Source organism: Sphingobium agrisoli (assembly GCF_041877245.1).
GTDB lineage: Bacteria > Pseudomonadota > Alphaproteobacteria > Sphingomonadales > Sphingomonadaceae > Sphingobium.
The window spans coordinates 731,448-843,832 of sequence record NZ_JBHDJI010000001.1 but is presented as its reverse complement, the minus strand read 5'-3'; the positions used below and the strand labels follow the sequence as shown (position 1 = coordinate 843,832).

The 112,385-nt window shown below is 63.2% G+C and carries 109 protein-coding genes and 3 pseudogenes (2 of these 112 cut by a window edge); 62 read left to right on the top strand and 50 right to left on the bottom strand.

What is annotated here, in order from left to right:
• From ACETPF_RS04010 to ACETPF_RS04000, 3 genes are all read right to left on the bottom strand, one after another.
• A protein-coding gene (locus tag ACETPF_RS04010) for a DUF808 domain-containing protein (protein WP_373932964.1) crosses the window boundary here: on the bottom strand, positions 1-336 show its 5' end (the start). Its footprint begins 594 nt before the window's first position; the window shows 336 of its 930 coding nt (coding positions 1-336); it begins with the start codon at positions 334-336; its stop codon lies off the left edge, out of view.
• 79 nt (positions 337-415) lie between these two features.
• Positions 416-643 (bottom strand): hypothetical protein, encoded by a 228-nt coding sequence (locus tag ACETPF_RS04005; protein ID WP_373932963.1) that lies wholly within the window; start codon positions 641-643, stop codon positions 416-418.
• Entirely contained in the window at positions 640-972 is a 333-nt protein-coding gene (locus ACETPF_RS04000; RefSeq protein WP_373932962.1) for a hypothetical protein, read from the bottom strand. Before ACETPF_RS04000 ends, ACETPF_RS04005 begins: the two co-directional genes overlap by 4 nt.
• Before the next feature lie 119 nt (positions 973-1,091).
• Between ACETPF_RS04000 and ACETPF_RS03995 the strand changes: the two genes are divergently transcribed.
• Positions 1,092-1,403, top strand: coding sequence for a plasmid stabilization protein (locus ACETPF_RS03995; protein ID WP_373932961.1), 312 nt, complete (start codon positions 1,092-1,094; stop codon positions 1,401-1,403).
• Positions 1,404-1,511: 108 nt separating this feature from the next.
• The gene (locus ACETPF_RS03990) at positions 1,512-2,042 is read left to right on the top strand and encodes a GNAT family N-acetyltransferase (RefSeq protein ID WP_373932960.1); all 531 of its coding nucleotides are present in this window, start codon (positions 1,512-1,514) and stop codon (positions 2,040-2,042) included.
• 6 nt (positions 2,043-2,048) lie between these two features.
• Here ACETPF_RS03990 and purL read toward each other — a convergent pair whose 3' ends face one another.
• Both purL and ACETPF_RS03980 read right to left on the bottom strand, forming a co-directional pair.
• The gene (gene purL, locus ACETPF_RS03985; protein ID WP_373932959.1) at positions 2,049-4,238 is read right to left on the bottom strand and encodes a phosphoribosylformylglycinamidine synthase subunit PurL; all 2,190 of its coding nucleotides are present in this window, start codon (positions 4,236-4,238) and stop codon (positions 2,049-2,051) included.
• Positions 4,239-4,379: 141 nt separating this feature from the next.
• The gene (locus tag ACETPF_RS03980) at positions 4,380-4,763 is read right to left on the bottom strand and encodes a hypothetical protein (protein WP_373932958.1); all 384 of its coding nucleotides are present in this window, start codon (positions 4,761-4,763) and stop codon (positions 4,380-4,382) included.
• Positions 4,764-4,933: 170 nt separating this feature from the next.
• On the opposite strand from ACETPF_RS03980, the gene ACETPF_RS03975 reads away from it, so the two are divergent.
• The 6 genes from ACETPF_RS03975 (at position 4,934) to ACETPF_RS03950 (ending at position 9,714) form a co-directional block, all read left to right on the top strand.
• A complete protein-coding gene (locus tag ACETPF_RS03975; RefSeq protein WP_373932957.1) occupies positions 4,934-5,188 on the top strand; it encodes an exodeoxyribonuclease VII small subunit in 255 nt (84 codons plus the stop codon).
• 7 nt (positions 5,189-5,195) lie between these two features.
• Complete coding sequence (locus tag ACETPF_RS03970) at positions 5,196-6,110, top strand: polyprenyl synthetase family protein (RefSeq protein ID WP_373932956.1); 915 nt, start codon at positions 5,196-5,198, stop codon at positions 6,108-6,110.
• A gap of 5 nt (positions 6,111-6,115) precedes the next feature.
• Positions 6,116-6,628 (top strand): pantetheine-phosphate adenylyltransferase, encoded by a 513-nt coding sequence (gene coaD, locus ACETPF_RS03965; RefSeq protein ID WP_373932955.1) that lies wholly within the window; start codon positions 6,116-6,118, stop codon positions 6,626-6,628.
• A 101-nt stretch (positions 6,629-6,729) separates the two neighbouring features.
• Positions 6,730-7,461: a peptidylprolyl isomerase gene (locus ACETPF_RS03960; protein ID WP_373932954.1), complete on the top strand. Its 732-nt coding sequence runs from the start codon at positions 6,730-6,732 to the stop codon at positions 7,459-7,461.
• A gap of 98 nt (positions 7,462-7,559) precedes the next feature.
• Positions 7,560-8,594 carry a tRNA preQ1(34) S-adenosylmethionine ribosyltransferase-isomerase QueA gene (gene queA, locus ACETPF_RS03955; RefSeq protein WP_373932953.1) on the top strand — a complete coding sequence of 345 codons (1,035 nt, stop codon included), beginning with the start codon at positions 7,560-7,562 and terminating at the stop codon, positions 8,592-8,594.
• 769 nt (positions 8,595-9,363) lie between these two features.
• Positions 9,364-9,714 (top strand): UrcA family protein, encoded by a 351-nt coding sequence (locus ACETPF_RS03950; protein WP_373932952.1) that lies wholly within the window; start codon positions 9,364-9,366, stop codon positions 9,712-9,714.
• Positions 9,715-9,875: 161 nt separating this feature from the next.
• On the opposite strand, the gene rpmB is transcribed toward ACETPF_RS03950, so the two are convergent.
• Positions 9,876-10,169 (bottom strand): 50S ribosomal protein L28, encoded by a 294-nt coding sequence (rpmB, locus tag ACETPF_RS03945; RefSeq protein ID WP_009822595.1) that lies wholly within the window; start codon positions 10,167-10,169, stop codon positions 9,876-9,878.
• A gap of 148 nt (positions 10,170-10,317) precedes the next feature.
• On the opposite strand from rpmB, the gene ACETPF_RS03940 reads away from it, so the two are divergent.
• Positions 10,318-10,539: a hypothetical protein gene (locus ACETPF_RS03940; protein WP_373932951.1), complete on the top strand. Its 222-nt coding sequence runs from the start codon at positions 10,318-10,320 to the stop codon at positions 10,537-10,539.
• A gap of 40 nt (positions 10,540-10,579) precedes the next feature.
• The gene (locus ACETPF_RS03935; protein WP_373932950.1) at positions 10,580-11,038 is read left to right on the top strand and encodes a nucleoside deaminase; all 459 of its coding nucleotides are present in this window, start codon (positions 10,580-10,582) and stop codon (positions 11,036-11,038) included.
• Here ACETPF_RS03935 and ACETPF_RS03930 read toward each other — a convergent pair.
• Positions 11,000-12,898, bottom strand: coding sequence for a hypothetical protein (locus ACETPF_RS03930; RefSeq protein WP_373932949.1), 1,899 nt, complete (start codon positions 12,896-12,898; stop codon positions 11,000-11,002). The genes ACETPF_RS03935 and ACETPF_RS03930 overlap by 39 nt on opposite strands.
• A 45-nt stretch (positions 12,899-12,943) precedes the next feature.
• Here ACETPF_RS03930 and ACETPF_RS03925 point away from each other — a divergent pair, with 45 nt between their 5' ends.
• On the top strand, positions 12,944-13,360 hold the full coding sequence (locus ACETPF_RS03925) for a GtrA family protein (RefSeq protein WP_373932948.1): 417 nt from the start codon (positions 12,944-12,946) through the stop codon (positions 13,358-13,360).
• A gap of 77 nt (positions 13,361-13,437) precedes the next feature.
• A complete protein-coding gene (rnr, locus tag ACETPF_RS03920; RefSeq protein ID WP_373932947.1) occupies positions 13,438-15,750 on the top strand; it encodes a ribonuclease R in 2,313 nt (770 codons plus the stop codon).
• Between the two features lie 40 nt (positions 15,751-15,790).
• On the opposite strand, the gene ACETPF_RS03915 is transcribed toward rnr, so the two are convergent.
• Positions 15,791-16,246 (bottom strand): universal stress protein, encoded by a 456-nt coding sequence (locus tag ACETPF_RS03915; protein ID WP_373932946.1) that lies wholly within the window; start codon positions 16,244-16,246, stop codon positions 15,791-15,793.
• Between the two features lie 179 nt (positions 16,247-16,425).
• Between ACETPF_RS03915 and ACETPF_RS03910 the strand changes: the two genes are divergently transcribed.
• The 4 genes and pseudogenes from ACETPF_RS03910 to ACETPF_RS03895 all read left to right on the top strand — a co-directional run.
• Complete coding sequence (locus ACETPF_RS03910; protein WP_373932945.1) at positions 16,426-17,694, top strand: pyruvate dehydrogenase complex dihydrolipoamide acetyltransferase; 1,269 nt, start codon at positions 16,426-16,428, stop codon at positions 17,692-17,694.
• On the top strand, positions 17,694-18,092 hold the full coding sequence (locus ACETPF_RS03905) for an acyl-CoA thioesterase (RefSeq protein ID WP_373932944.1): 399 nt from the start codon (positions 17,694-17,696) through the stop codon (positions 18,090-18,092). Before ACETPF_RS03910 ends, ACETPF_RS03905 begins: the two co-directional genes overlap by 1 nt.
• 18 nt (positions 18,093-18,110) lie before the next feature.
• Positions 18,111-19,508, top strand: coding sequence for a dihydrolipoyl dehydrogenase (gene lpdA, locus ACETPF_RS03900; protein ID WP_373932943.1), 1,398 nt, complete (start codon positions 18,111-18,113; stop codon positions 19,506-19,508).
• Positions 19,465-20,049 (top strand): annotated as a pseudogene (locus tag ACETPF_RS03895) (phosphatase PAP2 family protein); the annotation flags it as partial. The gene lpdA and the pseudogene ACETPF_RS03895, both read left to right, overlap by 44 nt.
• 51 nt (positions 20,050-20,100) lie before the next feature.
• Here ACETPF_RS03895 and ACETPF_RS03890 read toward each other — a convergent pair.
• The 11 genes from ACETPF_RS03890 to ACETPF_RS03840 all read right to left on the bottom strand — a co-directional run bounded on the left by ACETPF_RS03890 (position 20,101) and on the right by ACETPF_RS03840 (position 29,385).
• A complete protein-coding gene (locus tag ACETPF_RS03890) occupies positions 20,101-21,588 on the bottom strand; it encodes a DUF2142 domain-containing protein (protein WP_373932942.1) in 1,488 nt (495 codons plus the stop codon).
• A 134-nt stretch (positions 21,589-21,722) separates the two neighbouring features.
• Positions 21,723-22,646: a hemolysin family protein gene (locus tag ACETPF_RS03885; protein WP_373932940.1), complete on the bottom strand. Its 924-nt coding sequence runs from the start codon at positions 22,644-22,646 to the stop codon at positions 21,723-21,725.
• Positions 22,647-22,654: 8 nt separating this feature from the next.
• Positions 22,655-23,167: an rRNA maturation RNase YbeY gene (gene ybeY / locus ACETPF_RS03880; RefSeq protein WP_373932939.1), complete on the bottom strand. Its 513-nt coding sequence runs from the start codon at positions 23,165-23,167 to the stop codon at positions 22,655-22,657.
• Positions 23,168-23,290: 123 nt separating this feature from the next.
• A complete protein-coding gene (locus ACETPF_RS03875; protein ID WP_373932938.1) occupies positions 23,291-24,295 on the bottom strand; it encodes a PhoH family protein in 1,005 nt (334 codons plus the stop codon).
• Between the two features lie 122 nt (positions 24,296-24,417).
• The gene (gene miaB / locus ACETPF_RS03870) at positions 24,418-25,782 is read right to left on the bottom strand and encodes a tRNA (N6-isopentenyl adenosine(37)-C2)-methylthiotransferase MiaB (protein WP_373932937.1); all 1,365 of its coding nucleotides are present in this window, start codon (positions 25,780-25,782) and stop codon (positions 24,418-24,420) included.
• A gap of 9 nt (positions 25,783-25,791) precedes the next feature.
• Entirely contained in the window at positions 25,792-26,550 is a 759-nt protein-coding gene (locus tag ACETPF_RS03865) for a lysophospholipid acyltransferase family protein (RefSeq protein ID WP_373932936.1), read from the bottom strand.
• A gap of 7 nt (positions 26,551-26,557) precedes the next feature.
• Positions 26,558-26,980: a Fur family transcriptional regulator gene (locus tag ACETPF_RS03860; protein WP_373932935.1), complete on the bottom strand. Its 423-nt coding sequence runs from the start codon at positions 26,978-26,980 to the stop codon at positions 26,558-26,560.
• Between the two features lie 114 nt (positions 26,981-27,094).
• Entirely contained in the window at positions 27,095-27,520 is a 426-nt protein-coding gene (locus ACETPF_RS03855; RefSeq protein ID WP_373932934.1) for a Ros/MucR family transcriptional regulator, read from the bottom strand.
• Between the two features lie 112 nt (positions 27,521-27,632).
• Entirely contained in the window at positions 27,633-28,112 is a 480-nt protein-coding gene (locus ACETPF_RS03850; protein ID WP_373932933.1) for a GNAT family N-acetyltransferase, read from the bottom strand.
• Entirely contained in the window at positions 28,109-28,735 is a 627-nt protein-coding gene (tsaB, locus tag ACETPF_RS03845; RefSeq protein ID WP_373932932.1) for a tRNA (adenosine(37)-N6)-threonylcarbamoyltransferase complex dimerization subunit type 1 TsaB, read from the bottom strand. Before tsaB ends, ACETPF_RS03850 begins: the two co-directional genes overlap by 4 nt.
• A 74-nt stretch (positions 28,736-28,809) precedes the next feature.
• Positions 28,810-29,385 carry a NifU family protein gene (locus tag ACETPF_RS03840; protein ID WP_373932931.1) on the bottom strand — a complete coding sequence of 192 codons (576 nt, stop codon included), beginning with the start codon at positions 29,383-29,385 and terminating at the stop codon, positions 28,810-28,812.
• A 95-nt stretch (positions 29,386-29,480) separates the two neighbouring features.
• Here ACETPF_RS03840 and ACETPF_RS03835 point away from each other — a divergent pair, with 95 nt between their 5' ends.
• Together ACETPF_RS03835 and ACETPF_RS03830 are read left to right on the top strand one after the other, a co-directional pair.
• Positions 29,481-29,951, top strand: coding sequence for a pyridoxamine 5'-phosphate oxidase family protein (locus tag ACETPF_RS03835; RefSeq protein ID WP_373932930.1), 471 nt, complete (start codon positions 29,481-29,483; stop codon positions 29,949-29,951).
• A gap of 278 nt (positions 29,952-30,229) precedes the next feature.
• Positions 30,230-31,612 (top strand): DEAD/DEAH box helicase, encoded by a 1,383-nt coding sequence (locus ACETPF_RS03830; protein ID WP_373932929.1) that lies wholly within the window; start codon positions 30,230-30,232, stop codon positions 31,610-31,612.
• 146 nt (positions 31,613-31,758) lie between these two features.
• Here ACETPF_RS03830 and ACETPF_RS03825 read toward each other — a convergent pair whose 3' ends face one another.
• On the bottom strand, positions 31,759-32,334 hold the full coding sequence (locus ACETPF_RS03825) for a hypothetical protein (protein WP_373932928.1): 576 nt from the start codon (positions 32,332-32,334) through the stop codon (positions 31,759-31,761).
• 189 nt (positions 32,335-32,523) lie between these two features.
• On the opposite strand from ACETPF_RS03825, the gene ACETPF_RS03820 reads away from it, so the two are divergent.
• Complete coding sequence (locus ACETPF_RS03820; RefSeq protein WP_373932927.1) at positions 32,524-35,406, top strand: M16 family metallopeptidase; 2,883 nt, start codon at positions 32,524-32,526, stop codon at positions 35,404-35,406.
• Positions 35,407-35,419: 13 nt separating this feature from the next.
• On the opposite strand, the gene ACETPF_RS03815 is transcribed toward ACETPF_RS03820, so the two are convergent.
• Both ACETPF_RS03815 and ACETPF_RS03810 read right to left on the bottom strand, forming a co-directional pair.
• Complete coding sequence (locus tag ACETPF_RS03815) at positions 35,420-35,578, bottom strand: hypothetical protein (RefSeq protein WP_373932925.1); 159 nt, start codon at positions 35,576-35,578, stop codon at positions 35,420-35,422.
• Between the two features lie 117 nt (positions 35,579-35,695).
• A complete protein-coding gene (locus tag ACETPF_RS03810) occupies positions 35,696-36,280 on the bottom strand; it encodes a TetR/AcrR family transcriptional regulator (protein WP_373933069.1) in 585 nt (194 codons plus the stop codon).
• Positions 36,281-36,399: 119 nt separating this feature from the next.
• Between ACETPF_RS03810 and ACETPF_RS03805 the strand changes: the two genes are divergently transcribed.
• The 5 genes from ACETPF_RS03805 to ACETPF_RS03785 all read left to right on the top strand — a co-directional run bounded on the left by ACETPF_RS03805 (position 36,400) and on the right by ACETPF_RS03785 (position 44,251).
• Positions 36,400-37,560, top strand: coding sequence for an efflux RND transporter periplasmic adaptor subunit (locus tag ACETPF_RS03805; RefSeq protein ID WP_373932924.1), 1,161 nt, complete (start codon positions 36,400-36,402; stop codon positions 37,558-37,560).
• A 3-nt stretch (positions 37,561-37,563) separates the two neighbouring features.
• A complete protein-coding gene (locus tag ACETPF_RS03800; RefSeq protein WP_373932923.1) occupies positions 37,564-40,737 on the top strand; it encodes an efflux RND transporter permease subunit in 3,174 nt (1,057 codons plus the stop codon).
• Positions 40,738-40,742: 5 nt separating this feature from the next.
• Positions 40,743-42,155 carry an efflux transporter outer membrane subunit gene (locus ACETPF_RS03795; RefSeq protein ID WP_373932922.1) on the top strand — a complete coding sequence of 471 codons (1,413 nt, stop codon included), beginning with the start codon at positions 40,743-40,745 and terminating at the stop codon, positions 42,153-42,155.
• Between the two features lie 81 nt (positions 42,156-42,236).
• Positions 42,237-42,557 (top strand): DUF485 domain-containing protein, encoded by a 321-nt coding sequence (locus ACETPF_RS03790; RefSeq protein ID WP_373933068.1) that lies wholly within the window; start codon positions 42,237-42,239, stop codon positions 42,555-42,557.
• Positions 42,554-44,251, top strand: a complete 1,698-nt coding sequence (locus ACETPF_RS03785; RefSeq protein ID WP_373932921.1) for a cation acetate symporter — start codon at positions 42,554-42,556, stop codon at positions 44,249-44,251. The genes ACETPF_RS03790 and ACETPF_RS03785 overlap by 4 nt, the downstream gene beginning before the upstream one ends.
• 6 nt (positions 44,252-44,257) lie before the next feature.
• Here the strand turns inward: ACETPF_RS03785 and ACETPF_RS03780 are convergent, their stop codons facing one another.
• Positions 44,258-46,573 (bottom strand): putative bifunctional diguanylate cyclase/phosphodiesterase, encoded by a 2,316-nt coding sequence (locus tag ACETPF_RS03780; RefSeq protein ID WP_373932920.1) that lies wholly within the window; start codon positions 46,571-46,573, stop codon positions 44,258-44,260.
• Complete coding sequence (locus ACETPF_RS03775) at positions 46,573-47,196, bottom strand: cupredoxin domain-containing protein (RefSeq protein ID WP_373932919.1); 624 nt, start codon at positions 47,194-47,196, stop codon at positions 46,573-46,575. The genes ACETPF_RS03780 and ACETPF_RS03775 overlap by 1 nt, the downstream gene beginning before the upstream one ends.
• Before the next feature lie 148 nt (positions 47,197-47,344).
• On the opposite strand from ACETPF_RS03775, the gene ACETPF_RS03770 reads away from it, so the two are divergent.
• Positions 47,345-48,190, top strand: a complete 846-nt coding sequence (locus tag ACETPF_RS03770) for a DUF3034 family protein (RefSeq protein ID WP_373932918.1) — start codon at positions 47,345-47,347, stop codon at positions 48,188-48,190.
• A gap of 20 nt (positions 48,191-48,210) precedes the next feature.
• Entirely contained in the window at positions 48,211-48,684 is a 474-nt protein-coding gene (locus ACETPF_RS03765; RefSeq protein WP_373932917.1) for a group I truncated hemoglobin, read from the top strand.
• A 359-nt stretch (positions 48,685-49,043) separates the two neighbouring features.
• Here ACETPF_RS03765 and ACETPF_RS03760 read toward each other — a convergent pair whose 3' ends face one another.
• Positions 49,044-49,493 (bottom strand): RidA family protein, encoded by a 450-nt coding sequence (locus ACETPF_RS03760; protein WP_373932916.1) that lies wholly within the window; start codon positions 49,491-49,493, stop codon positions 49,044-49,046.
• A 266-nt stretch (positions 49,494-49,759) separates the two neighbouring features.
• Between ACETPF_RS03760 and ACETPF_RS03755 the strand changes: the two genes are divergently transcribed.
• A complete protein-coding gene (locus ACETPF_RS03755; RefSeq protein ID WP_373932915.1) occupies positions 49,760-50,998 on the top strand; it encodes an NAD(P)/FAD-dependent oxidoreductase in 1,239 nt (412 codons plus the stop codon).
• 188 nt (positions 50,999-51,186) lie between these two features.
• Here the strand turns inward: ACETPF_RS03755 and ACETPF_RS03750 are convergent, their stop codons facing one another.
• Positions 51,187-54,033: a TonB-dependent receptor plug domain-containing protein gene (locus ACETPF_RS03750; protein ID WP_373932914.1), complete on the bottom strand. Its 2,847-nt coding sequence runs from the start codon at positions 54,031-54,033 to the stop codon at positions 51,187-51,189.
• 224 nt (positions 54,034-54,257) lie between these two features.
• Between ACETPF_RS03750 and hutC the strand changes: the two genes are divergently transcribed.
• Complete coding sequence (gene hutC / locus ACETPF_RS03745; RefSeq protein ID WP_373932913.1) at positions 54,258-55,130, top strand: histidine utilization transcriptional repressor HutC; 873 nt, start codon at positions 54,258-54,260, stop codon at positions 55,128-55,130.
• Between the two features lie 196 nt (positions 55,131-55,326).
• Here hutC and ACETPF_RS03740 read toward each other — a convergent pair whose 3' ends face one another.
• The gene (locus ACETPF_RS03740; protein WP_373932912.1) at positions 55,327-56,364 is read right to left on the bottom strand and encodes an aminotransferase class V-fold PLP-dependent enzyme; all 1,038 of its coding nucleotides are present in this window, start codon (positions 56,362-56,364) and stop codon (positions 55,327-55,329) included.
• A 43-nt stretch (positions 56,365-56,407) separates the two neighbouring features.
• The gene (locus ACETPF_RS03735) at positions 56,408-57,415 is read right to left on the bottom strand and encodes an ornithine cyclodeaminase family protein (RefSeq protein WP_373932911.1); all 1,008 of its coding nucleotides are present in this window, start codon (positions 57,413-57,415) and stop codon (positions 56,408-56,410) included.
• 264 nt (positions 57,416-57,679) lie between these two features.
• Here ACETPF_RS03735 and ACETPF_RS03730 point away from each other — a divergent pair, with 264 nt between their 5' ends.
• Positions 57,680-59,347 carry a carboxylesterase/lipase family protein gene (locus ACETPF_RS03730; protein ID WP_373932910.1) on the top strand — a complete coding sequence of 556 codons (1,668 nt, stop codon included), beginning with the start codon at positions 57,680-57,682 and terminating at the stop codon, positions 59,345-59,347.
• Positions 59,348-59,387: 40 nt separating this feature from the next.
• Here ACETPF_RS03730 and ACETPF_RS03725 read toward each other — a convergent pair whose 3' ends face one another.
• Positions 59,388-60,764 carry a formimidoylglutamate deiminase gene (locus ACETPF_RS03725; RefSeq protein WP_373932909.1) on the bottom strand — a complete coding sequence of 459 codons (1,377 nt, stop codon included), beginning with the start codon at positions 60,762-60,764 and terminating at the stop codon, positions 59,388-59,390.
• A gap of 89 nt (positions 60,765-60,853) precedes the next feature.
• Here ACETPF_RS03725 and hutI point away from each other — a divergent pair, with 89 nt between their 5' ends.
• From hutI to ACETPF_RS03680, 9 genes are all read left to right on the top strand, one after another.
• Entirely contained in the window at positions 60,854-62,053 is a 1,200-nt protein-coding gene (gene hutI, locus ACETPF_RS03720; RefSeq protein ID WP_373933067.1) for an imidazolonepropionase, read from the top strand.
• Entirely contained in the window at positions 62,050-63,582 is a 1,533-nt protein-coding gene (gene hutH, locus ACETPF_RS03715) for a histidine ammonia-lyase (protein WP_373932908.1), read from the top strand. The genes hutI and hutH overlap by 4 nt, the downstream gene beginning before the upstream one ends.
• Positions 63,579-64,388 carry an N-formylglutamate deformylase gene (gene hutG / locus ACETPF_RS03710; protein ID WP_373932907.1) on the top strand — a complete coding sequence of 270 codons (810 nt, stop codon included), beginning with the start codon at positions 63,579-63,581 and terminating at the stop codon, positions 64,386-64,388. Before hutH ends, hutG begins: the two co-directional genes overlap by 4 nt.
• Positions 64,389-64,401: 13 nt before the next feature.
• Positions 64,402-66,069 carry a urocanate hydratase gene (gene hutU, locus ACETPF_RS03705; RefSeq protein ID WP_373932906.1) on the top strand — a complete coding sequence of 556 codons (1,668 nt, stop codon included), beginning with the start codon at positions 64,402-64,404 and terminating at the stop codon, positions 66,067-66,069.
• A complete protein-coding gene (locus ACETPF_RS03700) occupies positions 66,066-66,596 on the top strand; it encodes a HutD/Ves family protein (RefSeq protein ID WP_373932905.1) in 531 nt (176 codons plus the stop codon). The genes hutU and ACETPF_RS03700 overlap by 4 nt, the downstream gene beginning before the upstream one ends.
• 393 nt (positions 66,597-66,989) lie before the next feature.
• Positions 66,990-67,835 carry a hypothetical protein gene (locus ACETPF_RS03695; protein WP_373932904.1) on the top strand — a complete coding sequence of 282 codons (846 nt, stop codon included), beginning with the start codon at positions 66,990-66,992 and terminating at the stop codon, positions 67,833-67,835.
• Between the two features lie 48 nt (positions 67,836-67,883).
• Positions 67,884-68,492 carry a HEPN domain-containing protein gene (locus tag ACETPF_RS03690; RefSeq protein WP_373932903.1) on the top strand — a complete coding sequence of 203 codons (609 nt, stop codon included), beginning with the start codon at positions 67,884-67,886 and terminating at the stop codon, positions 68,490-68,492.
• A gap of 79 nt (positions 68,493-68,571) precedes the next feature.
• Positions 68,572-69,330 carry a hypothetical protein gene (locus tag ACETPF_RS03685; RefSeq protein WP_373932902.1) on the top strand — a complete coding sequence of 253 codons (759 nt, stop codon included), beginning with the start codon at positions 68,572-68,574 and terminating at the stop codon, positions 69,328-69,330.
• A 110-nt stretch (positions 69,331-69,440) separates the two neighbouring features.
• Complete coding sequence (locus ACETPF_RS03680; RefSeq protein ID WP_373932901.1) at positions 69,441-71,447, top strand: hypothetical protein; 2,007 nt, start codon at positions 69,441-69,443, stop codon at positions 71,445-71,447.
• 86 nt (positions 71,448-71,533) lie between these two features.
• Here the strand turns inward: ACETPF_RS03680 and ACETPF_RS03675 are convergent, their stop codons facing one another.
• The 5 genes and pseudogenes from ACETPF_RS03675 to ACETPF_RS03655 form a co-directional block, all read right to left on the bottom strand.
• The gene (locus tag ACETPF_RS03675; RefSeq protein ID WP_373932900.1) at positions 71,534-72,979 is read right to left on the bottom strand and encodes a UvrD-helicase domain-containing protein; all 1,446 of its coding nucleotides are present in this window, start codon (positions 72,977-72,979) and stop codon (positions 71,534-71,536) included.
• Positions 72,972-74,504, bottom strand: a complete 1,533-nt coding sequence (locus ACETPF_RS03670; RefSeq protein WP_373933066.1) for an ATP-dependent nuclease — start codon at positions 74,502-74,504, stop codon at positions 72,972-72,974. Before ACETPF_RS03670 ends, ACETPF_RS03675 begins: the two co-directional genes overlap by 8 nt.
• Before the next feature lie 36 nt (positions 74,505-74,540).
• A pseudogene (locus ACETPF_RS03665) lies at positions 74,541-74,720 on the bottom strand (AAA family ATPase); the annotation flags it as partial.
• 224 nt (positions 74,721-74,944) lie between these two features.
• Positions 74,945-76,792: a hypothetical protein gene (locus tag ACETPF_RS03660; protein WP_373932899.1), complete on the bottom strand. Its 1,848-nt coding sequence runs from the start codon at positions 76,790-76,792 to the stop codon at positions 74,945-74,947.
• A 14-nt stretch (positions 76,793-76,806) separates the two neighbouring features.
• A complete protein-coding gene (locus ACETPF_RS03655) occupies positions 76,807-77,031 on the bottom strand; it encodes a hypothetical protein (protein ID WP_039289897.1) in 225 nt (74 codons plus the stop codon).
• Positions 77,032-77,448: 417 nt separating this feature from the next.
• On the opposite strand from ACETPF_RS03655, the gene ACETPF_RS03650 reads away from it, so the two are divergent.
• Entirely contained in the window at positions 77,449-78,042 is a 594-nt protein-coding gene (locus tag ACETPF_RS03650) for a hypothetical protein (RefSeq protein WP_373932898.1), read from the top strand.
• A 97-nt stretch (positions 78,043-78,139) separates the two neighbouring features.
• Here ACETPF_RS03650 and ACETPF_RS03645 read toward each other — a convergent pair whose 3' ends face one another.
• Genes ACETPF_RS03645 through ACETPF_RS03635 form a run of 3 tightly spaced genes read right to left on the bottom strand, consistent with a single transcriptional unit; the run spans position 78,140 to position 80,402 of the window.
• On the bottom strand, positions 78,140-78,889 hold the full coding sequence (locus tag ACETPF_RS03645) for a GNAT family N-acetyltransferase (protein WP_373932897.1): 750 nt from the start codon (positions 78,887-78,889) through the stop codon (positions 78,140-78,142).
• Positions 78,886-79,797 (bottom strand): nucleotidyl transferase AbiEii/AbiGii toxin family protein, encoded by a 912-nt coding sequence (locus tag ACETPF_RS03640; protein ID WP_373932896.1) that lies wholly within the window; start codon positions 79,795-79,797, stop codon positions 78,886-78,888. Before ACETPF_RS03640 ends, ACETPF_RS03645 begins: the two co-directional genes overlap by 4 nt.
• Positions 79,794-80,402, bottom strand: a complete 609-nt coding sequence (locus tag ACETPF_RS03635; protein ID WP_373932895.1) for a type IV toxin-antitoxin system AbiEi family antitoxin domain-containing protein — start codon at positions 80,400-80,402, stop codon at positions 79,794-79,796. The genes ACETPF_RS03640 and ACETPF_RS03635 overlap by 4 nt, the downstream gene beginning before the upstream one ends.
• Before the next feature lie 84 nt (positions 80,403-80,486).
• Here ACETPF_RS03635 and ACETPF_RS03630 point away from each other — a divergent pair, with 84 nt between their 5' ends.
• From ACETPF_RS03630 to ACETPF_RS03585, 10 genes are all read left to right on the top strand, one after another.
• Positions 80,487-81,296, top strand: coding sequence for an AbiJ-NTD4 domain-containing protein (locus ACETPF_RS03630; protein ID WP_373932894.1), 810 nt, complete (start codon positions 80,487-80,489; stop codon positions 81,294-81,296).
• Positions 81,297-81,503: 207 nt separating this feature from the next.
• Complete coding sequence (locus ACETPF_RS03625; RefSeq protein ID WP_373932893.1) at positions 81,504-81,791, top strand: hypothetical protein; 288 nt, start codon at positions 81,504-81,506, stop codon at positions 81,789-81,791.
• A 3-nt stretch (positions 81,792-81,794) separates the two neighbouring features.
• Positions 81,795-82,850, top strand: coding sequence for a hypothetical protein (locus tag ACETPF_RS03620; RefSeq protein WP_373932892.1), 1,056 nt, complete (start codon positions 81,795-81,797; stop codon positions 82,848-82,850).
• A 122-nt stretch (positions 82,851-82,972) separates the two neighbouring features.
• A complete protein-coding gene (locus ACETPF_RS03615; protein ID WP_373932891.1) occupies positions 82,973-83,785 on the top strand; it encodes a hypothetical protein in 813 nt (270 codons plus the stop codon).
• Between the two features lie 4 nt (positions 83,786-83,789).
• Entirely contained in the window at positions 83,790-84,860 is a 1,071-nt protein-coding gene (locus ACETPF_RS03610) for a hypothetical protein (protein WP_373932890.1), read from the top strand.
• 171 nt (positions 84,861-85,031) lie between these two features.
• On the top strand, positions 85,032-86,228 hold the full coding sequence (locus ACETPF_RS03605) for a DUF932 domain-containing protein (protein WP_373932889.1): 1,197 nt from the start codon (positions 85,032-85,034) through the stop codon (positions 86,226-86,228).
• A gap of 37 nt (positions 86,229-86,265) precedes the next feature.
• A complete protein-coding gene (locus ACETPF_RS03600) occupies positions 86,266-86,673 on the top strand; it encodes a DUF2958 domain-containing protein (protein ID WP_373932888.1) in 408 nt (135 codons plus the stop codon).
• Between the two features lie 118 nt (positions 86,674-86,791).
• Positions 86,792-88,924 carry a ParB/RepB/Spo0J family partition protein gene (locus ACETPF_RS03595; RefSeq protein ID WP_373932887.1) on the top strand — a complete coding sequence of 711 codons (2,133 nt, stop codon included), beginning with the start codon at positions 86,792-86,794 and terminating at the stop codon, positions 88,922-88,924.
• 57 nt (positions 88,925-88,981) lie between these two features.
• A complete protein-coding gene (locus tag ACETPF_RS03590; protein ID WP_373932886.1) occupies positions 88,982-90,022 on the top strand; it encodes a DUF7146 domain-containing protein in 1,041 nt (346 codons plus the stop codon).
• A gap of 308 nt (positions 90,023-90,330) precedes the next feature.
• Entirely contained in the window at positions 90,331-91,257 is a 927-nt protein-coding gene (locus ACETPF_RS03585; protein ID WP_373932885.1) for a DUF2493 domain-containing protein, read from the top strand.
• A 36-nt stretch (positions 91,258-91,293) separates the two neighbouring features.
• On the opposite strand, the gene ACETPF_RS03580 is transcribed toward ACETPF_RS03585, so the two are convergent.
• A complete protein-coding gene (locus tag ACETPF_RS03580; RefSeq protein WP_373932884.1) occupies positions 91,294-91,542 on the bottom strand; it encodes a hypothetical protein in 249 nt (82 codons plus the stop codon).
• 365 nt (positions 91,543-91,907) lie between these two features.
• On the opposite strand from ACETPF_RS03580, the gene ACETPF_RS03575 reads away from it, so the two are divergent.
• The 9 genes from ACETPF_RS03575 to ACETPF_RS03535 all read left to right on the top strand — a co-directional run bounded on the left by ACETPF_RS03575 (position 91,908) and on the right by ACETPF_RS03535 (position 97,128).
• A complete protein-coding gene (locus ACETPF_RS03575) occupies positions 91,908-92,072 on the top strand; it encodes a hypothetical protein (protein ID WP_373932883.1) in 165 nt (54 codons plus the stop codon).
• A gap of 126 nt (positions 92,073-92,198) precedes the next feature.
• Entirely contained in the window at positions 92,199-92,594 is a 396-nt protein-coding gene (locus ACETPF_RS03570; protein ID WP_373932882.1) for a hypothetical protein, read from the top strand.
• A gap of 638 nt (positions 92,595-93,232) precedes the next feature.
• Positions 93,233-93,559, top strand: a complete 327-nt coding sequence (locus ACETPF_RS03565) for a DUF736 domain-containing protein (protein ID WP_373932881.1) — start codon at positions 93,233-93,235, stop codon at positions 93,557-93,559.
• Positions 93,560-93,739: 180 nt separating this feature from the next.
• A complete protein-coding gene (locus ACETPF_RS03560) occupies positions 93,740-94,051 on the top strand; it encodes a transcriptional regulator domain-containing protein (RefSeq protein ID WP_373932880.1) in 312 nt (103 codons plus the stop codon).
• Positions 94,052-94,061: 10 nt separating this feature from the next.
• Positions 94,062-94,574, top strand: a complete 513-nt coding sequence (locus ACETPF_RS03555; protein WP_373932879.1) for a DNA -binding domain-containing protein — start codon at positions 94,062-94,064, stop codon at positions 94,572-94,574.
• 139 nt (positions 94,575-94,713) lie between these two features.
• Positions 94,714-94,977: a helix-turn-helix transcriptional regulator gene (locus tag ACETPF_RS03550; RefSeq protein WP_373932878.1), complete on the top strand. Its 264-nt coding sequence runs from the start codon at positions 94,714-94,716 to the stop codon at positions 94,975-94,977.
• Positions 94,896-95,546 carry a S26 family signal peptidase gene (locus ACETPF_RS03545; RefSeq protein ID WP_373932877.1) on the top strand — a complete coding sequence of 217 codons (651 nt, stop codon included), beginning with the start codon at positions 94,896-94,898 and terminating at the stop codon, positions 95,544-95,546. Before ACETPF_RS03550 ends, ACETPF_RS03545 begins: the two co-directional genes overlap by 82 nt.
• Positions 95,543-96,208, top strand: coding sequence for a lytic transglycosylase domain-containing protein (locus tag ACETPF_RS03540; RefSeq protein WP_373932876.1), 666 nt, complete (start codon positions 95,543-95,545; stop codon positions 96,206-96,208). The genes ACETPF_RS03545 and ACETPF_RS03540 overlap by 4 nt, the downstream gene beginning before the upstream one ends.
• A gap of 26 nt (positions 96,209-96,234) precedes the next feature.
• Positions 96,235-97,128 (top strand): HEPN domain-containing protein, encoded by an 894-nt coding sequence (locus ACETPF_RS03535; protein ID WP_373932875.1) that lies wholly within the window; start codon positions 96,235-96,237, stop codon positions 97,126-97,128.
• A 61-nt stretch (positions 97,129-97,189) separates the two neighbouring features.
• On the opposite strand, the gene ACETPF_RS03530 is transcribed toward ACETPF_RS03535, so the two are convergent.
• Both ACETPF_RS03530 and ACETPF_RS03525 read right to left on the bottom strand, forming a co-directional pair.
• A complete protein-coding gene (locus tag ACETPF_RS03530) occupies positions 97,190-97,453 on the bottom strand; it encodes a conjugal transfer protein TraD (protein WP_373932874.1) in 264 nt (87 codons plus the stop codon).
• Positions 97,454-97,490: 37 nt separating this feature from the next.
• Positions 97,491-97,796 carry a conjugal transfer protein TraD gene (locus tag ACETPF_RS03525; RefSeq protein ID WP_373932873.1) on the bottom strand — a complete coding sequence of 102 codons (306 nt, stop codon included), beginning with the start codon at positions 97,794-97,796 and terminating at the stop codon, positions 97,491-97,493.
• 153 nt (positions 97,797-97,949) lie between these two features.
• Here ACETPF_RS03525 and traA point away from each other — a divergent pair, with 153 nt between their 5' ends.
• Both traA and ACETPF_RS03515 read left to right on the top strand, forming a co-directional pair.
• On the top strand, positions 97,950-100,589 hold the full coding sequence (gene traA / locus ACETPF_RS03520; RefSeq protein WP_373932872.1) for a Ti-type conjugative transfer relaxase TraA: 2,640 nt from the start codon (positions 97,950-97,952) through the stop codon (positions 100,587-100,589).
• Entirely contained in the window at positions 100,586-102,361 is a 1,776-nt protein-coding gene (locus tag ACETPF_RS03515) for a type IV secretion system DNA-binding domain-containing protein (RefSeq protein WP_373932871.1), read from the top strand. The genes traA and ACETPF_RS03515 overlap by 4 nt, the downstream gene beginning before the upstream one ends.
• A gap of 18 nt (positions 102,362-102,379) precedes the next feature.
• Here the strand turns inward: ACETPF_RS03515 and ACETPF_RS03510 are convergent.
• The 10 genes and pseudogenes from ACETPF_RS03510 to ACETPF_RS03465 form a co-directional block, all read right to left on the bottom strand.
• A pseudogene (locus ACETPF_RS03510) lies at positions 102,380-102,853 on the bottom strand (shikimate kinase); the annotation flags it as partial.
• A 125-nt stretch (positions 102,854-102,978) separates the two neighbouring features.
• Complete coding sequence (locus ACETPF_RS03505; RefSeq protein WP_373932870.1) at positions 102,979-103,746, bottom strand: enoyl-CoA hydratase-related protein; 768 nt, start codon at positions 103,744-103,746, stop codon at positions 102,979-102,981.
• Positions 103,736-104,809: a 2Fe-2S iron-sulfur cluster-binding protein gene (locus ACETPF_RS03500; RefSeq protein WP_373932869.1), complete on the bottom strand. Its 1,074-nt coding sequence runs from the start codon at positions 104,807-104,809 to the stop codon at positions 103,736-103,738. Before ACETPF_RS03500 ends, ACETPF_RS03505 begins: the two co-directional genes overlap by 11 nt.
• Before the next feature lie 10 nt (positions 104,810-104,819).
• Positions 104,820-105,308, bottom strand: coding sequence for a 1,2-phenylacetyl-CoA epoxidase subunit PaaD (gene paaD / locus ACETPF_RS03495; protein ID WP_373932868.1), 489 nt, complete (start codon positions 105,306-105,308; stop codon positions 104,820-104,822).
• 5 nt (positions 105,309-105,313) lie between these two features.
• Complete coding sequence (gene paaC, locus ACETPF_RS03490) at positions 105,314-106,162, bottom strand: 1,2-phenylacetyl-CoA epoxidase subunit PaaC (protein ID WP_373932867.1); 849 nt, start codon at positions 106,160-106,162, stop codon at positions 105,314-105,316.
• Positions 106,162-106,446, bottom strand: coding sequence for a 1,2-phenylacetyl-CoA epoxidase subunit PaaB (gene paaB / locus ACETPF_RS03485; protein ID WP_373932866.1), 285 nt, complete (start codon positions 106,444-106,446; stop codon positions 106,162-106,164). The genes paaC and paaB overlap by 1 nt, the downstream gene beginning before the upstream one ends.
• 25 nt (positions 106,447-106,471) lie before the next feature.
• The gene (paaA, locus tag ACETPF_RS03480) at positions 106,472-107,464 is read right to left on the bottom strand and encodes a 1,2-phenylacetyl-CoA epoxidase subunit PaaA (protein ID WP_373932865.1); all 993 of its coding nucleotides are present in this window, start codon (positions 107,462-107,464) and stop codon (positions 106,472-106,474) included.
• 62 nt (positions 107,465-107,526) lie between these two features.
• Positions 107,527-108,729 (bottom strand): 3-oxoadipyl-CoA thiolase, encoded by a 1,203-nt coding sequence (gene pcaF / locus ACETPF_RS03475; protein ID WP_373932864.1) that lies wholly within the window; start codon positions 108,727-108,729, stop codon positions 107,527-107,529.
• Positions 108,729-109,166 carry a hydroxyphenylacetyl-CoA thioesterase PaaI gene (gene paaI, locus ACETPF_RS03470; protein ID WP_373932863.1) on the bottom strand — a complete coding sequence of 146 codons (438 nt, stop codon included), beginning with the start codon at positions 109,164-109,166 and terminating at the stop codon, positions 108,729-108,731. The genes pcaF and paaI overlap by 1 nt, the downstream gene beginning before the upstream one ends.
• Positions 109,163-110,623, bottom strand: coding sequence for a 3-hydroxyacyl-CoA dehydrogenase NAD-binding domain-containing protein (locus tag ACETPF_RS03465; RefSeq protein ID WP_373932862.1), 1,461 nt, complete (start codon positions 110,621-110,623; stop codon positions 109,163-109,165). Before ACETPF_RS03465 ends, paaI begins: the two co-directional genes overlap by 4 nt.
• Before the next feature lie 91 nt (positions 110,624-110,714).
• Between ACETPF_RS03465 and paaG the strand changes: the two genes are divergently transcribed.
• Both paaG and paaZ read left to right on the top strand, forming a co-directional pair.
• Positions 110,715-111,506, top strand: a complete 792-nt coding sequence (paaG, locus tag ACETPF_RS03460) for a 2-(1,2-epoxy-1,2-dihydrophenyl)acetyl-CoA isomerase PaaG (RefSeq protein ID WP_373932861.1) — start codon at positions 110,715-110,717, stop codon at positions 111,504-111,506.
• Between the two features lie 26 nt (positions 111,507-111,532).
• Positions 111,533-112,385: the 5' portion of a phenylacetic acid degradation bifunctional protein PaaZ gene (gene paaZ / locus ACETPF_RS03455; protein WP_373932860.1), read on the top strand. It continues 1,175 nt past the right edge of the window; 853 of the gene's 2,028 nt are visible here — the first part of the coding sequence; the start codon lies at positions 111,533-111,535; the stop codon falls past the right edge of the window.

The window sequence follows — 112,385 nt, the reverse complement described above, 5'->3', positions numbered from 1 at the left end:
CTTCTCGACTGCCTCGAAGCACAGGAACGCCCCGCCCAGCATCAGCAGCGGCGGCAGCAGCCAAGGGGCGAGCGCGCTCAACAGCAGGGCGGCCGGCAGCAGGAACAGCAACTTGTTGCGGAGCGATCCCTTGCCGATCTTCCAGATGATCGGCAGTTCGCGCTCCGGGCTCAACCCCATGACATAATTGGGGGTGACGGCGGTGTCGTCGATCACCACGCCTGCGGCTTTCGACCCGGCCTTGCCCGCCGCGCCCGCGACATCGTCCAGCGAAGACGCCGCCAATTTGGCGATGCCCGCCACATCGTCGAGCAGCGCGATCAGACCTGAAGGCATAGAATTTCCCCTGTTGCGGGCAGACCGGCCCTCGGGCCCGCCTCATAGAGGGGGCGCGGCGAGCGAGCAATGGACCCGCTCAGTAATTGCCGGGTGGGTCGCTCGCCGGAAAGCTCTCGTCGCTCTGCTCGTCGACGACGTCCCAGTCGGTGTCGCCCGTTTGCGGCCCGGCGTCGCGGACGATGCCTGAAGAACCGGCCGGCCCGCGATCGTCCTGCGGCTCGGGCGATCCCATCCAGTCGCGCCAGCCCTTGACCGCGAAATAGCCAAGTCCGCTCACCACCGCCAATTTCAACAGCCCCTTCATCGACGTTCCTCCTGCCCTTTGCGAATATGCACCCAATCGGCGCGGTCATGACCGATCGCGTCGGGGGAAAGGCGCATGTCGCCCTCTTCGTCCGCGCCACCCGGCGTGCCCGGCTCGGCGGCAGCCTGCGGTACGGACCAGCGCTCGCGCAGCGCGGCGTCGATCATTCGCTCCCAAACGCCCTGATCGCCGACCGCACGCATGGCGGCATCACTATCCTTGACGATCGCGAGGATGCTCGCGGCTGCATCGACCCGCTCGGGCCATTGGTCCGGCATGTTGCCCGCCAGGTGACGGGCAAGCCGCTCGATCAGACTGCGTTCTTCCATGCCCCCCGAACGCGAGGGACAGGCCGCTGTTCCCCAGGGTCGTAACGATGACGCACCGATATGAACATAAGGTAGCATCAGGGGTTGGTCAGAGCGGGCGGGCGAGAAGGAGAGACGCCATGCCGCAGGGCGACAAGAGCAGCTACACCGACAAGCAGAAGCGCAAGGCCGCGCATATCGAGGAGGGCTATGAAGCGCGCGGCGTGTCTGAAAGTGAAGCCGAGCGACGTGCCTGGGCAACGGTGAACAAGGAATCGGGCGGCGGGAACAAGTCCGGCTCGGGTCGCGGCAAGCCCGATACCCATGTCTCTTCACGCAAGGGCGGCCGCAAAGGCGGCGCGGCCTCCGCGAACCGCCCCGCAGCGGATCGCTCGGCCGCCGCGAAGAAAGGCTGGGAAACCCGCCGCAAACGCGCGCACGGTTCGGCGTGATACAAGTCCGTGCTCCGGCGAAAGCCGGAGCCCAGTGCCGCACTGCGAACGGCTCAATGCGGTCGCACCTCATTGTGCGAGCATGGAAGGCGTGGCATCTCCCGTTCCATGACCGCCGCACCCCTTATCCGTCCCGCGACACTACAAGACGTGGCACCCCTCGCAGCGCTCAAGCTCGCCGCCTTTCGCGAAACCTTCCTCGACGGCTTCGGCGTGCCCTATCCGCCCGCCGACCTGGCGCGCTTCGAAGCGGAAAGCTACGGCGAAAAGCGCGTAGCGGCTGAACTCGCCGACCCATCCCATATGACCTGGGTGGCGGAAGCCGATGACCGCCTGCTCGCCTACGCGCATGTCGGTCCCTGCAAGCTGCCCCATGCCGAAGCGAGCGCCGCGCAGGGCGAACTTTACCAGCTTTACGCGCTTAACGCCGCGCAGGGCCAGGGCGTAGGCCGCGCGCTCATGGACGCGGCGCTAGCGTGGCTGGCCGATGCCTATCCCGGCCCGGTCTGGCTTGGTGTCTGGTCCGGCAATGCGCGCGCACAGGCGGTCTATGCCAAGCGCGGCTTTGAGAAGGTCGGCGAATATGGTTTCCCGGTCGGCGACTGGACCGATCATGAGTATATCTACCGCCGGCCCTGAGGGACGTTAGAGCGCGCTACCCATCAATGCGGGGAAAAAGCCCTCATGCGCGGCGCGCAGGTCGACTAGCGGCACGCCGGCGACGGCATCGCCGCCCACCGTACCGATCCGCGCCGCGCCCGGCACGTCGATACCCTGCGCCGTCGTGACGATGTAGCGACCCTGATCCTCGCCGAACGCGCTCGCGATCGTGAAGGAGGTCGTCACCTCGGCGCCGATGTCGCCCGCCAGCGCCATCTCCGCCAGAGTGACCAGCAGACCACCGTCCGAAATGTCATGAACCGCCGTCGCCTTGCCTTCGGCGACCAGCGACCGGACGAGATCGGCATTGGCGCGCTCGGCCGCCAGATCCACCTTGGGTGCATCGCCCGCCTCACGCCCGGCAATCTCGCGCAGCCAGATCGACTGGCCGAGATGTGTGCCTTTGCCGCCGATCAGCCAGATCGCATCGCCTTCATTCTTGAACGCGACCGTCGCCATCACATCCACATCCGCCAGCAACCCGATGCCGCCGATCGCCGGGGTCGGCAGGATCGCCGAGCCGCCGCCCGTCGCCTTGCTCTCATTATAGAGGCTGACGTTGCCCGACACGATCGGGAAGTCGAGCGCACGGCATGCGTCGCCCATGCCATCGAGGCAGCCGGTCAGCTGCGCCATAATCTCGGGCCGTTGCGGATTGGCGAAGTTCAGGCAGTTGGTAACGGCGAGAGGCGTTGCGCCGACCGCGCTCAGGTTGCGATAGCATTCGGCAATCGCCTGCTTGCCGCCCTCATAGGGGTCGGCATAGCAATAGCGCGGCGTGCAGTCGGTGCTGATCGCGATGCCCTTGCGCGTGTCATGGACGCGCACCACCGCCGCGTCGCCGCCGGGGCGCTGCACCGTGTCCGCGCCGACCATATGGTCGTACTGCTCCCAGATCCACCGCCGGCTGGCGATGTCGGGCGAGGCCATCAGCTTAAGCAAATCCGCGCCCACATCCGCGCTTTGGGGAATATCGCCCAGCGGCTCGACCTTGGCCCAAACCTTGTAATCCTCGCGCGACAGCGACGGCCGGTCATAGAGCGGCGCGTCGTCCGCCAATGGAGCGAGCGGAATGTCGCAGACGATCTCGCCCTTATGCTCCAGCACCATCCGGCCGGTATCGGTGACATGCCCGATGACCGCGAAGTCCAGCTCCCATTTGCGGAAGATCGCCTCGGCGAAGCCTTCCTTGCCGGGCTGGAGCACCATCAGCATCCGCTCCTGGCTTTCCGACAGCATCATCTCATAGGCGGTCATGCCGGTCTCGCGCTGCGGCACGTCGTCCATCTTGAGGTGAATGCCGACGCCGCCCTTGGACGCCATCTCGACGCTGGAGGAGGTGAGGCCCGCCGCGCCCATATCCTGAATGGCGACGATCGCGTCGGACGCCATCAGTTCCAGGCACGCCTCGATCAGCAGCTTCTCGGTGAAGGGGTCGCCCACCTGCACGGTCGGGCGCTTGGCGTCGGCGTCGTCGCCGAAATCGGCCGAGGCCATGGTCGCGCCATGGATGCCGTCGCGGCCGGTCTTGGACCCCACATAGACGATCGGGTTGCCGACGCCGGATGCGGCCGAATAAAAGATCTTGTCGGTGTCCGCGACGCCCACCGTCATGGCGTTGACCAGGATGTTGCCGTCATAAGCGGGGTGAAAGTTGACCTCGCCCCCCACAGTAGGCACGCCCACGCAATTGCCGTAGCCGCCGATGCCATGGACCACGCCGCTGATGAGATGCTTCATCTTCGGATGATCGGGCCGGCCGAAGCGCAGCGCGTTCATGTTCGCGATCGGCCGCGCGCCCATGGTGAACACGTCGCGCAAAATGCCGCCCACGCCCGTCGCCGCGCCCTGATAGGGTTCGATATAGGACGGGTGGTTGTGGCTCTCCATCTTGAAGATGGCCGCCTGCCCGTCGCCGATGTCGACAACCCCTGCGTTTTCGCCGGGGCCACAGATGACTTGCGGGCCAGTGGTCGGCAGTTTCTTGAGGTGGATCCGGCTCGACTTGTAGCTGCAATGCTCCGACCACATGACGGAGAAGATGCCGAGTTCCGTGAGGTTCGGCTCTCGCCCCAGCGCGTTCAATACGCGGTCATATTCTTCCGGGGAAAGGCCGTGTTCGGCGACGATTTCCGGGGTGATGGCCTGGGTCTTTTGGGGCGCGGAGCTGGACATGCCCGCGCCTTTAGCGGCGGCGGGCGGTAAGGGCAATGGCGCGATGCGGTACGGCGTCCGCCGAAGCAACCTCTGCGCCCAAGAAAAAGGCCGGACCTTTAGGGGAGGTCCGGCCGGTTATGCTTCAGCAGGCTGGATCGATCAGACGTGGCAGCCCTGCGCGCCCTTGCCCGGCACGGTGATGGTCACGTCGTCGCCCTGGCCCGACACTTCATAGCCGCCTTCGGCGACATAGGGCTTGCCCGCTTCGGGGGCAGCCAGCTTGGTCGCTGCGCCGGTCTTTTCGGTACGCAGCAGCGCCGTCTTGTCGTCGCTCATGAAGTCGACGAAGATCAGGCTGTTGTCTTTGCAACGATATTGCTTGTTGGCCTTCACCGAGGGCGGCAGTTCGACCGGCGCGGCGTTGGCGAGCTGTTCCGCCATCGGATCGGCAGGGCCACCGACGACTTCAGGCTGGTCATTATTGTTGCAGGCCGACAGCAGGGTCAGGCCGGCAACGGCGATCAGGGGGAGATAAGATTTCATAGCGATCCTTCTATGTGCATGTGCAACATCGTGCGTCAACGCAAAATCGGCCATTTCCCGCCATGGCTGTGAAATGACGTCATGACAGCACGATGACAAAGTTGTAGCCGAATGCGCGTCCGGGCGGCGGGACTTGACCGCAAGCGTGTGCGCGGCCAATGCAGGACGCCATGGCTGAGGATCAATCCAACCCCGATGTCGAGGCGCTGTCCTTCGAGGAAGCGCTGCGCGCGCTCGAACAGATTGTCCGCCGCCTCGAAAGCGGGGATGTGCCGCTCGACGAGTCGATCTCGCTCTATGCCAAGGGGGAGGCGCTGCGAAAGCGTTGCGCTGACCGGTTGCAGGCGGCCGAGGCGCGCATCCAGAAGCTGACCGTCGATGCCGGGGGCGCGGTTACGGGTGCCCAGTCCTTCGGCGCGGACTGAGGCGGCTATGGCGGGGGAGGGGGACGCTTCGGCAACCGCGCTGGTCACGCTGCGCGCCAGCGACGTTGCGCGCGAGATTGACGCCGCCTTCGACCGCCTGCTCGCCTTGCCGGGCGATCCGCGCGACCGCCTCTACGCGGCGATGCGCCATGCCGCCATCGGCGGCGGCAAGCGGCTCCGTCCGTTGCTGGTGCAGGCGGCGAGCGACCTGTTCAACATTTCGCGCGATTCGGCGCTGCGTGTCGGCCTCGCGATCGAGTGCATTCATGTCTATTCGCTGATCCACGACGACCTCCCGGCGATGGACGATGACGACATGCGCCGGGGCAAGCCCACCGTCCACAAGGCGTTTGACGAAGCGACGGCGATCCTTGCGGGCGATTGCCTCCACGACCTCGCCTTTCAGATCCTGGCGGATGAGGAGACGCACCCCGATCCGTTCGTCCGTATCGAACTGGTGAAGGCGCTGGCGCTCGCCAGCGGCCCGGTCGGCATGGCGGGCGGGCAGATGATGGACCTGGAGGCGGAAAAGACCCGCTTCGACCTCGCCACCGTCACCCGACTCCAGAATCTCAAGACCGGCGCGCTCATCGCCGTCTGTGTCGAGGCCGCCGCGATCATGGCGCGCCTGCCCGCAGAAGCGCGGCTGCGCCTCCACGGCTATGCCCGCGATATCGGCCTCGCCTTCCAGATCGCCGACGATCTGCTCGACGTGGAAGGGGATGCGGCGCTCGCCGGCAAGGCATTGGGTAAGGATGCGGCGGCGGGCAAAGAGACGTTTGTCTCTCTGCTGGGTGTCGATCGGGCGCGGGAGCAGGCTCATATGCTGGTCGATCAGGCCAAGGCGCATCTGCATGGGCATGGCGCGGAAGCGGACCTGTTGCGCGCCATCGCCGATTATATCGTGGAAAGGGACCGCTAAAGCCCATGACCAAACCGCGCATCGGTGTCTATCCCGGCACGTTCGATCCCATTACCCTCGGGCATATGGACATCATTCGGCGTGGCGCGAAGCTGGTCGACAAGCTGGTGATCGGCGTCACGACCAACATCTCCAAGTCGCCCATGTTCAGCGACGATGAGCGGTTGGACATGGTGGGCCGCGAATGCGCCGGCATCGACACGGAGATCGTCGTCACCGGCTTCAACTCGCTGCTGATGGACTTTGCCGAATCGCAGGGGGCGAGCGTCATCATCCGTGGCCTGCGTGCAGTCGCCGACTTCGAATATGAATATCAGATGGCGGGGATGAACCAGCAGATCAATGGGCGGGTCGAGACCGTTTTCCTCATGGCCGACGTGTCGTTGCAGCCGATCGCCTCGCGCCTGGTCAAGGAAATCGCGCTCTATGGCGGGCCGATCCACAAGTTCGTCAGCCCGGCAGTGCGCGAAGAGGTGGAGGCCAGGGTCGAGAAGATCGGACGCAAGGGCGCCGGCTGAGCTGCTTTTAAGCCTTCGTTCAGTTGCCAATCGCGATCAGCGCGCTATCAGAGCCGCTTCGATCGATAAGCCGGCAAGAGATTTTGAGGAACATCACCCCCATGCGTTTCACTCGCGCGCTCAGGACCGTGGCGATCGGTGTCGCCCTTACCACGTCGGGGCTGGCCTATGCCCAGGGCGGTGGCGGCAACAATGCCGAGGAGATGAAGAAGGCCGAAGCCGCCGTGCGAGCGGCCGAAAACGCCAAGTCGCTCGGCGAAGAGACCGCGCCCAAGCTGCCGCCCGCGACCGTGCCGGCCGATCCGCAGAATATCTGGGACTTGGACCTGTCGAGTGGCGGCCGCGTCCGTATCCAGCTCCGCCCCGACATCGCGCCAGCCCATGTTGAACGGATCAAGGAACTGACGCGCCAGGGCTTCTACAACGGCCTCAAATTCCACCGCGTCATCCCTGGCTTCATGGCGCAGGGCGGCGATCCGAAGGGCGACGGCACCGGGGGATCGCAGCTTCCCGATCTCAAGGCCGAATTCAATCCGATGCCCCATCTGCGCGGCACCGTCTCCATGGCGCGCGCCCAGAGCGAGGACAGCGCCAACAGCCAGTTCTTCATCGTGTTCCTGCCCCGCATGCAGCTCGACAAGAAATATACCGTCTTTGGCCGTGTGATCGAGGGCATGAATTATGTCGACGCTATCGCTCAGGGCGAGCCGCCGGAAAATCCCACTGTGATCCTCCAGGCGTCGATCGAAAGCGACGGCAAGCCGCCGGTCACCGCGCCTGTCGCTCCCGCGCCCGCCGCGCCGTCGATCAGCGCGCCTGCCCCAGCACAGTAAGCCGCTTCTCCCCTTTCCCGTTCGCTTTGAGCGACGTCGAGAAGCCTGTAGCGCCCTCGCTCGATCCGAACGGCGGTTTGACGAAGGCCCGTTTATCCATGCGCGTCGACCTGTTCGACTTCGACCTGCCGCCTGAGAATATCGCGCTCCGACCTGCGTCGCCGCGCGATAGCGCGCGGCTGCTGCACGTGCCGGGTGAGGGCGCGATGACCGATCATGCCGTGCGCGACCTGCCCTCGCTGCTGCGCGCGGGCGATGTGCTGGTCTTCAACGACACGAGGGTGATTCCGGCCCAGCTCGAAGGGCGGCGGGGCGACGCGCGGATCGGCGCGACGCTGCACAAGCGGCTTGGCCTGCGCCAATGGCAGGCGTTTCTGCGGAACGCCAAGCGGGTGCGCGAAGGCGACCGGATCGACTTTGGCGCGGGGGTCATCGCCCTAGCCGGCCCGCGCGACACCGACGGCGGCGTCACGCTCGATTTCGAAGGCGAGGAGCCGGTCGAACTGCTGCTCGAACGGGCGGGCACGATGCCGCTGCCTCCCTATATCGCCAGCAAACGCCCCACCGACGAGCGCGACCGCAGCGATTATCAGACGATGTTCGCGCGGGAGGATGGCGCGGTAGCGGCCCCCACCGCCGCGCTGCATTTCACCCCAGAACTTGTGTCAGCCATCGCCGACGCCGGCATCCGAACCGAGACGTTGACGCTCCATGTCGGTGCGGGCACCTTCCTGCCGGTCAAGGCAGAGGATACTGACGACCACCATATGCACGCCGAATGGGGCCGCATCGACGCCGCCACCGCCGACCGCCTCAACGCCGCGCGCGCGGCCGGCGGCCGGCTGATTGCGGTCGGCACCACCTCGCTGCGCCTGCTCGAAAGCGCGTGCGGCGGAGACGGCGTGATCCGCCCCTTTGCCGCCGAAACCCGCATCTTCATTACACCCGGCTATCGCTTCCGGGCGATCGACGGGCTGATGACCAATTTCCATCTGCCCAGATCGACGCTGTTCATGCTGGTCAGCGCGTTGATGGGGCGGGAGCGGATGCAGGAAGCGTACAGGCACGCCATCGAAGACGGTTATCGTTTCTATAGCTACGGCGATTCGAGCCTGCTGCTGCCGGCGGGGTAGGGCGGAAGGTGCGCCTGACGGCACCCGTTCAATTCCTCCACGGACGACACCGGCAAGCGAACGCCTCTTCCACGGTTTCGACGAAACGCGTCCTGTCGATAGCATTCAAAATATTGGCGACCTTCTTCTAAACCTAGAGAGATGACCTGCTTCCGGGTTGAAAATCCCGGTTACGCTACGGAAAGCGGCGCATGTCGTTGGTCGGCGGCCGAATGTCGTTCGTCTACCTTTGCCGCCGCCGGGCGTGTCGGATGGCCAGATCATCGAAGGTCGCGCGGCAGGGTGCATGAATCGGTTATGCTGGCGACATCCGACAGACGCGCCGGGCCGTTCACCCACGGTTCACCGTAAGGAGCGTCGTTTGACATGCAGCAGTTTCGACCCGATCCGGTGTGCCCGACAGCGCCTGGATACGCCCCCGGCAATCCCTTGCGCCGGGGGCGTTTTCTATTGTCGCGCGGGCGCGCCTCCCCCTCATCCCGATTCGCGCTTTCCCTTACGGCAGCATGTCGTTTGCGGCGGGTGGGATGTCGTTGGTCACGCTGTTGGTCCTGTTCTCACGGCCCTTTGTCGGTTGGCCGATGTGCGTCGCTTCCGGTCGAAGCGTGCGCGCGGCAGACGCCAAGCGCCACTACACCGGACAAGCGAACGGGCGACGGGCCGGCTCCGAAGACCCTTGACGGCTCAGTCCGTTCGCACCCGGCAAAGCGCCGCTATGCCCCCCTGTCGGGCGGCGCGCCGGGCATCACAGAATCGAGGAGAAAGCCCCATGTTCGTTTCGCCCAAGTTCGTCACCGCCCTTGCAGGCGTCGCTCTGGCCCTCAGCAGCGGCGCGGCTTCCGCCGAGGATTTTCAGTCCAATGGCCGCACGAAGGAAGTCTATCATGGCGACTTGGACCTGACCAAGGCCGACCAGCAGAAGGAACTCCGCAGCCGGCTGGCCCGCGCAGCCATTAGCGTGTGCGCCTCATCTGACCTCTACGCGCAGCAGATGTGCAAGGCGAAGGCGATGGCAAATGTCGCGCCGCGCATCAGCGCCGCGATCGCCCGTGCTGAGACCAAGGAGCGCTATGCCGACGCGCGTGGCTCCGAGCCGGTGCGGCCGGTTGTCGGCAACTGACCGCCGCGCAAGGCTCATGACAGCGAAAGGCCCGGCCGGGACGCCGGGCCTTTTTGTGTGCGTGCAATATCCGTGACCCAGATCGCGTTACGGATGTTGCAGTCACACAAAAAAGCGGCCCGATAAGAGGCCGCTCCTTAAAGCCGAAACGAATCGGAAGATCAGGCCGCGGCGGCGGCCTTCTTCTTCACAATGTCGCGCTTCAGGCGGCGGGCCTTAAGCGAGAGCTTGTCGTCGCTGGTCTTGACCAGCCAGTTGTCGAGACCGCCATTATGTTCGACCGAACGCAGGCCGTGGGTCGACACGCGCAGCTTGACCGTGGTTTCCAGCGCCTCGGAAATCAGCGAGACGTTCTGCAGGTTGGGCAGGAACACCCGCTTGGTCTTGTTGTTGGCGTGGGACACATTGTGACCCACCTGGCGACCCTTGCCGGTCAGCTCGCAAATGCGCGACATAGTCAATCAACCTTTGAAAAATACGGGTTCGTTCGGAAAGCCGCGCCGATAACGGGATTCGGGAGGATCGTCAAGCAGGCCGGAGGGTGAATCGCAACCGTTATGCGTCGCGCGCGTTTAACCTGCCTTACCATGAAGGAGGCGGAATATGCGAGTCATCGGTGGTGTGCTGGTCATCATCCTGCTGATCCTGGCCGGCGGCATCGCCACCGGCTTCATCGACCTGCAAAAGACCCAGGACGGGCGCTTGCCCGAAGTTGCGATCAAAGAGGGGAAGCTCCCCAAATATGACGCCGATGTCGCGAAGGTGGAAGTGGGCACCCGCAAGGAAACGATCGAGGTGCCGACGGTGGACGTGAAGAAGCCCTGATCTTTTCTTGACGGCGCTCGATGGGCTAAGGGCGGGGTCGATGGCCTCGCCTTTTCCTTTACCCCCGCCGATGCGCCGCGCGCTCGATCTTGCCCGCGCGGCGCAGGCTGAGGGCGAGGTGCCAGTTGGCGCCGTCGTGACTAAGGACGGCGCGATCATCGGCGAGGGGCAGAACCGGAATCGCCGCGACAATGATCCCACCGCGCATGCCGAGATGGTCGCGATGCGGGCGGCGGCGGCGAGACTTGGCGACTTTCGCCTGACCGGATGCGACCTGTGGGTCACGTTGGAGCCTTGCGCCATGTGCGCGGGAGCTATTTCCCATGCGCGGATAGCGCGGCTCTATTATGCGGCGGGCGATCCCAAAGGCGGTGCCATCGAGCAGGGGCCGCGCCTCTTCACCCAGCCGCAATGCCTGCATCGGCCGGAGGTCTATGGCGGATTGGCCGAGGTGGATGCCTCAGCGCTGCTGCGGGACTTTTTCGCGGCGCGGCGCTGAATAGTCGATGCGGTAGAGCTGATAGGGGAGGGTCATGCCGGTCCGGAGCGTCACCGGCGTCAGCCATGCGGGGCGGTGGCCGCGCATCAGGTCGGCATAGAAACCGCGCGGGCTGCGCGCCTGGTAGATGGTGCCTTCGGGGAAATCGGGGCAAACCAGCAGATAGGTCGCGCCATGCCTGCCCGCGATGGCGCGAAAGCCGTCAGCTGGCCCGTCGAAGGCGTGATGGATGTTCAGGATCGCCGCTCCGTTGCGATGATAGGGGCCGGCGACGGCGCTGTGATGCGTCGTGGCGATGAGGCGCGGGCCAAGATCGACCATGGTGAAGATCGTGGCGGGCGGCAGCTGGTCCAGCACCTCCAGCGCGGGCAAGGTGCGGCAGCGGCCATTCGCCTTGTTGATGGCGTCGGTGCGGGCCTTCGCGGAGGGCCGCCAGGGTTTGGGCGTGGTGCCGGTCGCCTGCTGCCAGAGTTTGAGCGCCGGCGTGTAGAGCGGTGAGGCGGCGGCGGCGGTGGCGATCAGGGCCGTGCCGATGGCGGCGGCGATGCGGGTCCGTCGCGTCCCGGTGAGGAGCGCGCTCAGCAAGCGGTGCGCCGCCCAGGCGGCGGGCGGGATCGCGAGCAGCTGCGCCGCCGGCCCTGTACGCAGCTGCCAGAAAAGCAGCGCGGTCGAAAAGAGCATCATCAGGCCGACGGTCGCCCAGGCCCAGAGCCGCTCGCCGTCCCGCCGCGCGTCGCACAGCGCCCAGAGGAGGCCGATGAGCCCCGCGACCGGCATCGCCAACAGCGGCACGACGAGGCTTTGCGCCTGCGCGGTAATAGGCTTCGCCTCGCGGATGTTGACGAGCCAGAGCCGCTGCAATTCGGGCGAAATCTGGTAGGGGCTGAGGCATTGCGGCCAGTTCACATAGAAGAAGGCGGCGACCGCGCCACCCACCAAAGCACCCGCGCCCAACCGAACAGGCCAGCGGCGCGAGGGGATCAGCGACAGGAGGACCATGCCCGCCCCCGCCGCACTGAATATTGCGACCCAGATGGGCGAGAGGGCGTCGCACACAGGTTTGCGGTTGGCGTAACTGGCTAAGAGGAGATAGAGAAGGGATGTCGCCCCCGCTAGGCTAAGCCCATAGGGCAGCATCCGCCACTCCGCGCCGGGGCGATACACCCAGCGCAGCGCGATCAGCGCCCCGCCCGCCGCGAGGTAAACGATCATCTCCATGCCGATCGCGACGGACAGCGCGCTGCTGACCCCGGCCATCAGCCCGCCACGCACCCGCCGCTCGTCGATAACGCCGGAGAGCATCGTCAGCGCCAGCGCCAGCTGCCAGCCATGATGATCGATGCGCATCGGCGCATACATGCCGAGCGCCATCTGCGTGGCGAAGGGGGCGAGCGCCGCCAGCAGCCAGCCATTCGGCCCTGCGAGCCGCCGGCCGATGAAGCCCAGCGACAGCATGAGCAACAGCAGCGGCAAGAGCGGAGCGAGGCCGAGCGCCAGCCGATCCGCCAGCCCCTGGTCCACAAAGGCGCGGAAGAAGAGCATCAGCGATGCGATCGGCAAATCGACCAGCCGCGACCAGTGGATATTCGCGCCGCCCGGCGGATCAAGGCGATATTGGCGCAGGTCGAACCAGCCTTGCCCCGCCAGCCAGTCCTTCACCTGCACATAACGGATATTGTCGTCGGTATCGCCCAGCACCAGCCAGTGGATCGCCGACCAGCGCGTCAAGACGAAGCCCACTAAAGTCGCAACCCAGATGAGGAAGGTCAGCCACTTCCAGTGCCGCTGAGCGAGGTCGGCGAGCAGCACGCCCCGGCTGAGCGCATTTTTCCAGACGCTGTCCGCGCTATGCAAGGTCATGCCGCTCGATTAGAGGCTCCGCGTCAAAGCGCAACGGGGACGCTCATGAAATTCATCGAACGGGTGAGCGCGGAACATCGGGCGCTGTTCTGGCAACTGGTGCGCTATGGCGTGACGGGTCTGTTCGTAACCGCCTGCCAGGCGGCGATCTACTGGTGCCTTGCTGCGGTCGCGGGGCTGCATGTGCAGCTCGCCAATTTCATCGGCTATCTGGCGGCGGTGGCGATCGGCTATGTCAGCCACAGCGCCTTCACCTTTCGCGGCCACGGCGGCGAGGCGAGCCATGCCGCGCGCGGCGCAAAGTTCATAGCCGTGTCGCTGGTCAGCTATGCTCTGAATGCAACCTGGGTCTGGCTCTGCGTCAGCCATATGGGCTGGCCCGAATGGTCGCCCATACCGGCAATGCTGTTCGTTACGCCGGGGCTGGTGTTCCTGCTCAACCGGCAATGGGTGTTTCGCTGACTTTTGCCGCAACCTGCGTTTAGCGGCGGCCGCCATCGCACTGGCGCGGGGGGCGGGGGGTGCCTATAGCTTAGGCCATGGCATCGACCCAGAGACACAGGAAGCCCGCAAAAGTGCGGCCCGCCGGATTTCCCACACGCGAGGCGGTGATGGACTTCATCGCCACGTCCGACACGCCCGCCGGCAAACGCGAGATCGCCAAGGCGTTCGGCCTCAAAGGCCAGGAGAAGATCGCGCTCAAGGCGCTGCTAAAAGACATGGCTGACGAGGGCCTGATTGATGTCGGCCCGGCGCGCGCCTTCCACAAGATGGGCGGGGTGCCAAAGGTCACGGTGCTGCGGATCATCGATGTCGATGACACGACGCTGATCGCGACGCCCGAGCGATGGGAGGCGGAGGGTCAGCCCGCGCCCCGGCTGCGCGTGGTGGAGCGGGGGAAGAGGGGGGCGCTGACGATCGGCGACCGCATCCTGGCGCGCACCGAGGAAGCGGGGCGCGGCTGGATCGCGCATCCGATGAAGAAGCTCGCCAAGGCGAGCGAGGAATTGCTGGGCGTGGTCGAGCGGCTGGCCGACGGCAAGCTGTGGCTGCGCCCCGTGGACAAGCGCGTCCGCAAAGACACGCCGATCAGCGACGCGGGCGAGGCGAAGCCGGGCGATCTGGTGCTGGCCGAGCCGCATAGCCGCCCGCCGCGCATATCGGCGCGCGTGACGGAGATATTGGGCGATCCCTTCGCGCCGCGCAGCTTCAGCCTGATTGCGATCCACAAGCATGGCATTCCGCATGTCTTTCCTGAAAGGGTGGAGGAGGAGGCAGTCGCGGTGGCGGAGCTGCCGCTGCACGAGCAGAAGCGTGAGGATCTGCGGCATCTGCCGATCGTGGCGATCGATCCCGTCGATGCGCGTGACCATGACGACGCGGTGTGGGCTGCCTCGGACGATGACCCGGCCAATCCGGGCGGGTACAAGGCCATCGTCGCCATCGCGGACGTCAGCTACTATGTGCGGCCGGGAAACGCACTGGATAAAGAAGCAAGGAAGCGCGGCAACAGCGTCTATTTTCCCGATCTTGTGGTGCCGATGCTGCCGCACCAGCTGTCGTCGGACATATGCTCGCTGCGCGCGGGGCAGGACCGGGCCGCGATGGCGTGCCACCTGACGGTCAACGCGCAGGGCAAGGTGACGGCGTGGCGTTTCACGCGCGCAGTGATCAGGGTGGCGGCGGTGCTCGCTTATGAGGACGCGCAGGCGGCGGTCGATGGCGAGAAGGACAATGCACTGTTGGAGCCGGCCCTCAAGCCCCTCTGGACGTGCTGGGCGCTGCTGCGAAAGGCGCGCGAGGCGCGGGAGCCGTTGGCGCTGGAGCTGCCCGAGCGGCGGGTGGTACTGGACGAGAAGGGGCGGATCGTCAGCGTCGCGGTGCGCGAGCGGCTCGACGCGCATATGCTGATCGAGGATTATATGATCGCGGCGAATGTCGCGGCGGCCAAGGCGCTGGAGGCCAAGAAAGCGCCGGTGATGTATCGCGTTCATGAGCCGCCGAGCCGCGACAAGCTTGTGGCGCTCAAGGATTATCTGGCGACGTTCGACATCAGCTTCGCGCTGGGGCAGGTGGTGCGGCCGGCGACCTTCAACCAGCTGATCGCCAAGATTGGCGAGGCGGAGGAGAAGCCGCAGATCATGGAGATGATCCTGCGCAGCCAGACGCAAGCCTATTATGCGCCGGCGAACATGGGGCATTTCGGGCTGGCACTGGGCAGCTACGCGCATTTCACCTCGCCGATCCGGCGTTATGCCGACCTGCTGGTGCATCGCGCGTTGGTGGGCGCCTACGGGCTGGAACTGCCCGCGCCGAAGGGCGATATTCCGGCCAAGTCCTCGCTCAGCCAAGAGGATTATGAGAATATGGGGCGAGTGGGCGAGACGATCTCGACCCATGAGCGGCGGGCGATGGAAGCCGAGCGTGAGACGATCGACCGCTACGTCGCGGCTTATCTGTCAGTGCATGTCGGAGAGGTAATGCCGGCGCGGATCACCGGGGTGCAGAATTTCGGCTTCTTTGCGACGGTCGAAGGGCTGGGCGGCGATGGGCTGGTGCCTGTGTCGACGCTGGGGACCGAGCGGTTCTTCTACGACGAGGCGGGGCGGGCGCTGGAGGGCGTGGAGAGCGGGGATCGCTATGCGGTGGGGCAGCGGCTGGAGTTGCGGCTGGCGGAGGCGGACCCAATCAACGGATCGCTGCGCTTCGAGCTGCCCGATGCGCCGGCGGGTAGCGGCGGTGGGCCGGCGAAGCGTGATCGCACGCGGCCGGGCGCGCGGCCCGATGGACGGCGCGGGCGGCCGGCGAACATCCGGCATTTGGGGGCGAAGCGGGGGAAGCATCGGAAATGAGCCTTCTGCCCAGGACGACGATCCTTGAACGATTGCCGCTTCAGCTCAGGCGGTCGATGGCGTCGGCGTCGAGGCCGCCGGGGATGACCATGATGGGGCAGGGCAGCTTGCCCGCATCCGCGCCGGCGAAATGGCTGACGAGCTTTCCGGGATTGCCGCTGGCGGCCGCGCCGAGCACGAGGGCCGCGACATCGTCCATTTCTTCCAGCGTCTTGCGGACCACGACGACGGCTTCGCCCTGGCGCACGGTGATGCTGGGACGGATGCCGGATTCGTCGGACAGGGTGCCGGCCGCGCTGGTGACGAGCGCTTCGGCGCGTTGCAGCGCCTCATCCTCCATTGTCGCCTGCACGCCGCCCCACTGAACGAATTCGGCCGGCGGGATGAGCGCTAGGATGCGGACCGCGCCGCCGGTCTTGGCGGCGCGACGGGCGGCAAAGCGCAGCGCGGTTTCCGCTTCGGGCGACTCGTCCACGACGACCAGATATGTCCGCATAGGTGCCGCCCCCCTTGCATGCATTGCGTCCAATTGTCCGTCTGGAAGGACGCGTTGAACCTCTATGGTGAAATGTGAGGCATAAGTCGCGGGTCCGCAAGCCGTTGCTTGACCGATCCGGCAAATGGGTGGAAATGGGAGGCAAACAGCCGGATGATCCAGAAAAGGCCCTTAACCCTATGAGCACTAACATCCAGATGCCCGCGCTTTCCCCGACGATGGAGGAAGGCACGCTCGCCAAATGGCTGGTGAAGGAGGGCGACAGGGTGTCGTCGGGTGATCTGCTGGCCGAGATCGAGACTGACAAGGCGACGATGGAGTTCGAGGCGGTCGATGAAGGCGTGGTGGCCAAGATTTTGGTCGCCGAAGGGGCCGAAGGGGTGAAGGTCGGCACTGTGATCGCGATCATCGCCGAAGAGGGCGAGGACGTGACGGCAGCAGCGTCGGGTGGCGGCGCGAAGGCGGAGACGCCTGCGCCCAAGGCTGATCCGGTGCCCGAAAAGCCGGCCGCGCCCGCGCCGAAGGCCGATGCTGCGCCGGCCCCCAAGGCCGCGTCGGCGAGCGATGGCCGGGTCAAGGCGAGCCCCCTCGCGCGCCGGCTGGCAGAGGCGCAGGGCATCGACCTGTCGAGCATCACGGGGACCGGCCCGAACGGCCGGGTGGTAAAGGCGGACCTGGAGGGTGCGAAGCCCGCCGCTGCCGCACCGGCCGCTGCGCCCGCCCCTGCCCTCGTTGTCCATGCAGCTCAGGATTTCGGCATTCCGCACGAGGTCATCAAGCTGAGCGGCATGCGCAAGACCATCGCGCGCCGCCTCACCGAGTCCAAGCAGCAGGTGCCGCATATCTACCTGACCGTGGACATCCAGCTGGATAAGCTGCTCAAGCTGCGGGGCGAACTGAACGCTGGGCTGGAAAGCCGCAAGGTCAAGCTGTCGGTCAACGATCTGCTGATCAAGGCGCTCGGCGTCGCGCTGGTGCAGGTGCCCGAATGCAATGTGCAGTTCGCTGGCGACCAGATGCTGCAATTCAAGCGCGCCGATATCTCGGTGGCGGTTTCGATCCCCGGCGGGCTCATCACGCCGATCATCACCGAGGCAGACAGCAAGGGCGTCGCCGCCATTTCCACCGCGATGAAGGATCTGGCGAGCCGCGCCAAGGACGGAAAGCTGAAGCCGGAGGAATATCAGGGCGGTACGGCGTCGCTGTCCAACATGGGGATGTTCGGCATCAAGCAGTTCGAGGCGGTCATCAACCCGCCTCAGGCCATGATCATGGCGATCGGCGCGGGCGAGAAGCGGCCCTATATCGTTGAGGACGCGGTGCAGATCGCGACCGTCATGTCCGCGACCGGCAGCTTCGACCATCGCGCGATCGACGGTGCGGACGGCGCGCGGCTGATGCAGGTCTTCAAAGAGCTAGTCGAGAACCCGATCGGACTGCTCGCCTGATGGGGCATGTCGACGAACAGCCGCCGGAAGCCAGTCCGGCCGTTCGCGTCATCGCGATGCCCGCCGACACCAATCCCTATGGGGACATATTCGGCGGCTGGCTGATGAGTCTGATGGACTCGGCGGCGGGATCGGTCGCAGCGCGGCATAGTCACGGCCGCGCGGTCACCATCGCGGTCGAGGGGATGAGCTTCCTGCGCCCGGTGGTCGTGGGCGACGAGGTGTCGGTCTTTGCAACCCTTAAATCCGTTGGGCGCACGTCGATGAAGATCGCCGTAGAAGCATGGCGCCGGACCCGGCATGACGACCGCAGCTATCGTGTGACCCAGGCGACCTTTACCTTTGTGGCGATCGGGGAAGATCGCCAGCCCCGTTCCGTGCCGCCGATGGCGGAATGAGATAAGAGAGAAGAGAATATGGCTGAGAATTACGATCTCATCGTTCTGGGCTCCGGCCCCGGCGGCTATGTCGCTGCGATCCGCGCGGCGCAACTGGGCCTCAAGACCGCTATCGTCGAGCGTGAAAATCTGGGCGGCATCTGCCTCAATTGGGGCTGCATCCCGACCAAGGCGCTGCTGCGGTCGGCGGAGATTTTCCACTATATGCAGCATGCCGGCGATTATGGCTTGGCGGCCGAGAAGATCAGCGCCGACATCGCGGCGGTGGTCAAGCGTTCGCGCGGGGTTGCCAAGCAACTCAACCAGGGCGTCACGCACCTGATGAAGAAGAACAAGATCGCCGTGCACATGGGCGAGGGCAAGCTGACCGGGAAGGGCAAGCTGTCCGTCACCAAGGACGGCAAGACCGAGGAACTGACCGCCAAGAACATCATCCTGGCGACCGGCGCGCGGGCGCGCGACCTGCCGGGGACGCCGGCGGACGGCAAGCGGGTGTGGACCTATCGCCACGCGATGACCCCGCCCGAAATGCCGAGCAAGCTGCTGGTCATCGGATCGGGCGCGATCGGAATCGAGTTTGCGAGCTTCTATAACGACATGGGCGCCGATGTGACCGTTGTCGAAATGATGGACCGGATCGTGCCGGTCGAGGATGCGGATGTGTCCGCCTTCCTCGAAAAGGCATTGAACAAGCAGGGCATGACCATCCTGACCGGTGCCAACGTCAGCGATATCAAGGTGAGCGACAAGGGCGTGTCGGCCAAGCTGAAGGATAAGGCCGGCAAGGAAAGCGCCGCCGAGTTCAGCCATATGATCGTGGCCATCGGCATCGTGCCCAACACGGCAGACATCGGCCTCAAGGAACTGGGCGTCGCGGTGGACGATCGCGGCTTCCTCAAGACCGACGAAATGTGCCGCACCAATGTGGACGGTATCTGGGCAATCGGCGACATTACCGCCCCGCCATGGCTGGCGCACAAGGCGAGCCATGAGGGCGTGATCGCCGCCGAAGCCATCGCGGGCAAGCATCCGCACGCGATGGACCCGCGCAACATTCCGGGCTGCACCTACTGCCATCCTCAGATCGCGTCGGTTGGCCTGACCGAGGCGAAGGCGAAGGAAGCGGGCTATGAGGTGAAGGTCGGCATGTTCCCCTTCATCGGCAATGGCAAGGCGATCGCGCTGGGCGAGGCGGAAGGCTTCACCAAGACGGTGTTCGACGCCAAGACCGGCGAGCTGTTGGGCGCGCACATGATCGGCGCGGAAGTGACCGAGATGATCCAGGGCTACACCATCGGCAAGACGCTGGAGACGACTGAGGCAGAGCTGATGCACACGGTCTTTCCCCATCCGACCATTTCGGAATCGATGCATGAGAGCGTCCTCGCCGCTTATGGGCGCGCGCTCCATATCTGAGCCACGCAGATCGCTGCACAAAGGCGCGGGGGCTTTGGCCGTCGCGCTTTTCTGCGTGCTGCTGATCGCGTTGATGCAGCGGGCCGGGTGGCTGGACGCGATCAATGTCGGGCTGATGGAAGCGGGTGGCCGGGCGCGGGAGACGGCGCTGGGCGGGCATGTGACGACGGTGATGCGGCTGGCGTCGGCGGTCGGTGGGACCGCCGGGCGGCTGGCGCTGGTCGCGGTGGTGCTGCTGCCGTTGCTCTGGTTTGGGTGGCGGCGGTCGGCGCTGTGGTTCGGCGCGACGATCGCCGGGGGCACGTTGCTCAATCTGGGGTTGAAGCAGCTTTTCGCCGCGCCCCGGCCGGACCTGCTGCCGCATCTGGATATCGTCCACACCTATAGTTTCCCGAGCGGCCATGCGGCGGGGAACATGATCTTCTTTGGCGCGGTGGCGATGCTGGCAGGGCGGCGGGGCGGTTATGTCGCAGCGGCGGCGATGATCGCGCTGATCGGGGTCAGCCGGGTGTGGCTGGGCGTCCATTGGCCGAGCGACGTCGTCGCCGGGTGGATCGAGGGGGTGGGCTGGCTGGCTTTTTGCGGAGCCTGGCTACCAGCGCGGGGAGGGCAGCAGAAGCTCCCGACGGAGGTCGTTGTGCGGCGGCATCCCGTCGCTTGTGATGAAGCCGTGGACCCAGAAACTGTCATAGGCGGTGGCGGCGGCAATCAGCATTAGCGGGATTGCGGTGGCCGCAAGCAGCCGCTGGGCCCCGCGCATCGGCTGGGCGGGCGACAAGGCGAGTAGGACGAGCGGCAGGACCGGGAGGAAATAGCGCCCCTGTGTCCCCTGAATATAATCCGCGCCGAGTGGCGTTCCGGTCAGATACATGGCGGTTTCGATGAGCAGCGCCACGCCGCCGGCCACGGCCAGCCACCAGAGGCGCTGGACGAGACCGAAGCGCGCGCCGGAGCCGCTCGCGACGCCTACGCCGAGCATCAGCAGCGCAAGCGGATAGGCGAGGAGTGGCAGGAGGATCGCGTTCCAGCCGAAGCGGCCGACGATCTGGAGCGCATAGACGGGCGCGCGTTCGGCGACGCTGGAGACGAGGATGCGAACGAAGCCGGCGGGATCGGCGAAGATGAGCGCGAGCTGGTCGCGCAGCGGCGCGGTCATCATCGTCTCGCCGGTCTTGCGCGACTGGATATGGTAGAGCGCCTGGCTGCCGCCTGAAAGGTGCATCCAGCCGAGGAAGGCGACGGCGCCGAGCGCCATGGCGGCGAGGATCAGCCATGGGCGGCCATCGCGGCGGCCGGTGGGCCAGCGCAGGCCGGCGGCCATGAGGGGGAGATAGACGCCCTTGCACAAGGCGAGCAGCGGGGCGGTGACGAAGAGGGCGGCGGTACGGGCCGGGGCTTGGCTCATGAAGCCGCAGCGCAGCGCCAATGCGAGGCCGAGGAAGCCGAGGCCGTCGATGACGGCGTCGGGCGAGAGCGAGCCGGTCTGATAGGCGAATGTTGGCAGCAGCGCGGTAGCGAGTAGCGCGTTACGGCCGAAGGGAAGCAGCATGAGCGCGGCGGCGAGCAGGGCGAGGCCTGCGAGCGCGTTGACGATACGTCCGGCGTAGAGGGCCTCGATCCAGGGCAGGCCGGTGGCGCGGCCGAGCGCGAGGCCCGCCGCGCCGGGGGCGTAGAGGCTGGGCGCGTAGCTTGCAACATTGGGGAAATCGGCGAAGGCGGCGCCGGGGCGGGCTGCGTCGGCGGCCGCGCTGGTTTTGAGCTGCTCGGTGTCGAAGCGGCGCAGGATGGGCGGCACGTCGGTCGGGAAATCGGCGGCGTGGATGTCGAGCGCGGCGCGGGGCAGGTCCGCGCCAATCGCGGGGCCGCGCTGCTCGGTCAGCAGCTTGCCCTGCGTGAGGGCGAGCGCCTTCATATAATGCTGGTTCTCGTCGGGCGCCTGAAAGGGCGGGGTGACGATGGCGAAGAACAGGGTCGCGACGCAGACGAGAGCCAGCAGCAGCTTTTCGGACGCGCTCCAAGGCGCGGCGAACAGCATGTCCGCCGTGCCGCCTGGGCGCATCTGGTGCCGTTCGCTTCGCATGATCCTGTGTCGTTCCGCCCGAGGTAATGGCGAGCATCGCAGCGGGGGCTTAATATTTCGCGACTGTCAGGGAATGTTGCTGCGCGCTGCCCTTGATAGCAGGGCTGCGCTCCGGCATTCGCCGGAGTGCCGAATTATTCCTCCGCTTCCGCCTTCACCTCCGGCGGATGCAGGCGAAGGCGGGTGACGCGGCGGCCGTCGCTGGCGACGATTTCGAGTTTCCAGCCGCTTTCCTCGTGCAGCAATATCTCGCCGGGGTCGGGAACGCGGCCGGCGAGGATGAAGGCGAGGCCGCCGAGCGTGTCGACATCCTCCTCAATGTCGCCCAGCCGTTCGTCGATTTCCTCGGCCACATCGTCCAGTTCGGCGCGGGCGTCGGCTTCCCACAGGCCACCGTCGAGCGGGACGAGCATCGCTTCGGGCGCGTCGTCATGCTCGTCCTCGACCTCGCCGACGATTTCCTCGACCAGATCCTCGAAGGTCAAAAGCCCTTCGGTGCCCGAATATTCGTCCAAGACGATGGCGAGATGGGTGCGCTTGGCGCGCATTTCGGCGAGCAGATCGAGCGCGCCCATGCTTTCGGGAACGTAGAGCGGCTGGCGGATCAGCGGTTCGAGCGTGTCGGGCACCGGCGCCTTGCCTGCCAGGATGGCGAAGGCGTCGCGGATGTGGATCATGCCGACGATCGTGTCGAGATTTTCGCGATAGACCGGGATGCGACTATGCCCTGCCTCGGCGAAGAGCGCGGCAAGGTCGGCGAAGCTCGCTTTTTCCTCGATCGCGATGATGTCGGCGCGGGGCACTGCGACATCATCCACCGTATGTTCGGAAAAATGGAGGAGATTGCGCACCATCTGCCGCTCGATCGCGGACAGGTCGCCCTTGGCTGGCGGGTTTTGCGCCTGATCTTCCTCGTCATAGTCGTCGAGCGCTTCTTCCAGTTCCTTGCGGAGGCTGGTTTCGCCATTCTCGCCGAACAGGAGCGACTTGATGCCGCTCCATAGGCCGCCTTCGCCGCTACTGTCCGTTTCTTTCGAACCGGCGCCCTCGTCAGCCATGATGTCGTTCAATCCCCTGTTGGTCGATCCGCATAGGGATCGGCAAGCCCCAGGCTGGCGAGCGCGGCGATCTCCAGCGCTTCCATGGCCTCGGCCTCATTGTCGTCCATATGGTCGTAGCCGAGCAAATGAAAAGTGCCATGGGCGATCAAATGGGTGGCATGATCGGCGACGCTGATGCCCTTTTCGGCGGCTTCGGCGGCGCATACCCCTTCGGCCAGCACGATGTCGCCCAGCAGCACCTCGCCATCGTCGGTGTTGGCGGTGGCCTGGAGCAGGTCGTCCTGGACCATCGGGAAGGAGAGGACGTTGGTCGGCTTGTCCTTGTCGCGATAGGCGCGGTTGAGGCTGTGGACTTCCTCATCCGAGGTGAGCTTCACCGCGATTTCATAGAGGGTGGGTGCGGCGGCGAAGGAGGCATAGGGGCTGTGCGCGATGGCGGCGGCGACGGCGCGGTCGGCGATGAACTGCCAGTCGGCGTCCGGCCAGCCGGCATCGTGGAGGAGGGCGACGTCGATCATATTTTCAACCTTCCGTTCTGGCTGAGCGAAGTCGAAGCCTCCTGACTGAGTGGAGGCGAAGTGGCCTCGCTCCGCCCGGCAGAGCCCTTCGACAGGCTCAGGGCGAAAGGGTTATGAATCAGGTCAAGCATCCGGCCCCTCATAGGCCTGGACGATGCGGCCGACGACCGGGTGGCGGACCACGTCGGCGATGCCGAAGGGGATCATGGCGATGCCCTCCACGCCGTCGAGCCGCGCGACCGCGTCGGCAAGGCCGGAGATGCCGGGCTGAGGCAGGTCGACCTGCTTGGGGTCGCCGCAGATGACCATGCGGCTGCCTTCGCCGAAGCGGGTGAGGAACATCTTCATCTGGGCGATGGTGGTGTTCTGTGCTTCGTCGAGCACGATGAAGGCGTTGGCGAGGGTGCGGCCGCGCATGAAGGCGAGCGGGGCGATCTCGATTTCGCCGCTGGCGATGCGGCGTTCCACCTGTTCGGCGGGCAGGGTATCGTGCAGCGCGTCGTAGATCGGGCGAAGATAAGGATCGACCTTTTCCTTCATGTCGCCGGGCAGGAAACCGAGCTTCTCGCCCGCCTCCACCGCCGGGCGGGAGAGGATGAGGCGATCGACGGTGCCAGTGATGAGCTGGCTGACCGCCTGGGCGACGGCGAGATAGGTCTTCCCGGTGCCCGCCGGGCCGAGCGCGAAGATGATGTCGTTGCGCGTCAGCGCCTCCATATAGGCGACCTGCGTGGCGCTGCGCGGAACGATGGTCTTCTTACGGGTGCGGATCATCACCCTGGGCGGTTCGGCGACGTCGTGGCGGATGATGCCGTCGAGCGTGGGTTCGGACGACATGGCGATGACGGCCTCCACCGCGCCGCTGTCGATCTCCTGGCCCGCCACAATGCGATTATAGAGGCCGGTCATGACATCGCGGGCACGGGCGGCGGCCTGCGCTTCGCCCTCGATCTGGAGCTTGTTGCCGCGCGCGGCAATGTAGACGCCGAGGCGGTTTTCGATCGCGACGAGATTTTGGTCATATTGGCCGAAGAGCGCACCCAAAAGGTGCGGCTTTTCAAATGTGACTTCGAGGCGCGCGCGCTCTGCGGTGTCGGCGCGGGGGCTGTGATGGGGCTTTTTCGACATAGGTCAGCCTCTCCCTTGCTCGGTCATGCCCACGGCGGCGGGCATCCATCTCCCAAACCAAGCCTCTAGCGGTACGGTCCGGAGATGGGTTCCCGCCTGCGCGGGAACGACGGTGCGATGGTTCAAGCGGCCTTCCTCCTCACGGTTTCGCCGGCCAGGCTGTTGGGGCCGGCGCTGATGATATCGACGTCAACCAAATCGCCGATCGAAAGCTCCGGCGCGGTCACGACGACGGACTGGAGCCACGGCGACTTGCCGATGAGTTGACCGGGGTAGCGGCCCTTGCGCTCCAGCAAAATGTCGGTGGTGCGGCCGACGGTCGCCGCGTTGAACTCGGCCTGCTGGCGGTTCAACAGCGCCTGAAGCCGGGCGAGGCGGTCGTCCATGACCTCCGCCGCGACCTGGCCTTCCATGTCGGCGGCGGGGGTGCCGGGACGCGGGCTATATTTGAAGCTGTAGCATTGGGCGTATCGGACCTGTTCGACGATCGCGAGCGTGTCTTGGAACTCCGCCTCGGTCTCGCTGGGGAAGCCGACGATGAAGTCCCCGGAAATGGCGATGTCAGGGCGCGCGGCGCGGACGCGCTCGATGATCCGCAGGTATGATTCCGCGCTGTGACTGCGGTTCATGGCCTTGAGGATACGGTCGTTGCCTGCCTGTACCGGCAGGTGGAGGAAGGGCATGAGCTTGTCCACCTCGCCATGGGCGGCAATCAGGCCGTCGCTCATGTCGTTGGGATGGCTGGTGGTGTAGCGGATGCGCGCGAGGCCGTCGATCTTGGCCAGTTCGCGGACGAGACCGTCCATGCCCTGCGCGCGGCCCCTGTCGTCTTCGCCCGTCCAGGCGTTGACGTTCTGGCCGAGCAGGGTGATTTCGCGCGCGCCGCCATCGACCAGCGCCTTGGCTTCATCGATAATGGCGGACCAGGACCGGCTGATCTCCGCGCCGCGCGTGTAGGGAACGACGCAATAGGTGCAGAATTTATCGCAGCCTTCCATGATGGTGAGGAAGGCCGTGGGCCGGGCCTGCTTGGTACGGGCGGGGAGCGCGCCGAATTTGGAGGCGAGCGGCATATCGGTATCGACGGCGGCCTCTCCGCGTCCGGCCTTGCCGATGAGATCGGGCAGGCGGTGATAGGCCTGCGGCCCGACGACGATATCGACATTGCGTGCGCGGCGCTGGATTTCGCTCCCCTCGGCCTGGGCGACGCAGCCCGCGACGGCGATCATCGGGCGGGTTCCATCTTCGCGCGTCAGGCGGCCGATGTCGGAATAGACCTTGTCCACCGCCTTTTCGCGGATGTGGCAGGTGTTGAGAATGACGAGGTCGGCCTGCTCCCCGTCCGCCGCCGCCGTCATGCCCTGCATGCCCAGCATTTCGGCCATGCGCTCGCCGTCATAGACGTTCATCTGGCAGCCGAAGCTCTTGACGTGGAAGGTCGCGGGGCTGGTCTTGGCGGGCGTGCGGGAGGCGTCGTTACGATTCATATGACCCCGCTATATAGAGGGCGAACGATCAGCGGAAGGGCGCTGATGGCGCGCCATGCTCGCGGCGATGCGCTCTCGGGCGAGGGCGGCGATGGCCTTGCGGTCGGGGCAGGTTGCCGGATCGAAAGGTTCGAGGAAGCGCAGGGTGACGGGCAGCGACCCCTGTCGCGCCAGCACTCGCGCTGCGTTTGCCCCGGCCGGCTCCTCGCCAAGCCAGGCGATGTCCACAGCGGCGTCGCCATAATCGATATGAACCGGCTGGATCAGCACCGGGCGGGGCGGGGGCAGGAGGACGGCGAGCAGAGCGGGCTTGAACGGCAGAAGGGTGCGGCCGTCGCCGGTCGTGCCTTCCGGGAAAAGCGCGACGGGCTGATGGCCGAGCATGGCGGCGCGCAGCGCCTCGATCTGCCCCGACAGCGCGCCGCGCCGATCGCGCGAGACGAAAAGTGTATTGTTCTGCGCCGCGAGCCAGCCGATCGCAGGCCAGGCGGCGACATCGTCCTTCGATACGAAGGCAGCGCCGGTCGCCCCGCCCAAAGCCAATATGTCGATCCAACTCACATGATTGGAGAGGATGAACATGTCGCCGCCTTGGGGTTGCCCTTCGACCCGCACCCGCGCCCCGACCGCGCGGGCCGCCATGCCGAGAAAGAGGCGGGGCCAGGGGGAGCGGCGGCGGATGAGCCGCCAGAGGAGATGGAGCGGCAGGCAGAGAGCCAGGCTGGCGACCAGCGCGCCGATACGGCTGAGGCGACGCAGTGTCTCCAAGGCGAGTTCAGTTTTTTCGGTCGAGCGCGACGCCGTACAATTCCATGCGGTGATCGACGAGACGGAAGCCGAGCTTTTCGGCGATCTGCTTTTGCAGCTGTTCAAGCTCCGGGTCGACAAATTCGATGACGTTGCCGGTTTCGACGTCGATCAGATGGTCGTGATGCGCTTCGGGCGCCGCCTCATAGCGGGCGCGGCCATCGCCGAAATCATGGCGTTCCAATATGCCCGCTTCCTCGAACAGGCGCACGGTGCGGTACACCGTCGCGATCGAGATGCCCGGGTCGATCGCGGCAGAGCGGCGGTGCAGTTCCTCTACGTCCGGGTGATCGGTGGCGTCGCTCAAGACCTGCGCGATGACGCGGCGCTGCTCGGTGATGCGCAGCCCTTTTTCATGGCAAAGGGCTTCGACGTCGATTTTGCGGTTCATGCAGGCTCGCTTGCTGGCGGGGCGAAGGAAGGCAAAGCCTAGCGCCTTTTACTCATACAGGAAAGGGGCGCGTCGGCGACGCGCCCCTAGTCACGATCATCTGATGCGCTGGGCTTACTTCGCGCCGCGCGTGCGGCGGCGCTTGGTGCCCAGGCCAATTTTCTTGGCGAGAGTGCGGCGCTGTTCGGCATAGTTGGGGGCGACCATCGGATAGTCGGCGGGCAGGCCCCATTTGGCGCGATAATCTTCCGGCGTCATCTGATAATGGGTCATCAGATGGCGCTTGAGCATCTTGAGCTTCTTGCCGTCTTCCAAGCAGATGATGTAGTCGGGTTTGATGGAGGAGCGGACCGACACGGCGGGTTCCGGCTTCACTTCGGGCACGGGAGCGGGTTGGCTGAGGCCCGAGAGCGCCGAATGCACATTCTGGATCAGCGAGGACACATCGCCGACAGCGACGCTGTTATTCGAGACGTGGGCGGCAACAATGTCCGACGTCAAAGTAATGAGCAGTTCGCTCTGTGCTGATTCGTTTTCCATTTTTCGTTTCCTGCGAAGGCTATATCTAGTGCGACCCGCCCGAGGAAATTCATTTCAGGAGCGGTACAGGACCGCTAGACCCTCACGGCGCGACGTGCAAGGGCTTGCTGTATTACATTTGCATATCTTTGCGAAAACTCAACGCATCGTGAAGTTGGCCATCATTGCCGCGATAGTAACCGGGGCGGCGATGTACATATTCGAAACCGAGTTTCTCGTATAAACTTATAGCGTTGTTCGTCGAACGTACTTCCAGGTTCATTGAGATGATGCCTCGGCGGCGGGCGGTGCGGAGACTGTCGCGCAGCAGCGTTTCGCCGACGCCTCGGCCGCGCCAGAGCGGATCGACCGCAAGCAGCAGCAATTCGCATTCATCGAGCACCGACCGAACGAGCGCGAAGCCGAGCGGGGCGGCGTCGGTGCGGGCAATGGTGAGCCAGGTGCCGGGCATCTGCATGACGCTCGAAAGCTGGGGCAGCGTCCATGCTTCGCCAAAAGCAGGGTCGAAGGCGCGGGCCATGACCGCCATCGCATCCGCCATCGCGTTGCGGTCTGCCTCTTGATGGGTGTCGAGCGCGATGCCGGGCATCATGAGGCGGCGCGCTCCGCCAGAGTCATCGCGTCCGCGCCCCGGCCGTAGATGGGGCTGGGAGGCAGGGCGGGAAGGCCGGCGATCAGCGGAAAATCGGCCGCGTCTGGGTACAGGGCGATCGCCGCGCCCGCGCCGCGCGCGGTGACCAGTGCCTCCGCGCCGGTGCCATAGAAATGGTCGGCATCTATCCGTAGCGCCAGATCGGCGATGGGGGTCGAGACGATGGCGGTGCGGGGGGTGAGTCCGTCGTGCTCAAAACATTGCCAGAACAGTTCGCCATGCCCCCCGGTGATGGTGACCGCGATCGGCCCCGCGGAATGGTGCGCCGCCGCCTTCGCCGCGATCAGCGATGGGCTGCTATAGCCGTGGACCTGGATCGCCCAAGCCAACGCGAGCGCCCGGGCGGCAGCGATGCCGATGCGCACGCCGGTGAAGCTGCCGGGGCCGACATCGACCGCTATCGCGTCCGCCCGGCCGCCGCCGGGCAAAGCGGCAATGGCGGGCAGCAGTGCTTCGGCATGGCCGCGCCCGACAATCTCATGGAAACGGCCGATTGGCGCGCCATCCTCCAGCAGGGCAACGGACAGAGCCTGGGTCGCGGTGTCGATCACCAGAAGGCGCAAGCGATACTCCCGTCAAGATTCGCCTTGCGGTTAATCGATCGGGCGGACTTTGCCAAATGGCTTGGGGGGATGCGTCAGACAGCGCGAACTTCGGTCACTTCGGGGACATAGTGTTTGAGCAGTTGCTCGATCCCATTCTTGAGCGTGGCGGTGGAGGAGGGGCAGCCCGAGCAAGCGCCCTGCATCTTCAGATACACTGTGCCCTTGTCGAAGCCGCGATAGACGATGTCGCCGCCGTCATTGGCGACCGCGGGGCGTACGCGCGTGTCGATGAGGTCGCGAATCTGCTCCACGATCTCGGCGTCCTCCGGGTCGTCGCTGAAACTGTCGTCGTCGGCCGGGACGCTGATGCCGGCGGCGGAACCGGCCGCGAACAGCGGCATGTCGGCGGAAAAGTGATCGAGAAGGATCGCCAATATGTCGGGCTTCACGTCCGACCATACCGATCCCGGCGCGATCGTCACCGAGATGAAGTCACCGCCGAAAAAGACGCCGGTGACATCGCCAAGACCGAACAGCGCATCGGCGAGCGGCGAGGCCTCCGCTTCCTCTGGCGACGCGAAGTCGCGCGTGCCCGATCCCATGACCACGCGGCCGGGGAGGAATTTGACGGTGGCCGGGTTCGGCGTGGCTTCGGTCTCGATCAGCATGGCCGCCATGTGGCGACGAATGGGATGAAGATCAAGCATCGCGGAACTTCGCGGGCGGCGGGCGATTGGGGAGGTGCAGCAAAGGAGACAGGATGATGACCGACACAGCCGAAATTCGCGAACGATTCTGGAAAGAGATGACGCAGAGCCCTTTCCTTATGGTGGGCTTGACCGACAGCGCCGAGCATAGCCTGCCCATGACGGCGCAGCTCGACCCCGACGCAAATCATTGTTTCTGGTTCTACACGTCGAAGGACAATCGCCTGGCGCCCGGCGGCCCCGCAATGGCGCAATTTTCGGCCAAGGATCACAACCTGTTCGCCTGCATCAAGGGGACGCTGACCCCGGAGACCGATCCTGCGGTGATCGACCGTTACTGGTCCAAGCAGGTCGAGGCCTGGTATCCCGGCGGGCGCGATGATTCCAGCCTCCTGATGCTCCGCTATGACCTCGGCACGGCGGAAATCTGGCTGGCCGACCTGTCCTTGAAGGGCGTGTTCAAGATGATGTTCGGCGGGGACGTACGCGCGGAGATGAAGGGCAAGCACGCCGAAATCGCGCTTTGATCGTCCGTTGATTGTGATAGGGCGGCCCGGCATGTCCGGGCCGCTTGCTTTTTGGGCGCGCTTGCGCCATATGCGCCGCAGCGCAGCAGATGGCCGTTCGATCGGTCCCCAGCGATTGGCAGCGTGATCGTCCCGGCCTGATGGCATGGACCGGCCAATGACAAGCCTGCGCCAAGCTTTGAGGCTTCCCTTTTCACGCGGGTCGTTTCGTAACCCGCCTCGCGCCCTTGGCTTGCGTTCGCACCAGGTCGGCGCCCGGCCGACTTGTGAGCATATCCATGGAATTTACCGAACTTGGCCTTTCCGAGCCGATCTTGAAGGCGCTCGCCGCCAAAAATTACGCCACCCCCACGCCGATCCAGCAGAAGGCGATCCCCGTCCTGCTGGAAGGCCGCGACCTGTGCGGCATCGCGCAGACCGGCACCGGCAAGACGGCGGCCTTCGCGCTGCCCAGCCTCGACTACTTCGCCCGCAACCCTAAGCCGACGCCGAAGCTCGGCTGCCGGATGCTGGTGCTCTCGCCCACGCGCGAACTCGCCGCGCAGATCGCGCAGAGCTTCCGCGACTATGGCCGCTTCCTGAAGCTGTCGGTCGAGACGGTGTTCGGCGGCGTGCCGATCAACAAGCAGATCCGCGCACTGTCGCAGGGCGTCGACATCGTCGTCGCGACGCCGGGCCGGCTGCTGGACCTCATCGACCGGCGCTGCTTCACCATCAAGGACACCGAAATCTTCGTCCTGGATGAAGCGGACCAGATGATGGACATGGGCTTCATCCATCCGTTGAAGCGCGTCGCCAAGCTGTTGCCGCGCGATCGGCAGAACCTGTTCTTCTCGGCGACCATGCCCAAGGAGATCGAGGCGCTGGCCGGGCAGTTCCTGAACGATCCGGTGAAGGTGAGCGTCGCGCCGCAGTCGACCACGGCGGAGCGGGTGCGGCAGCAGGCGACCTTCGTCAATCAGGCCGAGAAGCAGGCGCTGCTACATATCGTGCTCAAGACCGAGGAGATCGACCGCGCGCTGATCTTCACCCGCACCAAGCATGGCGCGGACCGGGTGGTGCGGTTCCTGGAGGGTGCGGGCATCGACGCCTTCGCCATCCATGGCAACAAGAGCCAAGGCCAGCGGACCACCGCGCTCCAGGCGTTCCGTCAGGGCAAGGTCAAGCTGCTGGTCGCGACCGACATTGCCGCGCGCGGCATCGACGTGTCGGGCGTCAGCCATGTCATCAACTTCGAGATACCGAACGTGCCGGAACAATATGTCCACCGCATCGGCCGCACCGCGCGCGCCGGGGCGGAGGGCGTGGCGATCAGCTTCGTGGCGGACGACGAGCGGCCCTATCTGAAGGCTATCGAGAAGGCGACGCGGGTGAAGCTCGACATCGCGCCGCTGCCGGAGAATTTCATGGAGGCGGTGCGCAACCTCCCGAAGCCCGCCGCGCCGCGCAAGGGGCCGAGCCAGTCGCCCGCGCAGCAGGCGAAAAGGGCCGAGGGGCAGCGGCGTTATCAGGACGGGCAGAAGGCCGCGCGCGGCGCGCCTGACCGGGCGCGGCGGAGCGAGGGTGAGGGCGCTACGGGCGCGCCGCGCCGGCGTCGCCGCGGCGGCGGCGGTGTGGGCGCGCACAAGGGCGCCGTGCAGCGGACGGGTGCGCCGCGCTGAGGCGGGGTGCCTCGCGGGGGCGATTTTTGGGGAAGGCGGATGTGCGAGGGCATGTCCGTCTTTTCTTGTTGTAGTTCGGTTTGATCCGTTGACGACGCTTCTGAAACAATTTCGGGTGCCGGATGATTGATGTTTCGTTTTCCGGGTCAGGCACCGGTAAACGCTGCAATGACTGCTTCTTGAAAGCCAACTCCATAAAGCCAACCGTCCAGCCGACGTTCATTTGAGGTATTTTGCGGAATGTTGGCTAGCTTAAGCAGTACTTCAAAATCCTCGAACATAGTATCTTCCAATGGAGGGGGTGGCGGTTCTTCCCCTTTTGCTATTGCGTCTGTCTGGACACGAAACAATGCGATCAATTTAGGCCGCAATGGTTCAAGCGATACTCTTAAACGCTCCTCCTCTGAAGCGCTAAACGAAGGCGGTATACCTCCCCATTGGACCTGCAGCCATCTGTGTTCGAAAGCCAGCCGAGTAGCTGCCGATGACCATTCGTTGAGATACGCGCATACTTGAGCGCGAAATTGTAATGATGCTTGCACCGCCGCCAACAGGTTGCTCTCTTTGCGGAGGGTGTCTCGATGACGATCCAAAACGGTTTGCTCGGCCTCTCCCATCGGCAAGTTCATGCATTCAAGATGGTTTGCTCCAAAAGCCGGAGTGCAACCAATAGCTAGTGCTGCCACTAGAAACGACTTCGAAATTAGAGATTGTTTGCTCATGCCGCCTGCTTCTCTTGCTCTACGCGCGCGAATAACATCGAAAAAGTCTCGCCTCCAATGATTTCGCATTAATGCCGTCGTTGGCCTCATCACCAACCCCCGATCACATTCCCGCCCTCTCCCCGCCCACCCACCACCCACCCCACTTGTCAGTGGTCATTCAGGAAAAGGGCGCTAGGCTTGCCGTCTATGCGCTTATCCCCCCGCCGTTCGGCCGCTTCGCTCAGCATCATCGCTCTTCTGCTTTCCGGCGCGCCGCTGGTTGCCGCGCCGGCCGATGCGCCGCAAGCTGCGCAGGGTGCGTCGCAGGCGCAGGTCAGGCCCTGGCTTTACGAGAATAGCGATGTGCCGATTGATCCGGCGTGGCGGTTCGGCACCTTGTCCAACGGGTTGCGCTATGCGGTGCGGCGTAACGGGGTGCCGCCGGGGCAGGTGTCGATCCGCCTGCGGGTCGATGCCGGGTCATTGATGGAGAAGCCCGACGAACTCGGCTATGCCCATTATATCGAACATCTGTCGATGCGCGGATCGCGCCATGTGCCTGATGGCGAATCGAAGCGCATCTGGCAGCGGCTGGGCGTTACCTTCGGCAGCGACAGCAATGCGCAGACGACGCCGACCGGCACGACCTATGCGCTCGACCTGCCGCAGGCGACGTCGGCGAGCCTCGGCGAAAGCATGAAGATATTGGCCGGCATGATGACCGACCCCAATATCGTCGACAGCGCGGTGGCGGCCGAGCGCGCGGTGGTGCTGGCGGAGAAGCGGGAGAGCGACGGGCCGCAATCGCGGCTTTCGGAGGCGAGCCGGCTGCATTTCTTTTCCGGCCAGCCGCTTGCCGACCATGCGCCGATCGGCACGGTGGCGACGCTCAACGCGGCGACGGCGGCGAAGGTCGAGGCATTCCACAATCGCTGGTATCGCCCTGAAAATGCGGTGATCGCGATCGCGGGCGATATCGACCCGGCCCTGGCCGAGCAGGTCATCAAGGATAATTTTTCAAGCTGGAAGGGTGTCGGACCCGGCGCGGAGCTGCCCGATTTCGGCGCGCCCGACCCCCATCAGCCGCCGACACGCATCGTCGTGGAGCCGGGCGCGCCCTTGGGGCTGACCATGGCCTGGCTGCGGCCATGGAAGCCGCATGCCGACACCATCGTCTATAATCAGGACAAGCTGACCGATATGCTGGCGCTCCAGATCGTCAGCCGCCGGCTGGAGCGCGCGGCGCGGGCCGGGGGGAGCTTCCTGCAATCGAGCGTCGACCAGCAGGATGTGGCGCGGTCGGTGGACGGCACTTTCCTGACGATCGTACCGACCGGTGACGATTGGGAGAAAGCGCTGCGCGACGTCCGCGCTATCATCGAGGACGCGAAGGCCGCGCCGCCGAGCCAGGCGGAGATCGACCGCGAATATGCGCAGCTCGACACGGCGCTCGCGATCGGAGTTGAAAATGCCGACACCGAGCCCGGCTCCAAGCAGGCGAGCGATCTGGTGAGCGCGGTCGACATTCGCGAGACGACGGTCAGCCCGCAGGCGGCGGTCGATATCTTCCGCGCCGGGCGGCCGGCGATGACACCGCAGAAGATCCTCGATTCGACGCGGCGGCTGTTCACCGCAGGTGTGTTCCGCGCGCTGCTTGTGAGCGGCAAGACGCTGCCGGGAGCCGAGCCGAGGCTCGCCGCCGCCGTCGCCGCGCCGGTGAAGGCTGCCGCCAATGCGCGCCTCGCCGACAAGGCGGTGACAATGGATGATCTGCCCAAATTCGGCCCGCCCGGGACGGTCGTGTCGCGCGTGCCAGTGGGCCTGCCGGGAATGGAGAGCATCACTTTTTCCAACGGGGTAAAGCTGACGCTGTTCGCCAATGACGTCGAGACAGAGAAGGTGCGGGTCAATGTCCGCTTCGGCCATGGACAGCAGGCTTTCTCACCGACCAAGGCAGCGCCCGGATGGGCGGCGAACTATGCGCTGATGGCGAGCGGGATCGGCACGCTGGGGCAGGGCGAGCTGGACGAACTGACCAACGGCCGGCGCATCGGTATGGACTTCACCATCGACGATGACGCCTTCGAGCTGGCGGCGCTAACCCGGCCGGCCGATTACAAGGACCAGTTGCGCCTGTTTGCGGCGAAGCTGGCGGCGCCCGGCTGGGATCCTGCCCCCATCGCGCGGGTGAAGACGGGCGCGGCTGTGGCCTATGACGCGCTGTCGCGATCGCCGGACGCGGTTATCGGGCGCGATCTCAACTGGCTGCTGCACGACAAGGATGTGCGTTTCCGCACGCCTGACCGCGCGGAGATCGAAGCGCTGACACCGAAGGCGTTCCGCTTGGCCTGGGAACCGCTGCTTGCGTCGGGGCCGATCGAGGTGCAGATTTTCGGCCAGGTCAAGGCGGAGGAGGCCATTGCCACGGTCGCTGCGACCTTCGGCGCGTTGCCGGCGCGGCCCGACAGACCCGTGCCGGCCGCGAACAAGGCGATGCGCTTCCCCGCCCATGTGGAAACGCCGGTTGTGCTGCGGCACCAGGGTGACAAGGAGCAGGCGGCGGCTGTGCTAGCCTGGCCCACGGCGGGAGGCTTCACGCTTCAGAAGGAGGCGCGGCAGTTGGAGATATTGACCCAGATCTTCAATGACCGGTTGTTCGACAAGCTTCGGTCGACCGAAGGCGCGGCCTATTCGCCGAGCGTTCAGAACAACTGGCCGTTTTCGTTCGAGAGCGGCGGCTATATCCTTGTCACCAGTCAGGTGCGGCCCGATCGCATCGCCTATTTTTACGATGTGGTGAAGCAGACCGCAGCCGACCTCGCCAAGACGCCGGTCAGCGACGACGAGTTGCAACGCGCGGTCGCGCCGATGAGGCAATTGCTGTTGCGGGCAAGCACGGGCAACAGTTTCTGGATGAAGCAGATGGCGGGATCGAGCCGCGATCCTCGCTTTATCGATGCGATGCAGAGCATGTCGCAGGATATGCTGACCGTGACGCCTGCGCAGCTGCAGGCGCTGGCGGCCAAATATCTGGTGCCGGACAAGAGTTGGTCGGCGGTGGTGCTGCCCGAGGGCGTAGCGGCGCGCTGAGGCGCCGCCCGCGTCAGGCGGCCAGCGCTTCGTCCAGCAACTGCGCATATAGCCGGACGTAATGCAGATGCAGCGCGCGGATGCGCGGGTTGGTCGCGCGAGCGGCGAGCGCGCGGTTGCGCTCTATCCGCTCGGCGAAATATCCTTGGTCGAAACAGCCGCTGTTCGTCATTGAGGATGCCTTCCGTTCAATAGTCGTGTCCCAATGCGGGAGGCACGATCCCGGTTGCGGCGGATGCGGCAGGCTGTTCGCGGTTGCGGCAAAAGGAGGCGTGGCGGGAGATAGGTTTCAGCTGGCACGGAGCGCGGCGACGATCATCCGCGCGGACCGCCGGGCTGTCTGGGCAACATCGAGCCTGGGACGCGACAGGCTGCGATGGCCAAGCCCGAACAGGCAGGAGAGGACCAGTTCTTCGGCGGCGTCTAGCGCCTCGCCAGTCAGTTGGTCGTTGGCGGCACAGGCGAAGTAGCGAATATATTCACGGAATCGCGCGCACATGTCCCCGATCGTGTCGCCCACGGCAGGGTTGCGAAACGCTTCTGCAAAAATGTCAAAAGCCAGCCCGTCCTCTTCCTCATCAATGCTGTGGAGCAACACTTGCTCGAAGATGCACTCGACATCCACGTTGCCCGCCTCGAGGTGCTGACGCAGCCCGGCCATGTCGTTGCACCATTGGTCGGCATGATCGCGGACCAGCGCCGCAATGATATCCTCCTTGCTTTTGAACAGGCGATAGATTTGCCCCACCGACACGTCTGCTGCGCCTGCGAGGTCGGTCATGGGCGTTTGGTGGAAGCCGTTGCTGCCAAAAAGGCTGCGGGCGGCGGCCAAAATCCGCTGTCGTCCGTCTTTCTCGTTGTGCACTGCAACCAAATTTCGTCCCCGGCGTTTTTGAGGCACTTGAATTCCCCCTGCCACGATCTATTTTGACCGACAAGCGGAATGAACATTCATTCCGTTCTGTCGATCCAATCCACAACGGAAGCTAGACGATGCAAAAGGGGACATTCACCGGCCTGCTGGCGTGCGCCTCCGCATTGGCGCTCAGCGCCTGCGGCAAGCAGGAAGCGCCGCCGCCTCCGACGCCCACGGTCGGTGTCGTCACGCTGAAGGTCGAGTCGGCCCCTCTCATTAACGAACTGCCGGGCCGGATCGCTGCGCGCGAAACCGCCGAGGTGCGGCCGCAGATCAGCGGCGTGATCCGTCGCCGAGCCTTTGCCGAAGGCGGCTATGTAAGCGCTGGGCAGCTTCTCTATGAAATCGAGGATGCGCCCTATCGTGCTGCGCTGGCGCAGGCGCAGGGGACACTCGCCACGGCGCAGGCGTCGATCCGCGCGACCAGTCTCCAGGCGCAGCGCTATCGCGATCTGGTCGGCATCAACGCCGTCAGCCGGCAGGAATATGACAATGCGGAGGCCGCTGCCAATCAAGCGCGCGCGACCGTCGCGGCGCAGCGGGGGGCGCTGCAGGCGGCGCAGGTGAACCAGAATTTCACCCGCATCCGCGCGCCAATTTCCGGCCGGATCGGCCGGTCGCTCTTCACGCCCGGCGCTTTGGTGCAGGCAGGGCAGGCGGATGCGCTCGCGACGATCCAGCGGACCGACAGCGTCTATGTCGATGTCTCCCAGTCCGCGGCGCAGCTCATCGACCTGCGACAGGCGATGAAGGCAGGCGGAGTCAGCGAAGCAGGCGGCGCGCGCATCCGGTTGCTGCTGCCCAATGGCAGCGAATATCCGATCGAGGGGCGGCTGCAATTTTCCGAGGTCACCGTCGATCCGTCGTCAGGCGCGGTTACGCTGCGCGCGACCTTTCCCAATCCTGACGGGCTGCTGCTGCCCGGCATGTATGTCCGGGCGCGGCTGGTTGAAGGGCAGCGGACCAACGCCATTCTTGTCCCTCAGCAGGGTATCAGCCGCGATGCGCGCGGGCGGGCGACCGCGCTGGTTGTGGGCCGCGACAACAAGGTCGAGATGCGCCAGGTCGAGGTCGATCGCGCGGTCGGCGACAAGTGGATCGTGACCAAGGGGCTGAAGGCCGGCGACCGGCTGATCGTCGAGGGGCTGGTCAATCTGCGCCCCGGCACGGTGGTCAAGGCCGGCGCCCCTAAGCAGGTGACCGCTGGGCAGAATGGCGCAGCGGGCGGGGCGCGATAAGCCATGGCTCGCTATTTCATCGACCGGCCCATCTTCGCATGGGTCATCGCCATCGTCATCATGCTGGCCGGATTGCTGGCAACCCGTTCCTTGCCGGTGGCGCAGTTCCCGGAGATCGCGCCGCCGGCGGTGACGATCCAGACCACCTATCCCGGCGCGAACGCCCAAACGCTGGCAAGCACGACGACCCAGATCATCGAGCAGCAGCTCAAGGGCATCGACAATCTACGCTATTTCTCGTCCACCAGCGACGGGTCGGGCAATCTCAACATCACCCTGACCTTCGAGCAAGGAACAGACCCCGACATTGCGCAGGTGCAGGTCCAGAACAAGCTGGCGCAGGCGACGCCCCTGTTGCCGCAGGAAGTGCAGCAGCAGGGGCTGCGCGTCGCTAAGTCGGCGGCGAGCTTCCTCCTGATCCTGGCGGTCTATGCCGATGATGGCATCCATGACGGGCAGGATACCGCGGACTTTGTCGCGTCATCATTGCAGGATCCGATCAGCCGTGTAACCGGGGTGGGCGACACGGTTTTGTTCGGGTCGCAATATGCGATGCGGATCTGGCTCGACCCGTTCAAGATGGCGACGCTCCAGGTGACGACGGGCGACGTCAAGAACGCGATCCGGGCGCAGAACGCGCAGGTGTCCGCCGGCCAGATCGGCGGAACGCCCGCGCCGGCCGGACAAGCGCTGAACGCCACCGTGACGGCGCAGTCGCGACTGCGCACGCCGGAGGAATTCCGCAACATCCGCCTGCGTAGCAATCCCGACGGGTCAGTGGTGCTGTTGTCCGACGTGGCGCGGGTTGAACTGGGGGCGGAGAATTACGGGTTCAGCGCCAAGTTCAACGGGCATCCGGCAGCCGGATTTGGCATAAGGCTGGCGCCGGGCGCGAACGCGCTTGATACCGTCACGGCGGTCAAGGAACGTGTGGACCAGCTGTCGAAGAATTTCCCGGTCTGGGTCAAATATGACTTCCCGGTCGACAATTCACGATTCGTGCGGCTCTCGGTCGAGCAGGTGATCGAAACACTGTTCGAGGCGGTGCTGCTGGTTTTCGTCGTCATGTTCATCTTCCTCCAGAACTGGCGCGCGACGCTGATTCCGACGATTGCAGTGCCCGTGGTGCTGCTGGGGTCGCTGGCGGTGCTGAGCGCGGCCGGGTTTACCATCAACACATTGACTTTGTTCGGCATGGTGCTGGCGATCGGCCTGCTCGTCGACGACGCGATCGTGGTGGTGGAGAATGTCGAACGTCTGATCCAGACCGAGGGGCTGAGCCCGCGCGAGGCCGCGCGCAAGTCGATGGACGAAATCAGCGGCGCGCTGATCGGCATCGGCCTCGTACTGTCGGCGGTGTTCCTGCCGATGGCCTTTTTCCCGGGATCGACCGGCGTCATTTTCCGGCAGTTTTCGATCACCATCGTATCGTCGATGATCCTGTCGGTGCTCGTCGCACTGATCCTGACGCCGGCGCTGTGCGCCACGATATTGCGGCCGGTCGAACATGGCCACAGCTGGCATGGTCCGGTCGGTTCGGTCTTCGGGCGCTTTTTCGACTGGTTCAACCGCACCTTCGACAAGGGCGTGACCCGATACGGCCAGGGTGTTCAGAAGGTGGAGCGGCGCTGGGGGCGGACCATGATCGTTTATGGCCTGATCGTGGCTGGTATGGCGCTGGTCTTCCTGCGGCTGCCGGGCGGCTTCCTGCCAGCGGAGGATCAGGGCATCGTCATCAATCAGATATCCCTGCCGGCTGGCAGCACGATCGAGGAAACCGAGCGGACGCTGGCCCGGATGCGGCAGCATTATACGACGCAAGAGAAGGACAATGTCGCTGCGACCTTCACCATCGCGGGCTTTGGTTTCGTCGGGCAGGGGCAGAATGTCGGCATCCTGTTCGTGCGGATGAAGGATTGGGAGCATCGCCAGGGTGAGAAGAACGGCGTCCCCGCTATCGCGCTGCGCGCCAATATGGCGTTCCAGCAGATCAAGGCAGGCATGGCCTTTGCGATCGTGCCGCCATCGGTTCAGGAACTGGGCAACGCGTCGGGCTTCGACTTCCAGCTGCTCGACCAGGCTAATCTTGGGCATGACGCGCTGTTGGCCGCGCGCAACCAACTGCTCGGCATGGCGATGGCGGACAAGCGGCTAGCGCAGGTGCGCCCCAACGGGCTGGAGGATACACCGCAGCTCAAGCTGAACGTCGATCAGGCGGCGGCGGGCGCGCTGGGCGTAGCGCAGGCCGACGTCAACGACACGATCAGCACCAATCTGGGCGGCTCCTATGTCAACGACTTTATCGACCGCGACCGGGTGAAGCGAGTCTATGTGCAGGCCGACGCGCCCTTTCGCACCTCCGCCGACTCAGTGGGCAATTATCATGTGCGCGGCAGCACGGGAACGATGGCTCCGCTGTCGGCCTTTGCCACGACCGAGTGGATTCAAGGGCCGGCGCGGCTGGAGCGCTTCAACGGTGTGCCGTCGATGAACATCCAGGGCAGCCCTGCCCCGGGCGTGTCGACCGGCACGGCCATGCAGGTGATGGAAGAGATGGCGGGCAAGCTGCCCCCGGGGGTCGGCTTCGCATGGAACGGCATTTCCTATGAGGAAAAGACGTCCGGTGGACAGGCTCCCTATGTCTATGCGCTGTCGATGCTGATCGTTTTCCTGTGCCTGGCGGCGTTGTACGAAAGCTGGTCGGTGCCGATCGCGGTAATCCTGGTGGTGCCTCTCGGCGTGCTGGGCGCGGTGATTGCGGCGAAGCTGGTGGGGCTCAACAACGACATCTATCTTCAGGTCGGCCTCATCACCACGATCGGCGTGTCGGCGAAGAACGCGATCCTGATAGTCGAATTTGCCGAAGAAAAGATGCGCGAGGGCATGGCGCCGGCGCAGGCGGCGCTGGAGGCGGGCAAGCTGCGGCTGCGGCCGATTCTGATGACCAGCTTCGCCTTCATCTTCGGCGTGCTGCCGCTGGCGGTGGCAACCGGTGCCGGCGCAGGCGGGCAAAATGCGATCGGCTGGGCGGTGGTCGGCGGGATGCTGTCGGCGACGGTGCTGGCGATCTTTTTCGTGCCGGTCTTCTTTACCGTCGTGAAACGGCTGTTCCGCGAACATAAGGACCATGAGGCGGCAGGCGACCGGGCGACCCCCGGCGCGCCGCGGGAGGCTTGACGATCATGACGCGCAGCATCCATGCGCTGGGCGCGCTCACCCTCTCGCTGGCGCTTGCCGGCTGCGACCTGGCGCCCAAATATGTCCGGCCCGCAAGTTCTGTCCCTGTCGCGTCGCCGCAAGGGCCGGCCTATGCCGCCGATGCGGGGGGCGCGATCGTCCCGGCGGATACGGCCTGGCGCGATTTCTTCACCGACGCGCGGCTGGCGCGGGTGATCGAGACCGCGCTCGCCAACAATCGTGACCTGCGGCTGGCGGTTGCCAATATCGCCCAGGCAAGGGCGCAATATCGGGTGCAGCGTGCCGACCTCCTGCCCACCGTTGGCGCGACCGGCACGGCCACGTATAGCGAGCAGCCGCTGGTCCAGTTCGGCCAATCGCAGCGGCTGAATAACGATGTCTATCAGGCGCAGGTCGGCATTTCCGCCTGGGAGATCGACCTGTTCGGGCGCGTGCGAAACCTGAGTAAAGCAGCGCAGGAGCAATATTTCGCGGCGGTCGAAAATCGCAACGCCGCGCAGACCGCGCTGATCGCCGAAACCGCCAATGCCTGGCTTACCATGGCGGCAGATCAGGAGCGGCTGCGAATCTCCCGCGATCTGGAGCAGGCGTTCGGCAAGACGGTGGAACTGACCCGCGCCCGCTTCGCCAAGGGGATCGCGTCGGAACTGGAGGTGCGGCAGGCGCAGACCAGCTATGACCAGGCGCGGTCCGACATCGCTCAGGCGACGACGTTGGTGGCGCAGGACCAGAATGCGCTCAATCTGCTGGCCGGGACGACAGTGCCGGCCGGCGACCTGCCCGATGCGATGCCGCAGGCGAGCGCGACGCTGGAAAATCTGCCGGCCAATATCCCTTCGGAGGTGCTGCTGCGCCGTCCTGACATTGCGGCGGCAGAGCATGATCTGCGCGCCGCGAACGCCAATATCGGCGCGGCGCGGGCGGCATTCTTCCCCACAATTTCGCTGACGGCGGCGCTCGGCACGGTCAGCCAGGGCCTGTCCAACCTGTTCGGCGGTGGCAGCGATTTCTGGTCTGTCGCGCCATCGGCGAGCCTGCCGATCTTCGATTTCGGGCGGCGCAAGGGCAATCTGCAATATGCCCGCGCCACTTACGACGCTATGGTCGCGACTTACGAGAAGAGCGTGCAGACGGGCTTCCGCGAAGTCGCCGACGCGCTCGCCCGGCGTGGCACGATGGCGCTGCAAGTCGAGGCGCAGACGTCGCTGCGCGATTCGGCGCGGGTTGCCTATACGCTGTCCGAGGCCCGGTTCCGCGCCGGGGTCGACAATTTCCTGTCCACGCTGGATTCGCAGCGGGCGCTCTACAATGCCGAGCAAAGCCTGCTGGCTACGCGGCTGACGCGGGCGAGCAACATGGTCGAACTTTACCGGGCGATGGGCGGCGGCCTTAAATAGCGTCCGCTTCCTTATGCGCATCCCGTTGCAAAGCATTTGTCGGGCTATATCATGCGGTGGAGCGACGCGAAGGGAGGCGGTATGGCGGACGGGCGGGACGCGGCGGTAATAGCAGCGGTGGTGGCCGATCCGCGTTACCAGGCGCTTGTGGCGCGGCGGGCGCGGCTCGGCTGGTTGCTTTCGGCGCTGATCTTCATCGTTTACATCGGCTATCTGCTGCTGATCGCCTTCGACAAGGCGCTGCTTGGCGGGCCGATCGGCGATGGGGTGACGTCGGTGGGTATTCCGATCGGCATCGGCGTGATCCTGCTCGGCATACTGCTGACCGGCTTCTATGTCGCCCATGCCAACCGCCATTATGATGAGGCGATGGCCGATATTCTCGCGGACCATCGCTCATGAGAGCGTGGTTTGTCGCGCTCGCCCTCCTGTTCGCGCCGACGCCGGCTCTGGCCGCCGCGCTGGAGGGCGAGGCGCAGCGGCAGCCAGTCAACTGGGTCGCCATCGCCATGTTTGTTGGCTTCGTCGCGCTGACGCTCTGGATCACCAAGGTGGCTGCCAAAAGCACGCGCACGGCGTCCGATTTCTACACGGCGGGCGGGGGCATCACCGGGTTCCAGAACGGGCTGGCGATGGCGGGCGACTATATGTCGGCGGCATCGTTCCTGGGTATTTCGGCGCAGATTTTCAACGACGGTTATGACGGCCTCATCTACTCCACCGGCTTTCTGGTGGGATGGCCGATCCTGCTGTTCCTGATGGCGGAGCGGTTGCGTAATCTCGGCCGCTTCACGTTTGCCGACGTCGCTTCCTATCGCTTTGCCCAGCCGCCGGTCCGCAGCTTCGCCGCGGCTAGCACGTTGCTGGTCGTGTCCTTCTACCTTATCGCGCAGATGGTGGGGGCGGGGCAGCTCATCAAGCTGCTGTTCGGCCTGCCCTATGCGGTTGCGGTGCTGGTCGTGGGCGCGCTGATGATGCTCTACGTGCTATTCGGGGGCATGCGCGCGACGACATGGGTGCAGATCATCAAGGCGGTGATGCTGCTGGGCGGTGCAAGCTTCATGGCGGTGATGGTGCTGGTGCAGACGGGCTTTTCGCTGGAGGCGCTGTTCGCGCGGGCGGTGGAGGTCAAGACGCAGGCGGCGATCGCGGGCGGCGCGGATGCTGCCACGGCGGTCGAGCGGGGCCAGTCGATCATGATGCCGGGAAATTTCATCAAGGATCCCGTTTCGGCCCTGTCCTTTGGCCTCGCGCTGATGCTGGGAACGGCGGGATTGCCGCATATCCTGATGCGCTTCTTCACCGTCCCCGATGCGAAGGAGGCGCGCGAGTCGGTCTTCTGGGCGACCGGATGGATCGGCTATTTCTACATATTGACCTTCATCATCGGTTTCGGTGCGATCGTACTGGTGGGGACGCAGGGCCGCTATCTCGACGGTGAAGGCGCACTGCTGGGCGGCGGCAATATGGCTGCGATCCATCTTGCCCATGCGGTTGGGGGCGATGCCTTTCTAGGCTTCATCTCCGCCGTGGCGTTCGCGACCATATTGGCGGTGGTGGCTGGGCTGACGCTGTCAGCCGCGTCAGCGGTAAGCCATGATCTTTATGCGACGGTCATCCGCCAAGGACAGAGTGATTCGCGTGCCGAGCTGCGGGTGTCGCGGGTCACTGTGCTGGTGCTGGGCGTGCTCGCGGTGCTGCTCGGCCTGTTGTTCGAGAAGCAGAATGTCGCCTTCATGGTCAGCCTGGCGTTCGCATTGGCGGCGTCGGGCAATTTTCCGGTGCTGGTCATGTCGCTGCTCTGGCCGGGCTGCACGACGCGCGGGGCGACATGGGGCGGCCTCATCGGGCTGATGACTGCGTTCGTGCTGACGCTGTTTTCGCCAGCGGTGTGGACCAACAGCTTTGCCCTTGGGGCCGCACCATTTCCCTACAGTTCACCGGCGATCTTCTCTGTGCCAGCGGGTTTCTTGGGCATCTGGCTGATTTCGCTGCTCGACAGATCGCCACGTGCGGCGATCGACAAGGCCGGTTATGCGGAGCAGAGAGTGCGGGCGGAAACCGGGATCGGTGCGTTTGGGGCGAGCGATCACTGATGGCGGTCAGGCCGCCAGTTGGTCCCGATCGAGCTTGCTGAGCAAGGCACCCACATGGCTGGCGGGGATTGGCTTGCTGAAGAAATAGCCCTGGATCTGGCCACATCCCTCGGCGCGCAATATTTCCAGCTGGTCGCTATTCTCCACTCCCTCCGCCGTCGTTTCGATGCCGAGCGCATCGGCCAGCGTCGTGATCGCGCGGATGATCGCGGTCGCGCCCTCATGCGCCAGCAGGTCGACGATGAAGCTGCGGTCGATCTTGAGCTTGTCGAAGGGAAAGCTGCGCAGATAGGAAAGTGAGGAGTAGCCTGTCCCGAAATCGTCGAGCGCCACCCGCACGCCCAGCGCGCGGAGCGAATGGAGCGAGGCAAGGGTCGCTTCGACATTGTCGATGAAGAGGCTCTCGGTAATCTCCAGTTCCAGCCGCTGCGGCGCCAGCCCCGAGCGTGCGAGCGCCTGAAGCACGATGCCGTTTAACGTGCTGCTGCGGAACTGGACCGGCGACACGTTCACCGCGACGCGGATATGATCGGGCCAAGTGGCCGCAATGCGGCAGGCTTCGTGAATCACCCATTCGCCGATCGGGATGATGAGGCCGGTTTCCTCCGCCAGGGGAATGAACTGGATGGGTGAGACCATCCCGCGCGTGGGATGGTTCCAGCGCAGCAGCGCCTCGAACGCCGTCACCCGGTTTTGCGACAGGCCGAAGAGCGGCTGGAAATGCAGTTCCAGTTCGCCATTGCGGAGCGCGTCGTGGAGGTCGATTTCCATCGCCCGGCGCGCCTGCGCTTCGGCGTCCATCGCTTCCTCGAAGAAGCGGTGCGCATTCTTGCCGTCCTGCTTTGCGCGATAGAGGGCAAGGTCGGCATTCTTGAGCAGGCTGGTGGCGTCGTCACCATCCTGTGGGGCGAGCGCGATGCCGACGCTCGCGCCGGTGACGATGCGGTGGCCGTTGACCTGGAAGGGGCGGGCGAGGGCGTTGACGATGGCCCGGCCGGTCTGGTCGGCCTGGCTCGCTCCGTCGGTCAAGATGACCGCGAACTCATCGCCGCCGAGCCGAGCGACGAAGCCGCCGCGACAGGTTTCGTTGAGCCGGGCCGCGACTTCGCATAGCAGCGCGTCCCCGGTCGGGTGGCCCAGCGTGTCGTTCACCGACTTGAAATTGTCGAGGTCGAGGCAGAACAGGGCAAGGCCGTCGCCCCGTTGCAGTGCAAGCGCGATCTGCTCGCGCAGCAAGCTGCGGTTGGCAAGGCCAGTGAGCCCGTCATGGAAGGCCATGTGCGCGATCTGCCTCTCGCGCGCCTCAACCGCGTTCACCATCAGGTTGAAGCTGCGCGCCAGCCGGCCGACCTCGTCACGGGTCTCGACCTTCACCTCGGCATGTTCGCCCGAACTGACCCGACGCGCCGCCTTTTCCAGAGCGACGATCGGCCGGGCGAGGCTGCGCGACATGACGAACGCGCCCCAGAGCGCCAGCATCGTACCTATCACGCCGAACAGCAGCAGCGCGGTCAGGATCGGCGAATAGGCCGCCATGGCCCGGGTGAGGCTATATTCCAGCACCAGCATCTGCGGCGCGGAGGGCACCAGATTTTCGACCGGGCGTGCCTGGACCAGCATATGGTGGCCCGCGCGCGTCACCTCATCAGTCGCGATCGTCGCGCCCTTGGTAGCGCGCAAGCCGGCAGGCAGGGCGGTGACCGGCAGTAGTCGGGGGTGCAGGTCGGAGGCCGAAAGGCGCGCCATCTGCCGCAGGTCACCCGGCCGCATATTCTTGGCGAAGACAACCCAGCCGGTCAGCATTGGCGCGCGTACCGGCGCGGCGGCGACCATATGGCTGTGACTGCCCCAGCGGACGATGCCCTGTTCGCGCCCGGCGTCGAGCGCGTCGTACAACTGCGTCGTTTCGGCGGCGGTCAATTCGCGCATGTCGCCCGCCATCGACCCGTCGACCGCGACGAACAGCGCGTGGTCGATGCCAAAGCGGCGCTTGAGGCTGTCGAGCGCCGAGCCGATGGTCGGCGCGTCGCCCGTGCCCACTGCCTCGCGGAAGCCAAAATCGCTGGCGAGCACAATGCCGGCCTGGGCCAGTTGGCGGAATTGTAGCGCGGTCATCCGGTCGAACAGAGCGCTGCCCGCCGTCATCTCCTTGCGGACGGCGCTATCGGCATAGCGTTCGATCGCGCTGCGGGTGGCGTAGAGCGAGACGCCCATGACCGCGACGAACATCGCGCCATAGAGCAAGGTCATCTTGAGAGTCAGGGCCGAATGCAGGCGCAGCACCGCCCGCCGGTATCGCCGATGCAGAACGAGGAGCCGCATCAGCGGCCCGCGCGCAGCGCCACGGCGGCGCTTTTGGCGACCGATCCGCTGCCCGGAATGGGCACCAGGATCAGTTGCTCATTGTCTTTCGCCTTCATCAATGGATGCCAGATGGTGACCTGCGCCGTCCCTGCGGCGAGGCCCGCGATGCGGACCTGGCCCGCTGCGTTGCTCTTTGCGGCGAAGGGGGTATCGACCACCTTGATGAAGCCGCTCATCTGATCGTGGATGTTGCAGCCCAGTGCGACGGCACCTGCGCTTTTGAAGACGTAGCTGCGCGTTTCGTCCTTGCCGAAAAGCTTGATCTCGAACTTCGCTGGTTTCGAGAAGGAATAGACGTGGTGGCGCACCTTGTCATGATTTGGAAAGCGCACCATCGCGCCTACTGGCACAATCAGTACATGCGGCGCGAAGGCGATATTTTCCTGCACCATCGTCGTGCCCCACGGGAAACGGATCGGCCCGGCGGGGACGCCGCCTGCGGGGCGGACGGTCACCACGGCGTCGCTGACAGGCTTCCCTGCCGCATCGATGACCCTAAGGTCGAGGTCGCCGGCATAGGCGGCAGGAATGCCGATCACCGTGGCAAGGATGGGCAGAGGAAGAAAAGAAATATTGCGCATGGTAGCGCCTGATAATCCTGAACATTGAATAAAAGATTAGTGCAGTTCGGGGCAGGTTCTTGGGCGTTTCAAGAAAGTCGCGGATAACTGGCTATTAACCTTGTTGCGCTAGGTCGCGGCCATGAAGATCGCAGCTTTGGCAATGGCCATGACATTCGCATTGACCGTGCTCGCGCCGGCCGATTCGCTGGCGAGACCGCTCCGTAATGGGGGGAAATTGCTGCTGACCAACGGCATTTCATCGTTGGAAGGGGCGAGCGGCGGCGGCCTTACGCCCTGGGCGGTGATCGCGGGAAACGAGACCAGCGACGGCATCGGCCTGTCGGGTCATGGGACGCTGGTCGAGGTCAAGGATTATGACTATCAGAGCGCGGGCGTGGCGATCGGAATCCGCGACCGGCTGGAATTCAGCTACGCGCACCAGAATTTCAACACTAATGACATCGGCGTCGCGCTTGGCCTTGGTAAGGATTACGCATTCTCGCAAGATGTGATTGGCGCCAAGCTGGGGTTGGCCGGCGACCTGGTCTATGACCGCATGCCGGCCGTGGCGGTCGGGGTGCAGTATAAGAAGAACAATAATGGCGCGATCGTTCGCGCGGTCGGCGCCAGGCATGACGAGGGCATTGACTATTATGCCTCCGTCAGCCGACTGTTCCTGTCGCGGTCCATCCTGCTGTCGGGCACGGTGCGGCTGACCAAGGCCAACCAGCTTGGCATATTGGGCTTCGGGGGCGACAAGAAGGATGAATATGGCGTACAGTTCGAGGGATCGGCCGCCTGGCAATTGTCGCGCCGCTTCGCGGTGGGGGGCGAGTTCCGGTCCAAGCCCGACAATCTAGGCATCGCTCGGGAAGATGACTGGTTCGACGCCTTCGCCGCCTATGCACTTAACCGCCGCCTGACCGCCACCATCGCCTATGCCGACCTGGGCTCGATAGCCACGGTCAAGGGGCAACGCGGACTATTCCTCCAGCTTCAGGCAGCCTTCTGATATTTCCGGGGATTTCCGCCATGTCGATATTTCTCTCCTTCCTCCTGGCTCAGGCCGCACCCTATGCGATGCCCGGCGAGGAGGCGGTCGATCCCTACACGGTCGATGATCGCAACGCCGGCGCGACACCTTTCATAGGGTCGGGCATGGCGGACGCCTTTCATGGACAGGAAGGCATCCGCCGGATTGTCGCCCATTTCGTCGAAGGCAACTTCACCGATCCGGTGATTGGCGAGATTTTCGCCAATCAGGACAAGGTGCGGCTGAGGCGGACTCTGTTCGAGCAATTCTGCTACATATTGAACGCCGGGTGCAGCTATACCGGCCGCGACATGGCGAGCGCGCACAAGGATATGGGCGTCCAGAAAGCGGACATGAACCGGTTGGTCGAGCGGTTGCAGGCAGCGATGCAGGCGGAGGGTGTCGACTTCCAGGCGCAGAACCGCTTCCTCGCAAAGCTCGCGCCGATGCGTCGCGACGTGTTGCAGAAATAGGCGTCGCTCAGCGCGACGGTGCGATCGCCAAGCGCTGTCAAAAGCGGCCAGGATAAAGGCCGCCGTCCATCAGGATATGCCTTTTAATCAGATAGCCAGCGTCGCGGCTGCATAGGAAGGCGGACATCGCCGATATCATCGGGATCGCCGCCGCGCCCGGCGATGGCGTTGCCGGTCAGATCCTGGGTGATTTCCTTGGAATTTTGTGACGGCCATGCCCGAATAGCGCGCCCCCAGTCCGAAGGCGAAGCTGGTCGGAGCAGTGCGGGTTGCGTTCGACATGCCGATCATCGGCATCGGCACGCACACCGTCGACGAGGTCCATTCGACCGCAACGTTAGGTCGCGTTGCCGGGAGAATTATTTCCCTTTTCCGACATAGGCTTCGCACTGCACCTCGACACCGGGACCTCTCAGCGATGAGACACCGGTGGCCTTACGCACCGGATATCGCCCTGGCTTGAAATATGTCTTGTACACCTCGTTAAAGGCAGCCCACTGATCCATGTTTGTGAGGGCGACATCGCATTTATAGACATCGTCCATGGTGGCGCCCGCCATCTTCAGTTCGGCAGCAATCTTGTCCATTGCGTTGGCTGTCTCGATCGCAAAGTCGGTCGGCAAGGAGCCGTCGGCCGCATAACCGACAGCACCAGAAACATAGACCCGATCCCCCACGCGCACGGCATGCGAGAATGGCTTTGTCGTGCCGGGCATCTGAAAAAACTGGACAGGGGGTTTGCCGACCGCATTTCCAGTCGTCGCCAGCGCGGCAAACGAAGCCATAAAGATTCCGATGGTTCTCAACATGTCTTTCTCCAATCGCCCTTTGGCCGTCCAGCCCAATCTAGCCACGTTCATGCAACTTTGAAGCTATTGCAGTATTCCGATTTTTCTTTATATGTCTATACATATTTTTGAGATAATTTGTTATCCATGCGCGCGCTGTCGCGAGGCGGGAATAGCCGGAGCAGGTATGGGTCGCCCCTCATCCCCGGATTGCGGAAGCTGACACAGGATTGCGGCCAAAAAGGAGGCAGAATGATGTGCGAACATAAGCAGGCAGGTATAAGCTGATGGAGCGGCGAACGTTTCTAGGACTCGCCGCGGGCGCTGGACTCTCGTCACTTTTGATGAGTTGCGACAGTAGAGCTACGGGGAGCGCGGGCAGCAAACTCCGGATCGCGATTATCGGAGGGGGTATCGTCGGCGCTTCAATTGCAATGTTCTGTGCGCGGGCAGGGGCCAATGTGACACTGCTGGAAAAAGCGGCCCCAGCAGCAGGCGCGACTTCCAAATCATTCGCGTGGATCAACGCCTTCCATGACGACGAGACCTATACGGGTTTACGGCTGGAGGCGATTAAGCACTGGCAGCAACTGGACAAGCCGCTCGGCATGAATGTCATTTGGGGCGGCTATGTGGCCTTCACTGACAAGCCTGAAGACAAGGGCCGTTTTGCGACACAGGATAAGGGATTGACCAAATATGGTTTTCCCTTCGAGCATCTCGACATGGCGGCGCTGAAGCAAAGGGCACCTGAGATCGACCCGGGCCATCTGGTAGAAGGGCTCTATTCGCCGTCGGGGGGGCATGTCGATCCGGTGCATGCGACAAATCGTTTTTTGGCGGCAGCAACATCTGCAGGAGCCAAGATCCTATATCCGCGCCTGGTGAGCGCCATTGACCCTGCCACCAACGGTTCGGAGGGGGTAACACTTATAACGGCCGACGGGAGAGAAAAATTTGATCATGTCATCGTTGCCGCGGGAGTAGACGTCCCAGCCCTGCTAGCTCCTATCGGGTACAAGGCGCCGCTGCTCTATAGGCCTGGAGCACTTGTCCATTCCAAGCGCATGCCAATTATCACGAAGCATGTTTATGATGGTCCGACTTTGCTGGAATGGAGGCAGGCGGCTGACGGATCGTTCGTGGGCCTGGATTCTTCCGGTCCGCCGAAGATCCCAGTTCACGAGGCAGGCATACTCGATCATCCGATGGAATTTCCGCCGGGCATCGACCAGATGCACGGGGAGCGCATCCTATCGAAATTGGCCAAATATGTCCCAGCAATCAAAAATGCCGAATATGATCATATGACGCTGGGGTTGCGACCATATCCTGTTGATGACAGGCCAATCTTTGGGCAGATTCCCGGCGTTCCCGGCGTTTCGGTCTGCGTCACCCATAGCGGCATGACACTTGCCGCGCTTCTCGGAGCGTACATGGCCAACGAAGTCGTCGGTGGCAAAACCGAAGCGTTGATGGCGCCCTACCGACCTGCGAGAGCATTTAAGCAGCCTCCGCCTGCATAGGGTATCGCTACACCGCGAGCCTCAACATCGACACGAACGCCGCTGAACCGTGTGTCCGGTTCAGCGGCGCTCTTCGTTTGACCAGGGTCATCTGCGAGTGCCGTAGGCATCGGGTAACAGGCACGCCGTAAAAAAAGCCGCCGCTCCGTGGGAAAGAGCGGCGGCCGATAGCATTGCCGGTCAGGTGATTACATCTTGAACCGGACACCCAGACGGAAGGTACGGCCCAGCACATCGTAAAGCGCCGGGTTAATGCTCAGCGGTGCAGCACCGACGAATGTTCCCAAAGCAGCCTGAGCCGGTGCCTTGTTGGCAATATTGTCCACCGCGCCGTAAAGCTCGAACCCTCCAGCAAACTCATAGCTGGCATTGGCATCGAAGTAGGTCGCGCCCGGCACATGGTTGTCGTTGATGGTCGTGGCAGCAGCGGTCGAAGTCGGGCACGCGGACGCGCACTCGAGATACTCGTTGCTGTAGACGCCGCTGCTTATGCCCCGCATGGTAAAGCCGACCGCCGCCTGCCCGTTGTCCCAGCCTGCGGTCAGGTTGTACCGCCATTTCGGCGTCGAAGGGATCAGCCCAGCAGTATTGCCGTTCGCGCTGTTTGTGCCGGCATATTCGATAGCGGTCACGCCGTTATCGAACCTGTTCTTGATGAAGCGTGTCGCCAGCGCACGTAGGGTAACGTTGCCCCCCAGCTTGGAAGACACGTCATTAAGCGAAAGTCGATAGCTGGTTTCAAAGTCGATACCCCGGGCGAGTTGTTTTGCCAGGTTGACCGGTTGGACCCGAATTTCCGAAATGAATCCGGCCGAATTGCGGATCACGGACGGGCAAAGAGCAGTATTGCCAGCGAAGCACTGATTGACGACGTCCTGCACAGCGACCGTGGCGATCGAACCCTTAATGTCGATGTTGTAATAATCGACCGATGCCGCGAAGCCAGGCAGGAAGCGCGGACGGAACACGACGCCAAGGCCCAGATTGTTGGCGATTTCCGGCTTCAAATCTGGATTGCCGCGGGTAACGATGAAGACGGTGTTGGCTACTCCGCCATTTGCCGGATCGGTTGGTGTTCCGGTTGATGTCACGTTCGACGCAAAGACTTCACCCAGATTGGGTGCCCGAATATCGCGAGAACGAATGACGCGGAATGTGATGTCCTCAATCGGAGTGTAATTCAACCCGGCTTTCCACGTCGTGACGCTACCCGACGTGCTGTAATCGGCTATCCGTACCGCGCCTTCGAAGTTCAGAGACTTGCCGAGTGAACTGTCCTTGAGCAACGGAACGACGGCAGCCAGGAACCCTTCCTTCACGTTGTACGCGCCGATAGTTGGCTTGTAATTTGCCGCGAAATAGGAGTTGACCTTGGCAAGCGGATCGGAATCACCCGTAATGGATTCCTTACGATATTCCAGTCCGGCCGCGACCGAAACATCGCCCGCCCAGGTCGAGAAAGGGTCGCCCTTCAAGGTTGCCGAAACGACTTTTTCAGTGAGCTTGTTCTTGCCCCATGGTTTGCCAAGGACATAGTTGCGCGCGTTCGGATCTACCACCCCAGTGCCGAAGATATTATAGGGGACGCAACCGTCATTTGGGTTGGTCAGAGTCGAGCGGCAGACGATGACCCCGTTGGCATTACGCACGGCGTCGATCGCGCCCCTGTATCTGGCGGTATTTGTTACACTTGCTTCAAAGTCGAAGTCATTGACCGTTTGCTGACCGTAGATGTCCCACGTCCAGTTGCGGTCGCCCAATTTGAAGTCGCCGCTGGCCCCCAGTACGCCGCGCCATGACGAACGGTCCGTACGCGCAACGATGTATCCGAGATCCTGATTGAAGCTTCCAAGGCTGAAACTGCTGGTCACCCGGCTGGCGATGCTGGCTGGGATGAAGGCGTTGTCGGGCTGGATCGTGATGTTGCCGTAATTCCACTGATTACCGACCGAGCCTCGCGACTTGGACTTTGTGTAGGAACCCTGCGCGAACACCTCGATGTGGTCTGTCAGATCATAGCTGATTCTGCCGAATAGATTGCCCCGCTTGGATTTCGGAGCAAGGCTGGCGGTCGTCGAAAAGTCGGCATATTGCCACTGGGCACCCTGCATGAAGTTGCCGCTGATCAAGCCGTAGTTGAACTGTGCGGGCACCCCGCCTTCACCAAAATAGGTGCCGCGCAACGGGCCCGATGTGATGATGCCGCCTGGCGTCGCATTGTTGAAGCCAACCGCCGGGCTGTTGATCAGCCTCGGTTGACCATTTCCTGCCACATAGGCTGGGTTGTTGAAAATTTTGGCGCCATTGTACCAGTCTCGACCGCCTTGACCTATGACGCCGGCGGTGTAGGCATATTCGGTACTGAATAGGATATGGCCGCGGCCGCCGCCAAAAGTGGTTCCGGCTGCGAGCGAAAGATTGTAGCTTTCGTTGTCGCCATAGGTTGTGATACCGCCCTGCGCGCCACCTTTGATGCCAGTATATTCCTTGTCGAGTACGAAATTGACGACACCGGCAATGGCGTCCGAGCCCCAGTCGGCCGACGCGCCACCAGTCACCACGTCGACGCGTTTGACGAGATTTTGCGGGAACTGATTGACGTCGACCCAACCATTGATGGTTGCCGCGCCGACGCGCTGTCCATCAAGCAGAACCAGCGTGCGGTTGGCGCCAAGATTTCGGAGATTGAGAGCATTGATGCCGACGCCGCCTGCGCTTAGCGCCTGCGTTGCGGTTGCTGGTGTCACGCTGCCCGCGAATGCCGGCAGTTCGTTCACGACGTTGGCGATGTTGCTCGGCGCCTTTGCGGCTAGGGCATCCGCGCCGAGTACAGTCACCGGAACGGGAGCTTGATATCCGTCGCGGATGACGCGCGTGCCGGTTACAACGATTTCTCCAGTTTCTTTGGCCTTTTCAGCGTCGGCTTGTTCTTGCGCGAATGCTACGCCCGTGAAGGCGGTGCTGGTCATTAACGCCACCAGCCCGGCTTTAAATACCCCCATATTCATGTCGTGTGCTCCCTCTTCAACTGCCATCCGCGTTACGCACCCCGCCTTTCGCCGAGGGTCACGCAATTCGGTAAAGTTCCTCCTGCACGTCTTTTATGTATAGACATATGCATGACATGAATCTGCATTCTGTCAATGGTTAAAATTGCGCTCGATTGGCGAGGTAATGGGGGGTGGGTCTTGGATACGAGTTTGTACAGGCTGAGAGGCGCGGTGTTCATAAAAACGGCTCAAAATCAGTATGATGAAACATGATTTTGCGCGTTTCTTCACGGCTTAAAGCGGTGTCGATTTTGCAAGAGGCCATCAAAACTAGCCGCAAAGACATCCCCTATGATAAGAGGCTGCCTGTGCATGGCTGGAAAGAATCGGATCCGTTCGTGGTGGCAACCATAAATAGACTAGACAAAATTGAGGACGTGCGAGACGAGCTTTCTCTGCATGATCGTATCCGGCAGGATATTGAAACGAAGGTAATGTCGGGAGCGTGGGCGCCGGGCCACCGCATTCCCTACGAGCACGAACTGATGAAGCAGTACGATTGCTCGCGCATGACGATCAACAAGGCGCTGAGCACGCTTGTCGAGCGTGGATTGATCGAGCGGCGCAAGCGTGCCGGTTCATTCGTTTCGGCACCAAAATCCCACCGTGCATTTTTCGATCTTCCAGATCTTCGGTCGCAAATGATGAGCGAGGGACGCAAATATGACTTCGACCTCGCTGAGCGCGTTGTCCGCGAAGCTACAGCTAGCGACCGATCCCACCTCAATATTACAAGTGGCCAGGTTCTCGCGCTAAAATGTACGCATTTTGTTGATGGGAAAGCCTATTGCCTGGAGGACAGGATCATCAACCTGTCACAAGCGCCTGAAGCGCGCAGTGCTCAGTTCGATCGCGAACCGCCCAGTTCATGGCTTTTCGGCCATGTTCCTTGGAGCGACGCGCACCACCGCATTTCTGCCATCAATGCCGACACCGAAATAGCCGATATGCTAGGTATCCGCCAGGAAAGCGCTTGTATAGTTGTCGAGCGCTGGACTTGGCGCGTAGAAGCAAAGATCACTTATGTCCGCAACGTTTATCCGGGGAGTGAGTTCAGCATCGAAACTCAATTTCGCCCCTGAAAAGGGCTCGCTTCAGTATGGAAGATCCCCATCGAGCCGATGGATCTCGACGTGCTCTTCTGGAATGTGACCGATTCTGAGTAGAGGCCGACGCGAAGTGCTCTGCCACATGCAAGCTGGATCGTTTCGAGCTAGAGTTTTCAGCCTCGGATTTCCCTGGCTGGGCAAGGAGGCGTGGCATGAAGGCATCGTTTCTTCAACGAGCGTTGGCCATGCGGACGAAATCCACCGCCGCTGCGACGTCCTCCTCGTCGTTGTAAAGATGGAAGGAAAAGCGGGCTTTTCCTCCCCTGAGCGTAAAGCTGATATCTTCAGGGAGAGACCCGATAGATCCGGCATCGATAGAGATAATCGAGGAACGGTGCGGGGGCAGGTCTAGCGCTTCGCAAAAGCGGTGCACGAGCGCGAGATTATGTTTCTCAATCCGCGCAATGCCTATGTCGGCCAGCATATTGAGCGATTGTACCGCAGCAGCGATAGCAATGAAGTTGGGCACAACGTCGAAGCGTCGCGCATCAGGGGCAGATTGTCCCCCCGGTCCGTACGGCGCGGCGTGTACCTCAAGATTGCCAACCCAGGACCGATGTCCCGCGCGCACATGCTCCATGGCGCGCGGGCTGAGGCCGATGAATGCCGGACCGTTGGGCGTCATAAGCCATTTGTAGCAGGCGCTAATGAACACATCGCATAGGTCGGGATCAAAATGGAACCAGCCACAGGCTTGGGTCACGTCAACGAGGGTCAGCGCGCCGACTTTTTGCGCGGCCGCAGAGATGGCGGGCAGATCGGCGATGCGGCCATCAGCCGATTGAACCAAGCCGAACGCCACTGCCGCGTGATAGGGACGCAGCGCATCGGCCAAATGTTCAAGCGGAGCGAACTCCAGACGCACGCCGCGCGGTGCATGATGCAGATAGGGATAGATGTTCGAATTATGCTCACCTGCAGGCGCCAGCAACACTGCATTTTCAGGGAGATTAGCGGCGACTCCCGATAAAGTTGCCGCAACCGTGTGGCCGACTCCGATGCGTTCCGTGCCAACCCCTACGAACGCAGCGAATGCTCGTCGTGCCACGTCGAGTTGATCTACTGCATCGCCCCAATTCAGCGTGCCGCTCGCCCATGCATCCAGAACTCCGCGCGCGGCCTCAACCGCTGCGGGGCCGGGCAGGCCGGTCAGAGCGGTGTTGAGATAGCCGCTTCGACTGGGAATGATGAGTGGCTGTGCAGTCATCTCCGAGGGCTCCTGGCGGTTTCGGCAGCCTTTACGCACATGGTTACAGCTTCACCCGCGTGCCAAGACCTTTTGCGCAAGCAACTTCGTATATCCTCTGTGCAGGATAAAGATCTTCGGCGGGCATGCCCAGCGACTTGAACATGGTGATTTCGTGAGCATTCTCGCGCCCACGCACGGCGCCATTCAGTGCAGAACCAATCTCGCCGATAATATGGGTAGTATCGATCGCGCCGTCAGCCAGCGCATGTAAGTATTCGCCTGCGCTTACGTCGATCATGGCGCGATAGTCCACCCATAGCGACGAGCGGACAACCGCCGCGGTGTCGATTTCCCGATAGTCCGCCGTGCTTGATCCGACGATGTTGAGATGCATTCCCGGTTCCAGCATGTCACCGAACATGATGGGCGTTTTGGCCGCTGTTGTCGTACAGACAATATCCGATCCGGCTACAGCATCGGCCACGGCCGGCGTAGAAAAGGCGCGCACGGCATATCTGGCAGCGACCGCTTCCGAAAACGCTGTGGCTTTGACGGGGTCCCGACCCCAGCAGCGGACTTCTTCAATCGGGCGTACCATCTTAATGGCGTCAACATGTCGCAACGCCTGTTCGCCATAGCCCAATATCGTAAGTATTTGGGAATCCTGGCGAGCGAGCGCTCGCGTCGCAACGGCGCTTGCCGCCGCGGTGCGCGCAGCCGTGATTTCCCCACCGTGAAGCAATGCCACCAATGCGCCATCATCAGCGTCAAACAACAATACAGCGCCGCGGTGCGAGTCCAGCCCGCGACCAAAATTATCCGGAAAAACAGAAATTACCTTGGCCCCGAAGCAGGCCGGTTCGCGAACAGCCCCGAACATCATCGACAAAACCCGTCCGCGATCCTGAACATCGGGAAGCGGAAGGATTTGCCTGACATCCTGCCTGACCGCTCCGCCTGAAACGCCGCGCAGGGATTGTTCGACCACCTCAATCCACTCGGCAGGCGAGAGCGCTTCAGCCACCGTGGCAGCATCGACAACCAGAATCTGACTTTCTGCTTTGTTCACCAGGTGCCGCCCTTTTGCTCGTCAAAGCCATTATGTCTATACAATAACAATCCGTCAACTGCTGACAAGGCGTCATCCAGCATGAGGGCAGGGATGGACTACTTCCGTATGCCCACAGCGAAAATTCTCTGTCGGCACGGCCTCAGATACATATGTATAGACATTGATGGATCTAGGGTATTTAGTAACCTGGCGTGATGAGCGTCGGCAAAACTGCGAAAAAGACCGGGGTTGATCCCAATTTGGCTGAGCGGAAGGGGTTCAATGATTCGCACTGGCAAACTTCGATGGCTGCTTGGAATGGCGATCGTCCCGGCTTTGGCGGGGGGCGCCATGTCTTATGCCAGCCCGCACGCGCCTCGTGCCGTTGCGCCTGTAATGAGGACGGCCGCGATACAAACATCCGAGGGGCCGGTCGTCGGAGTCCGCGAAGGCAATGTAGAGACCTATCTGGGTATACCCTATGCCGCTGCACCCGTTGGCAATCTCCGCTGGAGACCGCCGATCGTCCCTGCGCGATGGATATCGCCCCGCAATGCCGATCATTTTGCGGACTGGTGCCTTCAGGTAGCGCCCGAGGGTTTTTCCAAGCCGATCACGAACGAGGATTGCCTCTATCTGAATGTCTTCACCCCCAAGGGGGCGTCCTCCCAGAAGAGGAAACGCGCCGTCATGGTCTGGATCCACGGGGGCGGGCTGAGGCAGGGCCGGTCGAATGATTATGATCCCACTCCGCTGGTAGAAGAAGGCGATGTGATTTTCGTTTCGTTCAACTATCGGCTGAATATCATGGGCTTCCTCGCTCATCCGGCGCTGAATCGTGAGGGACATGATTTTGGCAATTACGGACTTATGGACCAGCAGTTCGCACTTGCCTGGGTTCGCAGGAACATCGCGGCTTTTGGCGGCGATCCGGAAAACATCACGCTTATTGGCGAATCGTCCGGGGGAGCCAACGTATTCAATCATATCGCTTCGCCACGGTCCGCAGGTCTGTTTCACAAGGCGATCGTGCAGAGCGGATCACTCTGGTACGGGTCATTCGCGCCATTTTATGATGGATTGCCGCTCACCCAGGCGCAGGACGTCGGAAAGAATGTAGCTGCCATGACCGGGTGCTCCGATGTCAACGATGCGTCCTGTTTGCGATCGCTCTCGGCCGCACAGCTTGCCGATGTTGTTGGGAAGCTGCCCAGTTATTCTTTCGGGGTGGTCGTCGATGGCACAATCGTGAACCAGTCCGTGACCCGGAAGATTCTCTCCGGCGACTTCAATCGTGTGCCGGTCATCAACGGATCGAATAATGACGAATGGACATGGGTAGAGGGGCTGTGGGAACGAGCCAAAGGCCGCCCTCTGACCGCGGCGGAACTGGAGAGCCATTTGGGAGGGACGCTCGGCGATTTCGCTTCCAAAGCGGTGCCTCATTATCCACCGGCTATGTTCGGTGGGTCCGCAGGCGCCGCTTCAGCTCGTGCGGTGACGGATGGGTTGTTCATGTGCCCGATGCTAGCACTCAACGAAGCGTTGGCAGAGCACACGAAAGTATGGGGTTTCGAATTTAACGATAGGCAGGCACCATTTCCGTTCCCGGCGGCATCTTTCCCATATGGTGCCGCACACACTCTGGAAATGCAGTATATCTTCAAAAATTACACAGGTGCGGTTGGCGAACGCAAATCGCTGTCGCCCGATCAGAAGCGTCTTTCGAACGCGATGGTGGGATATTGGACAAATTTCGCCAAAAGCGGCAATCCGAATGGACCAGGCTTGGCCAAATGGCCCATGATGACGGTGGAAAAGGCACGCTACCTCTCATTGGAGCCACCCAAACCACAGCAACTTTCCTCAGCGAGCATTGACGTCGATCATCAATGCGCGACCCTGTGGCGAGATACGACCGGGCTGTCCTCGATGAAATCGCTGCCGTGATATGAATCCGGCGGCACTCATGCGCGTCAAATAGAGCGGGTCACGCCGTCAGTGTTCGCAAGGTGCGTGCATAGGCTCGGCGAATATCGTGTCGTTTATTGTGCTTGCCTGCGGTGACAACCTTTTCCCCATAGCGCCAGACGCAGTCAACCGCGCTACGCCCGGCCGCAAAGATGAACGCGTCCAGCAGCGTTTCTTCCCTTCCCAGCAAGGACGGGTGTTGCATGTCGAGGCTCACAATATCAGCGGCCGCGCCCTCGGCTATGCCACCTTTTACCCCGAGTGCCGCCGCGCCGCCGGTCAGGGCTTGGGTGTAAAGCATGCTCCCGGTCGAATGCCCCGCTGCGCTCGCCATGACATTGCGGCCGCGTAGAGACAAACGCTGGCCATATTCGAGCAGGCGCAACTCTTCGGTCGGGTCGATGAGAACATTTGAGTCCGATCCGATGCCATAGCGCCCTCCTGCTGCCATATAGTCGGGAGCCGGAAACAGGCCATCACCCAGATTCGCTTCGGTGATCGGACACAGGCCAGCGACCGCACCTGATTGCGCCAAGGCGCGAACCTCTTGTGCGGTCATATGTGTGGCATGAACGAGGCACCAACGCGCATCGACGTTGACGTGGGATAGCAGCCATTCGACCGGGCGCTGCCCGATCCAATCGATACAGTCGTCCACTTCCTTCGTCTGTTCGGCAATGTGAATGTGGATAGGGCCATCAACCGTCATGTCTGTCAAACGCGCAAGCTGCTCCGGCGATACGGCGCGCAAACTGTGCGGTGCCAAGCCCACAATGGCATCGGGCAACGCCTTGGCCAGACGGCTCGCTTCGTCAACCAACCGGCCAAACTGGTCCAGGTCATTTACGAAGCGGCGTTGGCCCTGGGTGTGGGGCAGAGCCCCGAAGCCGGAATGGGAATAAAGCACAGGTAGCAACGTCATGCCCATACCGCTGTCGGTTGCTGCGGCGATGATGGCACCGCTCATCTCGCCTATTGCGGCGTAGCGTTGCCCGTTCAGATCATGGTGGAGATAATGGAATTCGCCGACGCGGGTGAAGCCAGTTTCCAGCATTTCCATGTAGGCCAAGGCTGCGACCGCGCGAACATCGTCCGGGCTCATCCGGTCAAGGAAGCGATACATGATCTCGCGCCATGTCCAGAAGCTATCGTCGGTTGAGCCGCGCTGTTCAGCCATTCCCGCCATGGCACGTTGAAAGGCGTGGCTGTGCACATTGGGCATGCCGGGCAGGGCGCACGCATGACGTTCATCGTCGGGAAGCGGCGCGCAATTTGCTTCGATGGAGGCAAACGTTCCCGACCGGATGCCCAGACGGACATTTTCCGCCCATCCGCCGGGCAAAAGCGCTCGGTCGAAAAATAACGTGCGGACCGGGCTGCCAAGTTCGGCTTGCATTCATCGTCTCCGTCGGTACATTAATGTCTATACATTATTGAGCAGCTGATGCAATAACCGACTGCAGGATAGAGATGGGCGAGATTCGGATGCGCTGCGACATGATCTGGAAAGATGCGACGCTGGCGACCTTGGCTGGGGCAGGATTGGGCATAGTCGACCGCGGGTTGGTTGCGGCCATTGATGGCCGGATCGTCTATGCAGGGCCGGAAGCGGGCGCTGCGGGCCTTGATGCTATTGACATCGTGTCCTGCGACGGGCGGTGGATCACGCCGGGGCTGATCGACTGCCACACGCACATTATCCATGGAGGAAATCGCGCAACCGAGTGGGAAATGCGTCTGGCAGGCGCATCCTATGAGGACATTGCGCGGGCGGGCGGCGGCATTCTTTCCACCATGAATGCGACGCGTATGGCGAGCGATGACGAACTGCTGGCCTCCGCGCTGGAGCGCGTCGATGCGCTGATCGCCGAGGGGGTGGCCGGTATCGAGGTCAAATCCGGCTATGGCCTGAACCTCGAAGCGGAAATGAAAATGCTGCGGGTCGCGCGCCGGATCGGCGAGGAGCGTCCGATCCATGTCAGCACCACTTTTCTGGGCGCACACGCGCTACCACCAGAATTTGCGGGCGATGCCGACGGCTATATCGATTTGCTGTGCCGCGAGTGGCTGCCGGCAATCGCTGGCGAAGGCCTCGCCGATGCGGTCGATATTTTCTGTGAGGGTATAGGCTTTTCTCGTGTGCAGACAGAGAAAGTGTTTAAGGCGGCTCAGCAACATGGTCTGCCAGTCAAGCTGCACGCAGAACAGCTTTCCAACCTGCACGGCGCCGCACTGGCTGCGCAATATGGCGCGTTGTCCGCCGACCACCTCGAGTATCTCGATAGCGATGGAATAGCGGCGATGAAGGCGGCGGGCACCGTCGCGACCCTGTTGCCCGGGGCCTTCTACTTCATGCGCGAGACGAAACTGCCGCCCGTTCAGGCACTGCGTGACGCTGGCGTCCCGATCGCGCTGGCAACAGATTGCAACCCCGGCACGTCCCCGCTGACGTCCATGCTGCACACCATGAATATGGGCGCGACCCTGTTCCACCTCACGGTTGAGGAATGCCTCGCTGGGGTCACGCGCAACGCCGCGCGGGCGCTGGGCTGGCAGGAGCAGGTTGGTACGCTGGAAATCGGCAAGCGCTGTGACCTGGCGATATGGGACATCGAAAGCCCCGCCGAGCTGGTTTATCGCATGGGGTTCAATCCGCTCCATGCCCGTGTCTGGAGTGGTCAATGAACGCTGTCATACTCGTCCCCGGTGAAGTCAGTCTTTCGCAATGGCGCGCCATCTATCATGGTGCTCCGGCGAAGCTGGACACTGCTTCCGCACCGCGTATTGCCGCAGCGGCGGATGCCGTCGCGCGCATATTGGCGAAGGGTCAGCCGATATACGGCATCAATACCGGCTTTGGTAAATTGGCGAGCGTCCGCATCGGTGATGCAGAACTCACACGGTTGCAGCGCAATATCGTCTTGAGCCACGCGGCGGGGACAGGCGCGCCAAGCCCGGTTTCCGTCATCCGTCTGATGATGGCGTTGAAACTCGCCAGTCTGGCGCAGGGGGCTTCGGGCGTACGGCCGGAAACGGTTGCAATGCTGGAAGCGATGCTCGCGCGGGGCTTGACGCCTGTTGTGCCCTGCCAGGGTTCTGTCGGGGCAAGCGGCGACCTGGCGCCGCTGGCGCATATGGCGGCAACAATGATCGGCGTGGGCGAGATTTTCGTCGATGGAGAGCGACTGCCTGCTCCTGTTGCTCTGAAAAGCGCGGGTCTGGCACCGATGGAACTGGGCCCGAAGGAGGGCCTGGCTTTATTGAACGGTACGCAATTTTCCACTGCCAACGCGCTTGCGGGGCTGTTCGACGCGGACAACCTCTTTCGCACCGCGCTTGTGACCGGCGCACTCTCCACCGAAGCGGCCAAAGGCACCGACGCGCCGTTCGACCCGCGCATCCATCAATTGCGCCGCCACGCCGGGCAGATCGCGGTGGGAGACGCGCTGCGTTCGCTGATGGCCGGTTCGGCCATTCGCGCCTCGCACCGGGACGATGATCCGCGCGTGCAGGACCCCTATTGCCTGCGTTGTCAGCCGCAGGTGATGGGAGCGGCGTTGGACGTGCTGCGCTCCGCTGCTGCGATGCTGGAGACGGAAGCCAATGGCGTGTCGGACAATCCGCTGATTTTCCCCGAAACGGATGAGGCGCTGTCTGGAGGCAACTTCCACGCTGAGCCGGTCGCCTTCGCGGCGGATATGATCGCGATGGCCGTGTGCGAGATCGGATCGATGGCAGAACGCCGCATCGCGATGCTGGTCGATCCCGCCTTGTCCGGCCTGCCGGCGTTTCTGACGCCCAAGCCGGGGCTCAATTCCGGCTTCATGATCCCGCAGGTGACGGCGGCGGCGCTGGTCAGCGAGAACAAGCAACGCGCTTATCCGGCGAGCGTCGACTCCATCCCGACCTCGGCCAATCAGGAGGATCATGTATCGATGGCGGCGCACGGCGCGCGGCGACTGCTGGACATGGTCGCCAATGCAGAGGCTGTCATCGGCATCGAGTTGCTGGCCGCCGCACAGGGATGCGATTTTCATGCACCGCTAAAATCTTCGGTCGCGCTGGAGGCGGGGCGATCCTGCCTGCGGGCCGAGGTGCCGCATCTTGACGAAGACCGGCATTTTCATCCCGACATGGAAACGGTTAACGCGCTGGTGCGATCCGGAATGATCGTGCGAGCGGTCGGCATGGCGCTACCAGGGGTGGTGCAATGAAATGGCTTGAGATTCATCAAGGGGACGCCCCCCTCATTGTCGCCTTTCCTCACACCGGCACCGATCTTGCGGACGTTGGCGGCCAATTTCGTTCGGAGTGGCTGGCGCGGCGCGATGCCGACTGGTGGATCGACCAACTCTACGGCTTCGCCCGTGAATGGGGCGCGACGACCGTAAGGACATCGATTTCCCGAAGCGTGATTGATGTCAACCGCGACCCCTCCGGTGCTTCACTCTATCCCGGACAGGCCACGACGGACCTGTGCCCGACCACGACGTTCGACGGTGAGCCGCTCTATGGGTCTGGCCTCCCCGACGAGGAGGAGATCGCTCGCCGCCGCTGCAACTGGTTCACGCCTTATCACAAGGTGCTGGCCGACGAAATTATCCGGCTGCGATCCATCCATCCGAACATTGTGCTATATGACGCCCACTCGATCCGCAGCCATATTCCGCGTCTGTTTGACGGCGACCTGCCATGTTTCAACATCGGCACGAATGGCGACGCGAGCTGTGCGCCCACCCTTTCAAAAATGGTGGAATCTGTCTGCGCGGCGAGCGGCCAGTCCTATGTGCTGAATGGCCGGTTCAAGGGCGGCTGGACAACACGCCACTACGGCATACCGGGCAATGGCATACATGCCATCCAGATGGAGCTGGCGATCCGGAGCTATCTGGATGAACCTTCGGAACCCGATGAAACCAATTGGCCGCCGCCATTCGCGCTAGAGCGCGCCGCGCCTCTCACCGACATTTTAACCGATGTTCTGAAGGCCTGTCTGGCTTTCGCACATGATGCAAATTGACGAGGATTTATTAATGACCCGTTTCGATAACAGCCGCGTTATCAAAGCCGCAACTGGCACGAATTTGAACGCAAAAAGCTGGCTGACCGAAGCCCCGTTGCGGATGCTCATGAACAATTTGCATCCCGATGTTGCCGAGCGACCGGAAGAACTTGTCGTATATGGCGGCATTGGCCGCGCTGCGCGCGATTGGGAAAGCTATGACAAGATTGTCGAAACGCTGAAGCGGCTTGAGAATGATGAGACGCTGCTCGTCCAGTCGGGCAAGCCGGTGGGCGTTTTCAAAACCCACAAGGACGCGCCCCGCGTGCTGATCGCCAATTCCAACCTCGTGCCCCAATGGGCGAATTGGGAGCATTTCGACGAGCTGGATCGCAAGGGACTGGCGATGTACGGCCAGATGACAGCCGGTTCATGGATATATATCGGGACGCAAGGCATCGTTCAGGGCACCTACGAAACATTCGTGGAAATGGGGCGTCGGCATTATGACGGCGATCTGTCGGGCAAGTGGCTGCTGACCGCGGGGCTGGGTGGCATGGGCGGTGCGCAACCGCTCGCCGCCGTCATGGCGGGCGCGTCCTGTATCGCTATCGAGTGCCAGCAAAGCCGGATCGATATGCGCCTGCGCACCGGTTATCTCGACACGAGCGCCGCAACGATCGACGAGGCCATGGCCATCATCGATCAGGCCAATGCGGAGAAGAAGCCCGTGTCGGTAGGGCTGCTCGGCAACGCCGCCGAATTGCTGCCGGAGATGTTCGCGCGCGGCATTCGGCCCGATCTGCTGACCGACCAGACCAGCGCACATGATCCGGTCAATGGCTATCTGCCCGCAGGCTGGAGCGTTGACCGCTGGATTGCCTCGCGCGAACAAGACCCCGTCGGCGTCGCTGCCGCGGCAAAGGCTTCCATGGCCCAACATGTGCAGGCGATGCTCGATTTCCAGGCGGCAGGCGTTCCGACCGTCGATTATGGCAACAATATCCGGCAGGTCGCAAAGGACCATGGTGTGGCAGACGCTTTCGCATTTCCCGGCTTCGTGCCCGCCTATATCCGTCCGCTCTTCTGCCGTGGCATCGGTCCGTTTCGCTGGGCCGCACTGTCGGGGGATCCGGAAGATATCTACAAGACCGATGCGAAGGTTAAGGAACTGATTCCGCATGACGCGCATCTCCATCGCTGGATCGACATGGCGCGGGAGAAAATCCAGTTTCAGGGGCTGCCTGCGCGCATCTGCTGGGTCGGTCTGGGTGACAGACATCGTCTGGGGCTGGCTTTCAACGAGATGGTGGCGAGCGGTGAGCTAAAGGCGCCCGTCGTCATTGGCCGCGACCATCTCGACTCCGGGTCGGTCGCTTCGCCCAATCGCGAAACAGAAGCCATGCGCGACGGATCGGATGCGGTAAGTGACTGGCCGTTGCTCAATGCCTTGCTCAACACGGCGAGTGGAGCCACTTGGGTATCGCTCCACCATGGTGGCGGCGTCGGCATGGGCTATTCGCAGCATTCGGGCATGGTCATCGTCGCTGACGGTACATCCGAAGCAGCGACGCGGCTGGAGCGTGTTCTGTGGAACGATCCGGCGACGGGCGTGATGCGCCATGCCGACGCGGGTTATGATGTCGCACTCGATTGCGCGCGCGACAAGGGGCTGGACCTGCCGGGCATATTGGGGTGAGCGACGTCACGATCCTGCGCGCGGCCGATCGGGTTGCACAGCCTTGGAAAAATGGCGGCGGCATCACGCGAGAGGTCGCTGTTTTTCCGCCTGGCGCGGGCATGGATGAATTTGAATGGCGAGTAAGTATTGCCGATGTCAGCGCTGTCGGCGCATTCTCCCCCTTCAAAGGCGTCGATCGCATATTGACCGTTCTGGAGGGACAATTGCGGTTGGACATCGATGGCGCCGCGCAACCAATTGTGCTTGGGGCAGGCGATCGTCATGCATTCGCTGGCGAAGCTGCCGTCGTCGGAACGCCTTTTGGCAAAGACGTGCGTGACCTCAACATAATGACAAGGCGCGGCAGATGGCTTGCACGGATCGCACCTTACCAGCCCGGCCTGTCAGGCGGTGATGTTCGTGTCGCCATAGCTACGCAAGACTGTGCCGGGCTTGCGCAGTGGGACGGACTGCTATTGTCCGATGGCAACGAGCCGCCGCCTGGCTTTTATGGTTATTTGATAAGGCTGGATCACATGGGTTGATCAAGAGTCCGAAATTCTTCGATTGTCGGGCGGCGACCGCCTCAAAGCATCAGGTTGGTGACGGTCCTGCGCTGCGATACCGGCTCTGAAGCGCGATCCCGCCTAAATCCGCCGGTAGCGGAAGTACCAGACCTTAGTTATCAAGTGGCAATAAACAATTGAAATAACACGATAAAATCCGCTCTTGATGACCGCTAATTTCTGCCATGTAATCACCGTACAATCACCGTTTCCGAAGCGCTATCGCGCGGCAGCGCGCGTTCGGGCGGGGACCTCGCCGTCACGAGATGTGATTCACATCGCTGCACGACGTGCTTGTGTCCGTCGCCAGCAGGATTGTCGAGGGTCTGGTCGATCCGCTGACTTGGTCCGCCCGATCGACTATGGCGAGGTATGTCCCTCACCGATGCCCTAACGAAAGCCCACGCCAAACTAAGCATTCCGGTCAACGGGCTCTATCTTCCCGTGCCCAAGGTCGTCGAAAGCCTGCAGCGCTTCTGTCGACCGCTGGTCTTCCACAATGACGGATATGATCACGACATCTCGTTTTCCGGCTCATGCCTCCTGTTCCGACACCGGGGTCACAACCTGCTGTTGTGCACCCGGCATCAGCTTACGAATGCAAAGCGCACATCAGACCAGATCATTCTAGTAGTCGAGGAGGCGAACGGCCGTCGGGTCGGGATCAATCCGAACGAGGTGAGCCAAGGCGTTCTCGATCCGTCGTCCGACCCCGCATATGCCGACTTGGCCGATATCATGATAGCGGAATATTCGCCTCGAAATCTTGGGCGCGACCTTGCGCCGCACTTCCTCTCCTTTGACCTCGAGTCCGCTCGTGATCTGCGGACGGTCGATCCTGCCTTGGTCGATGCAATCTTCTCAATCGGCTATCCAGCCGTCGACACGTCCTATGACACCACATTTGACGATAATTGGCAGTTGCTCGGCGTCGATGTCGTGTCACGCTGGTGGAAGCTCTATTTCAAGCCAGCGGCGCCGACCGTGTGGGATGCCGCCGGCACGGTTGCGTTGGAGCCCGCGAACAACCAAGACCCTATCCCCGATGACCCGGACGGGATGAGCGGTGCGCCGGTATTCTTCATCCACGGGATCAAAGCCGGGCAGCCTGAACTCGGCTTTGCCGGCATCATCGTGCGCGGGAATAGGAGCAGTCGCGTTAACATGATCGAGGCCGCGCAGATCAGGAAGGCCCTGGCCCTTCACCTCGGTGCATGAAGCTGGCGGTCTGCGCCGCTGGCGGTGAATGTGTGATGGGGGCGCAATATGAAGCGATTCAAGTTCGAGGAAATCCTGGAAAGCGAGTTTCGCTGGCCAACGGCCGGGGACGTCCCATTCGTCGCCGCAGCCGATGCCATGGCTAACGCCAACATCGCCAAGGACGAATTCACGCGGCTCGTGCTGATGACTGACGGCTACAAGAAGGCCGCCGATCTCATGGTCGAGCATGCAACGAGCAATCCGGCGGAGCGCGACTATCTCGTCTGCCCGATCATCTTCAACTATCGTCAGTTCATCGAGCTATCGCTCAAATATGTTATCGCGACCTACGGCCACACCGTCGGCATCGAACCGATATGGAAATCGCACGATCTCGCCCGGCTCTGGCAGATCTTCGCGGAGTTGCTGCAACGCTACGGCACGAGCGATCCGGACGACGCCGATCCCATAGTTTCAGAGGTCGTCGCCGAATTCGCCAAGATCGACCCCGGCTCTTATTCCTATCGCTACCCCGTCGACACGCACGGCCAGCCGATCCCGATCACCTATGAGGATCTTTATCTGCCGACCCTCGCGGATGTCATCAACGGTGTGGCTGGCTATTTCTCCGGTACTGACGGTTATCTGAGCGATCTACAGGGCGCCAGACCCTGATGGCCAGTTCACCGACCTTATCCCCGGCGAGCGCCGCGCCACACTGGCACGAGCGATCGGACCCCGTTAGGTCTTGATCATGGCCGACACCCAGTTCCGAGACTTTATCCATGGAGCAACGCCGCTAACCGGCCAACTCGGCCTGACGCATGTCACCGACTGCGCGAGGCTTTCCGGCCTCGTCGCGTCCCGAAAGCTCGAACCGCGCCTTTGTGACGTGTTTGGTGAACCGTTGGTCTATCTTTTCTACGGCCGCCCAGCCTATCGGCGCGCATGGAGCGGCGGCGCGACCACCAATCTCGATTACGCGCGAATATGCCTGATCCTGCGCGATGATGTGGCCGCGCATGCCCATCGTATCCTTCCGTTCGATAGCGGCGGCTTTGGCCGGTACAGCGGCGCGTTCCATGACAGTCTGACATTGGCGGATTTCGAGATTTTGCCGACCGACCATCCCCTGAAGATCATCGGCGCGTTCTACGACAGCCTCGAAGACTATTGGATGATGGAGCCGGTGCAGCCTCGGACGTTTCCGGTCACCCAGCACATCGTCCGGTCCTACTACCAGTTGATCACCGGCGGGCTGTCGGAGCAATTCGACGATCGCTGCTCGGCGATCGAGGTGCAGCTCGCCGACACGCTCCTTCTCGACGGACAGGTCCTGGCCGTCATCGGCCCCAATCAGATTTTCGACGATCCCAAGGTGAAGGCGATGGTTGCCGACTGGGGCGCGGAACCGCGCGGGTATCGCGTCCCCAGAATGTTCAACCCGGCCGAGGTGGCGGGTCGCATCTTCAGCGAGGTCGAGCGCTTCCTGGAGGACCAGACGTGGCTGTAGCGAGGGCCCCATCGCAAGCGCGCGCCGTCGCGGTCTTCAACCCCACCGCACCCGCGCCGGGATTTCTGCAGCCGCTGCTGGCCGGCATCGGCGGGGACAATCGCAGCTTCGTGCAGGTATTGGCCGCGCCCGCGCGACTCATCGGTTTCGCGGAGGTCGCGTGGCCCGATCGCGATTTTGTCAGCTTGAACGAAGAGCCTGTCTTACAGATCGGCGGCGAACCCCTTTGGGGCTTCCTTTTCCCCGACGAGCCGCCACTCGTCGCGCTCTGGTCCACGTTTCGAGAGAGGATGCGCACGCGGGTCGATGATCCGAAACTCGCCGACAAGCCTCTCCAGCTTTTCGACATCGTCGACACGCTCGACTTCGACGAATTCAAGCCGGCAGTCTATGTCAGAGCCTATCGCGCCTATGCCGAGATGGGACCGACCGCCGCCAATCGTTGGCGCGACCGCTCCATCCTCGAGCCGGCGCTGGCGCGCATGCTGCCAGCGCTGGGACTGCCGCCGCATCGCACGACGGTGATCGATGGTCCGGCTGGAGAAACAAGCTCCACGACGCCGCGTTTGCGAGCGCGCTTGGCGGATGGTGAACTCCTCGTGTTTCTTGAAGGCGCAATCGGCGAAGCGGAGCAGCGGGGCTTTCAGGATGCCTACGACCAGCTGGTCGCACGGTATCCGGACCTTTTCCCGGATGGCGTCCGGGTCATGGCGACACACCCTCCGAGGCGCGCTGGCCCGCCACAAATCAAGGCAGAGGGTACGACCGTCGTCCTTGTCGGCCGGATCCGCGAAGGCCAAGTCTCCTATGATGAGTGGACCAGCCAGGGCTTCGAGGTCGTGGACGAGAGCCGCTTCCACCCGGCGCTTCGCATTCGTCGCGTTCCCAAACTGACCATACTTCTCGGCGCTCAGCCCGATTGGCCGCAGCTGGTCGAAGCCGGCATGCGAATGGGCGAACATGCTGCGGTGATCGTCTCGCTCTCCACGTCGGCCGCGCCGCTCCTGCGCGACCTCGAATTCCAAGCGCAAACCAACCTGCCGACGGTTACCTTCTTCGCCCCTTATGCCACCAGTACGGTGAGGGGCCGCGATCCCGTGACGCCCATCCGGCCCCTTCTCGAAATCGTACAGCGCGAAATGGACGGCGGCCCATTCTTCGATGTCCACCGCCTATTCAAAGCGCAGCACAACATGCTGGTGCGTGAACCCCTCTGGTCGAACCAGACGTCAATCGAACCGGCCTGCCGTCTCGCGGCGCGCGCGCTGAAGGCTGGCGCCGTTTTCGGTGGGGTTGCTCGCCTCTATTCGCAAGGGGCGGTCAGCCGAGCCGACCACCAGGATTTTGTCGCCGCGCTCTCGCACCTGTTCCAGATCGACGAGAGTGAGCCGGTCCATATCGAGGCGCGGCGCGCCGCACTGCTCTTGCTGGTCGAGCGGATCGCGCAAAACGAACCGTCCCACTATGCCGATAGCCAGCGGCAAGGGATCATGCGCCTGTTCGAACTGCGCGGGTGGCGCATCGGTCAAGATCATGGCCGGGCATTCGACCTCGAAGATGACCAGCGGCGGTTCGGTGTCGTCATCGTTGATCACGCCCGGGACGTGCCTGCGGAAGATCCCGAGGCGGCCGCTCCCGGCCTGACCCGTGCGCCCCTGCTGGTGATCCATGTCCAAGCGCGTCGGGAGCAGCTTCTCATTGGCAATCGCGGGCAATTTTTCCACGCCGCGATCGAAGATATCGCCCTCATCGAGCCAGGGACCCTGTGGGTGTGGAAGGTATTGAGCCGTCAGCTCTTCGAACCCGCCGCGCGTCCATCCCAAGGCGCGCTGCGGCTGTGTGCCAGCCTCATTGTCGAAGCGGTCCGCCAGGGGCGTATTCAGCGGTCACTCTCGGACATTGACTGGAACCATATCCAGGATCTGCTCACCTCTTCGGATTGTGAGAGGTTCATCCGGTTCGTCGATCGGCGGACACCGCGGCGCACGGCCACGCTTGTGATCCAGATCGCCGACAAGTCTGGTTCCGACAACCAGCAGATCGCGGTCGATTTGACGATCGAAGATGATGGACCTGTCGTTCAGGGCACCGATTTCACGGAACTACCGTTCGACTGATCGACGGGCTTGGCAGCAGCCTTGCGCGCTGGTTGCGCCACATCATAGTCGCCGCTGACATTAGCGCGATTAAGTGCCGGGCAAATTTAGCTGGGAAGTCGGATACTTCTGTCCGGCGAGAGGATCGTGATCCGATGGGTGGCGCGGGTGAGCGCCACGTACCAATCCTTGTTGCTCAGGCTGGGCGAGTGGACGATAACGACATTCGCAAATTCCAGCCCTTTGACCAGCAAGGTGCTGCCCACACTATAATAGGGCACGCGCCGGCCAGCGTGCCGAAGTTGATTCTGGACGCGCCAAACCGCCTCGGCGAGACTGATGTCTTCGCCAGACATGATCAGCTTGAGCGCAGAACGCACCGCCGACAGCATCTCGCGGCGATAGATATGGCATGCGGGCAGACCGGCAAAACCGTCGATCAGTGCGAGACACGACGCGTTGCTCGCATCCTGCTCGAGCGCGAGCGCCAGCCCGATCAGGGTTCCAAAGCGCGTTTCGCCGAGCTTGCGGCCGAGCTTTCGTGCCGCAACGGCCTTTTTGAAGTCGGCCCGGCCGATGCCCGACATGCACTTCTCGAGCAGATCCAGCGTGGCTTCGAGTCGCTTGGGGCCGTTGGTCGTGGCAAGTTTCCGGGTCGCACCGAAGATCGCCTTGCACTCCACGGGCTCGATTGTGGAGAAACGCTGCTTTCCAAGCGAGCGCGCGATCGCGGCTCTCGCGCCTTCATTCACCGAATCCGCGATGACGACTAGGTTGCCATCGTTGCCCATGGCCTTGAGGCACGCGTTGATGATCTTGTTTTGGCGAGGGCCATCCTGGTCCGGGAGCCACTCCCACGACACGCAGGCTGGGCGCTTGTCCAGCGCAACGTTGCTGCCACTTTCGAGCACCGGTCTAATCGCTTCAAGCCATGTGGCGAGCGCCGAATTGCCGTGACGATGCCACCGGTGGGCCTTCGTAAGTGTCCGGATGAGGGGGAAGTGCGGAAAGACCGCCGCATTCCAATCGACCGGCGCCTGGCCGTTGAAATCGAAGATCGCCTGTAGCGGATCTCCGAACACGCATGTGGGCAGAACCTTTGAGATGGCCGTGACAATCTCGTGCTGGCGGTGACTGCAATCCTGATATTCGTCGACCAGGACCCCGCAATAGGAGGCGCGCAGCACACGTTCGATGGCTCCACTCGCTAGCAGTTTCAGCGCCGCCGCGTAGACCGCCGACCAAGCCTGCTCACCCTTAGGTTCCGTCACGGTTAGCCCGGAGCGTAGTGGGTAGGATGCGGAATAGCGTAGGCACCAGCCAGCGATGGTGTCGATCGCGTATCGGTTGGTAGACACCTTGCGGTCGCGAAGTCGACGGCGCAGCGCATCGACTCCGGCATGGGTGTGAGTCAGGATAAGACGCCGGCCCTCGCTATGTTCGACAGCATTAACGATCTGCTCGGTCTTGCCGCAGCCGGCGGCCGCGACAACGCTGCCTGCGCGAGTCGCACAGACAATGGCGGCTAGATCTGCATCATCAGCTTCAGCCATCGATCCAGTCGCGGATACGCTGAAGGCCGCTTGCCAAAGGCGTCATCGGAATTTGATGGAGACAGGGCTGGACGATCGCTGCAATCGCTTCGCCGTGATCGATCGACTTGAACCAAGGCTTATTCTTCGCCTTGGCGGTCACACCGAGAATGCGGCGAAAGGCAGGCGTGTCGAAACCTACCGGCAAGGTGAGATCGGGAAGAGGTGTGGTGCCCGCGAGCGTGCACTGCGCGTTGATGCGCGTCAATATGCTTTCCGCGGTGTGACAGGACGCCGCATAGGCAATCAGGTCCCGTACGATGTCCCATGGGACGTCGAGAAAGATGCGCTCTTCGGTCGAGCAGGCATCGGGCCAAAGCAGCATCACCGCGCCGGCGGCCTCAGCGGCGGAGATATCGGCAGGGGATGGTGGCTCGTCGGTATCGAGCAATGCCAGACATTGATATCCGAGTTCCTGAAGGTGCTTGGTCAGCATGACCGCCTCGGGCACGCCGCGCCCGTCGATCGCGACCGTGCCGCTCCATGCGAAGGAATCGGAGCCAGCAGCGATCCAGAGCGCGTCGAGCCCGCGGAGCAATCCGCATTCGGTCCGGCCTTCGCCGACCAAGATACGACGCGCGAGAAAGGCTTCGGGAGAACTGCGTAGATAGCGTTGGGCGGCGCCGTCTTGGGTCGTGCCCTTGACCGAGCGCACCACAGTATCGCCATCGTCACAGCGCACGGCGTGGATATTGGGCGCGCTGAGTTCGCGCAGGACGACTTCGGAATGGGTGGTCAGGAATATCTGCGGCGCAGCGGCAGTAGCGGGGGCGATGCCGGTTGGCGGCGGTGCGAGCAGATACTTCAGCAGGCGGGTAATCCGGTGCGGCTCGAGGCCGTGCTCGATCTCGTCGACCAGCGCGATATGCGAGCCGCGCGCATTATGCTGGAGCGCGGAGATAATGAGCCTGGAGGAGCCGGTGCCGAGCGTACGGAGCGGCAAATCGCCATCGTGCAGCGTGACACCGCCCGCCGTGATCGAGGCGCTCTGGAGATCGAGCTCGGCGGTCAGCCCTTTGCGGACTCTAACCGAAAAGTGCTTACCCAAGCTCTCGGCACGCTCCGTCGGGATAGCGAAGACATCCTTGTTGCTGAGGCGAAAGGCGGCGCGCGCAGCGCGACTGGCTGCGGCGAGCTGTTCGGTCATACGGGCGCCATCGCCGATGCGGTTCAGAATCGAATGGCGTCCCCAACCAAGGTGGCGTTCGGCGTACGGTCCAAGACGCGTGGTCGCCAGTTCGCGGGCATCGGTGAAGCGCAACGAGGGCGGGTCGTCGGTGCCGCTGAGCCGGTCGTTGAAAATCGACCAACGCCCCTCGAGTGTAGCGGGATCAAGTTCGACGCGGATCGAGAGCGCGTCGACAAAGCCGGCGTCGGTTTCGCCAGGCTCGTCGATGAGGGTAGCGGTTGTGGGATCCCAGCCCCGCAAATGAAGGCCATAGCGATTGTCTGCGCAAAACTCAGCTGGAATGCCGACCAGGGTCACTGTGATCGTGGCGGCGGCGGTGAAATCGAGATTATGGAAGTCGGTATCGTCGCCGAGGTAATTGCTACGCGGATTGAGCGCGAGGTCGATCGCATCAAGGATCGTTGTTTTGGTCGAATCCCCTGGTCCAATGAGGCAGTTCATGCCCGGCGATGGCGACCAGTCGAGGGATCGGATTCCGCGGTAATTCCTGATCTCGAGATGAGCGATCCTCACAGAAACCCTTCCGGCGCTAGGCGCGCTTCATCATGAGATACTTGTGTAGCAGATCGCCGGCCGAGGTTAGTGAGCGAGGCGTTACAATGGAAACCACCCGCCGCAGCGGCGAGTTGGCCGCGGCGTCGACGATTTCCTGAGTCACAATCAGACATAGACAGTGGTCGGCCGTCATCGCTCACACTGGGCAATCTGCGACTGAAACGAATGGTTGCGCATGCCGGTTATCCCAATGCACTGACACTGGCCATTCGCACGCGGTCTTTGATCCATTTGCGCGCTGACGCCAGACTTTGACGATAATCGTCGGCCGCCATCGATAGAGATTCTGGCGACGTCGCGCGTTCAAGATCTTCGGTCGACCAGTCGTCGAGCATGCGCTTTGCCAGAGCGAAACAGGTGGCCTTCCCAACTCTGAAAGCCAGAGTGCGCTGGGACGCCTGCAATGCGGTTGCGCGTGCTTCGTCCGGATCTTCGGCATCAGAAAACTCGTTTGACAGTTCGTCCGCCATCTTGGCGACGACCGGATACAGACCGTTCACGAACAGCGTTTGTACCTCCGGGTAGAAGCGGGCGGCTCGGCCTTTCATCTCGCGATCGGCAATCTCGTCGGCTTCGGTGAGAATTTTGATCTCAGGAGCGCGCTCAAGCGCCCGCGCAAGCTTCGACGCGGTCGCGCCTTCAGGCGCCATTCGCACGCGCGATGTCGATGCCCGGGGCTCACTCGGTTTTACCGCCGGCCTGATCCCTAGGACTTTCTCCTCGTCTTCCTCAGACTGGAGCGTCGTCGGTTCAGGCTCGGCAAGCCCGGCGTCATTGGCTTCAGACCGAGTGATCTGTTCCGGGCTCTTCTTAACGACATTGGTCGGCACGCGAAGCTCGTCGAGCAGTGACTGAAGGTCGGATTGAAGATCGTTCAGATCATCGGCGCTGTCGGGGGATTCCGACCTGATGACCTCCTTCACCCAGTCGGGCATGAGCTGCCGGACCAGATAGGCATGTTGATCGGCAGTAAGCGGCGATCGATCGTGGCGCCACGTAAGGGCATCGCGGTACTGGTTTGGAAATGCCGCATCATCCGGCAGCCGGATTTCAACCGTCAATACCTTCGATCCGAATGGTATCCCGAACGTGGGTGCGACCGACGACCATACTTTCTGCGTGCGAAAGTCATACCGTTCATCGCGGTAAACCAGAGCCAGGAATGTCGTTGATCCGGTCGCTGCGTTGGCCCGAGCACTGTAGGTATGGCTTGATCCTTCGTGCTTGGGGTCATGGATGTAACGAACGGCTATGCCCGTCTCCACATCGATGACGTCTTCATGACGCGGAAGCCGATCGAGAATTTCGTCGAGCGTGCGGAGTTGGCGGAACTTACCTGTTTCGTCCTTGCCGCCACCTTTAGTCATCGAGACGTCGATGCGCACTTGCACACCCGGCGAGAATGACACGAAACGCCTAAAAATGGAGGTGGCAATGAAGCTGCGGTCAACCGACACGCCTGTGCCGATCGGCTCGGCAACCGTATCGTGGTCAAGGCTTTCGCCAAACAGCACCACTTCCGTCCAGTCGAAATCGGTGGCTGTCCCCGCCGCCTGGACGACTGAAGTGACATCATAGATCGTATCGGTCTGGCCATCAGCCAGTTGCACGGAGAAGCGAACATAGGTCTGTTCCTCCTCGTCCCATCCGATCGTGACCTCGTTGACTTCTCCGTCCTTGCAGGACCGATAGCGGATCCCATCAGGCGACGCGGCGAGCCCTGATACCTTTGCGCCGATGCCAAAGTTTCCGTCGAGCGCCATCATCTTGTTGACCGATGAACTCAGGTCGGTCGCGCGCCGCAGCTCGGCCGCGCTCATCCCGACGCCGGTGTTCCAGAAGGTCAGCTTCCGCACGCCGTCGATCACCGTGGGGAAAATCTCGACGCGCCGATTGCCTTCGGGCGCGAGCGCTGCATTCTCGTCGGCGTTCTTGAAGAATTCGCGGATGAGCGTGTTGATAGGCGCCTGCTGAATCAGCCGGTTGATCAGGAACGTCTTGTCACCAATTCCGAGGTGTTCCGGCCGCATGGTCTCATCCCTGTTTAGAGCTTGAAGCTGTCCGAAGGCTCATTGGACGATCCGAAGCGCTTCTCGAGGTCGGACACCGCCTCCTTCAGCGCTTTGCTGATCTTCCGGATATCGGCGTCGCTAAATTCGTAGGCGCGACGGTTCGAAAGATTCCCCAACTTGCGGATCGCGTCCAACGCAATCTGTGTGCGCCCTTCCGCCAAGCGCACAAAATTCGTCCTCTTTTCACTGTCAGCCACGAGTCGTCTCCATCACGAATTTCAAGGTAATCATGGCCCCCCATTTTTGCAATAGTTCGACGTATTTCACCGTGATATTCGTCGACGCACCGTTGTGAGATTTGATAAGGCACTGGAATTGCGAGATAAAGCCGCTCTGTGGACCATAATCTGCAGCTAACGCCCCCCGACGATGCCTCACGTTTGACCAAATTTCTCCCGTCTCTTGTGGCTAACCAAAGTCTGCCGGGCCAATTCACAGGTAACATCGGCCTATTTGCTCATCGGCGAGATGTTCGTCGTATTCACGACCGTGGCGACGGGGTCCGGTTCGCTGTCAAAAACGGATGCCGTGTAGCTCGCCAACCGGTCTGATCGGGATCGTTAGATGCCCGGCAGCATGATAGCGTTGCGGATCACGGAATAATCGAGGCCAGAGTGTTCAAGACCGCAGTCGGCAAGAAGGAGCTATCGGCGATCATTCAATCAATGTCTGACCTCGATGTTGCTCGCTTCCTCTACTGCCAAGAAATGGCCGGAGCCTATCTTGCTGTTGGCAAGTTCGAAAGCATGCTCATCTCGGCAATGCACATGTGCGACCGGGTCAAGTTGCAGAAGGCGCTCGGACCGGATCAGGGTGCTTGGGAGCGATCGGTGGCAAAAGAAGCTTTGCTTGAGGGTTCCACCTTGGGATCATTGATCAAGATTCTCGAGCGCCACGAAATCGACGATGCCGACATCGCTTATCTGAAATGGATCAAAGATAAGCGTGATTACTTTGTCCATCGCCTCTTCCACGAGGGCGCTTGGCCGGGCGATTTGGACGAGCTTGGATGCCAGTTGATGCGTCGGCGTCTTGTCGCACTTCAGCTGTTGCTGAAACGCGGCGAACGGAACATTTGGCTAATTTTTGAAAGAGCTGGTTTCGTTGAGCTAGATCGGCTCAGTGACGGCAGTTTCCTCGCGATGAACATGGGCATCTACGACGCGATCCAAAGTGACGTAGCCATAATGAAGCGCGACGTGGACTAGGTGCGTCATAATCTCGATTTACGCCGCGCAGATCACTGCGTCCGCAGACATCCCAGTGTGAAAGCGCGACGGAAAGTTGAGCATGCCGGCCTTGCGATCACCCGTCAGCGGGCTCAACCGCATCGATATAGAATGCTCCGCCTTTCCAATCCCGTGTCACGCCAGCTTCCTCGGCTTCCTCATATTTCGCCTTGCAGAAGCAGCGAACCTCACCATCGACCTCGATCTTGACGGCAAGATCTTTTCCCTCCGGCTCGTCATCGCAAAGACCGATGACCCGGCGCTCTAGCATGATCGCGCCATCATCGATGCGCCCACCGCGAACACGATGGGACGCGATCGGCGGAACGGGGCCGCTCCCGTAGGTTGCCGCCTCCGGATAGAAGCCGATCACGACGTCGGCGGTGGGCAGGTCGGCAGGCAGGTCGAACGACCGTGATAGGATACGCCGTGCGGTGATCGTGCCCCACTCCCTCAGGTCACCGAACCGTTCGAAACCATGGCGCTGCCAGAAGGTCCACGAGCTTCGCGGCGAACATTCGATCGACAGGACATTCACATTGTCGTCCATCGCCCGCTGCAATGATGCCGCGAATAGCGCATCCCCCAGCCCCTGTCGGCGGCAGTCCTTGCGGACACTGACAATGTCAGGCGCATAGTCGCCCACCTGCACGGCGACGGGCTCATCGTCGCACCGAATGACCCAGAGATCGCCATGCTCAAGAGCGCTCTCGATGATCCGGCGGTTGCACCAGAAGCCTTCGCCGTCCTCCTCATATTCTCGCTTGAGCCACGTGAGGACCGCGGCGAGATCGGCGGGCGTTGCCTTGACAACCTCCATGATCATATCTCCCACGGGCCGCCGGGACGCCAGCGCCCCTCAAAGGCCGCGCCGCCAGCCAGGGCTGCGGCTGGCGGCATCACCAACCGCTCGATCTGCGCCTGAACAACCGGAAACGGCTCTGGCGCCAGCGCAATTTCGGTGCGCCTGAGAAAGGCGGCCCACTGGCCCTGCCTCTCGTCGGCATAGGCTGCGGTCAACGCAGCCGGGACTTGCTCCGGCATTTTCGTCTGGCGCCGCTCGAAGGTCGCGGCGATCGCGCGCGCCAGCACTGTGCCGTTGAATTCGAACGTATTGGCGATGGCCCAAAGATCGTAGAAGTCCTTCAGGCGGGTGTTGATCATATCGAGCGCCACCATCGCCTGGAATTTCTCCGCAACGACCGTTTCCGGCGGATAGGCGAGCAACTCCGCCATCGGCTGATCGAGCATCGAGGGATAGCGTATGTCGATAGGCGCTGGGGTAACCGCATCGCCATAACCAATGTCGATGTGCACCGGCAGGCGTGCGCCCGCGAGTTCGGCGAGAAAGTCGATCCGGACGCCGGCATATTCATCCTCGGCGCGCGCAGCAGCAGCCTTCAGCGTGTCCGGCCGGAACAGGATTCCATCATCCTCGACCTCAACGGCGAGGATTTCCTGAAACACCGAGGCCAGCTTGTCCGGCGCATTCTCGCCGGCCCCGAGCAGATCGAGATCGCCGGTCGCGCGGTACGGCGCGTCGGCCCACAGGCTGAAAAGCATTGCGCCCTTCAGGATGAAACGGTCTCGATACGGCGAACGGCTCAACCGATAGAGCAATCGCTCGATGACATAGCGCGTCATCAGCAGCTGCGCGTTTTCCCGCCGGCTGCGCGCCCGCGCAACGAGGCGGTCGCGGACCGAGATCGCGACATTCTTCGGTGCCAGGCTCACACCATCGCCTCGAGATACGGCCGCATCACCGCTTGAACGCGATCCATCTGCGCATAGCGGTAGATCTGATTGAGATCGCGGCGGGAGCGGGTCTTCATAAAGTCGCGCAGCGCCTCGACCGCCACATCGATACCGATCTTGTTCCGATGCTTGAAGCAGTCGGCGACCGTCTTTGCCGGGTCGGTGATCGGAACCGGCACCCCATCGATCATATGGGTCTCGACACCGGCCGTGAGCGCTTCACCGCTGGCGCGCACGATCTTGAGCGCGACCGATGCGTTCACCGGTGCCCAATCTTTCTGTCCCAGCATCATCCAGACCATGTGCGGCGTCTGCGTGGTCAGCTCGTGATATTGCAGTGCCGACAGGAGGCAGATCACGCCTTTGGGCTGGATCCGGGCTGCTTCCGCCAGACTGGTGCTGCTTTCGATCGACGCATCCGCGAGTTTGTAGAGACCGCGCCCGATCTGCTGCAGAATACCCTGCTCGCGCAGCCGCTGCACCGTTGCCCTCGTGACACCGGCCGCATCGAAGTCGCGGCCTCGCGCAATGCCGCACTGGCGTGCGACCTCAAGGGCCCGATCGCGGTGACTCGCAGTTTCCATAGGCGATGATATAATTCCTTGGTGTTTACGCGCAATGACCAAGGAATTGTATCGCGGCTAAGAGTGCCATAACATCGCTGCCCTATGACAGACTCAGCTTCATTCTCGGAACGCCATGGCTATCACGGCGCCGACGTCGAAATCACCACCCGGGAGGACGCCCCGGAGGAGGTTCGAGCCGCTGTCCTGATGTTGGGCTATGCCGCGGGCATGGGGCCGGGCGGCATGCGCGACACGGTCTGCGAGGTGCTGCTCAAGCGTCCCGATCTCAACAATTGGTCGCCGGGCAATATCGAGAACGAGGTCCATCGGCTGATCGACGACGCGCCCTGGTACAAGGTCTACGACATTGCCGAGCGCATCTACGCCGAGATTGCCCGCGACGATTATACCGGCACCAAGCAGGCCGAATATTCGCGTCGCCTGACCCAGTTCTTTCGGGAACACGGCGTCGGCTGGCAGATGGAGGAAGGACGCATCGTCTTCCGCGGGTCGGAAGCCTTTACCCTGGCGACCCGCGATGCTGTCGCCACCATGCAGCAGGCCGGAAGCCCAACCGCGGCTAACGAAGTTCACGAAGCGCTCAAGGACATTTCGCGTCGCCCTTCCGCCGATGTCACCGGCGCGATCCAGCACGCAATGGCGGCTCTCGAATGCGTTGCGCGGGAGGTCGATGGGAGCACCGATACCCTGGGCCAGATCATCAAGCGGCTCACCATCCCGCAGCCGCTCGACGGCGCGCTCCACCGCCTCTGGGGGTTCGCATCAGAGCAGGGGCGCCACATCCAGGAAGGGCGCGAGCCCAGCTTCGAAGAGGCCGAGCTGGTCGTGACCCTCGCTTCCGCCGTCAGTGTCTACCTGTTGCGGCACGCAGCGCGTGCCGGATCGCACTGAACGGGCGCGGTGCCAGCCTTGCCGAATAGTCCCGCAGCACCAGGGGCCGCGATTGGGCGTGTCAAGCGCCCTTCAGAAGACGTCGGCCTGAAGGCACAAATCAGCCGGTCGGCGAGCGTCCTGATCGACTTCCTGACCGAAAACCGCGCTACCGACGCGTTCGAATTCCCATTCAGCCACTCTTATCCGCGCAATTGCTGCGAAAGCGTGTCGATGATCTTCAGCTATCTGCTCGAAGACAAATATGGGCTCCCGGACGTCACGATCATTCGAGGCACGAAGCCGCGCCTGCATGAGCATCACTTCTGGGTGCGGGCGGCAGGATCGCTATACGATCTCACCGCCCACCAGTTTCCGGGGCGGCGACCGATCCTCGGCGTTGAGCGTCACGCTCTCTTCGCCAGTTTTCCGGAGCATCGCGCCATCCATGAGCATGGCTTTGTCGACCGCGAAGAGGTTCTTGCCCTCCATCGCGCCGGCGTGATTCCCTTCTGAGCCATGGAATGCTTCCGGATCGACGAGAGCGGCTACACCGGCTTCGATCTCCTGAACCGCGACCAACGGTTCCAGGGTGCGACCGCCATTGCGATCGAGGATGACGAGGCCGCACGCCTGATCAAGGAGTATTTCCCGCGACTGCAGGCGAGCGAGCTGAAATATCGCGCGCTCTCGCGCCGTCCCGGCAACCATCCGCGCCTGCTCGCGCTCCTCACTGAACTGCTGCGCGCGCATAAATCCGTGACATATGTCTGCGACAAGCGGTTCCTGCTGATCCTCATGTTCTGCGACTATGCCGTCGAGCCGTGGTACTTTGAACGCGGCTGCAATTTCTACGAGGACGGACAGAATTACGGAATGGCCTCGCTGCTCGCGACAGCAGGTCCGACACTGCTCGGCGAGTCCGAGTTCGAAGCAATGCTCGCCGCGTTCCAGCGCGCGACAAAGGAAAAGACGCCCGCAGCCCTCAAGGATCTGGTTCGGGCGGCACGAAAGACCAAGTGGCGGGAGTTTCCCGAGGCTCTCGGGCCGCTCGCCCAATATGCCGCCCCCGAATGTTTGTCGGCGATTGCAACCGAAGGCGTGAGCACCGACGCGGCATTGGTCGTCCTGCAATCGCTCATTACCCGCATGGAGGTGATGAGCGACGGCCCCTATCGGGTCGAGCACGATCAGTCGAAAAACCTCGCCACCTATCACGACCTCCTGTGCCGCTTCATCGACCATGAGGGGGAGATCGAGCTCCGCCAATCGGAGATCGCCAGCTTCAAATTCCCGCTCAAGCTGACCGAGGTTGTCCAGGTCGACTCCAAGGCGAGCCCGGCCGTCCAATTGGCCGATGTCATGATCGGCGCGGCGCTGGAGGCCGCAAACGTCATGACAGGTCTGCGCGCTGACGGCTTGGACCCGGAGAAACTGATGCCGCTCTATGCCGAGGATCAATTCATTCACCTGATTCCAAGTGTCGATTTCGCGGAACAGAAGCAGTTTCGGCGTGGCACCCAGGCGGCTGAAGTGATCGACTATTTTGCGGCAAATTTCGGTCCGAAGAAGTGACGACGGAGGCGAACAGCGAGGATCAGGCGTCCGATGTCGGGCGCAAGCGGCACTATACCGATCCGATGGGTTCGCGAGCGCCGGAGTTGGAGCGATGCCTCATTCGACACCGCGCGCTCCAGATGATCCTGATCCTCTATTATGCCGAGGAACTGAAGCGCGACGTCATCAATGGCGTTGCCGCGCAGCTGCGCTGGCGCGGACAAAGCGCAACGCAGCAAGCCGGAGGAAGCGGGCCATCCCAGGAGGGCAAAAAGCAGAAGCGCGCCTTCGACCATCTCGTGGAAGACGGCATTCTGACCGACGACGAGCGGCGACACATGGTCGGTCTGATCGCTCGGCGCAACGGCATCGCGCATCACCTCGATCATGTGACCGCGGACCTCACCACCGATCGGACCGTGCGGGAATGGCTTGACTATTACCCCGACCGACAGACCCACGACTATGAAGCGCTCGATCAGTTGCGCGCCGCTCGCCGTCTGTTGTCGGAGCGCATGGCAGCCCATCACTATGTCCTCGAAATCGACATGCGCGGCATGTTCTTCGAGAGTACCGAGCGCGTGCTCAGCGCGGACCTCAAAGCCCTCGAACGCCGCATTCGAGCCCTGATGCGCCAACGACGCGGCGATATTGCCCAGCTCAACGCCGAATTGTCGCTCCAGGGCAGCGAACTCACCGGCCTGTTCGATCCGCGCTGGCCCGAGAATCGCTACGGCACAAGCCAGCGCCTCACCCCGCGCGGCGTCGAGACATGCTATCTCCTCTACGACATGGGGAAGTCACCGCTCGCGGTCGCGCACCTCATGGACCTTTCGCTGACCGCTGCACGTCGCCGCGCGCGACTCTGGAAAGCGGCAGGCGGCCCGAACAGGGAGCGGCGACCGCTCGCCGACATGCCAAAAGCACGCATTCGCCATCGTCTGGAAGACTAGCCTCATGGCAAAGAAAAAGACCGCCGTTCACGTCTTCTATTCGTGGCAGAGCGACTCGCCCAAGAAGACCAACCTCAATGCGATCCGCAAAGCGCTGGCCGGGGCCTGCAAGCGCCTGGAGACGGCCAACCCCAAACTGAAGCTGGTCCCCGACGAGGCGACCCGCGATACCAGCGGCAGTCCGAAGATCTACGACAAGATCGTCGAGAAGATCGACGCGGCGTCGATCTTCATCGCCGACATCACCACCGTCACCGCGCCGGATGCGCAGCGGCCATGCCCTAACCCAAATGTGGGCTACGAGCTCGGCTATGCCGTGGCGACGCTGGGTTGGGACCGCATCATCCTGCTGTTCAACACGGCGATCGGCAATTTCCCGGCCGATCTCCCCTTCGACTTCGCCCAGAACCGAGCGAGCCCCTATAGCTACGCCCTGACCGATCCATCGACGAAACGCGACGATCTCAGCAAGCTGCTGGAGATCGCGCTCAAGGCGGTTCTCGACAAGAATCCGAAGCGTCCGGCCGAGATCAAGGGGCTGTCACGCGAGAAGATCGAGCACGATCACGATGTCGAGAATATGCGCTGGCTGATGGACACGCTCCATCTCCCCACCCTCCAGCAGCATATCGAAGAGCTGCCCCACATGATCACCGACAAGGCAATCTGGTTCTTCGAGAATTTTCGCGGGGTCGCCGAGAACAGCCTGTTCAGCGTGTACGACCCCGTGCTGCGCGAGGCAGTCGACAAGTTTTATGGCGGGTGGCTCCGGGCTCTCGCCCATGTCGACGAGTATAATTCGACGCCCAGCGGAAAATCGCATGTCTTCAGCAGTCCCGGAGATATGCCGCTGACGGGCTCCCGCCAGACGGCCTGGGATGAAATCGACGCCGGCCGTCACGAAATGGCTGCCGGTCTCACCACCATCCTCGAAAGGCTGCGTGCCGACTATATCGAGGTCAGCATCCTGCGGACCAACGAGCGGGCCTGGAAAGGCTATGTCGATTTTCAGCGGGAGGTTGAAGCTCGGTGGGACGCAAAGCCCAAGCGCCGCAAGAAGAAGCCGAAGGACTAGACGACGCTGAAGGGGAATGCCTTCCCCTGACGCGGCGCCGCGATCGCCGCGAACCCCTTCTGCGGGCGGCTCCGCCCCCGCAACGCCCCTGAGAGTGAGAGAATCTCGGCAAATCCCGTGACGGGTAAAGGCTGAGAGAGAGGCTCTCGGTGCCCGTCGCGGAGACTTCCCATGGCGACGATCCTCACGCAATCCGACACGCCCAGGCCGGTTTCGGCGGGCTATAAGGTCGACATCTCACGCGGCCAGCGCATCGGCCGCGTTTCCTCCGAGTGGTTTTCGCGGCCCGACGATGAGCGGTTCCTTTCGTTGTCGTCGCTCCTCGCCGCCGTCAAAGCCCGGGCCGAGCGTGCCACCGCACGAACCGTTGAGACCCGTGACGTCCGGGTTGAGGCGAGCCGCGACGACGCAGAGCGTCTGGCGCTACTTATGCCCGGCCGCGACGAGCCGGTCATGCCGACCCATTGGTCGTTCGGCCAGCTCTGCAGCCTTGTCGGCGCACCTGCTGGTTACCTCCGACAGCTGCCCGCGCCACTTGCCGGCATCAACATGCAGCACGGCCTGCTCTCGCATCGCGCCGAACTCATGAAAACCCTGGAGACCGACGATGGTCGGATCGAATTGCGCGCCGTCACCGGGCCGGACTACGGCCGCATCTGGGATCATGAACTCGTCGCCGCGGTCATGAAGATCGCCGGCGACGGCACCGGCGACACGCGCTGGAAAGTGCCCGGCCTGCTCGACTGGTCGACCATGACCCACAACCCGTTTGTCGAGGTGACCAAGGATACGACCACGCTCTATGCGAGTGACCGCGACGTCTTCCTGTTCCTGGTCGACGATGCCCATCCGATCGAGGCAGGCCGTCTGCCTAACGGCGATCCCGATCTCTTTTTCCGCGGCTTCTACGCATCGAACAGCGAAGTGGGCTCCAAAACGCTCGGCATCGCCTCATTCTATCTCCGGGCGGTCTGCATGAACCGCAACATCTGGGGCGCCGAGGGCTTCGAGGAGATCAGTATCCGGCACAGCAAGTTCGCCGCCAACCGATTCGCGCATGAGGCGGCGCCGGCGCTGGAGAATTTCGCGACATCGTCGCCCGCGCCCTTCATGGCAGGCATCAAGGCGGCACGCGAACGGCTGGTCGCTCGCACCGACGAGGATCGGCAGTCCTTTCTGCGCAAGCGCGGCTTCTCAAAAGGTGACACCGACCGGATCATCACCGCCGTCCTTGACGAGGAAGGCCATCCCCCGGCGTCGATCTTCGACTTCGTCCAGGGCATCACCGCAGTCGCGCGTGACAAGCCGTATCAGGACACGCGCCTCGAGCTTGAGGGCAAGGCCGCCAAGCTGCTCGCCGCCACCTGATCAGCGATATCCACCTCATATCGAAAGGAGCGGTCACATGATCGTTCTGCCACCGATCGTCCGCTATGCGCTGCGGGCCAATCACATCAATCGCCGAGCGGCGGTCGAGCGCGAAATCCCCGAGCCCGACCCGGCGCCGCTGGTCAAATTCTTCAATCCGCTGGGGGCACAGACCTGGCTCGCCACCGAACTCGCCGAGGATGACGATGTGCTCTGGGGCCTGGCTGACCTTGGCTTTGGCTGCCCAGAGATCGGTCCCTGGTCGCTGAGCGAGCTCTCCGCGATCCGACTGCCGTTCGGCATGGGGATCGAGATCGATCAGAACTTCTCATCTGGCGTGCCGCTTTCGGTCTGGGCGGCATGGTCCCGCCTGACCGGATCGATCCTCTGGACCGAGGCGCTGTTCCGGGGATCACCCCCAACCGGCCTGCCTCCTGATCACTGACCCAAGTCCGGAGCGTTGGCGCGGCTCTCACCCTCCTAGAGGGAGAGGGCTGCGCCGGCTCCATGACGGGTTGAGGGTCGAGAGAGAGTCTCCCGGCCGCCCGTCATGGAGAAGACCCATGACCAAGCATGTGAAGATCGTCCTCAGCGGTTCGCGGGACATCCCGTTCAACCAGCTGGTGCTGAGCCAGGCCAATGTCCGGCGCGTCAAGGCGGGCGTGTCCATCGACGCCCTCGCCACCGACATCGCTCGCCGCGGCCTGCTCCAGAGCCTGACCGTGCGGGCGCAGCGCGATGCCGACGGCGCCGAAACCGGCCTGTTCGAGGTCCCGGCCGGCGGTCGCCGCTTCCGCGCGCTGGAAAAGCTGGTGAAGCAGCGCCGGATGGCCAAGACCGAGCCGGTGCCCTGCATCGTGCGCGACGATGACCAGATCTCCGCCGAGGAAGATTCGCTCGCCGAGAATGTCCATCGCGAAGCGCTGCATCCGCTCGACCAGTTCCGCGCGATGCAGCAGCTCGTGACCCAGGGCACCGATATCGAGACGATCGCGGCCACCTTCATGGTGACGCCCGCCGTCGTGAAGCAGCGGCTGCGCCTCGCGTCCGTGTCTCCCAAGCTGCACGAGGTCTATGCCGACGACGGCATGACACTCGAACAGCTGATGGCCTTCTCAGTCTCGGAAGATCATGAGCGGCAGGAGCAGGTCTGGGAGATGCTCCAGTCGAGCTACAACCAGCAGCCTTATATGATCCGTTCCAAACTGACCGAGCAGTCGGTGCGCGCCACGGACAAGCGGGTCCGCTTCGTCGGTCTCGACGCCTATCTCGTCGCCGGCGGCTATGTCCTTCGCGACCTGTTCGAGGACGATCAGGGCGGCTGGCTGCAGGACGTGGCCTTGCTCGATCGCATGGTTGACGAGAAGCTGAAGGCCGAGGGCGCGCGCATCGGTGAGGAGGGCTGGAAGTGGGTCGCGGTCGCGGTCGATTTTCCCTACGACTATGACGACGGCATGCGCGTCATCGATGGCGACCAGCCCGAGATGACCGACGCCGACGAAGCTCGGCTGGCTGCCCTTCGCGAGGAAGCAGATGCACTCGAAGAGGAATGGTCGGGCGCGGCCGAAGTGCCGGACGAGGTCGACGCCCGCGTCACCGCGATCGACGAGGAGATCAGCGCGATCGTCTCTCGCCCGCTGGTCTACCAAGCAACCGAAATGGCCCGCGCTGGCGTGTTCGTCAGCATCGACAGCGACGGCTCGCTCTATGTCGAGCGCGGCTACATTCGACCCGAGGATGAACCTGCCGAGGAGCCGGTGGAAAGCGCCGACGATGGCACCATCCCGCTCGACGATAGAGGGCATCGCGCCGACGACGCCGACGCAGGTCCCGCGATCGTTTCCGTCGGTGGTGCACCTGGCGCTGTCGAGGGCGCCGATGAGGACGAACAGGACGATCTACTGCGTCCGCTGCCCGACCGTCTGGTCACCGAACTGACCACGCATCGCACGCTCGCGCTGCGCAATGCGGTCGCCAGCCACCCGCAGGTCGCATTCGCCGCGGTTCTCCACGCCATCGTGCTTGACACTTTCTATCATTACTCGAGCGCGGCGAGCTGCGTCGAAATCTCGGTGCGGGGCGGCAGCCTCGGCACCCATGCGCCGGAGCTCAACGACAGCGCCGTCGCGCAGGCGATCGACGCACGGCATGCGAACTGGTCCGAACGGCTTCCCGATCAGCCGACGGAGCTGTGGGATGTGTTGGTCGCGTTTGGCGCCGAAGATCAGGCGGCGCTCTTCGCCCATTGTGCGTCGTTCGGCATCAATGCGGTGTGGGAGCCGGCCAATCGCTACAATGAGGGCAGGGTCTCGGCGCGCACCGTCTCCGGCCGGATTGAGCACAGCCATGTGCTTGCCCGTGCGGCCGATCTTGACATGGTCGCCGCCGGCTGGACCGCCACGGTCGACAATTACCTTGGCCGGGTAACCAAGGTCCGCATCCTCGCTGCCGTCGAGGAGGCCAAGGGCATCGAGGTCGCCGCGCGCATGACGGGCATGAAGAAGCCCGACATGGCCAAGGAGGCCGAGCGCGTGCTTGCGGACAGCGGCTGGCTCGCCGAGCCGCTCCGCACCCCCGCCGTCGAACCGGTCGAAGAACCGGCGGCGATCGACGGCGAAACGGCCGTGGAAGCCGAAGCTGCATCGGAGCAGGATGGCGGCGAGGGCGACGAGCATTTCGCCATCGCGGCGGAATAGCTCCCTCTCATCCGGGGCCTGTCGCATCGGCAGGCCCCCTTTTCATCGGAGAGGCTTATGGCCGGCACCGCCTCGGACCTTTCCCGGCAGCTTGCGCGCAACGCGGAAGCTGTCTGCCGTCACTATCTGGCAGCCGGTCATCGAGAAGGGCGCTACTGGATCGCCGGCGACATCCAAGGCTCCAAGGGGCGCAGCCTCTATGTCCGTCTGAAGGGCGGCGAACGCGGCAAGGGCGCCGCCGGCAAATGGACCGACGCCGCCACCGGTGAGCATGGCGATCTGCTCGACCTGATCCGGTCGCGTTGCGGACACCACCTATTGGCCGACACGCTCGATGAAGCCCGGCGCTTTCTGGCACTGCCGCGAGAGACGCAGACATTCGACCCCAACGAGCCTACCGCGCCCTCAGGCTCGCGCAAAGCGGCGCAGCGCCTGTTCGCCGCTTCGCGTCCGCTCGCCGGCACGCTCGCCCAGCGCTATCTTCGCGCACGGGGCGTCATCGGCATTCGCAGCGAACGCTGGCTGCGATTCCATCCGCGCTGCTGGTATCGCCCATCCGACGATGACGCACCCGGCACGGCTAATGCGTTCCCGGCACTGATCGCCGCCGTCACCGATGATGATGGCACCATCACCGGTTGCCACCGCACATGGCTCGCACTCGACGGCACCGGCAAGGCACCGATCGCCACCCCGCGCCGGGCGATGGGCGATCTCCTCGGCATGGGCGTGCGGTTCGGCGGTGCAGGACCGATCATGCTGGCTGGCGAGGGTATCGAAACCCTGCTTTCGCTGCGGCAGGTCATGCCCTCCACGTCCGCGATTGCCGCCCTTTCGGCAGCCCATCTCGCCGCCACTCGCTTTCCGGTCGGGCTTCAGCGCCTCTATGTCGCGCGTGACGATGACCCTGCCGGCACGGTCGCGTTAGCGACGTTGACCGAGCGAGCCGATCAGGCCGCAATCGAGATTGTGCCGCTCGAACCCAAGCTCGACGACTTTAACAGCGACCTGTTGGCTTTTGGCCGCGAGGGACTGGCGTCGAACGTGCGCCTTCAACTCCGGACCGAGGATACCGATCGCCTGCTGTCGGTGATCTGACCCGGGCGTCAGCGTTTGCGACCGACATCGGCAGTGCATCCCCTATCCGCGTGGAGGGCCGCGCCCGGCCTTCCATCAGAGGGCGACTGCTGCAAACGGCCCGGGTCAACAATGGCATCGCCTGCGGCTATTTTCCGCCGGGGCGGACGCCCCTTTGCAGCGCGAACCAAAATAGCCTTGGCGTTGCCATCCTCCGCTGCCGCTCCGGCCGCGCCCCGATGGGCGCGGTGCAGGCCCGGGCCGTCCGCCGCCTTGTCGTCGCCAGGAAGGCCGCGAGTGGCGCGGTCACCCAAGCGACGGAGGCTTGCATGACTACCGACAACGATTCCTCTGACCCGCAGCCCGGTTCAACTGCCTACCTTCTCCAGGAAATGCAGCTTTACGGCCATCGCCCGTTCGAGGACGAACCCGATCATCGCCCCTTGCCCGACGGCCGTATTGCCGGCGGCGCCATCGCCGACATCTTCGACGCACTGGTATCGCCGCTGATCGACACGCGGATCGAACCCGATCTAGAAAATCTCGCCTGGGGCTTCGTCAATGTCTTCCACCGTGCCGGTGAACGGATCGAGCGCGAGCTCGACGACAATGAGCGCGAGCAGAAGCGCCTGCAGCGCGAGCAGGACGGCAGCGAGGTCAAATCGGTCGAGCTGGAACGCCGGATCGCCGAGGGCATCACGATGATCGAGCGGCGCGACACCATGGAATTCTACCGCGATGCCGCTGCAGAACAGTTCCGCATCCACATCCGCAAAGCTTGGCTCCCGCGCTCCGGTCCGGTGGTCAACCGCAAGATGCTGACGTCAGCGGTGCTCGACAGCCGCAAGCACATTGGCAGGCGTGCGTATCAGGATGCCCGCGTCCTAAACCCTGATGGGGTCAGGATCGCATTCACCGGCGGCGCCGACTTCAACGACCACCAGTTGATCTATGCGACACTCGACAAGCTCCACGCCCAACTGCCGGAGATGATCCTGCTGCATGGAGCGACGCCAACCGGTGCCGAACGAATTGCCGCCTGCTGGGCCCGTGATCGCAACGTCCCACAAAAGCCCTACAAGCCCGATTGGGAGCGCCACAAGAAAGCAGCCCCGTTCAAGCGCAACGATGCGATGCTGGACGCGATGCCCAAGGGCGTGATCATCTTTCCGGGCACTGGTATCCAGGACAATCTTGCCGACAAGGCGCGCAAGATGGGTATTCGCCTGTGGGACTTTCGCAAACGGTCGGGCTGACGCCCGACCCGAACGGGCGTCGGTCCAACACCCGAACTAAGGCAATGGCCCGTTGGAAAGCCGCATATATTCGCTTTCCGTCATGATCATCGAGATCTGCTGGCCGGTACAGTCCCGGACAATTCCCGTTTGAAAGGTCTCGCTGCCACGAATGATCGTGCCGCCGATCAGGACGAGACCGTCGTGCGTAAAATCCTGCACATCGATGCGAAACGTCCGCATCCCCGATCGGCCATGGTGATCGAAATGCTTGCCGAAATGCGGCAAGTCCGGCGCAAAGTTCATTTGCACGAGAGGCTCGGGCTCAGAATCGCTCACCTCATCGATGATATGCTTACCCCGTTCCCACGCAACATGTCATTCGACGTTTCGGAGTCCTTCGGCGCTCAGTCGAGGCTCGGACCGGAATGTCCACCGCGAAGCGATCTTCGGGCAGATCCTGTCCATTGAGCGAAACCACTTCCCGCTCTTTGAGGCGCTAGTCCTTTCCGTACCCGCGACCTTCCACGATCAACCCTCAAGGGGTCCGCTATGCTTCGCATGCGGCCGCTTGGGCCTTCGTCCCAGCGCGGTGATCGCGGTCGCGTGCCCGGATGCGTCAGCGCCTGTCGAGCGGGGAGTGGCTCCGCTCCGAACGACAGGAGTCGATCATGAGCCTCGAAGCCGCCCAACGCTACGCCTGGAACCTCGCCTGCACGCTCAAGGTGATCATCATCCTGATTGAAACGGACGACGGCTATACCGCAATGGCAAGCGCCGATTACGACGGCGACGCCGACCATATCGTCCGAGAATATGATGTATTCGCCCAGTAGATGCGAGCCGGCCCATCGATCGCACCCGGGGACGCTTTCGTCTCCGGGCAATTCCCGCTATATTCGATGCGCGCTGTGGCGGCTGGTGGAAGCGCGTCCAACCCCTTGCAACAAGGATGTGACGCCATGCCGATCGTGCTTCCCTTGACCCTCACCGGGGTCGGATATCTCATCTACCAGCTATTCGCGGGCGCGACGTTGGCGCTGCCGATCGCGCTTGGCGTAGCCGCCGGCTTTGGCGCCAGCCAAATCGGCTATTCGCCGTTTATAGCCTTCCTGATTGGAACACTCGCCTTCATAGCCGTAATCGCCGCGAGCCGGTTTGCCGCACTCAAGCTCACCAATCCGCAGGGAAGGATCGCGCTTGCGCTGATCTTCGCGATTCCAGCAGCGCTTGTCGGTTATTCCATCGCGCACGCTTTGGCCGCCCTCATGGGTTCCACTGGTGTCGTCTTCGGCGTCATCGCCGCAGCAGGGTGCGCAGCTCTCGCGGCGCAACGAATGCTAAAGCCTGCGGTCTAAACTTCAATCCCAACGTCTCCAAACACGCCCCGTCCGGTCGACCCGGGCGGGGCTTTTCACGCCATGGGCGCATTTGACGACCGGGAAGCGGCAGGGCGATTTGCCGCGGCCTTACCTGATTCATCGGAGGTGGACGGATAGGAGGGGGGGCGTCCGTCGGCGACGCATGCCCGATAGGGCGGCGTGGCTCGACACAGGCCAGTTGGGGCCGGTCAGTTCCGCCGTCGCTACCGCCCAAAGGGGCATTGCCAGACCCTTGGTCAGGAAGAACCGTCCCTCCTGTCTGCACGCACGACTATCCGAAACCACGATGGCCATGCCGGGCTTCTGGAAGGGCCTAGAGATAGACGCCACGTCTCCTGCTGGCGGATCCAGGCCAGTGCCTAAACGGCCTCTCTTCATGGCTTTGATGACCGGGACCGGCTTCGCCTCTGCCGCTCATGGCCGCAACGGCTCTGGGTCACTTTTTTCCCCTGCCGGCTGCGCCGTCATTCCGCGCGGGACAAAAAAGCGCCCCACCGCCGTCTTCCGCTGACGCTTCAGGTCTGACGACTGCGGCCGCGGCAGCCCCGGTCATGTCCCAAGCCATCGAGACCGTGATGGGCACGGGCCTCGTGGATCAAGACTGGAGACTTAATATGGCTACCATCGGCACCTTCAAGAAGACCGCCAACAACGAGTTCGTCGGCGACATCGTCACCCTCAGCGTCCAGGCCAAAGGCGTCCGCATCGTTCCCGACGCCAACCGCGCCAACGACAATGCCCCCTCGCATCGGGTGATGGTCGGCCGAGCAGAGATCGGCGCCGCCTGGACCAAGCAGTCCAACGAGGGCCGCGATTATCTGGGCCTCAAGCTCGACGATCCGAGCTTCACCGCTCCAATCTACGCCAACCTCTTCGACGATGAGGACGGCGAGACCTTCAACCTCATCTGGTCGCGCCCGTCCCGCCGCAACGGCGACTGAGCCGATCGTAAAACCCCGCCCGGATTGACCGGGCGGGGTTTTCGTTTGGTCCATTTTGAATATAGTTATTAACCACTTGCGATAAGTTGCGACTTATTCGCAAATAAGCTGCGACATCGTTGCGCAGCGCAGCAATCTGAACCTAGGTTATCCCCGCAGGGGGCATCGAGGAGTTTCACGATGCCAGGATATAGCCGCTTACGCTTACCCGCCGAGTATCAGGCAATGACCGCATTGAACGCGCGGGGCTTCGCTTGGGAATGGTTACGTCGTAACGCCGAGTTCCGCGACATTTGGCATGCCGCCAATGTTTCTGCGCGGCGCGCCAGCCAAAGCGCGGAAGCGCTCGTCAGCCGTTCCGCTCGGCGGGTTGTCCAAATGTCGAAGCATCCGTTGGCAGGGAGGTGGTCCCATTGGGGCCTCACCTTTCGCACCCGATCCAAGTACGTCCGCAATCGACGAACCACCAATCGCCTGGCGTCCGGAGGTTGATGCATCCGTCGTGACGATCGTGCGGCCGGTGCCTTGGGCAAGGGCGATCGGCGACCTGCGCTTCGCATTCGAACGCTGGGGTGACCGTGTGATCCGGATAGGCTCTCCGGGGGGAACGCATCTACTGATCCGCCGCCGCGGCGCAGCCGAACTGCAGCTCTGGCTTCCGTCGGGGCTCGCCCCGGCGAGCGGGGGAAGCTTCGGCATCTACCTTCACCCGGATGCGAGCCACGCGAGCCGCGTGCAGGCAGCTGCGACCTTTCGTCGCTCCATCGGGCACGGCGTTCCCATCCGTGCTGCCGCTTATGCGCAGGCGCATCGCCATGCCGCGATGCTCTACGTCCATGACCTTGTACAGGGCGGTGCCAGCTTACGCGATGTCGCCGGCCGGCTTCTCGACCGCTCACCCGAAGATTGGCGATCGAGCTCGATCCGCTCCGATCTGCGGCGCCTTGTCGATGCCGCTGCCCAGATGGTTGCTGGGGGCTATCGTCTGCTCCTCGGATCACGGCCACCATCCTAGCAGCGGCTGCCTGATCGATGTGGTCGGAATCCATGCCCCCTCGTTCCGGCCACCACGAGCCTTCTTTTCTCGCCGATCATGACCGGGTTCGCGAGGCGCTTGGCACGCGCCTCGCTTCCTTTGCTCAAGGAGCCCGGTCATGCCCGACGTCATCAAGGACACACGTTATCTGCGCACTAAGGAGGCCGCCCATTATGTCGGCCTCTCGGCGCGCACACTCGAAAAGCACCGCACCTACGGCACCGGCCCCGCCTATCGGAAAATCGGCGGCCGTGTCGTCTACACTCTCGAGGACCTACGTGCCTGGGCGGACCGCGGCGCATGCGCATCGACGTCGGATCCGAACAACGGTTCGGTCGCTCCGGCCGTGCGCCGACTCGAACATCTGCCGGAGCACGACTAATGGTCAGCGCTCCGCATCATCAGCCGAAGTCTGATGTCAAAAGCAGCCGAACGCGTCGTCGCTTCGCTCGGCTTTCTCTGTTCGCCGCCAGTACGGCGGCGATCGCGGGCCTAGCCCTCCCGGCGATCCACCATTCCCATCTGCGTCTCATCTGGAACGCGTCGGCGAGCGTGCCGCTTGGGCTGTATCGCATCGTCCCGGCCACGGCGTTGCGCGTCGGCGACATGGTCGCGGTGCGACCTTCGCCCGCACTCGCCCGCTTCATGGCCGAGCGTCGCTATGTCGAAGCGAATGTGCCGCTGCTGAAGCCGATCGCGGCAATGGGCGGCGCGACCATCTGCCGTCTCCAGCTGCGCGTGACCATCAATGGCTGGGCGGCCGCCACCGCGCTCCCGCGCGATCGCATCGGCCGTCCCTTGCCATCCTGGTCGGGCTGCCGTCGGCTGACGCGCGACCAACTGTTCCTGATCGCGCCATTACACTCCGACTCTTTCGACAGCCGCTACTTTGGTCCCGTCGATGCGGGGCAGATCATCGGTGGAGCCGCGCCGGTCTGGACTTGGTCATGAGCGGGGTGTTCAGGAACGCCGCTGGCGCGCTCGCACTGCTCGCAGCAACGGCCTCGGTAGCCGCGAAGCCGGCTTCGTCGTTGGCCGCGAACGGCTGCGCGCTCCATGCACCGGAAGCCGCCACTCGATCGGGCTTGTCGATCGAAGTCGTGCTGCGTGTGATGATGGCGGAGTCGGGCGGTCGTCCCCGGGTCGTGTCGCCGAAAGGCGCGAAGGGCTGCATGCAGATCATGCCCGCGACTTGGGCCTATCTCACCGCGCACTACCGTCTCGGACCCGATCCGTTCGATGCGCGCATGAACATGATCGGCGGCGCGATGTATCTAGCCGAACTCGTCAGCCGCTACGGCGCTGCAGGCGCGATTGCAGCGTATAACGCTGGCCCCGGTCGCTACGAACGCTACATCTCCGGATCGACGCCGCTGCCTGCTGAAACGATCGCGTATGCGGCGCGCATCGGATCGCCCGTGACACGAGGCGCTGTGCCGACCGCTGCGCCCCGATGGCAGGAGGCGCAACTGTTCCTGTCGCGCGCTATCGCGTCCGATCGGGCGGAAATATCGCAGCCGAGCGGCCCCCCCGGCAAGTCCACGCGTCGCGATCGGCTGTTCCCGCTCGCGACGTTTCGCGAGGCGGAAAACGAGTCTGCTGCTTCACAATGAGGCCCTTCAGGCTATTTGCTGCACCGATGAAAAAATGGACTCTCGAGACCTTGCGGGCGCTCGATCTCAAATATGCGAAAGCGGGCGTGCACATGCACCAGCGGCCGTTCCGCGCGGCGACTGAAATTCTCGGTTCGGCCTTCTCTATGGGCGTCGGCGGCAACCCGGAAGTGCAGGAGATTATGGACGCGTATCGCGCCATGATGCCCGAGGTGGACGATTCCTGGCCGGGTATGGGAATCGGCCTTGCCGCCGTCGTCGATCAGGTCCGCAAGATCACTATGCCCGTTGGCTTTGGCCAGTGCGCTCTTCAGGTCTGGCGCACGCTCGGCTTTGACGACGAGAAGCAGTGGTGGTTGTGGTGCCGCGAGGATCTGCGCATCGCAGCGGAAACGCATTTCGCTGTCGGCGATCTTCACGACCTTACCTACGGCCTGGACGACATGCGCGGCGGCCAAAGCGCCGATCTCGACCTGTGGCAAATGACGACCTCCAACCTCGCCGATGCCGCCAACAACCTGCCAACGGCATTCAGCGTCGACTCGATCATCCAGCCGATCTGCATGGTCGCGGAATTATCGCTGAAAGCGGCTCTAGTGCGGAATGGCGCCGACTCAGACAGCTTCTCGCCGCAGAAGGGCGGAGAAGGACATAATCTCCGAAAGCTTGCTGACCGCCTCGCGACCGAATTGCCGCACCGTGATGATGCCCGCGTCAAGGAACTAATTGGTCGGCTGCCGCCCTATGTCGCCAGCCGGTACAAGCCTGCGGGCCTTTCGCGATACGATGTCGTACGCCTCGCGCTTGGCGTTCAGTTTGTCGCTGCATCCGCCGTGCGTCGGTTCAGTGATCGCGATCTTGCCGCCGAAATGGAGATGGGCGGATGGCCGGCCCCGCGCCCGCCACTGTTCGACAGCTGAGATCGGATCATGCGTGCACCGCCGGCGATTCTCGACACGGACGCTCGGATGGTTCGCACGATCATCCTTCGTCCTTCTGCACTCTTTCCGGCCCGCGCGATTTCGCCTGCGTCGCTTCCTCCGCCTCGGTCGCAAACGCGCGGGCACCGCGTCGCCGGTACAGCAGCTTTGCCTGTGCTGCGTCATCGCCCTGGAGGCGTATCGCGAGATCGAGGAACGCGCCGTACAGCATCGCCCGGTCATCGTCCGCGAGCGCGACGAGACCGGCTTTCTGCACGAGCCCGCCGAGCTCGATCAGACGCTTTGTGCGTTCGCGTCTGGCCACAACCCAGGCTCGCGTGTCGACCCGCGCCCGTGCCGCATCAAGCCGGTTCCGTGCCTGTCTCAGTCGCCTTGCCGCTTGCATCATTGCCACCAGCACGGCGCGAGGATCGCCGGCTTGTTTCGCGAAAGAATTGCGCCCCTCGCGCGCTCCACTTCGTCATGAGCGCCTTGTCCGTTTCTGCGACGACCGCGAGCAAGGCGCCGGCAAGGAGATCGGGCTCGAGCGCATCAGCGCCGGTCGCCTCGATCAGTTCGCCGAATTGCTGAATCTTGCGTTGCTTGAGCAGCTTGGCCCTGTCGTTGAGCGCCTTCAGCTCGGCGTCGAAATCCCGTACCTTTCGCATCGTCGCATCTCCATTTGCGCTGTCTATGCGGTATAGCTGGGCGGTCTGAGGCCCTGTTCAACGCTGCAAATCTCTCCGGAGCGCTCTAGCGTAGGAGAGCGCGCTTATACGTCGTACCGACGTCGCGGGATCAGGCGTAGATGGGTTGCCGCGATGGCGATCTATCACTTCTCGGCCAAGGTCATGGGGCGCGGCACCGGCCGCAGCGCGGTGGCGTCGGCGGCCTACCGCTCCGCGTCGCGCCTGCATGACGAGCGGCTCGGCCGCCATCACGACTTCACCAACAAGGCCGGTGTCGTCCATTCCGAAGTGATGCTGCCGGACGGCGCGCCCGAGCGGCTGCGCGACCGCGAAGCGCTTTGGAACGAGGTCGAAGCGACCGAAAAGCGCAAGGACGCGCAGTTCGCCCGCGAGGTGGAATTCGCGATCCCCCGCGAGATGACGCGGGAGCAGGGCATCGCGCTCGCCCGCGAGTTCGTTGCCCGCGAATTCGTCGAACGGGGCATGGTCGCCGATCTCAATGTGCATTGGGACATCGGCGCCGATGGCGAGGCTAAGCCGCACGCACACGTCATGCTCACCATGCGCGAGGTTGGGCCCAGCGGATTCGGCCCGAAGGTACGCGAGTGGAACGCGACCGCGTTGCTCCAGCAATGGCGCGAGAATTGGGCCGCCCATGTCAATGAACGCCTGGCGCAACTCGGCATCGAATCGAGGATCGACCATCGCAGTTATGACGCGCAAGGGATCGAGCTCGAACCGCAGCACAAGATCGGCGCTGCCGCCGCGCGCCGCGAAGCAAAGGGCGAGGATGCCGAACGCGCCGCGAACCACCGCGAAATCGCGCGCGACAACGGCGCTGCGATTATCGCGGATCCGCGCATTGGCCTGGAGACCCTGACCCGCCAACAGGCGACGTTCACCGTACGCGACCTGGCCATGTTCGCGCATCGCCATTCGGACGGGAAGGAGCAGTTCGACCGCGTGCTCGCCGCCATGCGCAACCATGAAACCGTGCTCGCGCTCGGCCGAGACGGAAATGGCGTCGAACGCTTCACAACGACCAGCATGATGAGCGCGGAGGAAGCGCTAGTGCGCGACGCCGAGCGCCTTGCCTCTCCGCGCAGTCATGCGGTCTCCCGGGGCGATGTCGGGCGAGCTGTCGAAAGCAGCGAGGCACGCGGCATGCGGCTCGGGACCGAGCAGCGCAACGCTCTCGACCATGTCTTGCGCAAGCCCGGACTCGCGCTGGTCGTCGGCTATGCCGGCGCCGGCAAATCCGCGATGCTCGGCGTCGCACGCGAGGCATGGGAGGCCGCCGGCTACACCGTGCGCGGCGCCGCGCTGTCGGGCATCGCGGCGGAGAATCTGGAAGGCGGATCGGGCATCGCGTCGCGCACCATCGCCAGCTTGGAGCATAGCTGGGCGCGCGACCGCGACCGGCTCACATCGCGAGATGTGCTGGTCGTGGACGAAGCCGGCATGATCGGCACACGCCAACTCCAGCGCGTGCTCGCCGAAGCGGCGGGTGCCGGCGCCAAGGTGGTGATGGTCGGCGACGTCCAGCAGCTTCAAGCGATCGAGGCCGGCGCAGCGTTCCGGCTGCTCGCCGAGCGCCATGGCGCCGCCGAGATCGGCGAGGTGCGTCGGCAGACCGCCGAGTGGATGCGCGAGGCGACCCGCGCCTTTGCCATCGGCCGAACCGTTGAGGCGATCTCCGCTTATTCGAACGCCGGCATGGTTCATGCCGCCGCGACAAGAGATATGGCGCGCGCAGCCCTGATCGATCGCTGGGATGCCGAACGCCGCGCAGCGCCAGCCGCCAGCCGCATCATCCTCACCCACACCAATCAGGAGGTTCACATGCTCAATCGTGCCGCGCGCGAGCGGCTCCATGCGCAAGGCGAGCTCGGCACCGACGTTGCCATCCGCACCGAACGCGGTCTGCGAGAGTTTGCCGACAACGACCGAATCCTGTTCTTGAAGAACGAACGCGACCTCGGGGTGAAGAACGGCACGGTGGGTCAGGTCGAGAAGGTCGAGCGCGATCGGCTCGCGGTGCGGCTCGACGACGGGCGTCGCATCAGCGTCGACCTCAAGACCTATTCCCATGTCGACCATGGCTACGCGGCGACAGTCCATAAAACGCAGGGCATGACCGTTGATCGCACCCATGTGCTGGCGACGCCGGGGCTCGACGCGCACGCCTCCTATGTTGCGCTCAGCCGCCACCGCGAAGGCACGGCGCTTCATTATGGTCGCGATGATTTCGCGGATGAAGCCGCGCTCCGCCGCACGCTAGCACGCGAACGACCGAAGGATATGGCGCTCGACTATGACCGGTCGGCGTCCTCGCCTCCGGCCCGACCGCAGGGTACGACCGCCGCACGCGCCGGCGACGACGGCGGTTCCACCGCACCGCGCGAGCAGCGGCGAGGATTGGCAGCGCTAGTATCGCGCGTGTTCGGTCGCGCCGGTGAAGAGCGTATGGCAATGCCCAATTCCGACCGCGAAGCGACGGATCGCGCCACCGAGCGCAGCGGCGGAGCCGCCCGCGAACCGGTGAAGGATCAGCCCGCCGTGCGCGTCACATCCGCGACGCAAGGCAAGGGTGCCGACACCAGCCGTGGTGCCGATCCGGCGAACAGCGAACAGGCGAAGACGCTGCGTGCCATGATGGCGGCCCGTGAGCGCGCGCCTCGCCAAACAGCCGAGTCGATGCGCGAGGCGTTGGCAGCGGCGAAGAAGGCGCCGAGCATTTCACGCGATCAGGATTATGGAGCGGAGCGGTGAGCGGCGCGGCCGGGTCGAGTGGTGGCCGGGGCAGTTCTGAGCCGGTCGTTCAACAGATCGCGTTCCTGTCGGCATTGGCCGCGATCGCGGCATGCTGGCCGTTGGTCCGTCATCTTGTTCCTTCCGATGGACGCTTCGCGCTTGCCGACCTTGCGCGAGAGCATTGGGCGCATCGGCACGCGCTCGAACCATGGCTTGAGCAGCGCTGGGCTTGGCTTGCCGTCCACGGCTACCATCTTTGGTTCGCGATCGCCGCGATGCCCGGTGTGATCGCGGCGGCAATCGTGCAGGGCGTGGATCGCCGGACTTTCTGGCCGCTCGTGCACGCGCCAATCGGTTGGCTGGGTGGCAGCGTGCTGGGCTATTGGCTCTATACGAGCTTCCGCGCCGACAGCTGGCCGCTCGCGGTGATGATGCCGGCGGCTTTCGGGTTCCTCGGCGGTGCCATCGCTGCCCGGCTCGCCGCCAGCCCGCGCAAGGTAACGCATCTACGCGGTACGCGCGTCGGTGTTTTCAGAGGCGGGCGCGGTGGAAGGCTGCGCGCCCGGCTTACTGGCGGCGTGACCCTCGCGGGCGTACCATTGAGCCGCGAAGATGAGTCCATGCATGTCGCGGCGATCGGCGCGACCGGCTCGGGTAAGTCTACGGCGCTGCGTGGGCTCATGGCCGACGCGATCCGCCGCGGTGACCGCCAAGTCGTGGCCGATCCCGACGGTGCGGCGATGAGCGCCTTCTTCGAGCCGGGCGATATTATCCTGAACCCATTCGATCGGCGCTGCGCACGCTGGGACCTGCTTGGCGAGATTGAGCGGCCGGGCGACCATGCTTTTCTCGCACAATCGGTGCTGCCCCACCTGGGCATTGGTGAGCATGACCAGTGGATCAGCTATGCTCAGCAACTGCTCGCGGCGGCGTTGGAGAATTTCGGCCGGCTCAGCCTCGGCACGACCAGCGACCTCATCACGATGCTCGCCTCGGGATCGGTCACCGAGCTGAAGCTGCTGTGCCAGGGCACGGCAGCCGCCCGCTACTTCGAGCAAGGGGGTGAAAAGATGCTGGCCAGCATTCTGGGAACGTTAGCGCCTGCCGTGGGGAATCTCCGCTTTATCGCGGAATTGGATGGGGCGCCGTTCTCCATCCGCAAATGGGTGCGATCCGGAGCGGGGTCGCTTTGGCTTCCCTACACCGCCAACCAAGTGGCGGCGTTGCGCGGGCTAATCTCCTGTTGGATGAACATTGCCATACTCGAGACGCTGTCGCTCGCCCCCGATCGCGACCGGCGAATCTGGTTCCACGTCGACGAGCTGGACGCGCTCGGACGGATCGAGGGGCTCAAGGATGCACAGGCTCGGCTCAGGAAGTTCGGCGGGTGTGTGGCGATTGGCTTCCAATCGTCGGCGCAGGTCAAAGCCGTCTATGGCGAGGGAGCACACACGATCATCGAGAACTGCGGGAATCTGCTTCTTCTTCGCTCCGGTCTCAGCGAGGGCGGCGGAACCGCTGAACTCGCCTCAAGTCTGATTGGCAGCCGCGAAGTCGAGCGTGACGATGTCAGCCGATCGCGCACACGAGGCCGCTACACGTCCCGCTCAACATCGATGCAGAGCAAGCGGACGGTCGAAGAGGTGACACTCGCGAGCGAAATCATGCAGCTTCCAAACCGGGAGGGCTTTGTGAAGCGCGCGACTGCCCCCGAGTGGCGGCGTGTGCGATTTGGCTATCAGATCCATCCGGGCCGCGTAGCTCCGTTCGAGCCGGCGAGTACCTTCTAGACCTCGAAGCCAACGCTCGCCGATGCCTTCGAGGATCGCCTTGACCGCCGTACGGTGGCACCCCGTCTGATTGCTGACATGAACATGTGCGAGCGCGTAGATCGGGTTCCGAACGATCGCGAGTTCGGCGAGCGTCCGACGTGGATCCCGGCCGCGCAACAACGGCCGTTGACCAAGCCGTCTGCCAGTACGAGCCACCAAGACATCAAGATCGGCGTCCAACCAGATGGCTCGACCACGTTCCAGAATCAATGCGCGGGTCTGCTCATTCATGAATTCCCCGCCGCCCGTGGCGATCACCTTTGGAATGCCATCTATCAGGCGCTCGATAACGCGCCGTTCGCCGTCTCTAAATGCTGTCTCGCCATATCGATCGAACAGATCGGAGATCGACATTCTCGTGACGCGTTCGATCTCATGGTCGGTATCCACGAATGGCCTTCGGAGCCGATCTGCGAGAAGCTGGCCCACCGTGGTCTTTCCGACACCCATCAGCCCGACGAGAATGATCGAGCGATTACCACCGTGGGAGGACTTTTCGTTATCCGGTTGAACCGGCGGCGCCCCATCACCGATGCCACCGAGGCTGTGGCGCCGATCGAGGAGCCTGCCGCGGCTCATTGCCAGTGCGGGCTTCGTCTTTCCCGGAAAGCGGCGATACCCTCCTCCTTTTCCGGACTGCTCAGCAAACCTACGAATGCAACGCGCTCGCCGAGAAGGTGATCGCGAAGTGCCAGGTCTTCCGCCTCGATGATACTGGCCTTCGCCTTGCGCAACGCACGCGGCGCGCGGCTCGCCAGCTTGGAGGCAAGCTCAAGGGCCGACTTCAGAGCCGTAGCGTCGGGTACCACGCGTGCTACCAGACCAGCAGACAGAGCGCGATCAGCGCTGATGGGCTCACCCGTTAGTACCATCTCCATAGCGAGAGATCGCCCCACGAGGCGCGGCAATATGCTGGTGCCACCGGCTCCGGGCATGATCCCGAGGTTGGTTTCGGGCTGGCCGAATCGGGCGCCGCTCCCAGCTATGACTAGATCCGTTCGCAGGATCAGTTCTAGGCCGGCGCCGAGACACCACCCTTCGACGGCGGCGATCATCGGCTTGGCACAGGCCCGGATGCGCGCCCATGCCAGAAAGCGGGGATTTTCGATCGTGTCGGCGCCGGTCGACTGCGCGAGTTCGTCAAGATCGGCCCCCGCTGCAAACACCTTGTCATTGCCCGACAGCACGATCGCGCGGATATGGTCGTCCCGATCCGCTTCATCCAGCGCATTGGCGATCGCCACCAACAGCGGTGTTGCCAAGGCATTGCGCTTTTCTGGCCGATTTAGGCTGAGCAGCAGGACGCCTTCTGCCGGGGTCTCCCGGATCAGCTCAGGCGTCATAATCGAGAACCACGCCTTCGCCGAGCGGCACGGCCTGGCAGGTCAGGATGTAGCCTTGCGCCACTTCCTCCGGTGACAGGCCATAGTTCGCCTTCATGCGGACCTCACCGCCGACCAGCTTCGCCCGACACGTGGCGCACACGCCTGCCTTGCAGGCGAACGGCGCCGGCAGACCTGCCTCGCGCGCGCTCTCGAGGATGCTGCCCTTGTCGGCGTGGAACGCGACCGAACGGCGGCGGCCGTCGATCGTGACCTGCATCATCAAGCCTTCGGCTTGCGCCGCAACGGCGCGCTCGGCCTGTTCGTCCGCGGTCGTTGGACGGCCCGCGGTGAAGCGTTCAACCAGGACATGATCGGCCGGAACACCGGCATCGAGCATTGCCCGTTCCGCAGTCTCCATCATCGCTGCGGGTCCGCAGATGAATGCGACGTCGATGGCTTTTGGATCGATCAGCGATGAGAGCAGCTCTGCGATACGCTTTTCGTCGAGCCTTCCGTTGAACAACTCGATGTCGTCCGCCTCTGCTGTCAGGAAATGATAGATCTGCAGGCGGTCGAGATAGCGATCCTTCAGTTGGGCAAGCTCCTCCAGGAACATCACCGAATTGGACGTGCGGTTGCCGTAGAGGAGCGTGAAGCGGCTCTGCCGCTCTGTGGCGAGGCCGGCCTCGAGCAACGAGAGGATCGGCGTGATTCCGGACCCGCCGGCAAAGCAAAGATAGCTGCGCGCCTGATCGCCGCTGAATGACCAGGTGAAATGCCCGCGCGGCTCCATCGTATCGATCGTCCTTCCGGGCGCGAGGCTATTCATGGCCCAGGACGAAAAGAGCCCGCCGTCCACGCGCTTGATGCCGACCTTCAGGGCAGCGCCCGGCGCTACGCAGATCGAATAATTGCGGCGCACGTCCTCACCATCGATGTCCGCGCGGAACGTCAGGTGCTGGCCAGGCGTGAAGGTGAAGGTGTCGGCCAAGCCGGGAGGAGGGGCGAGCGTCACCGAAATTGCGTCAGCGGTCTCGCGGCGGACATCGACAATGGTGAGCGGGTGAAATCCTGCGGACACGATGCTTCCTTTAATGGCACTTGAAGCGGTCGAATGGCTCGAGGCAGTCCTCGCAGCGCCAGAGCGCCTTGCATGGCGTCGAGCCGAAACGACTGACTTCCTGGGTATGAAAAGACCCGCAGCGGGGGCAGCCAACCGGCTCATCCCCTCGTATATGGCGCGCGGCGATCCCCTTGGGCGGGGGGGCAATCCCGTAATTCTCCAACCGCTCGCGTCCCCGTTCGGTGATCCAGTCGGTCGACCAAGGCGGGGATAAAACGGTCTCGATCCTGACTTGGGCGAACCCAGCTTGATCGAGCGCTGCTCGAATCGATGCCTCGATCGCAAGGGTCGCCGGGCAGCCCGTGTAGGTCGGGGTCACCAGCACCGCTGGCGGATCACTGCGAACACCGCGAACGATCCCAAGATCGGTCACCGTCACGGCCGGAATTTCCGGATCGGGCACCGCATCAAGCACTGCCAAAATGAGGTCCGACGCGACGGCATCAAGCGCGACCATCGCCGTCACCACATCGCGTCGGGATAGGTGCGCGGCAAGAACTGCATGGTCGCAAGCAGATGCCCGAGATGCTCGCTGTGGTGACCAACGCGGCCACCCTTCACCGCACGTGGATACTCTGGAAGTGATAGTGTAGCCTGCCGCAGCACCTCGCCGACCCTGGCATCAAAGGCGCTGCGTAGGTCGCCCCGCTTCGGCGCAATTCCGGCCGCCACCAGCGGCGCTTCCACGCCGTCGTCCTCGAACATCTCATCGACGAACCGCCAGAACCAATCGAGCCCGTCGATCATGCGTCGGCGGCTTTCTTCAGTCCCATCGCCCAGCCGGACAACCCAGTCGGCACTGAGCTCGGCATGGTACCGGACTTCCTTGACTGCCTTGGCGGCGATCTCCGCGATGGCCGGAAGAGCCGACCCGGTCAGGGCGTCGAGATAGGCCTGGCTATAGGTCGAGAACAGAAACTGCCGCGCGATCGTCTGCGCGAAATCACCATTGGGCTGCTCCACGAGCAGACAGTTGCGAAAGGCGAGGACATCGCGGTGAAATGCGAGGGCGTCGCCGTCACGGCCTTTCCCCTCCACCTCTCCGGCAAGATTGAGGAAGAGCGTCGCCTGGCCGATTAAATCGAGTCCAATATTGGCGAGGCTTAGGTCAATCTCGAGCGCCGGAGCGTGGCCGCACCATTCGGTCAGGCGCTGGCCCAGGACGAGGCTATCATCCCCCAGCCTGAGCAGATAGTCGAACAGCGCCGGCAAATGGTCTGCCGAGACGCCGGGATCAAAGCTTCCGCCATGCGGTGCCGCAACGGCCTTGGCTTCGTCCTCGCGGTCGATCGTGGGAAGGGACGGGGCCATTACATATGCCCCACGGCGTCCGGAATGTCGTAGAAGGTCGGGTGGCGATAGACCTTGCTTTCGGCCGGCTCGAACATCTCTCCCGCTTGCGCCGGATCCGAGGCGGTGATGTCCGCCGAGCGAACCACCCAGATGCTCACGCCTTCCAGCCGGCGTGTATAAGTATCGCGGGCATGGCGCACCGCCAGCTCGGCATCTGGCGCATGCACCGAGCCGACATGCTTGTGGCTAAGCCCACCCTTGGATCGGATGAACACTTCCCAGAGAGGCCAGTCACGGCTCATTTCACGTCCTCGTCTTAGTTATTTGTCAGGCGGCCATGCGCGCGCGGCGTTTGGCCTCGTGGGCATCGGCCGCTTCGCGAACCCACGCGCCATTATCCCAAGCCTCGCGGCGCGCCCTCATTCGCTCCTTGGCGACGGGACCTTCGCCGCGGACGACGGCGTAGAACTCTTCCCAATCCACAGCGCCGAAATCATAACCTCCCTTGGCTTCGTTCCAGCGCAGATCGGGGTCAGGGACGGTGAGACCGAGATATTCGGCCTGCGGCACGGTGATATCGACGAACTTCTGGCGCAGCTCGTCATTGCTGTCGCGCTTGATCCGCCACCGGAAGCTTTGCGCCGAATTGGGTGAGTTATCGTCTGGAGGCCCGAACATCATGAGCGACGGCCACCACCAACGATTGAGAGCGTCCTGAGCCATCGCCTTCTGCTCCGCCGTGCCGTTGGCCATCACCATCATGATCTCGTAGCCTTGGCGCTGATGAAAGCTCTCCTCCTTGCAGACGCGGACCATCGCGCGGGCATACGGCCCGTATGACGTTCGCTGCAGCGGCACCTGGTTCATGATCGCCGCGCCATCGACCAGCCAGCCGATTGCGCCGATATCCGCCCACGTCAGAGTGGGGTAATTGAAGATAGTGCTGTACTTGGCCTTACCCGCGTGCAGCGCCTCGATCATTTCCTCGCGGCTCGTACCGAGCGTCTCCGCTGCGCAATAAAGGTAGAGACCGTGCCCGCCCTCGTCCTGAATCTTGGCGAGCAGGATTGCCTTGCGACGGAGCGATGGTGCGCGCGTCAGCCAATTGCCTTCGGGCAGCATGCCGACAATCTCGCTATGCGCATGCTGTGAGATCTGACGAACAAGCGTCCTGCGATAAGCCTCCGGCATCCAGTCCTTCGGCTCGATGAATTCGTCGGCCGCGACCCGCCCTTCGAAAGCAGCGATCAGTGCCGGATCGTCCTTCGAGATCGGGACGGGCGCCTTGGGGTCGGACTTTGCGAACTCGGTCGTGTACATGCGCACTCCTGCGATTCAGGCCCTTCGTGTATAATAGTCCGAACGGACGGTCAATTAATTGATCAAACGCGCTCCAGGGCAATTGCTATGCCTTGCCCCACGCCAATGCACATCGTGCAGAGCGCCCGTTCGGCCGAGCGGCGCTGCAGTTCCTCGGTTGCGGTCAGCACGAGCCGCGCACCGGACATGCCCAATGGATGGCCGAGCGCAATTGCGCCGCCATTGGGATTCACGTGCGCCGCATCGTCCGCGAGGCCGAGACGGCGCAGCACGGCCAGGCCTTGACTGGCGAACGCCTCGTTGAGCTCGACGACATCGAAGTCAGCTATGTTGAGGCTCAGACGCCTCATCAGCTTTTCCGAAGCCGGAGCCGGACCAATCCCCATGATGCGCGGCTCGACCCCGACGACGGCTCCCCCCAAGACCCGCGCGCGGGGCGTCAGGCCATGCTTGCGCACGGCGTCCTCGCCCGCGACGATAATCGCCGCGGCACCATCATTGACCCCTGACGCATTCCCGGCCGTAACGGTGCCATCGGCTCTTACGATCGGCTTGAGCCTGGAAAGCGCTTCAAGGCTGGTTTCGCGCGGATGCTCGTCACGCTCTACGGTGAGCGGGGCACCCTTTTTCTGCGGAATCGAAACCGCCACGATTTCGGCTTCGAACCGGCCCGACGCCTGGGCGGCGGCGGCCCGGCGCTGGCTCTCGACTGCGAACCGGTCCTGATCCTCGCGGCTGATGCTGAAATCCTGAGCCACATTTTCAGCGGTCTCGGGCATCGAGTCGATCCCGAATTCGGCTTTCAGGCGGGCGTTGACGAAGCGCCAGCCAATCGTCGTGTCGTAGACCGTGTTTGTGCGCGAAAACGCGCTTTCGGCCTTCGGCATCACGAAGGGCGCGCGCGACATGCTTTCGACGCCACCGGCGACGATGAGATCCGCTTCGCCCGCCCTTATTGCCCGTGCGGCATAGGAAACGGCGTCCATTCCCGATCCGCACAGCCGGTTGATGGTCGAACCGGGCGCGGTCGTCCCGAGCCCCGCCAGCAAGGCCGCCATGCGCGCGACATTGCGATTGTCTTCACCGGCCTGATTGGCGCATCCCAGCAGGATATCGTCGAGCGCGTCCCAATCGACCCCAGGGTTGCGGCCTTTGAGCGCGCGCAAGGGGAACGCGGCGAGATCGTCCGGCCGCACGCTCGCGAGCGCGCCGCCGTAGCGGCCGATCGGGGTGCGGATGGCGTCACAGATGAAGGCCTCAGCCATTATGCTTTCTCCTCAGCAGGAAGGATCGTTCCGCCGATGGTTCGGGAGAGACCCTGAAAATGTGCGATCGGGCGCCCCTCGCGGGTTCTGACGGTTGCGGAATAGGCGCCGGCACGCCCGGCGAGCGCGTCCTCACGCGCCTCGGCGATGAGCACGTCGCCTTCATGCGCGGGGGCCAGGAAGAGGATCGACGCCTGCTGTGCCACCGTAGCCTGGTTCCGGCTATTGCAGGCATAAGCAAAAGCGGTGTCTGCGATCGCGAAGATCATTCCGCCGTGCGCGGTTCGGTGCCCGTTGAGCATGTCCGCGCGCACCGCCATGCTGACACGGGCATAGCCCTCGCGCGCCTCTTCCAGCACCAGGTTCCATGCCGCTGCCGTGCCTTCGAGTGAGATCAGTCGCTCAGCAACGGTTCTGGCCAGATCCTCCGGCATCATGACTGGCCGAACAAGCCCGACGGCTCGTACAGCACGTCGCCGGTTTCATCGGCGATATTGTCCAGCGCGACGCGCACCCGGTCAAATCCCACCCGTCGCGCCCAGGAAAGGGGCCCTTCCGGATGGTTCGCGCCGAAGAGCATCGCCGTTTCAACGTCCTCGGGCGAGGCGATCTGGTCCGCGACTGTATCGGCGGCAGCGTTCGCGATCTGCGCGAGGGAGCGGAGCACCAACTGCCCCGGCCTGTCAGGAATGACGAGAACGTTCTTGCCGACCGTGCGGAGGAAGTCTGCGGCAACCTGTGCGACCATTTGCGAGCGCGCGCTGATCACCAACGTGTTCGCGACACCGAGATCACGCGCATGATCGATCAGGACATCGACGTCTGCCCGGCGCGACAGCGACCGGCCATCACCGAGACCAATGCGAATATCATCGACCGCGATGACCTCGCGATCCAGCGAGGCGCCGTTCGAAAAGCAATGCCCGGCCGCCACCGCTGATGTCACGAGCGGCTGCAGCAGTCCGGGATCATCCGCGGCCTGGACACAGAACTCGCCGCTGCGCGTCTCGACATAGGCAATTTGCGGCATCGGTTGCGAATAATCGTAGACGCCGCGCCCGGACTTCCGGCCCAACCATTGCTTCTCAACCAAAGCACGCTGCGCCGGCTGCGGCCGAAAACGGGGCAGGCCCACTCCGGCTTCGAACACCGAAGAAGCGACGGCATAGTTGACGTCATGCCCGATCAGGTCCGCCAGGGCGAGCGGTCCCATCCGGAATCCGCCCGCCTCGCAAAGCGCGACATCGATCGTCGCCGCATCGATGCCTCCACTGAGCGCGAGAAAGCCTTCGGCATAATAGGGCCGCGCAACCCGGTTGACGATGAAGCCAGGCACGTCTCGCACGCGGACTGGCTGCTTGCCCCACGCCCGCATCAGCGTCATCGCCGCATCGATGATCGCGGGGTCCGTCTCCGGACCGGCAACCACCTCGACCAGCTTCATCGCCGGGACCGGGTTGAAGAAATGCAGGCCAAGAAAACGCCCGCGAATATGGAGTTGCTCGGCGATCGCGCCGATGCTGAGCGACGAGGTGTTGCTAGCCAGCAGCGTGTTGAATTTGACCACCCGGGCGAGCGAACCGAATAGTCGGCGTTTGACCTCGAGATCTTCGACGATAGCTTCGACAACCAGCGCCGCCTGCGCTGCGAGCGGAAGCTCGGTCGACCAGCGAATCCGGCGCTCAATTTCCCCACGCTCGGCCTCGCTCATCCGTCCCTTCGCGACCGCACCGTCGAAATAGGCGGTTGTCGCCGCTCGGGCCCTTTGCAGGGCGGCATCGCTCGTATCGAGGACGGCGACCGGATGGCCGGCGGCGGCGGCCACGTGAGCAATTCCCATGCCCATAGTGCCGGCGCCGACGACGGCGATCATGTCGTGGGTGCGAATCTCCATGGTTCTATCGGGTAGCGTCCAAAATCCCGCTTGCCAATAATTGTATGACCGGTCATTCTATTAATCGAAGTCAGATGCCGGGGAGAGGCGAGTGGCGTTTGAGACAATTCAATTCGATGTCACCGACGGGGTTGCGACCCTCACCCTCAACCGGCCTGACCGTCTCAATAGCTTCACGGTAGCGATGCACGGCGAAGTCACGTCCGCGCTCGATCAGATCGAGCGCGACGAAGCCGTTCGTGCCGTGGTGCTGACAGGGGCGGGCCGCGGCTTCTGCGCGGGTCAGGATCTTTCGGATCGGGCGGTTGCCCCCGGAGGTGAGGCTGTCGACTTGGGCACGTCGGTCGAACTTTATTATGCGCCGTTGATCCGCCGGCTGACTAGCCTGCCCAAGCCTGTCGTGGCAGCCGTTAACGGCGTGGCAGCCGGTGCCGGTGCCAACATCGCGCTCGCGTGCGACATCGTCATCGCCGCTCGCAGCGCCAAGTTCATTCAGTCCTTCGCCAATATCGGCCTCATTCCAGACTCGGGCGGGACGTGGGTTCTTCCTCGCCTCGTTGGTCAGGCGCGTGCACTCGGCCTAGCCCTCACCGGCGAGCCGCTGCCTGCCGAAAAGGCCGAGGCATGGGGCCTGATTTGGAAATGCGTCGACGATGAGGCGCTTGCAAGCGAGGTCGACGTGCTCGCACGCAAGTTCGCCGCCGGGCCCACCCGTGGCCTCGCGCGGACGAAGCAGTTGATCCGCGCCGCGACGCTGAGATCGCTCGACGAAGAGCTCGACGCCGAACGCGATGCGATGCGCGAGCTCGGCTTCAGCCATGATTATCAGGAAGGCGTTGCCGCCTTCATCGCCAAGCGCACACCCGCCTTCACCGGCCGCTGACGCCTAGGACTTTAAGGGAACTGACCATGCCGACTACGCTCAAGAATTATGCCCGCGATGCGTGGATAGAGGCTCAGAATAACCTCACGGATCTGCGCTCCGCCGTGACCGGCGAAATCGTCGCACGGACCGGAAGTGACGGCCTCGATTTCAAGGCGATGTTGGATCATGCCCGGACCGCGGGTGGTCCGGCGCTTCGCCGCATGACCTTTCACGAGCGTGCTCGGATGATCAAGGCGCTCGCAACCGCCATCATCGCCCGCAAGGAAGAACTCTACGCTCTCTCGTGGGCGACTGGGGCCACGCGCACCGATAGCTGGATCGACATCGAGGGTGGTGCTGGCACGCTATTCACCACGTCATCAAAAGGCCGTCGCGAGCTTCCCGACGACACGATCCTCATCGACGGCGCCTTGGAACCCATCGGCAAGGCCGGCACGTTCGTCGGCCAGCACGTCTATACATCGTTGCAAGGCGCCGCCGTTCACATCAATGCCTTCAACTTCCCCGTGTGGGGCATGCTGGAGAAGCTCGGGCCGACGCTGCTTGCCGGCGCGCCCGCGATCGTCAAGCCGGCTTCCTCTACCGGCTATGTCGCGGAGGCCGCGTTCCGCATCATGATCGAAGCGGGTGTGCTGCCGCCCGGTGCTCTCCAACTGATCATGGGTTCGACCGGCGACCTGTTCGATCATCTGACCTGTCAGGACGTCGTTTCATTCACGGGCTCAGCCGATACGGCGGTCAAGCTGCAAGGACATCCGGTCATCGCACGCGAGTCCGTCCGCTTCGTCGCCGAACGGGATTCGCTCAATGCTTCCGTCCTCGGTCCTGATGCGGGACCCGGCACCCCTGAGTTCGACCTCTTCATCAAGGAGGTCG

Excerpts from the sequence above, each read along its gene's own strand:
- ACETPF_RS04005 (WP_373932963.1), bottom strand. The coding sequence starts at position 643 with ATGAAGGGGCTGTTGAAATTGGCGGTGGTGAGCGGACTTGGCTATTTC.
- ACETPF_RS04000 (WP_373932962.1), bottom strand. The coding sequence starts at position 972 with ATGGAAGAACGCAGTCTGATCGAGCGGCTTGCCCGTCACCTGGCGGGC.
- ACETPF_RS03995 (WP_373932961.1), top strand. The coding sequence starts at position 1,092 with ATGCCGCAGGGCGACAAGAGCAGCTACACCGACAAGCAGAAGCGCAAG.
- ACETPF_RS03990 (WP_373932960.1), top strand. The coding sequence starts at position 1,512 with ATGACCGCCGCACCCCTTATCCGTCCCGCGACACTACAAGACGTGGCA.
- purL (WP_373932959.1), bottom strand. The coding sequence starts at position 4,238 with ATGTCCAGCTCCGCGCCCCAAAAGACCCAGGCCATCACCCCGGAAATC.
- ACETPF_RS03980 (WP_373932958.1), bottom strand. The coding sequence starts at position 4,763 with ATGAAATCTTATCTCCCCCTGATCGCCGTTGCCGGCCTGACCCTGCTG.
- ACETPF_RS03975 (WP_373932957.1), top strand. The coding sequence starts at position 4,934 with ATGGCTGAGGATCAATCCAACCCCGATGTCGAGGCGCTGTCCTTCGAG.
- ACETPF_RS03970 (WP_373932956.1), top strand. The coding sequence starts at position 5,196 with ATGGCGGGGGAGGGGGACGCTTCGGCAACCGCGCTGGTCACGCTGCGC.
- coaD (WP_373932955.1), top strand. The coding sequence starts at position 6,116 with ATGACCAAACCGCGCATCGGTGTCTATCCCGGCACGTTCGATCCCATT.
- ACETPF_RS03960 (WP_373932954.1), top strand. The coding sequence starts at position 6,730 with ATGCGTTTCACTCGCGCGCTCAGGACCGTGGCGATCGGTGTCGCCCTT.
- queA (WP_373932953.1), top strand. The coding sequence starts at position 7,560 with ATGCGCGTCGACCTGTTCGACTTCGACCTGCCGCCTGAGAATATCGCG.
- ACETPF_RS03950 (WP_373932952.1), top strand. The coding sequence starts at position 9,364 with ATGTTCGTTTCGCCCAAGTTCGTCACCGCCCTTGCAGGCGTCGCTCTG.
- rpmB (WP_009822595.1), bottom strand. The coding sequence starts at position 10,169 with ATGTCGCGCATTTGCGAGCTGACCGGCAAGGGTCGCCAGGTGGGTCAC.
- ACETPF_RS03940 (WP_373932951.1), top strand. The coding sequence starts at position 10,318 with ATGCGAGTCATCGGTGGTGTGCTGGTCATCATCCTGCTGATCCTGGCC.
- ACETPF_RS03935 (WP_373932950.1), top strand. The coding sequence starts at position 10,580 with ATGGCCTCGCCTTTTCCTTTACCCCCGCCGATGCGCCGCGCGCTCGAT.
- ACETPF_RS03930 (WP_373932949.1), bottom strand. The coding sequence starts at position 12,898 with ATGACCTTGCATAGCGCGGACAGCGTCTGGAAAAATGCGCTCAGCCGG.
- ACETPF_RS03925 (WP_373932948.1), top strand. The coding sequence starts at position 12,944 with ATGAAATTCATCGAACGGGTGAGCGCGGAACATCGGGCGCTGTTCTGG.
- rnr (WP_373932947.1), top strand. The coding sequence starts at position 13,438 with ATGGCATCGACCCAGAGACACAGGAAGCCCGCAAAAGTGCGGCCCGCC.
- ACETPF_RS03915 (WP_373932946.1), bottom strand. The coding sequence starts at position 16,246 with ATGCGGACATATCTGGTCGTCGTGGACGAGTCGCCCGAAGCGGAAACC.
- ACETPF_RS03910 (WP_373932945.1), top strand. The coding sequence starts at position 16,426 with ATGAGCACTAACATCCAGATGCCCGCGCTTTCCCCGACGATGGAGGAA.
- ACETPF_RS03905 (WP_373932944.1), top strand. The coding sequence starts at position 17,694 with ATGGGGCATGTCGACGAACAGCCGCCGGAAGCCAGTCCGGCCGTTCGC.
- lpdA (WP_373932943.1), top strand. The coding sequence starts at position 18,111 with ATGGCTGAGAATTACGATCTCATCGTTCTGGGCTCCGGCCCCGGCGGC.
- ACETPF_RS03890 (WP_373932942.1), bottom strand. The coding sequence starts at position 21,588 with ATGCGAAGCGAACGGCACCAGATGCGCCCAGGCGGCACGGCGGACATG.
- ACETPF_RS03885 (WP_373932940.1), bottom strand. The coding sequence starts at position 22,646 with ATGGCTGACGAGGGCGCCGGTTCGAAAGAAACGGACAGTAGCGGCGAA.
- ybeY (WP_373932939.1), bottom strand. The coding sequence starts at position 23,167 with ATGATCGACGTCGCCCTCCTCCACGATGCCGGCTGGCCGGACGCCGAC.
- ACETPF_RS03875 (WP_373932938.1), bottom strand. The coding sequence starts at position 24,295 with ATGTCGAAAAAGCCCCATCACAGCCCCCGCGCCGACACCGCAGAGCGC.
- miaB (WP_373932937.1), bottom strand. The coding sequence starts at position 25,782 with ATGAATCGTAACGACGCCTCCCGCACGCCCGCCAAGACCAGCCCCGCG.
- ACETPF_RS03860 (WP_373932935.1), bottom strand. The coding sequence starts at position 26,980 with ATGAACCGCAAAATCGACGTCGAAGCCCTTTGCCATGAAAAAGGGCTG.
- ACETPF_RS03855 (WP_373932934.1), bottom strand. The coding sequence starts at position 27,520 with ATGGAAAACGAATCAGCACAGAGCGAACTGCTCATTACTTTGACGTCG.
- ACETPF_RS03850 (WP_373932933.1), bottom strand. The coding sequence starts at position 28,112 with ATGATGCCCGGCATCGCGCTCGACACCCATCAAGAGGCAGACCGCAAC.
- ACETPF_RS03840 (WP_373932931.1), bottom strand. The coding sequence starts at position 29,385 with ATGCTGATCGAGACCGAAGCCACGCCGAACCCGGCCACCGTCAAATTC.
- ACETPF_RS03835 (WP_373932930.1), top strand. The coding sequence starts at position 29,481 with ATGACCGACACAGCCGAAATTCGCGAACGATTCTGGAAAGAGATGACG.
- ACETPF_RS03830 (WP_373932929.1), top strand. The coding sequence starts at position 30,230 with ATGGAATTTACCGAACTTGGCCTTTCCGAGCCGATCTTGAAGGCGCTC.
- ACETPF_RS03825 (WP_373932928.1), bottom strand. The coding sequence starts at position 32,334 with ATGAGCAAACAATCTCTAATTTCGAAGTCGTTTCTAGTGGCAGCACTA.
- ACETPF_RS03820 (WP_373932927.1), top strand. The coding sequence starts at position 32,524 with ATGCGCTTATCCCCCCGCCGTTCGGCCGCTTCGCTCAGCATCATCGCT.
- ACETPF_RS03815 (WP_373932925.1), bottom strand. The coding sequence starts at position 35,578 with ATGACGAACAGCGGCTGTTTCGACCAAGGATATTTCGCCGAGCGGATA.
- ACETPF_RS03805 (WP_373932924.1), top strand. The coding sequence starts at position 36,400 with ATGCAAAAGGGGACATTCACCGGCCTGCTGGCGTGCGCCTCCGCATTG.
- ACETPF_RS03800 (WP_373932923.1), top strand. The coding sequence starts at position 37,564 with ATGGCTCGCTATTTCATCGACCGGCCCATCTTCGCATGGGTCATCGCC.
- ACETPF_RS03795 (WP_373932922.1), top strand. The coding sequence starts at position 40,743 with ATGACGCGCAGCATCCATGCGCTGGGCGCGCTCACCCTCTCGCTGGCG.
- ACETPF_RS03790 (WP_373933068.1), top strand. The coding sequence starts at position 42,237 with ATGGCGGACGGGCGGGACGCGGCGGTAATAGCAGCGGTGGTGGCCGAT.
- ACETPF_RS03785 (WP_373932921.1), top strand. The coding sequence starts at position 42,554 with ATGAGAGCGTGGTTTGTCGCGCTCGCCCTCCTGTTCGCGCCGACGCCG.
- ACETPF_RS03780 (WP_373932920.1), bottom strand. The coding sequence starts at position 46,573 with ATGCGGCTCCTCGTTCTGCATCGGCGATACCGGCGGGCGGTGCTGCGC.
- ACETPF_RS03775 (WP_373932919.1), bottom strand. The coding sequence starts at position 47,196 with ATGCGCAATATTTCTTTTCTTCCTCTGCCCATCCTTGCCACGGTGATC.
- ACETPF_RS03770 (WP_373932918.1), top strand. The coding sequence starts at position 47,345 with ATGACATTCGCATTGACCGTGCTCGCGCCGGCCGATTCGCTGGCGAGA.
- ACETPF_RS03765 (WP_373932917.1), top strand. The coding sequence starts at position 48,211 with ATGTCGATATTTCTCTCCTTCCTCCTGGCTCAGGCCGCACCCTATGCG.
- ACETPF_RS03760 (WP_373932916.1), bottom strand. The coding sequence starts at position 49,493 with ATGTTGAGAACCATCGGAATCTTTATGGCTTCGTTTGCCGCGCTGGCG.
- ACETPF_RS03755 (WP_373932915.1), top strand. The coding sequence starts at position 49,760 with ATGGAGCGGCGAACGTTTCTAGGACTCGCCGCGGGCGCTGGACTCTCG.
- ACETPF_RS03750 (WP_373932914.1), bottom strand. The coding sequence starts at position 54,033 with ATGGCAGTTGAAGAGGGAGCACACGACATGAATATGGGGGTATTTAAA.
- hutC (WP_373932913.1), top strand. The coding sequence starts at position 54,258 with ATGATTTTGCGCGTTTCTTCACGGCTTAAAGCGGTGTCGATTTTGCAA.
- ACETPF_RS03740 (WP_373932912.1), bottom strand. The coding sequence starts at position 56,364 with ATGACTGCACAGCCACTCATCATTCCCAGTCGAAGCGGCTATCTCAAC.
- ACETPF_RS03730 (WP_373932910.1), top strand. The coding sequence starts at position 57,680 with ATGATTCGCACTGGCAAACTTCGATGGCTGCTTGGAATGGCGATCGTC.
- ACETPF_RS03725 (WP_373932909.1), bottom strand. The coding sequence starts at position 60,764 with ATGCAAGCCGAACTTGGCAGCCCGGTCCGCACGTTATTTTTCGACCGA.
- hutI (WP_373933067.1), top strand. The coding sequence starts at position 60,854 with ATGCGCTGCGACATGATCTGGAAAGATGCGACGCTGGCGACCTTGGCT.
- hutH (WP_373932908.1), top strand. The coding sequence starts at position 62,050 with ATGAACGCTGTCATACTCGTCCCCGGTGAAGTCAGTCTTTCGCAATGG.
- hutG (WP_373932907.1), top strand. The coding sequence starts at position 63,579 with ATGAAATGGCTTGAGATTCATCAAGGGGACGCCCCCCTCATTGTCGCC.
- hutU (WP_373932906.1), top strand. The coding sequence starts at position 64,402 with ATGACCCGTTTCGATAACAGCCGCGTTATCAAAGCCGCAACTGGCACG.
- ACETPF_RS03695 (WP_373932904.1), top strand. The coding sequence starts at position 66,990 with ATGTCCCTCACCGATGCCCTAACGAAAGCCCACGCCAAACTAAGCATT.
- ACETPF_RS03690 (WP_373932903.1), top strand. The coding sequence starts at position 67,884 with ATGAAGCGATTCAAGTTCGAGGAAATCCTGGAAAGCGAGTTTCGCTGG.
- ACETPF_RS03685 (WP_373932902.1), top strand. The coding sequence starts at position 68,572 with ATGGCCGACACCCAGTTCCGAGACTTTATCCATGGAGCAACGCCGCTA.
- ACETPF_RS03675 (WP_373932900.1), bottom strand. The coding sequence starts at position 72,979 with ATGGCTGAAGCTGATGATGCAGATCTAGCCGCCATTGTCTGTGCGACT.
- ACETPF_RS03660 (WP_373932899.1), bottom strand. The coding sequence starts at position 76,792 with ATGCGGCCGGAACACCTCGGAATTGGTGACAAGACGTTCCTGATCAAC.
- ACETPF_RS03645 (WP_373932897.1), bottom strand. The coding sequence starts at position 78,889 with ATGATCATGGAGGTTGTCAAGGCAACGCCCGCCGATCTCGCCGCGGTC.
- ACETPF_RS03635 (WP_373932895.1), bottom strand. The coding sequence starts at position 80,402 with ATGGAAACTGCGAGTCACCGCGATCGGGCCCTTGAGGTCGCACGCCAG.
- ACETPF_RS03630 (WP_373932894.1), top strand. The coding sequence starts at position 80,487 with ATGACAGACTCAGCTTCATTCTCGGAACGCCATGGCTATCACGGCGCC.
- ACETPF_RS03620 (WP_373932892.1), top strand. The coding sequence starts at position 81,795 with ATGGAATGCTTCCGGATCGACGAGAGCGGCTACACCGGCTTCGATCTC.
- ACETPF_RS03615 (WP_373932891.1), top strand. The coding sequence starts at position 82,973 with ATGATCCTGATCCTCTATTATGCCGAGGAACTGAAGCGCGACGTCATC.
- ACETPF_RS03610 (WP_373932890.1), top strand. The coding sequence starts at position 83,790 with ATGGCAAAGAAAAAGACCGCCGTTCACGTCTTCTATTCGTGGCAGAGC.
- ACETPF_RS03605 (WP_373932889.1), top strand. The coding sequence starts at position 85,032 with ATGGCGACGATCCTCACGCAATCCGACACGCCCAGGCCGGTTTCGGCG.
- ACETPF_RS03600 (WP_373932888.1), top strand. The coding sequence starts at position 86,266 with ATGATCGTTCTGCCACCGATCGTCCGCTATGCGCTGCGGGCCAATCAC.
- ACETPF_RS03595 (WP_373932887.1), top strand. The coding sequence starts at position 86,792 with ATGACCAAGCATGTGAAGATCGTCCTCAGCGGTTCGCGGGACATCCCG.
- ACETPF_RS03590 (WP_373932886.1), top strand. The coding sequence starts at position 88,982 with ATGGCCGGCACCGCCTCGGACCTTTCCCGGCAGCTTGCGCGCAACGCG.
- ACETPF_RS03585 (WP_373932885.1), top strand. The coding sequence starts at position 90,331 with ATGACTACCGACAACGATTCCTCTGACCCGCAGCCCGGTTCAACTGCC.
- ACETPF_RS03580 (WP_373932884.1), bottom strand. The coding sequence starts at position 91,542 with ATGAACTTTGCGCCGGACTTGCCGCATTTCGGCAAGCATTTCGATCAC.
- ACETPF_RS03575 (WP_373932883.1), top strand. The coding sequence starts at position 91,908 with ATGAGCCTCGAAGCCGCCCAACGCTACGCCTGGAACCTCGCCTGCACG.
- ACETPF_RS03570 (WP_373932882.1), top strand. The coding sequence starts at position 92,199 with ATGCCGATCGTGCTTCCCTTGACCCTCACCGGGGTCGGATATCTCATC.
- ACETPF_RS03565 (WP_373932881.1), top strand. The coding sequence starts at position 93,233 with ATGGCTACCATCGGCACCTTCAAGAAGACCGCCAACAACGAGTTCGTC.
- ACETPF_RS03560 (WP_373932880.1), top strand. The coding sequence starts at position 93,740 with ATGCCAGGATATAGCCGCTTACGCTTACCCGCCGAGTATCAGGCAATG.
- ACETPF_RS03550 (WP_373932878.1), top strand. The coding sequence starts at position 94,714 with ATGCCCGACGTCATCAAGGACACACGTTATCTGCGCACTAAGGAGGCC.
- ACETPF_RS03545 (WP_373932877.1), top strand. The coding sequence starts at position 94,896 with ATGCGCATCGACGTCGGATCCGAACAACGGTTCGGTCGCTCCGGCCGT.
- ACETPF_RS03540 (WP_373932876.1), top strand. The coding sequence starts at position 95,543 with ATGAGCGGGGTGTTCAGGAACGCCGCTGGCGCGCTCGCACTGCTCGCA.
- ACETPF_RS03535 (WP_373932875.1), top strand. The coding sequence starts at position 96,235 with ATGAAAAAATGGACTCTCGAGACCTTGCGGGCGCTCGATCTCAAATAT.
- ACETPF_RS03525 (WP_373932873.1), bottom strand. The coding sequence starts at position 97,796 with ATGCGAAAGGTACGGGATTTCGACGCCGAGCTGAAGGCGCTCAACGAC.
- traA (WP_373932872.1), top strand. The coding sequence starts at position 97,950 with ATGGCGATCTATCACTTCTCGGCCAAGGTCATGGGGCGCGGCACCGGC.
- ACETPF_RS03505 (WP_373932870.1), bottom strand. The coding sequence starts at position 103,746 with ATGACGCCTGAGCTGATCCGGGAGACCCCGGCAGAAGGCGTCCTGCTG.
- paaD (WP_373932868.1), bottom strand. The coding sequence starts at position 105,308 with ATGGTCGCGCTTGATGCCGTCGCGTCGGACCTCATTTTGGCAGTGCTT.
- paaC (WP_373932867.1), bottom strand. The coding sequence starts at position 106,162 with ATGGCCCCGTCCCTTCCCACGATCGACCGCGAGGACGAAGCCAAGGCC.
- paaB (WP_373932866.1), bottom strand. The coding sequence starts at position 106,446 with ATGAGCCGTGACTGGCCTCTCTGGGAAGTGTTCATCCGATCCAAGGGT.
- paaA (WP_373932865.1), bottom strand. The coding sequence starts at position 107,464 with ATGTACACGACCGAGTTCGCAAAGTCCGACCCCAAGGCGCCCGTCCCG.
- pcaF (WP_373932864.1), bottom strand. The coding sequence starts at position 108,729 with ATGGCTGAGGCCTTCATCTGTGACGCCATCCGCACCCCGATCGGCCGC.
- paaI (WP_373932863.1), bottom strand. The coding sequence starts at position 109,166 with ATGATGCCGGAGGATCTGGCCAGAACCGTTGCTGAGCGACTGATCTCA.
- ACETPF_RS03465 (WP_373932862.1), bottom strand. The coding sequence starts at position 110,623 with ATGGAGATTCGCACCCACGACATGATCGCCGTCGTCGGCGCCGGCACT.